This window comes from Saprospira sp. CCB-QB6, assembly GCF_028464065.1.
Lineage (GTDB): Bacteria > Bacteroidota > Bacteroidia > Chitinophagales > Saprospiraceae > Saprospira.
This window is the reverse complement of record NZ_CP116808.1, coordinates 2,281,198-2,396,540: the sequence shown is the minus strand read 5'-3', so window position 1 is coordinate 2,396,540 and position 115,343 is coordinate 2,281,198. Positions and strand designations below refer to the sequence as shown.

Here is a 115,343-nt window from a genome sequence, read left to right as displayed (position 1 = left end):
GGCTACCATCATCTATTCCCAAGAAATCTAAACGCCCTCCTTCATAAGTCTGAAAATCACTATTGAAACTAGAGCGCTCATGCAAGCCAACATGAATTTGGGCCTGCAACTGCTGCTGATCAGGAAATCTACGCGTCTCAATATCAACGACCCCCGTCCCAAAACTAGCCAACTGATCCGCAGAGTATCCCTTGCGCAAAATAATATGGTCAATAATAGTCGTGGGAAAAAGGTCCAACTGAATCAAACTACTACTACTGTTCAAATCCAAACTAGGCAATTCCGCCCCATTCAGTAAGGTTTTTACATAGCGCCCGCCCAATCCTCGAATAGACAATTGGTTGTTGTTTTCTACATTGATCTGGGGCAACTGCCGCAAAGCTTTACTCAAATCCTCATCTCCCGAATGAAAAACAGACTCCGCCGCCAAGGTTTCTATAATTTGCTGGCTACTCTTTCTACGCAACAACATACTCTGGGCCGAATAACGATTGAGGCTCTGGCTTTCATGGTTTTCCTCTGCCTTGCCCCCCAAATCTATATCGGGATTTCCCAAACGGAAATAGGCCAAACGAATACCGCCTTCCCGAATCGTCATCCCCTTTATCTCTTGCTTGGGCGCCTCGGCATGCGTACAAACCAAATCGTACACCCCCGCCGGCACCGACAATAATACAAAGTTCCCATCCAAATCCGTCTGCACCGCTTTAAGCTGCTGCCCATTCTGCTCCAATAAAATTTGGGCCCCCACCAATGGCTTAGCCGCCTCGGCATCACTAACCTTTCCCCGAATAGAGCCCGTTTGCGCAAAGTTATACAAACCAACCAACTGAAACAGCAAGAGATAAATATATTTCATAACATTCTATTATATGATTTCTACAAAGGTACGCAAGCCTATAAAATGAGTCGCTATTCTATTCCTACTTTTTTGGGGCCTCCGCTGCGGCTTCGCCTTGCGGCGCTACGTTCAAAAAAACAAAACAGAAAAGCGCTAGGGCCTTCAAAATGAATATTTCAGCGGATTGGAAAATGTAAAAAAGGAGCTACGAGTCCGCAAATCCGCAAAAAGCTTTGTATCTTCGAAGCTTGAAAGGGGGACGCCCCTTCGAACCTTAAAAAGTATAGCTATACCTATTCTTATGAAACAGTTTTCTTATCTGTTGTTGCTGGCCATTTTGGCTTGGAACAGCAGCGCTTTACAGGCACAATCTGCCCGAAATCCGTGGGGTCTTGGTATTTATCCAGGGGCCTATAGTTTTTATGCCCTAGAAGGAACCGATCTTTTTGCCCCCGAAAAATATGGTGCGGGCGTAGAGCTCTCTTTGATGCGCCGCATTGGTAGCAACTTTGATTTTGGTGTAGAGACCAATTTTGCTCGTTTGGCCCATCCTTTAGATCCTGCTTCTGCATTGGCGGCGGATCAGGGGAATTATGGGACCCGCAGCAACTTTTTGTCGGGCCAACTGGCCTTGCGTTTCCGCCTAGACGGTGGAGGCATTATGGATAAAAATGCTCCTTTTGTTCCCTTCTTTAAGGTTGGGGTAGGCGGAAGCAGTTATGGAGATTTTGGCAGCTGGAGCATGTATGTTCCCGTTGGTTTGGGTTTTCATTATCATTTGCCCAAAACGCCGATTAGCATTACGGCCCAATCTAATTACAACCCCCACTTTTTGTTGCCTGATGGCCAAGAGATGATTGGCTTTTTGCATCATTCTGTTGGGTTGACCGTGCAATTGGGTAAAACCAAGCAGAAAACCGATAACACAGAGTTTATTGAGTTGGCCAAACAGGAGGGGCCCAAAGCGCCCGACCGTGACTATGACGGAGTGCCTGATGAGAATGACCTTTGTCCAGATATTTACGGCTCTCAAAAAACAATGGGTTGTCCCGATAGCGATGGCGATGGCATCAAAGACATTGATGACAAATGTCCACAACAAGCAGGTTTTGCCAACCTAGAAGGTTGTGCAGATAGTGATTATGATGGCATTATTGACCCAGAAGATGATTGTCCAGATATTTATTCTGAAAACGCCAATGGTTGCCCCGATGGTATGGGCGGCGGAGAGGATGCCGATGGCGATGGCATTGCTGATGCAGATGATCTGTGCCCCAACGAGGCTGGCTCATTTACGGCCAATGGTTGTCCCGATGCCGATGGCGATGGTGTGCAAGATGCCCTAGATATGTGCCCCGATTATTATGGTACCGATGAGTATGCGGGTTGTCCCATGCCCAAAGACCAATTGGATAGCCTCAAGGCTTTGGTCGATGCGGTACGCACGCAAAGCGACTTCAATGAGAAAGGCTATACCACCACCAATGGCGGTAAAACGATCCAAGATAAGTTTGGCAATGTCCTAGAAATTGATGTAGATGGAAACATCATGAATGCCAAAACAGAAGAAAAATTGACCACTACAGGCGGCTACCGCCTAGAAAAAGGCCAAATCCTCAATGAGAATGATGAAGTCATGAACATTGGCGATGATGGTTTCCTTTATGCCAATGGACAAAAAGTAGATACTGAAAATAACCTTTGGGCTTGGGGCTCTAATCCCGACCCTTCTGGCGCACGCACAGGAGGAATCAGCCTCGGTAACCCCATTTCTGATAAGTTTGCGAGTAACCTAACCACAGGTTTTGCACCTGTCAAGCAGTTAACACCTCAAGAGGCGGCCTACTGCCAACAATTGGACCTCAGCGAGCTTCGCGCCGCTATCTATTTCGATTATGATGCTGGCCAAGCCGACGCCAACTCACTTCGCGCCCTCAACCGCATTGTAGAAGCCATGCGCCGCTGCGCCATTTTGGAACTACAGGTGGCTGGCCATGCCGATGCCGATGGTTCAGAAGTCTATAACCTAGAGCTTTCTGAACGCCGGGCAAAATCTATCCTTCGCTACATCAGTGGTGCAGGTGTAGATGATCGCCGCCTCAAGTTCAATGCTTATGGAGAGCGCTACCCCATTGCCCCCAATGTAGAAGGCAGCAAATCTAAAAACCGCCGCGCAGAAATTCGCGTACAGAGAGCCTACTAAATGGGCTGCAATTGATAGAATAATGAAGCAGAAGCATCTCCCTTGCGGGCGCTTCTGCTTTTTTTTGGACCAATCAACGACTTATGTTTGACCTCATCCCAAGCTTTATTACCGCCTTTATTATTACCTTTTTTGCGATTCCCTCCATTATTAAAATCGCCATTGAAAAGAACCTTTGCGATGAACCTGGCGAAAGGCGTTCGCATAACCGTAGTATCCCCACCCTTGGGGGCTTAGGCGTTTTTGCTGGACTCATCTTCTCTATTACCTTTTGGATCCCCTTTGATAGTGCCGCTTACCCCGCCCACCGCTACGTACAATACGTACTTTGCGCCTATATCATCATTTTCCTGATTGGCGCCAAGGATGATATCATCCCGCTCAGCCCCATCAAGAAGTTTTTGGGCCAAATTGTGGCCGCCTGTATTTTGGTCTTCAAAGCAGGTATCTATCTCAGCAGCCTTTATGGCATTTTTGGCATCAATGATATTCCTTATGCCTTGGCCGCCCCGCTCTCGGTCTTTAGTATGCTGGTCATTATCAATGCCCTCAATCTCATTGATGGCATCAATGGATTGGCCGCCACTATCGGCATCATTTGCTGCGGAGTGCTGGGCCTTTGGTTCTATCAATTTGGCCGACTCGATTTGGCCATTTTGGCCTTTGCGATGCTAGGCGCACTGGCCGCTTTTCTTTACTACAATGCCAGTCCCGCCAAGATTTTCATGGGCGATACGGGCTCACTTTTGTTGGGCCTTACCCTCTCGGTTTTAGCCATTTCCTTTATCGAGAGCAATAAACTTCCGCACGAACATTGCTATATCGAATCTGTACCCGCTGTAGCCATTGCCATCCTCATCATCCCCCTCTTCGATACACTGCGAGTCTTTAGCCTTAGAGCCATGCGCGGCAAATCGCCTTTCCAACCCGATCGAACACATATTCACCATATCCTAATCGACCTAGGATGCAGCCATATGCAAGCCACCGCTATCCTTGCCCTCATCAATCTGCTCTTCATTGGCATCGCCTTTCAGTTGCAGTTTTTGGGCAGCCTAGAACTCCTTTTAGTCTTGCTATTGATCGCCGTTTTACTCACCAGCTTTTCTTTTTATCTCATCAATCGCAAACAAGGACAAAAGGCCTAAAATGCCATTTCTAGAGGTATTTGGGGCCTCCGCCTCGCTGCGCTCGTCGGCGCTACGCTTTGGGGCTCGCTGTTCGCTCGGCCCTTCGCCAGCAAGCTGGCTCGGTCTGGCCTGACGGCCACCCCGCCGCATCGCTAGGCCTGCGGCGGCTTCGCCGCCTGCAAAACGCAGTAGGGCCAGAATCGCTGAATTCTAGCAATTTCAAGACTAAAATTCTTCAATGCCATAGTTTTCCCCTATTTTTGTAGACCAACACCTTTTGATGATTTTCATTTAAAAACGGCTAATCTAGCCAGTTTTTTTCCATTTTGAGACTAAGTAGATTACATGAAAAATATTCGCAATTTCTGCATTATTGCCCATATCGACCACGGAAAAAGTACCTTGGCCGACCGTATGCTCGAGATGACCAACGCCATCTCTGAACGTGAAATGCAAAGCCAAGCCCTAGATGATATGGACCTCGAAAGAGAAAGAGGGATTACCATCAAGGCCCATGCTATCCAAATTCAACATGAACATGAGGGCGAAACCTATGTCTTTAACCTCATCGACACCCCCGGCCACGTAGATTTCTCTTATGAGGTTTCTCGCTCTATTGCCGCCTGTGAAGGGGCCCTACTTTTAGTAGATGCCACCCAAGGCGTACAGGCCCAAACTATCTCTAACCTCTATTTGGCCATTGATCACGACCTAGAAATTATTCCAGTCCTCAACAAAATTGATATGCCCTCGGCTATGGTCGAAGAAGTATCAGAAGAGGTAATTGACTTACTCGGCTGTGATCCTGAAGATATTTTGACCGCTAGTGGTAAAACTGGAGAAGGAGTAGACAAAATCTTTGAAGCGATTATCAATCGCATTCCCGCCCCCAAAGGCGATCCCGAAGCTCCGCTACAAGCAATGATCTTCGACTCTGTATTTGATAAATACCGAGGCGTAATTGCTTACTTCCGCATTTTCAATGGTAAGATTCGCAAGAATGATATGGTGCAATTCTTTAGCAATAAAAGAAGCTTGCAAGCCAATGAAATCGGTGTACTCAAAATGGTCCAACAACCCGAAAAAGAATTGTCTGCTGGAGCAGTAGGCTATGTAATTACAGGGACCAAGGACTCTAGTGATATTAAAGTGGGAGATACCATTACGCTGCAAGAAAATCCTACCCCCACTCCTGTAAAAGGATTTGAGGAAGTAAAACCAATGGTTTTTGCCGGTATTTTCCCTATTGATAATGATGATTTTGAGGACCTACGCGATGCCCTAGAAAAGCTACAACTCAATGATGCTTCTCTCATCTTTGCCCCCGAGACTTCAGCCGCCTTGGGTTTTGGTTTCCGCTGTGGTTTCTTAGGTATGCTTCACTTGGAAATTATCCAAGAACGTTTGGAGCGGGAATTTGACCAAAACGTGATTACCACTGTTCCCAACGTAGGGTATTTTGCCTACAACAAAAAAGGCGAAGAGATTGTGGTTAACAACCCTTCTGAATTACCTGATCCTACGGTTTTGGACCGTGTAGAAGAACCTTATATCCAAGCTCAAATTATTACTTCACCTGATTATATTGGCCCAATTATGAGCCTTTGTATGGAGAAGCGAGGATTGGTAAAGAATCAGGTTTATCTCACCACCAATCGTGTAGAGCTCACCTTTGAACTTCCTTTGGCAGAAATTGTTTTCGATTTCTATGACAAGCTAAAGACCATCTCAAGAGGATATGCCTCTTTTGATTATACGCCTATCGATTATCGGGCTTCAGAATTAGTCAAACTCGATATCAAACTCAACAACGAGGCGGTAGATGCCTTCTCTAGCTTGATTCACCGTGATAAGGCCGCTGCTTTTGGTCGCCGTCTTTGCAAGCGTCTCAAAGAGATTTTGCCCAGACAGCAGTTCCAAATTGCCATTCAGGCCGCTATTGGCGCCAAGATTGTCGCTCGTGAAACCATTTCGGCCCTCCGTAAAGATGTAACTGCAAAATGTTATGGTGGTGATATTAGCCGTAAACGTAAGCTACTCGAAAAGCAAAAAGCGGGTAAAAAGCGTATGCGTGAGGTCGGGAATGTTCAGGTGCCTCAAAAGGCCTTCCTCGATGTCCTCAAATTAGGAGATTAAGCCTAAATTTATGAAAATCATCACAGTTGTGGCGGCCATCTGGCAAAGAGCAGATGGCCGCTTCTTTTTAGCCCAAAGGGCCCCAGAACAGTCATTTGCTGGCCAATGGGAGTTTCCTGGTGGCAAACTAGAAGCCGAAGAAACTGAACCTCAGGCCCTAGCCCGCGAGATGGAAGAGGAATTTGGCATTCAAGCTCAAATTGGTTCCTTCTTTATGGAGAGTTTGCATCCCTACAAACCCCAAAAGACCATTCGCCTGCGGGCCTATTGGATTGCCTCCGTTCAGGGTCAGCCTCAGGCGCTGGAGCATGCCCAGCTGGCTTGGGTTTTGCCTCAAGAGTTATTAAATTACCCACTTTCGCAGGCTGATATTCCCATTGCAGAGGCCCTATTAGAGCAGCTAGATTAAGCTTCTAAAAATCTTTTATTTATGTCTATACTCAAATATATTGTATTGTCTTCCGGCCTTTTGGCTAGCCAATTGGGCCAAGCACAAAAAACAACAGATCAACGTCCAGAAGAAGCAGAGGTCCTTCTCCAAAAACAATTTATTGAGGCTTCTAGAGAAAAGATTTTGGGCAATAGCAATGAGGCCCTTGCCCGCTATAAAGAAATTGTAGAAAAGGCTCCTAAATTGAGTGCCCCCTACTTCCAAATGGCTGAACTCTATGAAGAGCTCAAACAACCAGAAGAAGCCCTAAAGGCCTTAGCTAGCTGTCATGAATTGGCTCCCCTAGAGCCCGATTATGTTGCGGCTTATGCCAAAGCACTAAGCAAGATGGGTAAACATAAAGAAGCGGCTGAGCTCTATGAGGAGTTAATCAAAAATAGTAATGAAGAGCGCTACTTCCATGATTGGATTTTCTATTTGCTTCGAAGCAAAGACCAGAAAACGGCCCTTAAGGTTTATGACCGCCTAGAAAAAGAAAAGGGTCCCAAGGCCGACTACTACCTCAAGCGACATAAGATTTATGCTCAAATGGGGAAGGACAAAAAGGCGCTCAAAGAGTTGGAAGAGCTGCAAAAGAACCTGCCTCCTTCTGCTGAGCATTATTTACTTTTGGCCCAATACCAAGAGCGCTTGGGCTTAGAGAAGGAAGCTAGAGCCAGCTATAAAGAAGTTTTGGCCCTAGACCCCAAACAAGCCGATGCGAACATTGCCATGGCGGAGGTTTTTCGGACCGAAGGAGATTACCCCCGCTACCTAAAGGCCCTAGAACAAGTTTTTGCGGATGGGGGACAACCGCCTTTGGCCAAGATAAAAGTCTTAGAACCTTTGGTCAATGCCTATTTATCGGGCAATAGCCAAATTGATGGACCAAGTTTGCAGCGATTGGCGAAAAATATTCTTCAGCAGCATCCAGGTTATGCGCAGGCGAGCTTGCTTTATGGCGATTTGCTCAGCCAAGAGCGGAAATATAGCCTAGCCGCCCAAGCTTATGAGGAAGCTTTGGCCCAAAACAAAAACCAGCTACCCATTTGGGGACAATTGATGGCCAGCTACAACCGCCTACAGAATAGTCAAGCCTTATTGAAAACGGCTCAAGAATGTGTGAGTTTGTTTCCCGCCCAAGCCCTAGGTTATTATTATCAGGGATTGGCCCAAAACCAACTAGAAGATTATACAGCAGCAGGCAAAAGCCTAAAAAGAGCTATTGAGCGGGCCTTTGATCAGCAGCAGCTCAAGGCGCATGCGCAGGCGGCCTTGGGGCAGGCCTTGGCTGGGCAAAAGAAATATGCAGAGGCCGAAAAGCAATTTGAGCAAGCTCGGGCCATTTTACCCAAGGCGCCTGCGCCTATGGCCAGTTATTGCCAAAGTTTATTGGCCCAAAATAAGTCTTTGGAGGAGGTGGAAAAAATGAGTGCAAGCCTACTGAAAGAAGATGCTTACAATCCTCTTTATTTGGGAATCGCCGCTCGTTTGGCCTATTTAAAAAATGATTTTAGAGCGGCTCAAAAAGAGTTTGGGAAAGCCTTTGACAATGGGGGGGAGCGCAACCCACTTTTGCAAGAACAATATGGCGATCTGTTGTTTAAAATGGGAGATTTGGAAGGCGCACTTAAGGCTTGGAAAAAAGCCAAAGAGCTAGGGAGCGTATCGACCATATTAGAGCGGAAAATTGAAAGCAAAAGCTTATATGAGTAAATCTGTGCGAACAAACACGGCCCTAGCCGCCTTAGGCGGCATTGGCCTAGCGATGCGGAGCGGGTGGCCCGCAGGGCCAGACCGAGGCGGCCAAGCCGCCGAAGGGCCGAGCGAGCAGCGAGCCCCGCAGCGTAGCGCCGCAGCTTGCTGCGGAGGCCCCAAAAAACAGTTCTTGCAATTCCTTCTCCTCCTCTTTTTGGTGGCGAGTTTGGGCGCTTGTAAATCTGGCGAGCGCTTGGCCAAAAAGACCGAAGAGCGGACGAAAAAAGAGTTGCTCAATCGCTTAAAGGCGCAATATCTGGACTTTGAGTGGTTGGAGGCCAAGGGCAAGGGCAAACTGAAGACTGAAGAAGAAAACCTTTCTTTTAGTCTAAAAATGAAGATGCGGCGAGATAGTTTGGTTTGGATGACCTTTAAAAAGGTGAGTGTGGAGGGCCTGCGCTTGCAGATTTCCAAAGATCGGCTAGAGACCTTAAATCGGCAGGCTAATGAATATCGGGCGGAGCCTTATGGCAAATTGGAAGAGCAATTGGGGGTGAGTTTGAGCTTGCGAGAATTGCAAGATTTGCTCTTAGGTAATCCGATTTTGTTGGAGCGTTTGGATTTCAAATTAAAGCAGGATAGTCAATATTATCATTTGAGTAGTCCCTTGCCGCAGAATGGGCAACTGGAGCTTTGGTTGGATGCCGATTATCGGATTCGGAAAAGCCGTATTCAGCGGACGGAAGCGGAGTATATGACCGTTACTTTTGAGGACTATCAGGAGTTGAATGGCAAATATTTAGCCTTTACAAAGATCTTGGAGGCCCAAAATGCAGCGGGAAAATCCGTATATTTGAAGATTGATTTGAACAAAATAGAATTAAACGAGCCGCAGCGCATGCGTTTTAAGGTGCCCGATCATTATGAGCAATGGATTAACGGCTATAAGCAGTAGCATTTGTTTATTGATATGTTTGTGGACCCTGCCCTTGCTTGGGCAGAGTCGGGCTGAACTATTGGCCAAACGCAAGCGCTTGAGCCAGCAAATTGCGCAAACGGCCTCTTTATTGGACCAAACCGCCAGCAACAAAAGCCAAACTGTAGAGGAATTGGCCTCTTTGCAAAAGCAATTGGAGCAGCGGCAAGAGCTCTTGGAGGTTTTGGAAAAAGAACAGGCCCAATTGGCCGCCGAAACCAAGGAACGAGAGCTTAAATTAGCAGAACTGCAAGCTCAATTAGTTGCTTTTAAGGCCAGTTATAAAAAGGTGTTGGTAGAGCTCTACAAAACCAAAAAGACCAGCTCGTATTGGGGGAATTGGTTGAGTTTTAGTGGCTGGAGTCGTTCTTATCGCCAAAGCATTTACCTCAAAGAATTGGAGGAGAAACGGCGGCGACAAGCTCTGCTCTTGCAAAAAACAGCCGATAAAGAAGCCGAGGAATTGGCCCAATTGGAAAAGAAGCGCATCGAGCAAGAACAACTGCTAATAGCCACCAAAGAACAGCAGCTACAGCTAGAAGAAGAACTGAGCGATAAGGACCAATTGCTCAAATCGCTTAAGCGCAAAGAAGGCAGCCTGCGGCAGGCCCTAAAAGCCAAAGAACGGCAGAAAAAGCAGCTCAACCGAAACATTGAAGCCGCTATTCAGGCCCAAATGCTAGCCGCCAAAAAGAAAGCCCGCGTCTATGAAGACGGAGGCAGCAGCAATAGTTATAAGACAAGTAGTAATCAACAATTTGCCTCAAAAAAAGGAAAGCTTCCCGCTCCCGTAAGCGGTAGCATTATTGCGGCCTTTGGCCGAAGAAGACACCCTCTTTTTGAAGAAGTATATTTAGAAAACAATGGAGTAGATTATCGAACAGCGGCCAAGGCCAGCGTCCGCAGCATTGCGGAGGGCCGAGTGGTCAGCCTTTTTGAGATACCGGGCAGCGGAAAAGCGATATTGGTCCAACATGCCAATTATTATAGCTCTTACGCCCATATCCAAAACGCCAAAGTAAAAGCTGGACAAAAAGTAAGTGCGGGCCAGCAATTGGCCGAAGTAAGCAAAGACCCGCAGTCAGGAACCTATATCCTGCATTTTGAATTATGGGAGGGCAAAAAAAAGCTGAATCCGCAACAGTGGTTACGCCCTTAGATTTTGAACGAACTCGAAGTTATATAGTATGTCAGAGAAGTGGAACTTAGGAGAAAAGAATTTCCAGCCCAAATTGGGCATCGAAAAGGCCGTTTTGGTGGCCGTTATTTTACCCGATCAGCCCGAAGAATTGGTGCATGAGCATTTGGATGAACTAGAGTTTTTGGCCGAAACCGCTGGGGCGGAAACGGTCAAACGCTTTACCCAACGCCTAGATCATCCCGATCGCAGAACCTTTGTGCGCAAAGGGAAAATGGAGGAGATTCGAGATTATGTAGAAGATAAAGAAATCAATCTGGTCATCTTTGATGATGACTTGACGGGTAAGCAAACTAGCTTTTTGGAAGAGGAAATTAAGTGCAAAATTGTCGATCGCTCTAGCCTGATCCTCGATATCTTTGCCTCTAATGCCCAAACTGCCCAAGCTAAAGCACAGGTGGAATTGGCCCAAATGCAATACCTTTTGCCCCGTTTGCGGGGGCTCTGGACCCACCTCGAACGCCAAAGAGGGGGTATCGGTATGCGTGGACCTGGAGAAAAGGAAATTGAAACGGATAGACGGATTGTTCGCGACCGCATTGCTTTGCTCAAAAAGAAGCTAGAAAAAATCGACCTGCAAGCCAGCACCCAAAGAAAAAGCCGCCAAGGCATGATCCGGGCCGCTTTGGTGGGCTATACCAATGTCGGAAAATCTACCCTGATGAATCGCCTCGGCAAATCAGAGGTTTTGGTCGAAAATAAACTTTTTGCGACTCTCGACACTACGGTCCGAAAGGTGGTGGTGGGCAATATGCCTTTCTTGCTGTCCGATACGGTCGGTTTTATCCGAAAACTGCCCCACCATTTGGTCGAAAGCTTTAAATCTACCCTCGATGAGGTCCGCGAAAGCGACCTGCTCATTCATGTGATCGACATCTCGCACCCCCAATATCGCGATCACATTCAGGTGGTAGAGCAAACCCTCAAGGAGCTGGGCGCAGGCAGCATTCCCTGCCTCTATGTTTTCAATAAAATGGACCGCTACCGCTCAGAGGTTTTTGACGATTTCTTGACGCCTGAAGAAAGAGAACAGCTAGAAAGCGAACTCAGAAAACAATGGCAGGAGAAAACCCAAAACAAGGCGAGCTTTATGGCCGTTACCGAAGAAGAGGGCATCGAGGAGTTTAGAGAAAGCCTAGCCCAACATATTGGCGAGCTATATATTGAGCGCTACCCGCACAAAAAGAATTTCTGGTTCTAAGGCCATCAAAGCCCAATAAAGAAGATAGCAAGCAGATCTAAAATCTACTTGCTATTTTTTTGGGCCTCTGCTGCGGGTTTCAACCCGCAGTGATGGCCGAAGGCCAAACGGCCTAGCGATGTGGAGCAGTGGCCGTCAGGCCAGACCAAGGCGGCAAAGCCGCCGCAGGGCCGAGCGAGCAGCGAGCTGCGCAACGTAGCGCCCGCCGAAGGCGGGAGGCCCCAAAACAGCAGCGAGCTGTGACAACCAGCCTCAAAGAGGCGCCAGTTCGACGAAGTAAACGACAACAAGAACTTTAGTTCGCAGTTCGACGACCAAAGGGAGTAATGCCCCAAGACAGCCTCTTCTCATCCAAAAAAATCTATAATTGATCTAATAAAAGAAAGGGTATTTAAAGAGCCTTAGAGTTATTTGTATCTTAGAGATAAGAGAAGTGAACTCATTATTTTACCCATAGAATTAGACTAGCCTATGTCCTCAAAAATTAGCATCTTTAGCTGCCTACTCAGTTTATGTTGTCTGAGTTGGAGTTGCAGTCCATCCGAAAAAAAGACAGAAGAAAAAGAAGAAATGACAAAGTATAAATACGAAACGGTAGAGAATGACCCTTTGGGGACAAAGATCTACACCCTCAAAAATGGCCTAAAGGTCTATATGAGCGTCAATAAAGACGAGCCCCGTATTCAGACTTATATTGCGACTCGTGCGGGATCTAAGAATGACCCTGCCGATGCAACAGGCTTGGCCCACTACCTAGAACACATGCTCTTTAAGGGAAGCTCTAAAATTGGAGCTTTAGATTGGGCGAAAGAGAAGCCCATGTTGGATGAAATTTCGGCTCTTTATGAAGAGCATTTCAAAGCTGATCCAGAGGCGCGCAAAGCCATCTATAAAAAGATTGACAGCATCTCTTTTGAGGCAGCCAAATTGGTTGCCGCCAATGAGTATGACAAAATGATTTCACAATTGGGGGCCAAAGGGACCAATGCCTATACCTCTTTGGACCAAACCGTTTATGTGAATGATATTCCATCTAACGAACTAGAGCGTTGGATGAAAGTAGAGTCAGAGCGCTTTAGCGAATTGGTTCTTCGTCTCTTTCATACCGAGCTAGAAGCCGTTTATGAAGAGTTTAATATTGGGCAGAGCAATGATGGCCGCAAGGTTTTCCAGGCCTTTATGTCGGGCCTACTCCCCAACCACCCTTATGGAACACAAACGACCATTGGAACCAGTGAGCACCTCAAGCGTCCCTCTATGGTTAAGATCCATGAGTTCTTTAACACCTACTATGTGCCTAATAATATGGCCATCGTTTTGGCTGGAGACTTTGATCCCGACCAAACCGTAGAACTGATTGAAAAGTACTTTGGGGGTTATGAGAGCAAAGAGGTTCCCCAATTTGAGAAAAAGCCATTGCCCGAGCGCAAAGAAATGATCGTCAAAGAAGTAGTTGGCCAAGAAGCCGCTGTTCTTGATATGGGCTGGGTGGCGCCTGGCGCAGGTACAGATGAAGCCCTAATCGCAGATATTGCCATGGGCATTTTGTCGAATGGCAAAGCGGGTTTAATTGACCTTAACTTGGTGCAAAAGCAAGCCGTAGGAGGCAATAGCATGGCCTTTTGCTGGACCGCCAACGATTATTCTTTCTTAGGCATTTATGCTTACCCCAAACCCGGCCAAAGCCTAGAAGAAGCTAAGGAGTTGGTCTTGGAGCAGGTTCGTAAGCTCAAAGCTGGCGAATTTGAAGACTGGATGATCGAAGCAGTAATCAATGATATGGAGTATCGCTACCAAAAGTCATTGGAAAGTAACCGTGGCCGTGCTGGCCAAATGCTCGATGCCTTTATCAGCAATCAAGATTGGGCCACCGTAAGTAATAAATTTGCTCGCATGCGCAAATTTAGCAAGCAGCAAATTACGGACTTTGCCAAAACCTATATGGGCGAAGATAATGGCGTCGTGGTCTTCAAAAGAGAAGGCAAAGACGACAATATTGCCAAGGTAGACAAGCCTAGCATTACGGCCGTAGAGCCCGCTAAAGATACGCTTTCTACTTTCCGCAAAGCTTTTGAGGAAATGCCTAGCCAAAACCTCAGCCCTCAGTTTGTCGATTTCAAAGAAGCCATCCAACAGAGCAAACTCAAAGGCAAGCTTCCTTTTGACTATGTTCAGAACAAGACCAACGAGACCTTTAGCCTTTACTACATCCTTGAAATGGGCTCGCAGAATGATAAGATCTTGCCTATTGCCGTTCGTTATCTTCCCTTCTTGGGCACAGATAAGTACAGCCCCGAACAACTGCAGCAAGAATTCTTCAAGTTGGGCCTCAGCTTCGATGTATACACCAGTGGAGATGTTAGCTATGTGACCCTCCGCGGTCTCGATCGCTCTTTCCAAGAAGGGGTAACCCTCTTTGAGCACATTTTGGCTCATGCCAACCCCAATGAGGAAGCACTTAAGAATCTAGTGGCCCAAATCAAAAAGGATCGTCTAGATGCGAAAAAAGACAAGCGTCAAATCCTCAACAATGCCATGTTTAACTATGCTCGCTATGGCGAAAAATCGCCCTTTAGAGATATCTTGAGCTTTGAGGAAATGGATGCCTTGACTGCCGAGCAATTGGTGGACAAAATCAAGACCTTGACCCAATACGAGCATTCGGTATTTTATTATGGTAGCCAAGAGCAGGCAGATATTGCCAAGGTTTTGGAAATGGAGCACAAAATTGCCGATCAGTTGCTTCCTTGTCCCAAGCGTCCCGACTTTAAGGAGCTAGCCACCGAAAAGGACCAAGTTATTTTTGTTCCTTTTGCAGGCATGCCTCAAGCCGAAATCATGATGGTTTCTAAGGGTACAGAAGGCTTCAATCTAGAAGAGAACAACATGTCTCAGCTCTACAATGAGTACTTTGGTGCAGGCTTGTCTTCTATTGTTTTCCAAGAAATTCGTGAAAAGCGCGCTTTGGCTTATTCTGCTTATGCCTTCAACAGCTCGCCCGCTCGTGCCGATGATGCGCATTATTTCCGTGCCTTTGTAGGTACTCAATCAGATAAGATCAAGCAGGCAATTCCCGCCATGAAAGGCATTATCGAGGAAGTTCCTGTAGTAGAAGATCAGCTCAACAATGCAATTGGGGCCATCCTCAAAAAGCTAGAAGCTGACCGCCTTACGGGTTCTGATGTTTATTGGACCTACCGCAGCAACAAAAAGCGCGGCTACACTCAAGACCTCCGCAAAGACCGCTATGAGTTCTTCTCTGGCCTCAATGTAGAGGGCAAAGGAGGCGTAGACGCCTTCAATAAATTCCATGAAAGCAAGATCAAGGGCCGCAAATACACGGTTTTGGTCCTTGGCGATAAAAGCCGAATGGATACCGATTACCTCAAATCTTTGGGCGATTATAAAGAGCTCTCTGTAGATCAGGTATTTGGTTATTAAGCTGTTTTGGGGCCTCCGCTGCGGCTTCGCCTTGCGGCGCTACGCTTTGGGGCTCGCTGCTCGCTCGGCCCTGCGGCGGCTTTGCCGCCTTGGTCTGGCCTGACGGCCACCCCGCCGCATCGCTAGGCCTGCGGCCCTTCGGGCCTATTCTAGCCTAAGTCTGGCCCCAAAAGCTAGCCCCCAGTTTTGCAGATGCAAAGCTGGGGGCTTTTATGTCTGGGGTTAGTTGCTAAACCGTATCTGTATGTTGAGGTTAAAATAGTCTTCATCCTCCTCTCTATAAATGAGGCCAAAACCATTGCGACTGCTACTAGGCGTATCTAACTTCGTATTATGAAAAAGATAATCTTCAAACTGGTTGCGATCATAGATATGATAACAGACCAGTTCTCCATCATTACGAACAACAATATACCCTCCTCCAGCATCAAAACGACCATCCCAAACCGTATTAGGTGTCATCCCTAATGCAACATCAGTTAAAAATCGCTTGATCTTATACTCGTAAAAATGCTGCCCTTCTATCTCTGGAAACCCCAATGGGTTTTCTATTCTAAGCTGCGCTACTAGATCTGTAATCTTACTGCTCTTAGCTCGTCCTCTATAATAAATGAGTAATAAAGCGGCTATAATTTGAGGTAATGCACTATCAATTAAACAGAGGTTATTCGCAAATGTCTCATTCTGAATGGAAGCAAACAACAACTTTCCTCCCTCTTCATAAATAGCTTCTATCCTCTTTTTTATCTTAGAAGAAGTGCGAATCTTATTGATTGACTCAGTATTTACTTCTTGAGACAGACAGAACTGAAAATTTGTTGCTTTACTTGCATTAAGTAAAGTTGATGGATTCCCCAACTGCGATTTAATGCTAAACCCTAATTTCGAAGAACGTGCTACCCTATAATCATAAATAAGCACTTCAATATCTTTTTTTGAAGACGATTTAGCCTTTAAACTCAAACAATGAATTGTAGATAAAAAAGGGATAGCCTCTTCAATAAGAAATGTTCCTTTTGGAGCCTGACGAATACCATCTAGTACAACGGTCTTTATAGCCTCAAACTCTTCTAAAGGAATCTCAACTTGTTCCTCGCCATCAATAAGCAAAACAGATTTTTGATCTGAGTCAAGACGATATTCTTTAAGACCATCTTTTTCGGCTCGATAGACAGCTTCAACAATATACTCAAAGTCTGTTGCTACTAGATGTGCATCTCCTTGAGGCAAAACACCATCTGAAATTAGCTTGAGTAAAGTATAGATTTCACTCCACTCTCCTTTATTTCCCTTCTTCATCCCCTTGCGCCCTTAGTCTTTTTGAAAAAATGGTTCTAGCTCCATTACAATTTTTTCCGCAGTAGCTTTTATTGCAGGTACGGCTACAGAATTTCCAAACTGCTTGTAAGCTGCTGCATCTGAAACTGGAATAATATAGTTATCCGGGAACCCTTGTAACCTAGCCCATTCTCTTGGGGTCATTTTTCTGATACCTTCACGATTTACCTCTCCTTTAATATTAGTAACAGGAGTAAAGTTTGTCAATCTATGATCAAGTACCAAGTTCCGTTCTCGTCCCATTCCTCCACAAACAACAGCATTCGCAATCTCATCATCTGCTATAATTTGATACCCGAATCCATTCCCTTTTTGAGCATGTCGTTCCTTATGTTTCCTTAAAGTATCCAAATAAGTTTCTGACAAGTAATACTTTACCGAAACCTCCTTCTCTTCCTTAATATCTGCAAAAGAAAGCTGTTTATTTGATACCCTAGGATACTCAAATGCTACTTCAGGAGCTAAATCTGCTCTAAAACCTACAATAAAAATTCGCTCTCTATTTTGAGGCACACCAAAATCTCTTGCATTTATAATCTGGGGTTCTGGAACTGTATAGCCTAAATCCTCCCTCAAAACATGTAAGATTGTACTCAAAGTTTTCCCCTTATCATGATTTCTCAACCCCTTTACATTCTCTAGAAAAATAGCCTTGGGCTTTTTACGACGGATTATCTCTGCTACATCAAAAAATAAGGTTCCTCGAGTATCTTCAAAACCTCCACGCTTGCCTGCAATAGAAAAGGCTTGACAGGGAAATCCAGCACAAAGAATATCAAAGTTATCTGGTATTTGAGATTTTACACTCTCCTTCGTAATATCTCCAAAAGGATACTCCCCAAAATTGGTATAATAGGTCTTTTGGGCCTGTTTATCCCACTCACTAGAAAAGACACACTCTCCACCCAAGGATTGAAGAGCTAAACGAAAGCCCCCAATTCCTGCAAATAAGTCTATAAACTTAAACTTAGCTGGTTGTGCTGGCGGAAATGGAACATCTAAATTATTCGGCGTAAACAACCTATACTGTAATACCTTTTCTTCCAACAAGGCCTCTATCTTTTCCAATTTATTGAAACTGAACTCTTTTATCTGAGTATAAAGCTCTCTAGAACTTACCTCTTTTGCTTCATATAATTGATGAGTTAAAACAGCTAAGTCAAAAAAGCGCTGAGGATCTTTACTTTTTTGAGTTTCTACCAATAGCGCATTCAGTATTGAATTCAACATGATTTATCCTGCTTCCTTTAAAAGGTGAAACATTTTGTTTCAAATATAGCGATTTATATTTGCTTATTCCTCTAAAACTCAAATTTAGAGCTCAAGCGCCCCCAACGCAGCCCTACCCTAGCTGGCAAATGGGCCAAATTAGCGGGTAGTTGATAAGCAAAGACGGCAGGGTCTAAGGCCAAGGTTTTTAAATTGGGGAGCTCGGCTAGCCAAGAAGGTAATGCTAAGAGATAGGGATTTTCGGCTAGGTCTAGGGTTTGTAGAGCAGACATATAACGCATGCTCTCCGGTAGCTCCCGCAATTGATTATTGGGCAATAAAAGCGTTTTTAATCCCTTAAGCTCCCCCATGCTTTGGGGCAGCTGCTGCAACTGATTATTTTTTAGACCCAAACTGCGCAAGGCTTGAAGCTGGCCCAGACTTTCAGGCAGAGTTTGCAAACCCAAAGCATGCAACTCTAAGATTCCCAAACGCTGAAAAATAGCAATGACCGCAGGCAGCTCTAGTAACTCTTCTTCCTCTATGCTTAACGCATAAATTTGCTGACAAGCAGGCAGCAGTTGCTCAAAACTAGCTCCCTCCCATTGCTGTAGATTGGGACGGCTCTCTCCTAGGGCCAATAACTGCTTAATCTCCTGGGCCAAAGGCTGCAAAGCAATACCATTGGCCTGCGCTAGCTGCAAACCCAACTCCCAATTGCTGGGCGAACGACTACTAAATAGCTGTAAGAGTTTATCTATTGCTGACATACTTTATTTTATGCGTTCTACAGGCCCGAAGGGCCGCAGGCTGAGGGATATGGAGCAGGGCCGCCAAAGGCGGCAGACCCAGCGGGCAAAGCCCGCGCAGGGCCGAGCAGACCTGCGAGCTGCGCAATAGCCCGACCCGACCGCAGGGCGGGGCAGCCCCAAATCATTTTTCTAATAGCCACCATGATAACGACGCAAGAACCACTCTAAGCTCAAGAGGCCGAGGATTAAGAAAAAGATCCATTTGAGGTGGATGAGGCCCTGCGTTTTTAGGCTATCGAATAGGACGGGTTTGGCCAAACCCTTTTTGTCAATTTCCGCTGCCAGTTGGTCCAACTGATCGCTAAAATAGAGCTTGCCGCCTGTTTGCTCACTCATCGCATAGAGCAAATCATGCCGAGCTTGGGTCTCGAAGCGCTCCAACTGCAAAGCTTGCACGCTAAACTGCCCCTCGGCGGTGAAGGACTCGCCATTGTAGCTAGTGTTGGCCTTGAAGCGGTAGTTGCCCTCAGGGAAAATTCCAGCGTCTAGGGCATAGGCCTGCTTTTCATTCTTGGCCAAGGTAAAGTTAAATTCCTTGCCCTCCTCATTGTAAATTTCCAGAAAGGCATCGGGCTCATTGATGCGCTCATAACTGCTATTATAGAGCTCGGCGGCAAAGCGAATGCGTTCGTTTTCGCCATAAACGCTTTGGCTAGGCATGGCTCTAAAGCGGCGCTTGTCGGCCTTGACACTGAGGTATTGGATCGTTTGACTGATGAGCTCATCAAAGAGTTCAAAATTTTTGTGCTGTACATAGTCGAAGATGCGCCACTTCCAAAGGCCTTCCGCGGCCAAAACGCCCTGCCGCAGATTGCCCTCCTCGCCAAAGAGGAGCAGCGGGTAATCCGTACTGACGCTCCCCACTCGCTGCTTGAATAAAATATCGGCATCTCCGCGGGCTGTAAATTCGCCAAAAGGGGCCTGCATGGGCGGCAACTGTGCCCCGACATCGGCCCATTTTTCATTGAGCGTGAAGGCCGTAAAGTTCTTTTGCGAAATAGGGGTAACCTCATTGGCTTGCCCATTGCCCAAAGCGCGGATATTCAATAAGCTTTGCGCTTGATTATAAGCCGCTAAGTCGGTCTGCGCCCCCACCACAAAAGCATGGGGAATCTTATCTTTTTTCAAGGCATTAAGCTCAGCCGTTATGGGGTAAACGGCGGAGGGCAACTGATGCAAAAGGACCAAATCATAATCTTTGAGCTGCCCCTTGAAATCCTTAGGATAAGCCAGCTCCAACTCATAGTTTTTGTTGCCTTCCACTACCCGACGAAAGACCCCCAAATCGGGATGGGGCGAATGGGCCAACAACAAGATCTTTTGACGAGCATCCAAGACCTCGATATAGATTTTCTTTCGGTTGTTGGTCTCACTATACTCCCCTTCTACTGGGCTCAAGACCAGTTCATAGCTTTGTAGCCCCACCTTATCGGCGGGAAGGTTAAATTCAATGGTTTGGAAGAAGTCTTTATCCTTTATGCTAATAGCTTCTTGATGCAAGACCCGCTGGCCCTGACGCAATTCTAGGCGACTAGCTTGGCCCGCACAGTTGTTGGCCGCCACATCTAGTTGCACACTAAACTTATCGCCCAAATAGGCAATTTGATTATTATAAACCTCCTTAATGTAGAGATCTTTTTTGGGTAGGCTATCCCCTAAAGCAATAGTATAAATAGGCGCACTAAGTTGGCCCGCAGCATAAAGCGGATTATTCCCTTGGTTGTAAATTCCATCCGAGGCAAGAATAACCGTAGCCAAATCTTGATTTCCATAAAGGGCCGAAAGCTCTTGCATTAGGGCCGAAAGGTTACTACTGGGGTCCGTAAATCGGTAATCAATACCCTGCCGTACATTTTGCCCAAAGGCGTAAGTCTCTAGCTCATAATCCGCCCCTAGCTTTTCTTGCAAAGCACTAAGCTGGGCAGCATATTTAGCCGAATCCACCTCATCGGCCAAAGAGCTAGACTGATCTTGGGCCAACACGACAATGGGCTTCTTTTGTTCAACGACTCGGCTGCGCATCACAGGCTCTAGCAACAACAAACAAATAATGAATACCGCCAAAAATCGCAGCCCCATTAAGAGCGGATTGAGCCAGCGAGTCGCCTCGCCAAAACGACGGTCTTTGACGTACAAAGCCGCAGCATAAGCCGCAGCCGTGAGCAAACAAAAAAGGATAAAGTAAGTCGGATATTGAAAAACAATATTCACAGTGTTCTATATTTTAAGTGAAGCTAGGCAAGTAGATACTTTTGTATCTCTTGGGGCCTCCCGCAGCAAGCTGCGGGCGCTACGTTTCGGGGCTCGCAGGTCTGCTCGGCCCTGCGCGGGCTTTGCCCGCTGGGTCTGGCGCCTTTGGGCCACCCCTCCACATCGCTAGGCCGACGGCCCTTAGGGCCTACTATTTAGCGGCTTGATTATAATCGGCAATGAGGCGCTCAAGGTCTCGCTTTTTGTATTCCTTTTGCTCTATTTTGGCCACAATTTCTGGCTGATCGGCCAAATAGGCGGCCAGTTGCTTGCGGAAACGGCGGAAAATCACCTCTTCCATGCTTCCTTTGCGTTCTAAATAGGTTTGGGTGTAGCCTACAGAACCCTCTATATTATAGTATTCATAGAGCTTGACCTTGACCTTGCCGGGATTGAGACGACGCATAAAGACCGCATACCCCATATCCAGCTTATGCCGCCCCTTAGGATGATAGACCTTAGACTCAAAATAGTAATCGGCCCCTGCAGGATGCCAAGATTTAATATCTTTGGCCTTATAAGTTTTGGTTTCGCCCGTTTTGTCTGCCTTAAACTTGACCATCACCGAGCTTTTGCCTGGGGTTAGGCCACCCATGACCTTACCATAAAGGGTATCGTAGCTAATTGTTACGATAAAATCTTGAGGGGCATCTTGCGCCCAAAGGCCCACAAAAGGAAGGGCAATACAGAGCAGACTCAATAGGGATTTTAACATCTTTTGCGATTTTAAGGTCAACATTAAACGGTTTTAAACCCTTTAAGTTAAGAGGATAGCAAGGATTTTACAACTCGCTTTCTCTTTTTAAAGGTTTCGTAAAAATTTATAGGATGGGATTACAAGATTATATCGTTTGGGGCATTGGCCTTTTGGCCCTGGGCTATTTAGTTTGGCATTTTTGGCCCAAAAAAAATGCCGCAGGCTGTGCAGGCGGCTGCAACGATTGCCATCAGGTGGATTGGCAGGCCCTAACCGAAAAAGCCGAAAGAGAAATGAAGGCCTAAGTCTTAGCCAAGGCCCTCGGCTCAGCGCTGCGGAGGGGTGGCGCATAGCGCCAGACCAAGGAGCCGCAGGCGACGCAGGGCCGAGCAGACCTGCGAGCCCCAGAGCATAGCGGCGGCCGAGCTAGGCAAAGCCTAGCCGGCCGCGGGCCCCAAATCCCTATTAAAATAACAGACTTTCGAGTAATTGTTCGTAGAACTGAAGGCCCCTAGCAAAATTGTCTAGCCCCAAACGCTCATCCTCTCGCTGTTCTAAACGCAAACGCTCTACAGCATCGAAACGCCAAGGCGAAAAATGATAATATTGCTGGCAATAAGGCTGTAAAGCAGCCCGATAGCAGGTCGTTTTGGGCAGAACAGTGGGTAAGACAAGGGTCTCTGGAAAAATCTGGCGGATATGTGTTTGTAGCAGCTCATAGGCAAAACCCTCGCTAGGGCTCAATAAGCTGTCTCCCCAGCTTTTTTGCTGAATAGAGTCGGCATAAGTCGCTAGTTCAGTAAAACTTTGAGCCGTATAATGGGGTGCCAAGGCTTGTTCCAAGCGCAAATACCCCTCTTTTTCCTCCTTAATCAAGGGCGTGTTTTTCCAGGCGGCCAAAATGGGCGCTTGGCCCAAACTACTATTGCTCCAATCGCCTAAATAGCTGCGGTTGGCCCAAAGAAAACGCTTGAAGAAAGGCAGCTCTGGCCCCAAATAGGGATAAATCGCCTGATAGGCAGCTTGTTCTTGACTCCAACTATATGTTTGTTCCTCTAGGTAATTTAAGGCGGCCTTTAATTGGTCCTCTTCCTGCTGCCAAATTTTGGTTTCTAGGGTCTGGACTTCCCCAATAGCAAGGGCGGCAATGGGCGCAGTTAGGCCCAGCTCGTTTTCAGTATAAATATCTGATTCTGGTCCCAAAGCCAACTCAAAACGAAGGTTTTTGCGCTTGAAGTAGCGGGCCGCCCGATCGGCAGAAGCCCGATCTTTTGGGCCCATCAGCAAATAAAAGCTGCGTTCGGGCCAGCTATTTTTGGCTAGCTTCTGCTGAAAGACCTCTAAAAAGGCAATGGCGTTGGCCATGCCTCTTTGACTCCCCAATCCCCAGACAAAAGCATCTTGCTGCTCGCCAGAATAAGGGCCATGGGTCCAAGCCGGCAAATTATCTAGCTCTGGCTCTTTGAACTGAATGTAAGTGACCGCCAAAAAGGGCAGTAGGCGCAGGTCGCGCCCCTTCCAATGCAAAAGCGTAAGGTTTTCGCCCAAAACAATAAGCTCTGTATTGGGGTGTTGGACCAAACTCGGGTAATAACGGCGCAAAAAACCTTCCCAACTCAAACTATCTAACTGCTGCTGCTTAGGCGATGGGCGTTTAATGGCTAAACGCAGGCGTTTGGCCCCCTTTTTAACCGAAAAGGAAGCCTTCTCGGGCGCTGGCGGATAAGCTTGCATAGAACGCCAGCTCAGGGTATTAAACAATAGGATCAGGAGAAAGATGCTGGCCAAAAAGGCCAACAAAAGCAGCAGTAGTTTTCGCATAAGTCATCTGTTTTTTGGGCGCTATTTAAAGCGAATGGCCTTGAGGGGGGCAATACTGGCCACCAACCAAGAGGGAATAATCAAGACCAATAAGGTAAGCAACAATGTCCCTAAATTTAGCAGAAAGATGGGCCAAAATTCCAATTGTACAGGAGCTACCGATACATAATAGAGGTCTTCGGGCAAGCGAATCAAACCAAAGGTTTGTTGCAAACAACACAGGCCAAGCCCCAAGAGGTTGCCCCAAAACAAACCATAAATGATGATTTGCCCCGCCTTATATAAGAACAATTGCCGAATGCTCCAGTTAGTGGCCCCCAAGGCCTTGAGCACGCCAATCATATTGGTCCGCTCCAAAATAAGGATCATCAAGGAGGTGGTCATATTGATAATAGAGACCAAGATCATGAGCAAAATGATGATGCGCTCATTCATATCGGTTAAATTCAACCAATCAAAAATATTGGGCTCGACCTCCTTAATCGTATTGGCAAACTGATCTTTGCCCATCAAAGTGTTATAATTGATGTACTCCCCAAAAGCATCTAGATCATCAATATCCTCCACAAAGACCTCAAAACCCGAAATCTGCTCACTGAGCAAATCATTCGGCGATTGCAATGCCTGCCAAGGGACAAAAATTGTTTTCTCCCAACGCAAATTGGCTGGAGCCTGATAGATCGCGGCAATGATAAAGCGATAGACATATTTCTGCTCGCCAAAATCAAGATATTGTAGGCTAATGGTATCGCCCAGGGACCAACCTCTAGCTCCCGCCAAAACCGAGGAAACAACCACCGCCTGGCTACTGCTGTCTGAGAAGTCTGGAATTTGGCCCGCTTTGAGGTAGTTTTGCACCGCCACTCGACTCTCTTCAAAGCTGGCGGCAGTCACGCCTTTGAGGTATACATTTTCTTCATGTAGCTCTAAATCTGGCCCATAATTCCGATAAGGCCGCCAATTGTTGAGCTTCTGGATTTGACGCAGATCGACCAAGGCAAAACGACGGTCATATTCTTCTAAACCTGTCTTAAATATGCCCTTGATGTTATACTTGCGCGCCTGCGAGCTCCCATTTTGCACAAAATAAATCCGAAAATCATCGCCGACTTTAAGGCTAAGTCGCCTAGCAGTTACCTCAGAGATGAGGATATGGTTGGCATTTCCCTCACTTTTGGGGTCCAACAACTCCCCTTCTAAAAGGTAGTTTTTCAAAAAGCCCCAATCGTAGTCCTCTCCTACCCCACGCAAAATGATTCCCTCAATTTGCTCCTCTGTTTTGATGATCCCTTCTTTCTGTGCAAAGGCCTGTATATGTCGCAAGCCCGCTTTGGTTTGCCGCTCCTCTTCTTGGGGGTTCCCCCAGCTATCGGTCCCTTGCTCAATAAAGTAAATAGGCCCCTGCTGCCCCAAATCGGGATAATAAATCTGCTGTTTATCCATCGGCTGGGCCTCAAAAGCATAGCTAGAGGGCGAGCTACTAGTCGTAATATGAATATGCCCCCAAAAGCCAAAGACTTTTTCCGAAATACTGGTTTTGAAGCCCCGCACAATGGCGGTGGCCAAAATCATAACCGTGACCGAAAGGGCTATGGCCAAAATGGCAATGCGCATGATGGTCTTTGAAAAAGAGGGACCCGCCCCTAAACCTAATCGGCGGGCGATAAATATAGCTACATTCAAGGAAAAGGATGTTTTTTGATGTTTGCTTTTGGGGCTGCCCCGCCCTGCGGGCGGGTCGGGCTGTTTCGCAGCTCGCTATTCGCTCGGCCCTGCGCAAAAAAGCGCTCCGCGCTTTTTTGCTAGGTCTGCCGCCTGCGGCGGCCCTGCTGTCCATCCCTCAGCCGCGGGCGCTTCGCGCCCTTTTGGACCAAAACGCTCTGACCGAGCTGGAACTGCCTAAAAATACAACTTTCTACTAAAGTCAGTCTAACTCAAAGGGCCGCTCTTTAAAATTTTGTATTCCCCATTGAGAAATAAATGAATAATAATAAGCCTGTAGTATGTTGAGCTTTAACGCTGGGGGATTCCCCAGAGGCGTCTGTATCATTACATTTAGCTCCGGGGATTCCCCAGAGGCGTCTGTATCCTTACATTTAGCTCTGGCCCCAGGCCAGAGGCGTCTGCATCATTACATTTAACTCCGGCCCCAGGCCAGAGGCATCTGTATCGTTACATTTAGCTCTGGCCCCAAGCCAGAGGCGTCTGTATCGTTACATTTAGCTCCGGCCCCAAGCCAGAGGCGTCTGCATCAATACATTTAGCTCTGGCCCCAAGCCAGAGGCATCTGTATCGTTACATTTAGCTCCGGCCCCAAGCCAGAGGCGTCTGTATCGTTACATTTAGCTCCGGCCCCAGGCCAGAGGCGTCTGCATCTTTACATTTAGCTCTGGCCCTATCTAATTTGCCCTATATTTTTTTTCTGGACCGACCCTACTACAAATCAGCTAGGCTCGCTTAGCAGCGAAATATTGGATGCGGTTGTATTTAAGCCCTTGTCATTTTACCCTAGGGGCTTGCCCCTAGGCTAATAGTCATAGTCGCCCCCTCCTTCGAGGGGGCTTTTTGTTTAGCGCTATTGATCAATTAGGTCCAGACGACATTTTCTGTATTGGCTCCTTAGGTCCTAAATCTTATGTTTGAAGAGCAAGAGAAAGCAGTTTATTGAAGATCTTGTTTGCTTAACTGTTAAAGCTCAGGGGTAAAGACAAATTCCCTCGCAGGAGGGGATGACAGATTCTAGAGCCTAGGGCCTTGGCCCTAGGGGTAAAATTTATATCCTATCGACCTGTGGGTTGAAACCCACAGCAAAAAGGGCGGCCATGCAAGCCCTAATAAAATGGGCCGAAGGCTAAACCCTTCAGCCCATAACTAGAAAAGGGGCAATTAACTAAGACGAGATAGATAAAAGGCCAAAAGGGTTAGCTTAATGAAGGGGTTTCCCCCTCATTCTATAAAAGATTGCGAAGCAATACCGCATTTACTGTGGGTGTCAACCCACAGAATCGGCCCAGCGCTGCGGAGGGGTGGCCGAAGGCCAGACCGAAGCCGCCGCAGGCGGCTGAAGGGCCGAACAGACCTGTGAGCCCCGCAGCATAGCGGCGGCCAAGCTAGCCTTTGGCTAGCTTGCCGCGGGCCCCAAATAGTAAGCAATAAGAAAAGCCGAGTGGAAAAAATAAAAAAAAGCCAGTACGCTAAAACGGCATACTGGCTTTTTGTCCAACAACTGGAAAGTAACTTACATAAGGCCAAGGACCTTTGCAAACTTCATCATTTCGCTAAGATTGCTAATTTTGAGTTTGCCCGTAAATACGGCCATTTGGGGATTTTGTTTACCTGAAAGGATCTTGCTAAATACGCTATCAGAAGTTTTGATCACGCATTTGGGCTCATCTTCTAGGCCTTCGACTACCTCTGCCTTACCGTCTTTGATACGGGCGGTAAAATTGCCTCCTTCTTCTCCAGAGATGAGGAAGTGGAATAAGCTTTCTTTTCCTTCGATCGCTTCGGGGCTAATCTTAGAGGGAAGGTTCAATAAGAATTCACGAACGTTCATAGTTATTCTATTTTTATTTAGGTACTTCTGTGTAATGGATGGGGCGGCAACTACTGTTGGGCCTGCATCCACTGCCAAATATAAGCAAAAAGTTCTTCTTGAAAAGCTTCATTGTGCAACTCGTGATAGCCCGCCTCCCAAAGTTTCAAGTCGGCTAGGGGGCTCGTTTCGGCAAATTGTCGGCTTCCGAGAGGCGAGCAGATGCGGTCGGCGCTACCATGGACGAGTAGGGCGGGCGTTTGCAATTGCTGGGCATTGGCTAGGGCTTTCTGTCCCCATTCGATCATGCCAATGGCCGTTTCTGCAGAAATCTTATCATGGACCAGGGGATCATTTTGGTAAGCTTGGACCACTTTAGGGTCTTGGCTGAGAGCCTGCACCTCCAGTCCATTTCCTTGAGAAAAGGCGGGATAAATCTTGCGCATTAGTTTGCCCAAAAAGAGTTGGATCGCGGGAGGCTCAAAGGCTAGGCGCAGGGCCGAAGAGGTCGCAATCACGCCTTTGATAGGCACCTTAGGGTTTTGGATCATGTAGTTGAGGACCAGATTACCGCCCATAGAGTGGCCATAGAGGAAAGTAGGCAAGCTATTAAACTTGCGTTGACTTTCGGCCAAAAGTTGATCGATCTCCTTAAAAAGGGCCTCATATTGAGGCGTGTGACCGCGCTGCCCTTCTGATTGGCCATGCCCGATGCGATCTGAAGCCAGCAGGGCCCAGCCTTTTTGGGTAAAGAAATGGGCAAGATGGGCATATCGGCCGATATGTTCGCCTAATCCGTGGACCAAAAGGACCACCCCTTTGGGCGCTTGCGTATTGGGGAGCCAGCCTTGTCCAAAGATCGTTTTGCCTTGGGCATTCTTCCAATTAAAGTTATAGGTTTGCATAGTTCGATTAGTATAAAAAAGGACCTAAGGTGAAATTACCTTAGGTCCTTGAAAGATAAGAAAAACTAACGGAAGATTAAGCTAGGCCGTGAGCGGTTAGGCGGGCCTTCACTTTTAGGATTTGGCGAATCTCCTCTAGATCTACTTGATAGGGGCGGTAGACCTCATTATCGGACAGTAGTTCTAGTCCGACAACCTGGTTGCTCTCGCTATCTTTAATCCGACGGATGCGTTTTGTTACCACGGTATCTGTAACGACCACATAGACCCCATTATCTCGGGGCATTTGGTTGCGTTCTAGGGCTTCGCAGATCACGATATCGCCATTGGTAATATGGGGGAGCATACTATCTCCGCTGATTTCAAAAGCGAGCAGGGGGCCTTCTAAGCCAGGGACCGAGAAGCGTTTAAATTGGTCCAAATACTCCTTATTATCTACCGCTAATGCGTAGCCGGCCGAGGCTTTATCGGGCACAAGGGTAATATTATTTCGGCCTTGGATAATCTTTTCGGCTAGAGAGTGGGTAGGGATTTCGTTGCTATCGCTATTGTAGAGTTGTTCGCTACCACCAAAAACGAAGTTGGCGTTAATATCGAAATGTTCGACCAGCAGGTTGATCTGCTTGACAGTCAGGCTGCGGTCTCCTTTCAGAACATTATTGATAACGTGATTATAGGTCTCCAGCTTCTCGGCAAGGTCTGATTTTCCCTTAATTTTATTACTTTTGGTCAGCTCATCATAGATAAGGCCGAAGCGTTGGTTGACAATATTTTTGCTAAAGTCGGTCATATGGGTATGGAATTCGTTTGCCCCTTCTTAACTCGCAACATATAGTTGTAATTAATAGTAATTAGGCAGAAGGAACAACAAAAAGTTTTAAATACTTATGTTTCAAACAATTAGGCCTTAAAATTAGTACTTTGGCAAAAAATAAACGCATATGTTTGGATTTTTTTCGGGGAAAAACAATTTATATCCATTCCTTTTGGGTTTTTGCCTTCTTTTTGTTGCTTGTTTGGCCGAGCCTTCGCCGGTATTGGATTGGCCCAACGATTTGGGGGAACAAATTCGAGTAGAGCGGCAGCGTCGGGCATGGAGCCAGGAAGAATTGGCAGAGGGCTTAGGGATTTCGGTAGAAAGTCTTCGGCTCATAGAGGCGGGTCGGGCCACGCCTATTTATGAAAAGGTAGATGAGATAGAGGCCTTTTTGGGGATAAAAATAGATAAAAGCCAGTTGGACAGTTTGGCAACTTTTTAGGGCCAAAATTGTCTAATAGTTAACAACTTAAAGCAAGATGAAAATAGAGGAAGAGATCAATCAACAGCGTCCATTTAGAGATATGTATCAGAAAGTAGGAGTCAACATTTTGTTTACGGCCTCTTGGCTCAGTAAACTACAAACCGATGTGCTAAAACCTTATGGGCTATCGGTGCAGCAATTTAACATCTTACGGATTTTGCGCGGAATGCGGGGCAAGCCAGCCACCGTTAAGTTATTGACGGAACGCATGATTGACAAAACCTCCAATGCTTCTCGTTTGGTAGAAAAGCTGCAGCGTAAAGGCTTAGTAGAACGAAAATCTTGCAAGCAAGACCGTCGAAGAGTAGATATTTATATTAAGGAGGAGGGCTTAAAAGTATTGGCTGAAGCCTCTGCCAACCTAGAAGCACAGATGGCCGAGCGCATGAGTCATTTAGAGCCTGATGAGGCGGGGCAACTCAGTGATTTATTGGATCAGTTGAGAGGCTAGGGTGTTTTTTGGGGCTGCCCCTTCCGCGGGCTTGAAAGCCAGCGCAAAGCGGTATCGCTTTGCGAAGCTATACAAAATGAGGGTGAAAACCCTCATGAATGATCGGGCGGGTCGGGCTGTGCGTAGGCTCGCTGCTCGCTCGGCCCTGCGCAAAATTCGCTAGGCTCATTTTGCTGGGTCTGGCCTGCGGCCACCTACTACCATCCCTCAGCCGCGTCGCTTCGCTCCTTTGCGGCGGCTGCGCCGCCTATTTTCCGTAAAAAACGCTGAGAATGCTAAAGCTCCCTTTCTTTTTTTTGGGATAAAAAAATTACATTTGTTCGCAAGATTTTCTTTTTACGCAACCAAAATTTGTAGGACGTGGGATTTGACAATAAAGACCGGCGCTTCGAGAGTGTTTTTTCGCGCAAAGTAAAAGCGGGTAAACGCCGAACGTACTTCTTTGATGTACGGCAGACCAGAGGGAATGATTATTATGTGACCATTACGGAGAGTACACGCCGTTTTGAGGACGAGAGCTACTCTAGACACAAGATTTTCTTATACAAAGAAGACTTCAATCGCTTTGTAGAGAACTTGAACGAAGTAGTAGAGCATGTTAAAACGGAGTTGTTGCCAGACTACGACTACGAAGAATACAGCCGTCGCTATGAAGATGATGGCGAATGGGATTTTGAGCAAGGAAACTCTTCTGAAGAGAATGACTGGTAGTCATGAGCTTGCTCAGCAAAAAGCCCCCTTTTCTGTATAGAAAAGGGGGCTTGCTATTTTATGGACCAATTATTTGCTACGATCTACAGGGCGCGGAGCGCCCGCATCGGCTGAGGGATGGAAAAGGGTGGCCGCAGGCCAGACCGAGCTGCGAAGCTGGCGAAGGGCCGAGCAGAGCTGCGAGCCCTGACACAGCCCGACCCGCCCGCAGGGCGGGGCAGCCCCAAAACTTAAGACTTCATCACTTCTTTGAGCTTTGCTCGGAGGAAATCGGCAGTATAAGAGCCTTTAATTTTTAGCATTTCTTCTGGGCTACCTTGGAAAATCAGTTGGCCGCCATTTTTGCCGCCTTCGGCGCCAAGGTCAATAATATAATCGGCAGATTTGATGACCTCCATATTGTGTTCGATTACGATCACGCTATGGCCAGCCTCCACCAAGGCATTAAAGGCATCCAAAAGCTTTTTGATATCGTGAAAATGCAGGCCAGTAGTGGGTTCATCAAAAATGAAGAGAATATGTGGAGTTCGGCCTTCATCCTTGCCTAGGAAAGCGGCTAGCTTTACCCTTTGGGCCTCTCCGCCAGAGAGCGTGCTAGACGATTGGCCGAGGCGGATATAGCCCAAGCCGACATCGGCTAGGGGTTGGAGTTTGCGGACAATATCTTTTTGCTCTTCAAAAAACAGCAGCGCTTCCTCCACCGTCATTTCGAGCACATCGTAAATAGATTTATCCTTATACTTTACAGCCAGCACCTCTTTTTGGAAACGTTGGCCATTGCAATCCTCACAGATGAGGCGTACATCGGCCAAAAACTGCATAGAAACAATGGTTTCGCCTTCGCCTTTACAGCTTTCGCAGCGGCCTGCCTCTACATTAAAAGAGAAATGTTTAGGTTTAAAGTTTTGCATTTTGGCCGTATGCTGCTTGGCGAAGAGTCCGCGGATGGCATCATAAGCCTTGACATAAGTTACGGGATTGGAGCGGGAAGAGCGGCCAATTGGCGATTGATTCACCATTTCGATTTGGCCAATTTGCTCATAATCTCCGCTTAGGGCCTTAAAGGCACCGGGTTTTTTCTTGCTGTCTTCGCCTAGGGCGCGCAATAGTGCGGGGTATAAAATACCCTTGACCAGGGTTGTTTTTCCGCTACCGCTCACGCCTGTCACCACCGAAAAACTATTCAGCGGGAAATTAACATCAATATTCTTGAGATTATATTCTGCTGCGCCTTCTAGGCGGATAAAGCTATGTGGTTTTCGGCGATTATCGGGCAGGGGGATCTCCATACGGCCGCTCATATATTTAGCGGTTAGGCTATCGGCTGCGGTAGTATGAATTTCGGGATAGGGGCCAGCGAAGACGATTTCTCCGCCATGTACGCCAGCAAAAGGGCCTACATCAATGAGATAATCGGCTTGGGCGATAATATCCTCTTCATGTTCGACCACCACCACGGTATTTCCTAGGTCGCGCAATTTGCGCAAAACCTTAATTAGTCGGTCTGTATCTCTGGGGTGCAGCCCAATACTGGGTTCATCGAGTACATAGAGCGAGCTCGTCAGGTTGCTCCCCAAGGTTCGGGTCAGGTGAATACGTTGAATTTCTCCGCCAGAAAGGCTAGCAGAAAGGCGATCGAGGCTAAGGTAGCTCAGACCGACTTCCAGCATAATATTTAGGCGCCCTTTAATTTCTTCTAGCAGGCGATCGGCAATTTCGGCTTCTTGTGGGCTTAGTTCCAATTTATCGAGGACCTCCACTAGCTGGTCAATGGGCATTTGGACCAATTGCCCAATATGATAGCCATTGATTTTTATGTAAAGCGCTTCGGGGCGGAGGCGAGAGCCTTGGCAGCTAGGGCAAATCGTTTTGCCTCGGTAGCGAGCCAGCATTACTCGGTTTTGGATCTTATAAGAGTGGCTTTCTAAATCTTTAAAAAAGCCATTGATTCCATCAAAATGCTTATTGCCCTCCCAGAGGTCCTGCAATTGTTGAGCATTGAGTTCTCGATAAGGGCGATGGACGGGAAAATCAAACTTATCGGCCACTTTGAGAAGCTTTTTGAGCCATCGGCTGGCTTTATCTCCGCGCCAGCAGGCCACAGCATCTTCAAAAATGGATTTTTGTTTATTGGGAATTACTTTTTCCTCATCGATGCCTAAGGCTTTGCCATAACCTTCGCAGGCGGGGCAAGCGCCCAAAGAGCTATTAAAATTGAACAGTTGGGGACTAGGTTCTTCAAAGCTTTGGCCGTCTAATTCAAAGCGAGTACTAAAACTATGTAATTGACCATCTAGGCAATCCATAAAACAGCGGCCAAGTCCCTCTTGAAAGGCAGAGTCAACGGAATCTGCAATTCGTTTATTGTTTTCGGCATCGTCTTTGTTTATCACAAATCGATCAATCAGAAGATAAGGAACAGCCTCCGTTTTGGGGAGTTCCTCTTCTAAAAGTTCTTGTATTTTACGTGTTTTGCCTTCCCATTGCAGGCGAGTATAGCCTTTTTGGAGGAGTAGATCTAGGCTTTGTTCTAGGCTTCGGCCTTGTAACAAAACAGGAGCGAGTAAAAGGACCTTTTGGCCATTTTCTAGCTGATGTAAAAAATCAACCACATCAGTTACGGATTGCTTCTTTACTTCTTGGCCAGAAATTGGCGAAAAAGTATGCCCTACTCTAGCAAAAAGCACTCGGAGGTAATCGTAGACTTCGGTTAGGGTGCCTACTGTAGATCTAGCGTTTTTGTTACCCACTCTTTGCTCAATAGCAATAGCGGGACAAAGGCCGCTAATTTGGTCTACTTCGGGCTTTTTCATCCGCATCAAAAACTGTCGAGCATAAGAAGATAAACTCTCGACATAGCGGCGCTGCCCTTCTGCATAGAGCGTGTCCATGGTCAAGGATGATTTTCCAGAGCCCGAAACACCAGTCACGACGACCAACTGATGATAGGGAATTTCTACATCTACGTTTTTAAGGTTGTTGGCGTTGGCCCCCTTAATGCGAATTGATTTTTTTTCTCTCATCTTGCAACCTTTCAGGCAATTGTGCGTAATCTTAAGGAAAACTAAAAAATGGGTCCTCGCTGCGGCAAAAAATAATGTTCCACAGCTGATTATTAGGCCCACAAAGATAAAAAACAAACTTGGACATAGGCCAATTCCCTAAATAATGAATTATATTTGCGCCTAGCCCCCAATACTCCAAAAAAAATAACCTTCTCCTCTAATAAGAAAAAACAAGCTTTGCCTATCGTACAAAGATTTACACCTTTAGTTCAAATTTCCTAGTTCTTAAACATGCGCCTTGGGCCACTCCTTAATCTGTTTACTCCTTACCTTATGGGCATAGTCTGCCCTGAACAGCCTGTCCTAAGACTGCATACTCTTGTTGTACCTAAAAAATACTGCCATGACCTGTAAATCTGCTCACGATCGGGACCTTATCCGTAGCTACATGCAAGGAGACGAAAAGTCTTTTGAAAACCTATTGAACAAGCATAAAGCTAGAATTTATACCTCTATCTATATGTTTGTCAAAGATAAAGATCTAGCTAACGATCTTTTTCAAGAGACTTTCATCAAAATTATCGACACTTTTCGCTCTGGCCGCTACAATGAAGAAGGTAAATTTCTTCAATGGGCTTTGCGCATCTCTTACAATCTTTGTGTCGATCATTTCCGCAAGAACAAGCGCCGGCCTACCGTGGCTGCTAGCGATGATTTTGATATCCTCGACATCCTTAAAGTCAATGAGGACAATCAAGAAACTCGCATCATGAAGCGCCAAACCTACGATAAAGTCCGCCAACTGGTCGATTGCCTACCCAAAGAACAACGTGAGGTCATTATCCTCCGCCATTATGCCGAGCTTTCTTTCAAAGAAATTGCTCAGCTCACCAAAGTAAGCATCAATACTGCCTTGGGCCGTATGCGCTATGCTCTGATCAATATTCGCCGAATGATTGAGGAACGACAGATTTCACTTCAATAAGTCTTACCCTATGTTTTGGTTACAGTTTTTTTTGTCTTTTTTTTTAAAAGCTATAAAAAGAGCGACTTGCTGCTGAGCGAGTCGCTCTTTTTGTTGTTTTTGGGGCCTCCGCCTCGCTACGCTCGTCGGCGCTACGTTTCAGGGCTCGCAGCTCTGCTCGGCCCTTCGCCAGCTTCGCTAGCTCGGTCTGGCCTGCGGCCACCCTTTCACATCCCTCAGCCGCGGCGCTTCGCGCCTTTGCGGCGGCTTCGCCGCCTGTAGGAGCGCTATTTTTTTTGGTCCAAAAGAGTTTGGTAATCGCAAAGGGCAACAAATAATTGTTGGCTGGGGAGGCCCACAATATTAAAATAACTGCCTTGGATGCCTTTAATACCGATGAGGCCAATCCATTCTTGGATGGCGTAGCCACCTGCCTTATCAAAGGGTTGAAAATGGCTGACGTAATAATCAATTTGTTGGTCTGTCAACTCGGCAAATTCTACTTTGGAGCTGCCTACAATATCATAGCGTTTTTCTTGGCCCCAAAGGCAAACAGCGGTACGGACCTCATGTGTTTTACCCGATAAGGCCTTTAAAAAGGCTTTGGCCTCTTCTGTTGATTGGGGTTTTTCGTAGCTATTTTCGGCATCAATTACGGTCGTGTCTGAACAGAGGAGCAGCTGTTCGGGTTTCTCTAGTAGGTGCAAGACCGAACGGGCCTTTTTTTGGGCCAAAAAGAGAGCAATATCGGCTAGGGGAAGGCTAGCGGGATAATCCTCTTCTACATTTTGGGCAATTTGCTGAAAGCGCAGGCCCATATCTCGCAACAACTGTTGTCTTCTGGGCGATTTGGAGGCTAAAAGGATTTCTAGTTCGGGAAAAAACAATGGAATAGAAGCAGACATAAGTATAGATATAATGGTCCAATAAAAGGTTTTGCAGGGCCGTCAGGCCCGCAGGCCTAGCGATGCGGCGGGGTGGCCGAAGGCCAGACCGAGCCAGCAAAGCTGGCGAAGGGCCGAGCGAATAGCGAGCCCCAAAGCGTAGCGCCCGCCAAAGGCGGGAGGCCCCAAAATAATCAACTCATCAAGCAGAAAAAAAGGAGATGGAAATTTTATTACGAACGCGAGTGGAGCAGGCGCCCAAAGACGTGATGGCTGCTTTTGATCAGGATTTATTTATGAAGCTCAAGCCGCCAGGGGTTGGCTTAAAACTGCTGCGTTTTGATGGCTGTGAGACGGGAGATCGGGTAGAGATGCAGTTGAATTTTGGGTTATTTAAGCAAAACTGGCGGGGGCGGATTACGGAGCATGGCGAGGCGCATGGGGGCTATTATTTTGTGGATGAATCGGAGGGGGATGAGTTGCCATTTTTCTTGAAGAAATGGCGGCACAAGCATTGGGTTTTGCCGGCCGATTCGGGCAGTTATATTATTGATGAGATTGATTATGAGGCGCCTAAGGGCTTAAATTTATTGCTTTATCCTTCGCTTTGGTTGCAATTTGCTTATCGCAAGCCGATTTATCGGAAATATTTTCGCTTGGTGGGGCCGAATAGGCAATAAAGTTCAGAATTTGGGCTTCTCAAAGCGAGTTATGCAGAACTTTATTATTTTTGTTGGGATAGAATCTCAGGAACAGAAAATAAATACATTTTGAAAAGAGGAATACTAGCGAGCTTGCTATTGATTATCGTTTTGGTTAGCGATCAGTGGCTCAAGATTTGGGTCAAGCTCAATATGCAAATGGGCCAACATTTCAATATTTTTGGAGAGGGCCAAGATTGGGGACAGATTTATTTTACGGAAAATCCGGGGATGGCCTTTGGGCTAGAATTTGGGGGGGCTTACGGCAAGCTTTTCTTGAGCAGTTTTCGCTTAGTGGCCGTGACGATTATGTCGGTTTACCTCTATCAGATTATCAAAAACAAAAAAGGGCGGACCTTAATTAGTAGTGTTTCCTTTATTTTGGCTGGGGCCTTAGGGAATATTTTGGATAGTGTGTTTTATGGTGCTTTTTTCACAGAAAGTCCGATGCATGGAGGTTTGGCTGAAGTCACTACTTTTGGGGAGGGCTATGCACCCTTGCTCTATGGCCGGGTTGTGGATATGTTTTATTTTCCGCTTTTAGAGGGCGATTATCCGAGTTGGATGCCTTTTGTGGGGGGAAAACACTTTTTGTTTTTCCAGCCGATTTTCAACTTAGCAGATGCTTCTATTAGTTTAGGCGTCTTTTTAATCATCTTTTGTTATCAGGATTTTATGGAGACCGTGGGGAATTCGCCCAAAGAAGATGAAAATCCAGCAAGCATTCCAACTCCTACGGAAGTGCCGCCTATAGCGGCCCAAACAGAAGAGCCTCTTGTTGAGGAAGAAGATTCGGCGGCAATAGATGAATCTATCGGTTTAGATATTGATCTAGATGAGGAAGAAGATTAGTCATTATTTATCGTTTGCAAGAAATACAAAAGCCAGCCTAACAGCTGGCTTTTTTCATTTAGAAAGGGGGGCTGCTTAGATTTTTATGCCTTAAAATCTTGGCTTTGTGACAAAAATCATCAAAGAAGTCTTGTTTGGCCTCGACATTTGTAGATATCCAATAGCTACAAAAAAGAAAATCTATGAAAACGCTAACCTACTTAGCCCTAATTGTTATGGGGCTAGGCTTAAATGCCTGTGCGTCTAAGGAAGTACACATTAACGAGCATCATCCGAATAGTGTAGAAAAAAGCCCTGTTAAGTTGGAATCTGCGCCAGCCAGACAGCATGAAGACTGGAGTTATCAGGGAGAAACGGGGCCTGAGCATTGGGCCGAGCTTGAAAAAACTTCGGATTGTGGGGGCCAGCATCAGTCTCCAATTAACATTGTGGAGTACCAAAGCGACGAGCAGCTTCCGCCTTTAGATATTCAGTATGCGGACCAAACCATTTTGCATGATGTGGTTAACAATGGCCATTCCATTCAATATGATTTTGAGGAAGGCGATTATATTGTTTTGGAGGGCGAAAAGTTTTATCTCAAGCAGTTTCATTTTCACGAGCCTTCTGAGCACACCATAGAGGGCGTTCGCTACCCCTTAGAAATGCATTTGGTACACGCTAACCAAGATGGAGATATTGCTGTTTTAGCGGTCATGGCCAAAGAAGGTGGACAAAGTGCTCCCTTTGATTTTTTAGAGACTTATTTGCCTTTGGCCGCTGGTGCGAAAAAAGAGATTGGGAAGCCTTTTGATATGAATTTAAACTTGCCCAAGGATAGAAGCTACTATCACTACAAAGGGTCTTTAACTACTCCTCCTTGTTCAGAAAATGTACAGTGGTATATCTTCAAAACGCCGATCAATATCTCCTTGAAACAGGCCAAAATTTTAGAAGAGAATATGCCTGTTCATAATTATCGGAATGAGCAGCCTGTTAATGATCGCATTGTTAAGGCGAGTCCAAATTTCTAGTGTTGGAAAAGCGCAACAGATACCTAATCTGCTGCGCTTTTTTGTTCTTTATTTCTTGGACCAATAAAAAGCCAAGCCAAGGCCTGAGATAATATGCCAAATCCCCCAGCAGGCAGCAATCAGCGCCATTCCCCCCAAGCCACTAAAATATTGAAAGCAGAGCACTAGGCCAAGGCCTGAGTTTTGGATACCCAGCTCAATACTCAAGGTTTTTTGTTGAGCCCAAGGCAGTCGAAAGCCTTTGGCCAAGCCCATGCCTAGCCCTAATGCCAAGGCATTTTGCAAAATGACCAAAAAGATTACGGCTCCAATGTAGCCAAGAAAAATCTGAATATTAGAGATAAAAGCCAAAACCACCAAAAGGCCAAAAAATACAATAGAAAGCCATTTAAAGATGGGCGACATTCTGCGGGCCAAGTTAGGTCGAAAATTAGCCAATATAAGGCCGAGCAGAAGCGGCAAGCCCAACATAAGGCTAACATCTATAAAGAGTGGTAGAAAGTCTAAGGATAGCGTTTTCATTTGCTCTTGAGCAAAGGGCAAGCGGCTCCCCCAAAACATAAAATTGAGAGGTGTGCTAACAGCAGCTAGCAAAGTAGTACAAGCCGATAAACTCACAGAAAGAGCTGTATCTCCTTTGGCTAAATGCGTAAAAAAATTGGACATATTTCCACCTGGACAAGCGGCCACCAATAACATTCCCAATGCAATGCTAGGCAAAGGTGCTATATTTAATGCCCAAGCAGCATACAAAAAAGCAAAAGAAAGCGCTGGCAGCAGAAAGAGCTGTCCTAAAAGGCCCAAAATAATTGGCAGCGGCTGTTTAAGTAAACGCAGAAAATCTTGTCCACGGAGGTCTAGAGCCACCCCAAAAATAATAAGTCCAAGTACCAGCTTCAATAGAAGTTGGGTACTTGGACTAAAAGCCAGCTCTAGCTGGTCAATATCTGTAAGCAGGAACATAGACTAGTCTTCTTTTTGCGAGAAGAAAGAGTCGACAAAACTGCGTTTATTAAAGGCTTGGAGATGCTCAATGCCCTCTCCTACCCCGATATATTTAATTGGAATCTTAAACTGGTCACTAATACCAATCACCACACCACCTTTGGCGGTACCATCTAGTTTAGTGATAGCTAGTGAGCTCACATCTGTAGCCTTAGTAAACTCTTCGGCTTGGATGAAAGCATTTTGGCCTACAGAACCATCGAGTACCAACATCACCTCATGGGGGGCATCCTCGATCTGTTTAGAGAGTGAGCGCTTAATCTTAGAGAGCTCAGCCATCAATTGTTTGTTGTTGTGTAGACGTCCAGCAGTATCAATAATCGCTATATCACAGTTATTTTGAATAGCGTATTGAGTGGTCTCATAAGCCACGGCAGCAGGGTCTGTATTCATTCCCTTGCTATAAAAATCGCAGCCCACTCTTTCCGCCCAAATGCCCAACTGATCTACAGCCGCCGCGCGGAACGTATCTGCAGCACCCAAAACTACCTTATGCCCTTGGTCTACAAAACGCTTGGCCAATTTACCAATAGTCGTTGTTTTCCCTGCTCCATTTACGCCTACAATCAAAATAATATAGGGCCGTTTGGCCTCCTCTGGAATAGAAAAGAAATTAGTCTCTTCTGTAGTATTTTCACCCAATAGCTGAACAATCTCATCTCGGAGAATCTCATTTAGCTCAGAGGTAGACATATACTTATCGCGAGCTACTCGCTCCTCGATACGCTCTATAATTTTGATGGTAGTTTTTAGTCCTACATCAGACTGGATTAGTACTGACTCTAATTCATCTAGTACCTCATCATCTACCTTTGTTTTACCGGCAATAGCCCTAGACATTTTATTGAAGAAATTGGTCTTCGTTTTTTCTAGGCCTTTATCCAGGTCTTCTTTTTCTTTCTTCCCGAAAAGTTTGTTAAAAAATCCCATACGAGACTGCTTAATCTAGATGAACAATAAGGAGAGCTTAAAGAACGCAAAAAAAGGTCAAATAAAAAAACAGAAAGGGCTCTTCCCTCAACAGGAAGAGCCACTTTCATAATTTGCCTTAATTACCTGATTATTTATTCTTGAAGAAGTCTTCCACTTGATCTTTGTGGACGATAACTTCTTTGTAAGAATACTTTCCTGTGTTGGGGTCCTTAATGGACTTAACAACTCTCACGTGATCTTTACCACTGCCTGCATTAGCAGCACGCTGGGCTACACGTGCGTTTTTTGATACTTTCTTAGCCATGACGATTTATTTTTTGTCGAGCGGATTGTTCTCGAAAAATTACTTAATCTCCTTATGGATAGTGTAACGCTTCAAGATGGGATTGTATTTCTTCAACTCCATACGAGCAGGTGTGTTCTTACGGTTCTTCACAGTGATGTAGCGTGAAGTGCCAGGAAGACCAGATTCTTTGTGCTCTGTGCATTCCAAAATCACCTGTATGCGATTACCTTTGCTTTTCTTAGCCATAATATCTGATGATTTTTTCTATTTACTTAATAACAGAAGAGAGACGCACTTTGCGATTGTCGTCAGCGCTTTCTGGTTCGAAAGTGATGCTGTAGCTCTTGTTACCCTGAGCATCTGTGTGCTCTAGGCGACGGTAGCCACGCTCATTGCTCTTTTCAGCAGCTTTAGGATCTTCAACCCAAATGAAGGGATCATATCCTTTAGCGATCTGGCGCTTCAAGAAGTTGTATACCCCCAATTTGTTCATCGTACGAAGAGCTCGCATGCTCACCTTTACTTTGATCCAAACATTTGATTCGGGTACAAAAATACGTTTAGTTTTAATATTCGCATTGAAACGACGTCTAGTCTTGCGATTAGAGTGAGAAACATTGTTTCCCACCATAGCTTTCTTTCCGGTCAATTGACAAATTCTCGACATGACTGCTCTTTCTAATTTAAAAAGTTCCACAATTGCTTGTGGAACCTAATCAATTCTTTAAAACAATAAAGATGTGACTCTGAAGGGAGTCGAACCCCTAACCTTCTGATCCGTAGTCAGATGCTCTATCCAATTGAGCTACAGAGCCATTTTGCAAGTAGTGTGTTTTCTTCGTTGCGGTTGCAAATATAAGATGGTTTTTTATATCTGCAAAACTTTTTGAAGTTTTTTTCACTATTTATTTTCTCAAGCCGCTTGTGGGCTTCCCTTTTGGGCTTTGCAAAGGTAGAAAAGCAATTGCTAATAGACAAATTTTTCTGTCTTTATTAGGCTATTTTCTTCATAAAGCGAAATCAACAAAAGCTGACGACTCTCAAAAAACCCTAATTCCCAAATAGTTAGCTCCTCCCCTAGCAGCTGTTTTTCTCCTAAAAAAACTTGCCGCCCTAGCAAATCCCGAACCACTAAACGGTATTTTCCAGCCCTTTGCGCCCGATAACTTAAATAAAGTTGGTCCGAATCCCGCCTCCACAAAAAAGAATTTTCCTCCAACTTTGGCCCATATAGCGATTTTAATAAGCGAAAAGCCGCCCCCAAATCTAAGCGCCCCCCAGATTTTAATTCCTCCATATCCTCTTTCTTGCTCACCGTGGCCAATATAATATCCCGCAATAAGTACATGGCCGCCTGCGGCTCCGCTTTTAAATAGGCCTGCCAATCCGCAGCCGGATAACTCGCCAATAAGGCAATGCCCCCAGCCAAATGCGGCGCCGCCCCAGAGGTCCCCCCAAATACATTATAAGTATCGTTAGGCCGAAGCGTATAAACTGCCCCCGGCGCCGCCAAATCTAAATGCAAAGGACCATAGGGCGCATTTTGGTCCAATGCATCATAACGATTACTCAAACTTACGGTCATTAAGGCCTCCGAGGGACAAAGACAGGGCATGTCCCCAACCTCATCTATGTTTTCTTTCCGATTCATACTGGCCGCCACACTCAATATGCCCGCCTGACCCAAACTATCATAAACCCCACACCAAAGCGGATGATCCTCCGGCCGCCCAAAGTCTACCCCCGCCGATAAATTACTCACTAATATATAGGCCCCCCGCTGTCCCCCACTCTCTTTATATAACTGCCGCATTTTCCATATATAGTAGTAGGTCGCCAATAAATTCCCCTCTTCTAACAGACTGTTGGCCGACTGGGCCGATAGCAACATGACTTTTACCCGCCAATTAATACCCGCCATGCCTATCCCATTATCTCCCCTGGCCCCTATGATCCCCGCTACCGAACTAGCATGACTGTCGGGCGCATGCTCATCATCCTCTGTATCTGCCCGCCAACCCCGAAAATCATCAATATAACCGTTCTGGTCATTGTCTATCCCATCATCCGGAACCTCCCCCCAATTGACATATATATTCTCGGCCAAATCCTCATGCTGCCAATCCCCTCCCCCATCAATGACCGCCACTACAATGCTGTCCTGCCCCGCTAATCCCCCACTGGTCTCTTCCCAAATCTCTGGCAAACCCAATAATTCCATGTTCCACTGCCAAAAGTCATATTCTGGATCGTTCGGACGAGCCCGATAACGCAACTGATGCGCCCACTGCCAATTTTCTGGCCCAAAATGCTGCACTAAATACTGCTGCACTACCGCACTATCCTCCTCCGCAATGCTATAGCTCCAAATGCCCCAATCTGCCGCCAAACAAACTTTTTTCTGCCCCCATTGCGGCAACTCCTGCCCCGGCTCTAAACGCAATAACAGCTTTTTTTGCCCCCATAAACTGCCCGACAAACATACTAGGATCAGCATTATTTTTAGTCGCATATCTTTTCGATTTTTTCAATTACAAATTGACCATGTTTTTTGTTCTGGGGCTGCCCCGCCCTACGGGCGGGTCGGGCTGTTTCGCAGCTCGCTATTCGCTCGGCCCTGCGGCGCTTGCAGCGCCTTGGTCTGGCCTGACGGCCACTGCTGTCCATCCCTCAGCCGGCGGCTGCGCCGCCTCTAGACGCATAAAACTAAACCCAAAGCAGCTCTCCCCAAATTATTAGGCCCTCAAAGCTAGTCAATAAGCTCGCTAACATCATAAACGACCTTCCAAACATCATTGACTATAGCTCAGACATCGTTAATGATACTAAAAAGGTCATTCTTTAGCTCTTTGGATAAGTTCAGTTATAAATAACTTTAACAAAACCTTCACGAAAGTAAAGAAGGACTTCCGCTCGCCAGTTTGCAGCAGCCCCCAAGCTTGGGATTTAGCCCTAGGACCTAAAAGAGCTAGACAAATCCTAAGTCGAGCTAGGAAAAAGCTAGCTCATTAGCCATTGGGAATAAGTTCATTAAGTCAGCAGCTTAACTTATTAGTAACAATTGGACATAAAAAAAGGCGCAAAACTTAGGTTTTGCGCCTTTTTCGGCGGCCGAAGCGGGAGGCCCGGCCAAAACATAGCCGTTGAGCGGCCTAGCGATGCGAAAGGGGGCGGCGAAGCCGCAGACCAAGGCCGTCAGGCCGCAGGGCCGAGCAGACCTGCGAGCCCCAAAGCGTAGCGCCGACGAGCGTAGCGAGGCGGAGGCCCCAAAAACTACCACAATTTATAGCGGACAGCCAGTTGCCAGCCCCAGAACAAGCGTTGTTCCCAATCGCCTCGGCTTCTTTCCCAGAGTAGTTGTTGGCCTAGGGCTTGGCTAGCTTCTACATTTTGGTGGATAAAATTGAGTTCGGGTCCCGTGAGCAGCTCCAAGCCGCCCACCAAGGGATAAGAAAAGAGGGCTCGCAATTGATACAATTGGCCTTGTCCTTTGGTCCAATCGGGGCCTTCTTGCAAAGAATAGGCGAGCAATTCGGGATGTAGGTAATAGCCTTTTTCCATAGGCAGGCGGCAGCCCAGCCCGAAGCCCCAGAGCCAAATCGGTTGATCTAGGCGCTGGCCCATTTCATAAATAGTATAGAAGCGGGGGTGGCCAATTTGTAGACTTTGTTGGGCGTGCAGAGCGGCAGAGCCCCCTAGACTGATGCGGTTGTAGCCTCCTTTTCTGTAGATATTGAGCAGGCCAAGGCCTAGGCCAGTGGCGGCTGTATCGCAAACATTGAGCAAGCCGAGTTGGCAGCCTTTCAGATGGCCAGTATAATTGATGGCTCCTAGTTGCAAACCTTCTAGGCTATCGGCCTCATTTAGGCCTAGGCCGAGTTGGCAGCCCTGTACTTTTTGGGCTCGGTTATAATAGCCTCCCAGCTGCACATGGGCATTAGAGCGGCTATAATTGAAAAGGCCTGCCAGCTGCAAACTATTGGCGGCATAGCCTTGGCCTAGGGCCAGATTTCCAAAGGCCGAAAACTGAGAGCCCGACACGCTACTATCGACTAGATTTAGGCCCAGCGACAGCTGGCTGCCATAAAGTGTAGCCGATTGATTATAAAATCCAGCCAGTTGTAGGCCCATCACCTCCTGTTTCACTTGGTTAGACAGCAGAGAAAACTGAAAGCCCATAACCGATTCTTCTACACGGCTAGCGCCCAAGCTCAGTTGGAGGCCCAACAACTGTCTGCGGCGGCCCCAGCCAATATCTAGCGCCAAAACCTGTGCTTTAGCGGCTTCATCTTCGGGGGTACCAAAAAAAGAAAACTGAAAAATGGATAACTCTTCTAAAAACTGTCGTTCTAAGGCTTCTTTCCAAGCCGCTCCCCAATCCATTAAAATCCCTTGCGCTTGAGGATCGGCATCCAAGGCAATTAGAAGTCCTTCGCTATAAATGCGGGGCAAAACGGCTCGGCTAAAGCGAGGCGGTGGCGGTAGGGGGCGGCTATAAGGCAGAGGAGATTGGGGGGCTAGAGGTTGTTGTTTGGGCGCTAAAATGGGGGCGGCCAGGCTCCATTGTTCTTTAGGTAAATCATCCTTTAGGGCCCAGAGCTGTCCCTGTTGTTGGTAGGCTAGATTATTATCCTTCCATAAATCGATCAGGGCACTATCTAGGGGCCAGTTATCGGCCCTATGAAAAATAGTTTTGGCCAAGGTCAGACGACCTTGGCCATAGGCAAAGCGCAATCCGTAAGATTGCTCTAACTCAACTAAGACTTCTTCTAAAGTTTCTCCTTCAAACTTCCATTGGGCCCGCTGCCCCAATATCCATAGCGGCAGGCTTCCCAAAAAGAACAGCAAAAGGAAGCGGGCAAATAAACGCATAACAACTAAATTAAGGCATAAGAAAACCGCTGTTTAATCCAAAGAGGAAGGACAAGGCTCTCCAGATAGCAAATACTCTTGCTCGGTTACTTTTTTGACCGATAAATTTAGGGTAAAGCTAAGGGCTTGAAAGAGCTCTTCTAATTTTGGCGATTTGAAGCTGCCGTTAAAAAGGCATTGGCTCAAGGCTTCGTTTTCAAACTCTAGGTTAATGCCATATTTTTGTTGCAAATCCTTACGCAAATCGGCCAAAGAGCAATCTTTATAGGTCAGTAGACCATCTCGCCAGTGGGTAGGATTAAGGGGGCGTTTTAAATTAGCTCGTTTATCTGCATAATTGTAGTAAACGGCATCTCCTTTCTCTAAAATGTGTTCTTCGCCTTCTGGGCTACGGTAGCGGACCTTTCCAGTACTTACCGATAAGCACATTTCGGTTTCGCCTTCATAGGCGCGGACATTAAAGCTAGTTCCTAAAACCTCTAATTGGCCTGCTTTGGCAATTTGTAGCACAAAGGGGTGTTCTAAATCTCTATTGATTTCAAAGAAGGCCTCTCCAGCTAAAAGTTCTACCTCTCTACGGTCCTGAAAGCGGTCGGGATAGCGGAGTTTACTCTTTTTATTGAGGAAGATGATGCTGCCATCGGGCATTTGCAAATTGCGGCTATCCTTGGCCTCTAATTCTAGCCAGTTGAGTTCGGCCACAGCTTCTGATTTCCAGTTAAAGCTACCTGTTCCGTACAAAACAAAAATGACCAAGAGCAGGCTAGCGGCTACTGCTGTTAAATTAGCATAGCGTTGCCAGAATGTTTTTTGGGGTTGGCGTTCTTGCAATTTGCTTTGCAGCTCTGCCCAAATTTCTGCATTACTGCTCATGGGCAACTCTTCTTCGGGCAGGGTCCAAATTCGGTGTAGCTCAGCTTGCAGTGCTTGATGTTCTTCAGAGGCCCCCAACCATTCGGCTAAGGCTTCTTCTTCCTCTTTTGCCAAGCAGTTTTGTATTTCCTTGGCCAATAAAGACCATGGAATATCTTCGCCATTGTATAGTGTTGCCATATATTATTGAATCTAATTGGGAATTACCTTTGGTTTATTGCTGGATGTGCTAAAAGAGCTTAGCCCCTATGCTCCAACAAATTTTAACAATAAATAGCGCCAAAGGCAGGTAAGGGCTAAGCAATTTACGCATTACTTTCAGGGCCTTTCCCATTTGATTTTCTACCGTTTTGACTGAGATATTCATGGCTTCTCCAATTTCCTTATAGGAGAGTCCATCAAATCGGCTGAGGACAAAAACAGATCGACAGCGGGGGGGTAAGCTCTTAATCGCCTTATTCAAGGCTTTTTTAAGTTCTTTTTCCGCATAAACGGCTTCTATATCTGTCGTTATCGGGGCCGCTAGATCGTGTTGCTCCTCAATATCCTCTATAAAATACTTCTTATGCTTGCGCAAATGGCCTAAGGCCTCATTTACCGCCATTCGACGCAAATAAGGCCCTATGGGTCCACGTATATTCAATTTTTCTCGCTTTTCCCAAAGCTTGAGAAAGACCTCTTGAGAGAGGTCTTCGGCTGTAGCTTTATTTTGCAACATTCGATAAATAATGCGGTATATCGACTGATAATGCTGCTCAAAAATGGCCTTGAGGGCCTGTTCTTGCCCCATGCTCAATTGCTCTAGCAAAAGCTCTTCGCGATCTGTATTCATGCTCGCTCCCTAAATGGTTTGGCTTAGGATAATTTCTCCATAGCCTTCAAAATCTGCTCGGTATGTTCTGCAGTTTTAGGGCGCTTAAATACTTTTAAAATTGTGCCCTCTCCATCTATGATGAAGGTGGTCCGCAATACCCCTAATTTGATTTTGCCATACATGTTCTTCTCTCCCCAAGTCCCATAAGCTTCCATAATTTCCTTTTCCTCATCAGCAATCAAAGGGAAAGGGAGCTCGTACTTGGCAATAAACTTCTGATGTGAGGCTTCGCCATCAGGGCTCACCCCAACTACCGCATAACCTTGCTCCAACAAAGCTTCATAATTATCTCTAAGGTTACAAGCTTCTTTGGTACAACCAGGCGTATCATCTTTGGGATAAAAATACAGAATCAAGGTTTTACCCGAAAAATCAGCCAAACTGACGCTTTTTCCATTCTGATCTTTACCCTCAAAATTAGGGGCCTTATCTCCTGCTTCTAATGTAATAGCCATCTCGTTTTTGTTTTTGTTTTTCAAATTAAATTCCCTGAATTCCTTACTCATCTACTGCGGCCAAGCGCACGACCAAACCATCTAGTTCGGCTCGCAAATGGATCTGACAGCCCAAACGGCTATTATCCTCTACAAAAAAGGCTTGGTCCAACATATCTTCTTCATCATCAGAGGGATCCTTCAATTCATGATCGCTCTCTATATACATATGGCAGCTCGCACAAAGCGCCATACCTCCACAAGTTCCCTCCACAGGCAATTCATAAGCCTTGCAAAGTTCCATCATGTTCATGTTCATATCTGTGGGCGCATCCAATTCATGGGCCTGCCCATTTCGGTCAATCACCGTTACTTTGATTGTATCTGACATTTCTTTTTATTTTTTGGGGCCTCCTGCCTGCGGCAGGCGCTACGCTTTGGGGCTCGCAGGTCTGCTCGGCCCTTCGCCAGCAAGCTGGCTCGGTCTGGCCTGACGGCCCCCCCGCCGCATCGCTAGGCCAACAAGCGCAAAGTTAGGCTTTTGTTCGCATTCTAAAAATCTAGCTCCTTTTTTTATGCTTTTGCTAAGCCCTTCCCAATCGCCACTGATAATAAAGGAGTAAGCCTAGAGAGCCAATAGCCCAGGCCGCTAAGCCCCAAATATAAAGGCCCAAGGGAAATAAAAAGTAGAGGGCCAAAGGGGTCGCACAAAGCCGCAAATACTCTGAGGGCAGCCCCCATTTTTTGAGGTCCAACAGCCCACCCAAATTACCCAAAGCCCAAAGGATGATGACATTTAGGGCCAAGAGTTTGGGCCAATCCAACTGGCTTTCTACAATCAAAAAGCCCGTAGCCCCTAAAAGGACAAATACATATTGTAAAAGCACATAAATGGGCAAAAATGGCGGTAAAGGGGGATTGTATTTTTCTGTATGCTGTCGCTCTACGGCAGGGACCTGCTGCTGCCCGCCTAGTTCTTCGGGTAGCCAGCCTGGCCGAGCCACCCAAAGCCGCAAACGGTCTTTCCAGCGGGGCATTTGCCCCGCCGCCGCCCACAAATCAGCATAATAATCTAAATTGGCCCAAATGGGATTGTATGTAGCTAATGGCTTAGTTACGCCATAAACCACCTCCGCTTGTTCGGGCTCAAAGGTGCCAAACCAACGGTCAAATAAAATGAGGGTGCCCCCATGGTTTTTATCAATATACTCTGGGTTGCGGCCATGATGCGCCCGATGATGAGAGGGGGTATTAAAGACATACTCAAACCAAGCGGGCAGTTTGCGAATCGCCTCCGTATGAATCCAAAATTGGTATAAGGTCTGAAAGGTCCCAATAATAAAAAAGGGAACAGGATCAAAGCCTAAAAAAGCCAAGGGCCAATAAAAAGCCGCCGAAAAAATGCCTTGAAAAGCACTTTGGCGCAAAGCTACCGACAGATTATAGTCTTCACTCTGATGATGCACCACATGCGCGCCCCAAAAGCTATTGATTTCATGCGAATAGCGATGAAACCAATAATAAAGGAAGTCGATCAAAATAAAGAGGAGCAGATAAGTGGCCCAATGATTTGGTACAGACAACAAGCGCCAATGCTCATAGATATAAACATAGCTGCCCAAGCCTATAAGCTTAATAAAAACGCCTGTTACCTGCTGCCCTACTCCACAGCTAATATTGGCCACAGCATCGCCTAATCGATACAACTGCTGCTGACTAAAATAGCCAATCAATAACTCTATTCCGATGAGCAGGAAGAATACTGGAATTGCATAAATCATGATGCCCATAAACCTAATATTTAGCGATGAGGATAATTATGGATTCCTACAGGCGGCGAAGCCCAGCAGGCCCAGCGCTGCGCAGCCGTGGCCGCAGGCCAGACCAAAGCCGCCAAAGGCGGCTGCAGGGCCGAGCGAACTGCGAGCGGCGCAGCATAGCGGCGGCCAGCTTGCTGGCCGCGGGCCCCCAGTTATTTACTGCATGATAAATACAGCGGCAGAAACCTCAAAAATAAGGTTGTAGACCTTTTGCTCTTGGCTAAGAATGGGGTTGCCATTTTGGTCATTCATGCCTGTAGAGTAGCCTGCGGGGACGAAAACCTGCCGAGTAATATCGGGGCTAACGCTAGCTTCTAAGCGAAGGCCTAGGCCAGAATCGGGCAAGCGCAAATCATAGCCTCCGGCTAGTTTTACGCCCAAAAGTGCTCGATTTACGCCTTCTACGCCAAAGCCCACCAATTGATAATCTAGGGTATATTCGGCCCGCAAGCCCAGGAGGAAATAAAGGCGATCGCGTTCTTCGGGCCCTGTTGCATAATTCTTTTTGAAAGCACCTAAAAGAGTCAGATTGTGAAACTCGTTGGCGGGGACCGTGCTGCCGCCCACAAACATATTGCGGAAACTGCTGCCCTTTTTGTGATAGCCTAAGGCAAAGAGGTAAGAGGTTTGCTGGCCAGCAGAGCCAGGTAGTAAACTTTCTACAAAAATGCCTGCATGATAGCTCATCAAAGCATTGCGTTGGAAATTATTCCAGTTTTGGGTGGCCACCGTTCCGCCTCCATAAACGCCATAATAGAAGCCGCCTAGCAGTTCATCTTCAGGCTGCTCCTCTTGGGCCAAAAGTCTAGCATTTGTGGCCAAAAGGGCAATCAATAAAAGTAAGTATTGGGCCATTTTTGGCCCTAGTATCCATGTTCTCATAGCTTATTTTTTACAAAATAAACCTTTTTTAGCCGCCGCCCAAAATCGAAAAGCCCCAAGGATTAGCCTTGGAGCCTTAAAGAAATCTTATTGTTCTATATGCAAAAAGAGCGTCAATTTATTGGCGAGGGTCCAACTGCTGCCCCCTACCTCAAAATCTCTACGGTTAATTTCTAGTTCGGTATCAAAAACCGTTTTGCCATTCTTCTCGCTAATCATCACATCAAAAACGACCTTTTTAGTCGTCTTCTTAATTTTAAGATTGCCCGCTACTTTTAGCTGCTTGTCAGAAACCACCGTGACAGCTGTTGACTGAAAGCTCATTTCGGGATAAGTATCGACCTCAAAAAAGTCTTCATTGCGCAAATGTTTATCTCTGGCCTTGTTGTCCGTATCTATAGATTTAACCTGAACCGTTCCGCTAAACGCAGCTTGGCGAGGCAAATTTTTGTCATATTTAATAGAGGTCTTGAAATCGGAAAAAGAGCCCGGCACCGTGAAGCCCGCATTCTTAATCTTAAAGGTAATACTCGATTGAGCGCTTAGGAGCGTGACAAACAGCAGCATAATTAGACTTAAACCTAGTTGTTTCATAGCCATTAATTTTAAAGGTAAAACAAATTAGAAGGGACGGTAATAAAAGGCCAAAAAGCCCAAAATCGCCTTATGGCGAAAACGATCATTATCATGCGTCAGTTTTTCATCCGATTGAAATTCGACAAAGGTCATATTGAATCCGCCACGAATGCCCATTTTTTCATTGATGTCATAGGCCAGGTAAAACTCAGAGACCAATTGCCCAATATCATTTTCGCCAATTAATAATACGGAAGCAGTCGTAGGGCGGCCTGTCTGATTTACTGAATACTGCCCATAATTATCGCTACTTGTAAACTGGCCTGTTGTCTCTTTGCCCAACCCAAAGCCCAAAACATCAATATTAAAACCTGCTTTGAGCTTGGGCGTAATCAAATAACCAAGATGAAAAGAAGCCGCCAAAGCTGCACTAAAAGGCTGATCCACCAACATACTATCAATCAAATCATCTTTGGTGAGTTTGTAGGGAGCTGTGGTATAAAGCAATTGATCAGAGGCCCCAAAAGCCGAAAACCGAAGGCCATAGCCCAACAATAGTCGCCTATTTTTAAGTAAGGCATGCTCTCGCTGAAAAGAAAGGGCAGCAAAATAAAGCCTACTCTCTGAGGCAGAACCTAGGCCCAGGGCCAGATCTAAATTGTTATAGACCTTGGGCAGCTCCTCGGCCTGTCCCCAGCTTTTGGGCCCCACCAACAAGGCCATTAATAGGCCCAGAATCATCATCGAATTTCTCATAAAGTTGTTTGTTTAACTAAAAAACTCCAAAGGCATTAGCCTAAGAAAATAAAGGCCCAAGTTCTTTCATGAAAGAACTTGGGCTCAACAAATTACTGATTGTCAAAGCTAATTCACAAATACCAAAGGAATTAATTTACCCCAAGGGCTGCTTTTCCCAATGCAGTTCCCCATTCAAAAAGACGGCCTCAATAAGGTCCGAACCAAAGCTATAAGGCAAATAAGCCAAGCTGGGCAAGGCTTCGGTTAGGAAAAAGTTAGCTCTGGCGCCTGGACGAATACAGCCCAGCTCCTGCTCTAGGTCCATCGCATAGGCCCCATGCAAAGAAGCAGCATTAATAGCCTCTTCGGGTAACATCCGCAACTGGATACAGGCCAAGGAGCAAACAAAGCTCATGCGGCCCGAAGGCGTGGTACCTGGATTATAATCACTGGCCAAAACTACGGCCGCTCCCGCCTCAATTAATTGTCTAGCTGGCGTCCGATGCTCATCATTTAAAAAGAAGGGGGCCGTTGGCAATAAACAAGCAAGGGTATCAGCTTGGCCCAGAGCCTTCATTTCATCAGCATTCAATACCTCTAAATGGTCTACAGAACGAGCCCCAGCCGCAATGGCCGCCTCAATAGCGCCCATAGAATTAAACTGATTACAATGTATTTTGGCAGGCAAACCATAGGCCTTGCCTGCTTCCATAATGCGCTGCGCTTCCTTCAAAGAAAAAAAGCCTTTCTCACAGAATACATCGATATAATCGGCCAAGCCCTCTTCTGCAATTTTGGGCAATAGCTGCTCTATTAATAGGTCCATATAAGCTGCCCGATCCTCTTTATATTCAGGCGGCAAAGCATGCGCCCCCAAAAAAGTAGCCTTGATCGGAATAGGCGCCCAAGCTTTTAAGGCCTTAATCACCCGCAGCATTTTTAGCTCGGCCTCATAGGTCAAACCATATCCACTTTTGATCTCCAAAGCGCCGGTCCCCAAACGCAAAAGGGCCAACAAGCGCTTTTTGGCCTCGGCCAAAATCTGCTCCTCTGGCATGGCTTGCAAGCGCTTGGCCGAATTGAGAATGCCCCCTCCCTTGGCCGCTATTTCATGATAACTCAATCCCTGAATCCGATAGACAAATTCCTCCTGCCTGGGCGCCGCAAAAACCAAATGGCTATGCGAATCGCAAAAACTCGGAAATAAATCCCGCCCCTGAGCATCATAGACGGTATAGTTTGCGGTGGCGGGACAAGCAGACATAGGCCCAAATTCTACAATCCGATCTCCATCCAATACCATATAGGCATCTCTCAAATAAGGTAATTGGGCCAATTCTGCCCCCCTCCGCAAAGCGGGTAGCTCTTGCGCCTGCTGCCAAATGCAGCCAATGTTTGTTAGTAATTGCATCTCGTTTTTATTTCCGTTTATGTTGTTTTTTTTGGGGCCCGCGGCCGCCCTTTTTCTGGGGCGGCCGCCGCTATGCTGCGCCGCTCGCAAGCCTGCTCGGCCCTGCAGCCCTGCGGGCTTTGGTCTGGCCCTGCGGGCCACGGCTGCGCAGCGCTGGGCCATTTGGCCCTTCGGCCCTAGGCTGCGCCCAAAGCTAAAAAAAACTCCCCCGCAGCTCATGAGCTGCGGGGGAGAAGATATTGTTTTATCGCCTAAGGACCTATTTAAAATAACGCAAATCTTTAATCAAGCCCGTACGCATATTTTTTTGCTGCAATACTTTCTGAAAACGCTCAGCGGCCGCCTGGCTTTCAAAATCACCTAACAATAATTGATAGACCGTTTTGCCTCTAAGCTCATCGATATGCATCAATATTTTGTGCCCAGGCAATTGCTTTTGCAAGGCTTCCGCCTCTAAGGTCCAATAATTTACTTCTTTATAAACGCCCATTTGCAAAGCAAATCCTTCCGATTTTTGCCGCTTGAGACTTACCTCAAACAACCCTTTGCCCGTAGGCTGAATACCCTGCTCAAAGATAGACAAACTCCCCGACAACTGAGGGGCCGTATTGGTTTTGCTAGAGTTCACCGAAGGCAAAGAAGGCTCCTCGCTTAATGGCTGCGGGCTCTGTTTTCTTGTTGTTGGCGCGGAAGGACTCGCCTTAGGACTGCGTACTTCCTCAAAGGCCTTGAGCAAATTTGCCGAAGATTGATAACCTACTAAACGCTTGACCAATTTGCCTTCCTCATCAAAGATAAGTAGGGTCGGCAACGCTTCTATCTCATATTTTTGCGACCACATCACCCCATCAAAATCTTGCACATCCAAACGCAAGCCTACCACATTTTGGCCCATATAACTGGCCAAGCGGCTATCCTGATAAGTTGAGATATCCATATTGCGACAAGCCGCGCAATAACTAGCATCAAAATCAACAAAATAGAGTTTGCCCTCTGTTTGAGCCTGTTGCTTGGCCGCCGCCCATTCCATTTCAGAAAAGCTCACTTTAAGCGATTCGGGCTTAAAAAAGGCTAATAAGGGCAATAGGGCAAAAACAGCCAATAGACTGAGGGCAATAAGGGTATATCGTTTCATAAAAAAGGGTCTGTGCAGAGAAAAATTGTTCCTCCTTAAAGATACAAGTTCAATAGAAAAAAACAACTACCGACTCCACAAATAGACATGACTTACCGCTAACTCCATTACGGTAAACTCAGAGAAGCTCTTATCTATGGCTACTGTTTTTACTTCTTCGGGCCGGCCGGGGCGATGCTCTTCGGCCAAAAGATTTAAGCCCAACTCTTGATAAAGGGCCAAGTATTGAGGCAGACGCCAACGGTTCTGTGGCTGCACCTCATTATCTATGCGCGCCCATTGTTTGGGCGTAAATTGTAAGAAATTATAAATGGTAATATTGGGATCGGCATGAGCAAAATGGTCCGACATATCGACAAAATGAGACATCAAGCCCTTGGGGTCAAGCAATTGCTGAAAACGCTGCAAAATCTGCCGCAAGGCCGCTGGATGCACATGCTCAAAGGTATTATTGGAGTGGATCAGCTGTATAGACTGCTCCTTAAGTTCTCTCAACTCTCGAGCATCACCCAATAAAAAAGATAAACGCAACTGGGCCAAAAATGCCGCATCATCTAAATGGCGACTATCCTTGGCCAAGGCTTGAAGAATGGTCCAACGCTCTTCCAAAATGGGCAAAGCGGCCCGAACCTCCGCTTCTTTGTCCACAAATACTTCTAAGCAACACTCCCAATGCGCCCGATGCGTCAAGGGATTTAGGTCCAAACTGCGGACCTGCTCCGCACCAACTAAAAATAGACTAATTGGTACCACAGGATACCAGCCCGTTCCCAATTCTAAGGTTTGTATCCCCTCCAAACTACCCGCATATTGCTGATAGGCTGTTATGTGTTTTTGCGCATGCTCCAAACGATCCAGAAAATAGGCCTCCGAGAGCTGCACGCCCTTGGTCACATATTTTTGCATGAGGTAATTCACTTTATGGTCAAAGGGGGGCGGTAAAAAGGAAATGCCTTTTTGGACCACTGCTTTTAGCTTCCAATTCATTTTTATGCTTTTAGTGTTCTAGTTGAAGTTCAGAATACCTGAATCCAAAGCAATAGACGATCAAAACAAAAAAAAGATGGATTTTTTTAACAACTCTTTAAACCCTTCTTAGATCGCCTAGTCTCTAGGGCCAAGAACATTTTAAGGATTGTTTAACGAACTGGCATGAAAAGAATAGACTTTTTAAAGCGCATCGGACTAGGCGCTGTAGCAATCCCCTTTTTGGGATTCAAAGATGTTATGGATGAACCAAGCAACCAAGAGGTTTTGGAAAATATGAGCTGCGACCCCTTGCCCGCAGAAACCGCAGGCCCCTACCCCGCCCCCTCTTCTATTACTAGCTCTACTTTGCTGCGTTCTGATATTACTGAGGGAACCCAAACGGGGATTCCCCTTAATTTTAGCATTACGATTCAAAATATTGATAATAACTGCCTAGCAGTAGCTGGCCTAAGAGTAGATGTTTGGCATTGCAATAAAAGGGGCTACTATTCCGCCTATGATGGCCAACCTGGCATTGATGGAACAGTAAATAATGCTGGAACTACCTGGCTCAGAGGAATACAATATACCGACAGCAATGGTACCGTAAATTTTACAAGCATCTACCCCGGCTGGTATACCCCTCGGGCCACCCATATTCATATCCAAGTTTTTGATAGCTCCAATAACCTGCTATTAACTAGCCAATTGGCCTTTCCCGATAGCATCAATAGTACTGTTGATAGCTATTATGCCACTAGCGGAACCAACAGCTTTACGAATAGTAATGATATGGTTTTTAGCGACTCTTATACCGATGAACTAATGACCGTTAGCGGCGATACGACCAACGGCTATACCGCCAGCAAAACCATTGGTATCAGCCTTGGCGTTTTGGGGGTAGAAGAACATAGCTTAGAAACAGGCGGACAATTTAGCCAGCTCAAGGCTTTTCCCAATCCCGCCAAAGATCAAGTATTCTTCAGCTTTCAACTCCTACAAACTGCCAATGTACAGCTCAATATTGTGAGTATTTCGGGGCAACAACTGGGACAAATTATTAAATCTGATCTTTCTGCTGGCTTGCAACAACTGGCCTACGACTGTAGCCAACTGCCTGCTGGACAATATGCTTTTGAATTAGTGGTCCAAAATATTAGCGGGACCTTCAGACAGCAAAAGCTATTTATCAAGGGTTAATCTTCTTTGTTTGTTTATTTTTGGAAGCAAGGAGTTGGTTGTGGAGGCCAGCTCCTTTTTTTTTGTTTTGGGGCTGCCCCTGCGGCCTGCGGCCTTGGGTCGGGCCATTGCGCAGCTCGCAGCTCTGCTCGGCCCTGCGCGGGCTGCGCCCGCTGGGTCTGCCGCCTGCGGCGGCCCTGCTACAGCCCCTCAGCCGGCGGCTTTGCCGCCTCTACACGCATAAAAGGGACTTACCATGTCTGTAGGTTAAAACCTACAGCAAAAATGGTATTGCTTCGCAATAATATATAAATGAGGGTTGAAACCCTCATAAAATTAAACAAGCTAAAGGCCCAAATTTTATTCTAATACACAAAATCCTGAACAGTCTCAAATAGCTTGCTATACTTTACAAATGCCATTTTACAAATCCCGAATAGCTTTCCCTTTGAATTGTTTGGGGTTTGGCTCCGAAATCACGCTATTATATAGCCCTGTGGGTTTCAACCCACAGCAAGAAGGGAGGTCATACTAGACCTAATAAAATGGGCCGAAGGTTAAAACCTTCAGCCCATAACTAGAGGAGGATCAACTAACTAAGATGAAATAGATAAAAAGCCAAAAGATTTAAATCAATATGGGTTTTAAGCCGCATTCCATAAAAACATTGCGGAGCAATATCATTCTTGGCCTAGCGATGTGCAGCAGTGGCCGCAGGCCAGACCCAGGCAGCTTTGCTGCCGCAGGGCCGAGCGAATAGCGAGCTGCGAAACGTAGCGCCGCAAGGCGAAGCCGCAGCGGAGGCCCCAAAACAACAGCGAGCTGCGACAACAAGCCCTTTAGGGCGCAGTTCGACGACCGAAGGGAGTAAACGTAGCGCCCGCCGAAGGCGGGGGGGGGGGCAAAAAATAGCCCCTATTCTTAGGCAGAATAGAGGCTATAAAAAATTAGTAGGAGGAGACTAGAAATCGAAATCTAGGCGTACGGTAACATTAGCGGGGGCGGCTACTAGAGCGGGGCGCAAAGTATACTCTTGGTTGAGCAAGTTTTTGCCTACGACTGAGATCTTAGCGCCCCATTTTTCTTCGCCTTCAGCATTTTTGAAAGCGTGGCGGTAGCCAACGCGGGCGCTGAGGTTCACATATTCGCCACTATTAACGTGTTGGCGGTAGCGGCCGATACCGAAAGCATCTGCTGGTCCTAAAGGCAGATCATTATCCGAGAAAACGAGATCTTGAAATACCTTATCAATAGCGAGCATACTACTGCTAGCGTTAACAGAGAGTCCGACAGAGAGGTTATTTTCTTTGAGGAAAAAGGCTTCGGCATCGAACTTAACAGTATGGCGGGCGCGATACTTAAGGATATTGGTTGTATCGTTAGAGCTAAGGAGTTTTTGGCGTTCGTCAAAATCTTGGAAGCGGGGATCTAGGTAAGTATAGCCAGCGAGTAGGTTCATATCTACGCCAGCGATTTTACCGGTACCCATTACGCTAAATTCTGCACCGCGGATATTGGTATTTCCGATATTGGCTGATTGGAAGAAGATGGGGGTAGAACCATTTTCCACGCCTTCCAAGGTAATTTGATTGATAGCGGCAGTATCTCCGCCACCGAAAGAGAACTCCATCATATTCTGGTATTGGGTCCAGAAGAAAGAGACATCGACAAAGCCCTTCCAGTTAGAAGTGATCATGAAGCCTTGTTTGATACCGAGTTCGGCAGACCAGCCTGTTTCAGATTCTAGTTCTGGGTTGGCGCGGATTTCTAGGCCTGTACCATTGGGGTCCCCTACGAAAGTAGTGATATAGCGTTCGGCGATAGTGGGATAGCGGTAACCTTGTCCCCAAGAGGCGCGAAGGAAAGTAAAGGGCGTAAGTTCGTAATTTACCCCAGCGCGGAAAACGGGTTTAGCTTCCACAGAACTAGGTTCGGGATTTTTGATTTTGGGTTGAGAGACCGAAACCTGGATAGAGTCTGGGCTTGTAATGGCGTTTCGTTCGATACGGGCACCAAAAGAGAAATTGAGTTTACTATCGCCAAACTCATCGGTAAGGAAGCCTTTATCGAGTTGGACATAGGCGGCATAGTTAGAGATATCGTATTCGGCATCTCCATAAAGTTGAGATTGGGCAGCAGAATATTGGCCCACGAGGCCAGCCACCATTTTGAGGTTTTGTAGTTTTTTGAAGGTTCTTTGATATTGGTATTCGCCATAGTAGAGCGTAGAGCTATTACTTTGGTTATTGCCATTCTCGTTGCTAATATAATAGATACGAGTTTGTAGGCGGTGGCGGTTACCGAGGCGGTCAAAGTATGTGAGGTAGGGGTCCACATTGATCCGAGAGGTAACTGATTCGGTAACAGAACCAGGGTAGGTGAAGTGGGTTGAGCTATCAGAAATACTACCCGTTCCTAGAAAAGCATTGTTATTCCAGAGGAAGAAAGAAGAAGAGTTTCCGAAGTTTACGTTCACATTGGCACCAACATTTAAGCTATCGGTAAAGCGGTAGCGGACATTCGCGTTTGCTCTGAGTTTGCGTTCATACTCTCCGGCTAGGTAAGAATCTTTATAGAAACCGTTGGCCCCTAGGGTCAGGTCGAGTTTACCAATTTTGCGGCGGTGGGCCAAAGAGGCGCCAAACTCGATAGGTTTGCGATAGCCACGGGGGCCAGCTAGCCATTGGGGGGTAAAAGTAGTATCATAATAAGTAGCTCCCCCATCATCTGTAAGGTTCGCAGAGATAGAGTCTTGTGCCCACCAAGCTTGACCAGACACTTCAGTTGTTGTATTGGGATTACGAAAAGAGGGCATTGTTCTGCTACTAGGTTGGGCAAAAGAAGTTTGGAAGAGCGAGAACTTAGTTAGGGGTTTAGACTTAGCGTAGGCCGTGCGGATATTGATAATTCCGTTTAGGGCAGAAGAGCCGTAGAGGGCCGAGGCGGCCCCTTTGAGGACCTCAATTTGCTCAATATTTTCTACGGGGATATCTCTCCAGTTGGCAAAGCCGGCATCGGCAGACATAAAGGGGAGGTCATCTACGAGGATAAGCACTCGGCTACCGGCACCATAAGAATAACCTGATCCACCGCGGATATTGGCTTGGCCGTCTACAACAGTTACTCCAGGTACTTTATCGACTACCTCATCTACTTTAGTAGCATTGGTATTATCGACTAGGGTGGGTTTCACCACATCAATAGAGACGGTATTCTTGGCCAGTTGGGTTCCGGCCTTAGAGCCAGTTACAGTAACTGTTTTGAGGAGGTTATCTTCCTCTTTCATTTCTACGTTGATCTCTTTGGTTTCTCCTGCGGCCAACTCTAGATCAAAAGACTGATCGGCTAGACCAATATAAGAGACTGTCATTTTATAGGTTCCAGCATCTACAGAGATCATATATTCTCCAGAAAGCACATCGGCCCCGGCGCCAGTAATCAATTTGCCCTCTGTGTCAAGGATTCGGAGCGTAGCGGGTAGAGGCTCTTTAGAGTTAGCATCAGTAACAACGCCCTTAACCGTGGCTTTTTGCCCATAGGTCCAGCTAGTCAGTAAACTGAATAGCAGGCAAAGGCCCAATACGTTAAAGTTTTTCATTTCATCAAGTTTTAAAGTATATTTTGGATGTTCTGCATTTAGCAAAATGCCGACAAATTTAAGGCAAATAAACTAATTTCTAGGTAGATGTATAATTTTCTTCCATTGCGGGCATCTCCTCTTATTTATTTTGGCCATAGATTAGTCTGCCAAACAAAAATAGGTAAAAGCCAACTTAAGGCTAGCTACAGCAAATTTATAGTGCATTCCTGCTGCTTATTTCTATTCAAACAGCCCTTTTAGCCTCATTTTCCCTAGCTTGGTCTATCTACAAGCCTAAAAAAACTAAATAAAAAGATTTTGTTTGCCGATAATCTTTAACTTTGTACGCCTAGTAGCTCGACACTAACATAATTATGAACCTATTAAATTTCATCTAATGAAAGGACTACAACTAACTCTTTTCTTGGCCTTATCGCTTTTTGTTGGCCAACAACTTTTTGCTCAAGCAACAACTGCTTGTAATAATAAAACAGCCCCTGAAGTACAAACTGGTACCAATAGCTATGAGGTGGGCGGTACAATTTGGACGCCTGCGCCTCCTCTAAGTGTACAAGCTGTGGGCTTTGCCAATGTAGAATACCTCATCGTTAAAAAGGGAACCTGTGCTTTAGATAGCGCTCGTACCGCTTGTGATACAACTAATGGAGGCGGAGATGTTATTATTGGCGCCGATGCCGATGGTATCTTAGATCCCGCAACTCTTGGCCGCTATGGCGTAACGGTTGCTCCTGGCGATACTTTTGGGATGGTTGCTATTGGATATGATATGGGACAAGTACGTGTTTTATTAGACTCTATTTTAAATGGAATAATCGCAGGAAGTGGAAGTCCATGTTGTGGTCTATTTAATCTTTATAGTGAAACTAGAGGTTTTTGTGATACACTTAGTAATCTAGGCATTACTTCTATAAATGATGTCAATACCCTAGCTGATGTATTGACTGTTTTTGATGCCTTTACCGATGCACAGCTTTCTGCTGCTAGCTTGGTATCTTATATGGATCTTGTAAATGGCTTTTCAAGTAGAGTAAATGGTTTTGAATGTGGCGACCTTACAGACAACCTACTTATCTGCTATGGCCTGAATCCTTCTCAAGTTCACTACTACCGCACGGCTTCTACTGTGGCGACTACACATATCGATGGCCTCAACGCCTTTAGTGTATTCCCTAATCCTGCTGCTGGCGACGTACAATTGTTCCTCGATCTTAAGGAAGAGCAGGATCTACAAGTCAATATCTACAACAGCTTGGGCCAACGTCTACACAGCCAAAACCTAGGCGCACAAATGGGCCAACAGCAATTCCAATTGCCTACTGCTCAGTTTTCTGCAGGTATCTACCTGATCGAAATCAACAACGGCAGCGCGTCTAGCACACAGAAAGTAATCTTGCGTTAATCCGCCGCTGTTCCTACAATAAATCATAAAAGACTATTTGAGAATGCTAGCCTATTAGCTTCTTTAATAGTCTTTTTTTTTGGGGCGTTACTCCTTATAGTCGTCGAACTGCGGCTTGTAGCCTTGTTGTCTGCCTGCGGCAGGCGCTACGTTTACTCCCTTCGGTCGTCGAACTGCGCCCTAAAGGGCTTGTTGTCGCAGCTCGCTGTTGTTTTGGGGCCTCCGCTGCGGCTTCGCCTTGCGGCGCTACGTTCCGCAGCTCGCTATTCGCTCGGCCCTGCGCCAGCAAAGCTGGCTCGGTCTGGCCTACGGCCACTGCTGCACATCGCTAGGCCGATTCCCCCCCTGGCTCATACATTTTGCTAATCAAATTAAACAATTATACTTATGCGTCAATTTTCTCTTTTTGCGCTTTTGCTACTCCTTTGTAGCCAATACAGCTGGGCCCAATGCCCCAACTGCACCATCAACCTCCCGCAAATGCCCGCAGATACAGTCTATTTAGACAGTATCCCCAATGCCATGCAGAACAGTTATTATGAAGAAGTGATTAGCTTCCGCTTGCCTTATACAACTACCCCTTTAGTGGCCCTTGATCCTACGATTCCTTCAGGAATTAACCTTTCTGGTTTTCAGATTGTAGGCGTTTCTGGCCTTCCTTTGGGCATGAGCTTTTTATTTGATCGTCCCCTTCCCGCTGTTTATGATGAGGATAGCCCTGATACTCGCGATGGTTGTGTAACTCTTTGTGGTACACCTTTACAAGCCGATACCTTTACTGTTGTTATTTCTGTATTGGCCGAAACGGGTATCTTGCCTCCTCAGCCTGCAGATATTCCCCTTACTTTTGTGGTTGATCCTGATACTACAGCAGGTTTTACGCTTTCGCCCAATATGGGTTGTGCGCCCCTAGAGGTTACGTTCAGCAATAATATTCAAGTAGACCCCAACTTTAATCAGGCGGCTACTTATAGCTGGGACTTTGGCAATGGACAAAACAGCACAGATGAAAATCCTGTTGCCGTAACTTATGCCGATAGCGGCACTTATGCGATTACTCAAGAAGCCATTGTGAGCACTGCTGAATATTTCACTTATTTGGATGGCATTACTATCACAGCAGCTAGTTGTGACGATGCTTTTGGAGATCCTGAAATCTTCCTAACGGTACAAGGAAGCCAATCGGGCATTGATACCATTACAGGAGGTGGAGCAACTAATGTTCCCTCTAGCCAACTTCCTCTAGCTTTTAGTTTTGGGCGGGATATTCCTTTGGTAGCTGGAACCCGTTATACCATTGATGTAGATGAAGATGATTCAGTATTCCCTAGCATCCCTTCTATTCAAGATTGTGGTGTAGTTGATTTTGGAGCGGATACCACGGCAACTATCTTTAGCCTAACAGATGGCGACCTTACGCTTACTGTTAATTTAACTCGTGATACTTTGGTCACTTATGATACCATTACAACAACAGAATATGTAGTGGTCCAAAACTGTACTTCTGTAGAAGAAGTGGAGCTCATTTTGGCGAGCTTCAAAGTATATCCCAACCCTAGCCAAGGTCTACTTAATGTAGCCTTTGAGGTACCTGGCCAAGAGCAAGCTAACAGCAGCCTTCGTTTGGTAGATATGTTGGGCCGTGAGCTGATGTTCTTGTCTTTGGGCCAAACGGCTGGAGCGCAGACCAAAAGCTTAGACCTTTCTGCTTATCCTGCTGGCATCTATAACCTACAATTGCAAATTGGCGATCGTCAGGTTTATCGCAAAATTCAGTTGATGGATTAAGCAATTTAGCTAAAATAAAGAAAAAAGGCCCAATCTACTGAGTAGATTGGGCCTTTTTGCGGTTGGACAGGCGGCGGAGCCGCCGCAAAGGAGCGAAGCGACGCGGCTGAGGGATGGACAGCAGTGGCCGCAGGCCAGACCAAGGCGGCTTTGCCGCCGCAGGGCCGAGCAGAGAGCGAGCTGCGACACAGCCCGACCCGCCCAAGAACTCATGAGGGTTTTAACCCTCATTTTGCATCGCTTCGCAAAGCGATACCGCTTTGCGCTGGGTTTCAACCCGGCGGAAGGGGCAGCCCCAAAACCTTCCTAATTAAGGAACAAAAGGGCCTAAGTGCTTAGAACTAGATCTTTAAGTCGTCGCTAAAAAAGGGGAATTGCTCGAATAAGATTCTCCTAAAAAGCGGAGAGCCTCCTAAATTAAGTATAGAATTGCCTATCTTTGCAGCCGATTTACAGTCTGACAAAACGCATAGGCCCTATTGGCCTACAATTGAATAACTTATAATCAAAATAATGGGAAATTCTAGGAGTACAGTCATTGGTTTTGCACTGCTCTTTCTACTTTGGATGGGTTACGTTTGGGTAAACAGCCCCTCTCAAGCCGAAATAGAAGCGGCTGCAAAAGAGAAGAAGCGATTGGATGATAGCACGGCTATGGCTGACAGTCTACAATTGGTACAAGCTCAGGCGATGCAAGCTGCCAAGGAGCAGGCCAGTAGCAAAAAGGATGAAATTTTGGCCGATAGTAGTCTGAGCCAAACAGAGAAAGACAGCTTAATTGCGCAATTGCCCGTTGCCCCTCAAGCTAGTTCTTTAGAAAAAGAGCTTTTTGGTCCCTTTGCTGCTTCGGCTAGCTGCCAAGGCGAATTGCAAACCCTTGAAAATGACAAGATCAAAGTTACGTTCAATACCAAAGGGGGACGCATTGTAGATGTAGAGCTCAAGGAGTTTAAGGGCTATGACCATGAAACGGCTGATAGCCGCGATAAAAAAGCCCTACACCTACTCAATAATGCCAAAGATCGCTTTAGCTATTTTATTCCATTGGCCAATGTGAGCAAGGGCGGAATTGAAACCCAAGATCTCTGCTTTCAGGCAGAAGCCAAAGGCAATGTTTTGGTCTTTAGAGCTTATGCCGCCAACGATAAAGAATTTATTGAACAGCGCTACGAGATTGGCGAATCGGGCTATTTGCTCAATTATGATTTTGCCCTTCAGGGACTCGATCGCTATATCCCCAAAACGGCCAATAGCATCCCCTTTAGCTGGCAAAGTAACCTCAATAAGATTGAGAAAAACCCTAGCTACGAGCGCCGTATGTCTTCTATCCACTTTAAAGAGGTAGAAAGCAGCCCTAGCTATTGTACCTGTGGTTCGGATGCCGAAGAAACCCTTGAAAATGAGATCCAATGGGTCAGTCATGCGCAGCAGTTCTTTAATAGCTCATTGATTATTGACGGAAGTAACAAGCCCAAAAGTGGCCAATTGCAAACCTTCATGATGCCCGATGATTCGGCCCACTTGAAGAGCTTAACCACTCGCCTCAACTTCCCCCTCGCCAATGCCAATGAGCTCGTCTATAATATGCGCCTTTATCTAGGCCCCAACGATTATGACGGCCTAAGTAGCATTGATGTAGGATTAGAGCGTATTATTCCTTTTGGTTGGAGCATCTTCGGCTTTATTAGCCGCCATGTGATCCGCCCCCTATTTAACTTCTTGGCCTCATTTATTCCTAGCTACGGATTGATTATCATCATTCTGACGCTACTTATCAGAGGGCTAATGTTTCCGCTTCAGTACAAAATGCTTAAGTCTAGCGTGAAAATGAGTATCCTCCGCCCTCGCTTGAGCAAACTCAAAGAGAAGTATAAGGATGATGCGCAAGGTATGCAGATGGAGCAGATGAAAATCTACCAACAATATGGCGTGAGCCCCTTGGGCGGATGTTTACCGATGGTCCTCACTATGCCTATCTGGATTGCCCTTTACCGCTTCTTCCCAGCCTCTATTGAGTTCCGCCAGAAGAGCTTCCTTTGGGCCGATGACCTCGTTAGCTATGACTCGATTTTAGACTTTGGCTATGTGCCCGTTGTCTATGATTTTTATGGCGATCATGTGAGTTTGTTTACTCTCCTTTGGTGTATTTCAATGTTTGCCTACTTGACCTACAATAGCCGTCAACAGATGGATATGATGGCAGACAACCCCAACGCCAAAATGATGAAGTATATGCAGTATGCCTTCCCTGTCATCTTCTTCTTTGCCCTAAATAGCTGGGCGGCGGGACTTACTTGCTACATGCTCTTCTCTAACCTCTTTAACATTGGCCAAACTTTCTTAGTGAAATCTGTCCTTCTAGATAAAGATAAACTAGCCGCCGAAATGGAACAGCAACGCCAAGACCGCGAAGCTAACCCCAAAAAGAAATCAGGCTGGCAAGCACGCTACCAAGACATGATGGAGCAACAACGCAAAATGCTCGAAGAGCAAAAGAAGAATAAAAAGAATAAATAAATTATTTTTGCCCCTGAATCCTTTTTCAGGGGCTTTTTTTGTCCCTTTCCCTCCTCTTTTTCGTCTAGTTAGATACCTTAACTGCTGTATCTTTTGGGGCCTCTGCTGCGGCTTCGCCTTGCGGCGCTACGCTTTGGGGCTCGCAGGTCTGCTCGGCCCTGCGGCGGCAAAGCCGCCTCGGTCTGGCCTGCGGCCACTGCTGTCCATCCCTCAGCCTGCGGCCCTTCGGGCCTGTAGAACGCAAAAAGAGGATTAGTTTTCGTCTGCCGTTTAACTTTGCTACTGTGAAAAAACTCGATAAACTCTTAGTCATTAGCTTTCTTCCCCCTCTAATCATCTGGTTTTTGGTGGCGGTCTTTATCTTCAATATGCAGTTCCTCTGGAAGTATGTAGATGATATTGTGGGTAAGGGACTAGAGGTGCATATTATTCTCGAATTGCTTTTTTACCAAGCCCTGGCTATGGTCCCCCAAGCCCTTGTTTTTGGGGTGGTGATTGCCTCGGTCATGACGCTGGGCAACCTTTCAGAACACTATGAGCTGGCTAGCATGAAATCGGCGGGGATCTCGCTTATTCGCATTCTTCGGCCACTCTTTTTCTTTGTCCTGCTGCTAGGAGGCGCCTCCTACTTTTTCTCCAATGTAATTATTCCCGTTACAGCCCTACAATTTAAGACTCGGCTGTACGATATCCGAAAACAACGACCTGCCCTAGATTTGCAAGTGGGCCAATTCAATAATGATTTTCGGAATATGACCATTTATATCGGTGGAAAAGAGGGCAACCAGCTCGAAAATATGCGCATCTACGACCATAGCGAGCAAAGAGGCAATAGCAGCCAAACTAACGCTAACTTTGGCCAACTCAGCCTCTCTAAAGATAAACGCTACCTCCTTTTGGAGCTAGAAGACGGCAAACGCTTTGAAGAAATGCAACAGGGCCTAGATAAAAAAACAAGCTTCTATCCCTTTATGCGGATGAATTTCAAGACCTACCGCTCTGTTTTTGACCTCTCTGAATTTGACTTTTCTGAAACGGATAAGGACCTGTTTAAGAATCATTACTCCCTACTCAATAGTAAGCAATTGCTCAATGGAATTGATTCGATTTTGAATAAAAGAGCGCGCCGTATCCAAGAACTTCAACGCAATAGCGATAATTTCTTCTACTTCCGGAAAATGGGAGGACTCAAAGTGGATAGCCTGCCCAATCGACCCGATAAACAATATATTCCCTTTGCCAACTTGGCCCAAGTAAAGCCCCTAGCAGGAGCTAAAAACTGGAAAAGCATTGTAGAGCAGAATAAAAAATTGGACCGACATGCTGTTTATCAGCGAGCCCAAAGCTTTGCCCGAAATATTAAATCGCAAGCGCAAAATGTCAATCGTGGCCTGCCTCACTATGAAGAAGATGTAGCTGAACACGAAAACGAACTGCACAAAAAAATCATCTTTGCCCTGGCCTGTGTGCTTTTCCTTTTTGTGGGGGCGCCCATGGGGGCCATTATTAAGAAAGGGGGATTTGGCTGGCCTATTTTTGTAGCTTTTGTCTTTTTTATGACCTTTTTTGTTCTTCACTTAACTGGAGAGCGCTTAGCTAAAAAGCTGGTTTGGCCTTGTTGGGCAGGCTCTTGGCTGCCTATTTTGGTCCTTCTTCCGCTAGCTATTTTGCTTTCTAGAGCTGCTTTACGAGATGCTCAGCTGATTAGTTTTTCGGCCATTTGGAGCAAGATTAAAAGTATTTTACCCAAAAAGAAAACGGCTTAAGTATGCAGCGATTTTGGTCCTTTTGGCAGGCGCATCAGCTCTATTTTCATCTGATGCTTTGGCCCATTTTGTTGGGTTGGATTCCTGCGCTTTACTTAGATAAGGGAGAAGGCATTCAGTTCTTTTTAGATTTTAGAGGGCCCAAGCTTAACCTCTTTTTTCGTCTATTTACGCAGCTAACCGAAGGCTTTGCCCTACTCTTTTGTTTTGGGGTATTGCTCTTTATTCGGCTGCGCTACAGTCTACTTTTTTTATTGGGGACGGGCCTAAGTTTGGCCCTAAGTCAGGGACTTAAATTCTTTTTTCAGTTACCTCGGCCCCAGCCTTATTTTCTACATATTCGGGGGCAGTTATTGGCGGCCATAGAGCATTTACCTCAAAAGACGAGTTGGGTATCGAGTTTTCCCTCGGGCCACAGCATGGTTTCGGCTTGTTTATTTGGTTTATTGGGGCTTTGGAGTCCTCGGCCCATACAGCAAGTATTTTTTGCATTTTTGGCTTTGGGCGTTGCTTTTTCTAGAGTGTATTTGGGGCAACATTTTTTACAAGATGTATTGGCGGGAGCGGCTTGGGGGACCGTATTGGCGGCGTTGATTCATTACTTTAGTCGAAATTGGTCCAAAGAGGGGGAGCCTTTGATTAGATTTTAAGTTTTTGGGAAGCTCCCAACATAAAAATTGCAGCAAGCTGCCTGAGTTTTCTTATCTTCCAGAATGAGGGCGACCTGGCCCAAATTGGCGGCATAGCCGCCACTAGCCCGTAGGGCCAGAACGGCTGAGGGATGGACAGCAGGGCCGCCGAAGGCGGCAGACCAAGCGGCTGAAAGCCGCGCAGGGCCGAGCGAATAGCGAGCTGCGAAACAGCCCGACCCGACCGAAGGGAGGGGCAGCCCCAGAACAACAACAACAGCATAAAACAACAGCTATGATAGAGAGAGATTTTTGGCTCCTGATAGATGCGGTCAAGCAATCTGCGGGAGAAGATCAGCAAAAGTATGTCCTTTTATTGGAGGAGCGTTTGGAAGCGATGACCTCTGATAGTATTCGGCGGCATGCGGTTTATTTGATGCAGCTTTTGCAGCAGAGCAGTACCGAAGAAGTTTGGGCGGCCCATTATTTAATCAATGGCGGCTATGAAGAATGGGGATTTGAGGACTTTCGGTATTGGTTGATTGCCCAGGGCAAGCAATTTTTTCATGATTGCTTAGCGAATCCGGCCGAATTTCTTTGCGAGCAGGTCAATATTGAGGATGGAGACAATCCAGAGCTCAGCTTTTATGAATTTTGGTCGGCCTTCAAGACGGCTTATGAGCGCAAGAGTCAGCGCAACCTCTGCCACACTTATGATTGGCTTAGAGAGTATGAAAAAGTGCAGCAGGCAGAATTTAGTTTAGAAGAGAAAATGCGTCCTTTGGCGCAGGAGTATAAATTGCGGAAGCGTTATCCCGCTTTATTTAAGAAGTTTTTCCAGAACTTCTACTATCGTTTGCAGAAGTACCAAGAACAGCAATCCCCATCTACAGAAACTGCTTAATTGCCCAAGATTATGCTTAGTCGTTATGAACTTCAGTTGGCCGAACTACTGGCCCAAAAAAGCCTTAAGAAACTTGATGCCAGCCGTAAAGGTTTGCAGGAATTGCCCCAAGAAATTGGTCGATCCAAAGGCATGAAACAGCTCAATGTAGAAGACAATCGTCTTCGGGATTTGCCCGATAGTTTGGCGAATTTGGGGCAATTAGAGTGGTTAGATATTTCTGACAACCAGCTTTCGCCCTTGCCAAAGGTCTTGCTTCAGCTCAAGCGATTGCGTTGGTTGGACCTCTCGAACAATGGCCTACAAGAGCTTCCCGAAGATCTAGCCGCTTGGGAAGAATTGAAGCGTTTAGATTTGAAAAACAATCAATTAAAGGAATTGCCCGCTAGTGTTGGGCAGCTCAAGGCCTTGCGTAAATTGCTTTTGGAACGAAATCAACTGACTGCTTTGCCCACTAGCTTTGCCCAGTTGGAGCAGTTGCAGCAATTGGACCTTTCTGAAAATGCCTTGGCCCAGTTGCCCCAAGAAATTGGGCAGCTCAAGGCCCTAGAACAGTTGAGTATTAGTGCCAACCCTATCTCTCAGTTGAATGAGGTATTGGGCCAATTGAATAAATTGGAAGAATTGCAAGCGGAAGGGTTAGGCCTAAAAGAGTTGCCTAAAGCGATTGGGCAATTGCAAAACTTGCAAAGCTTATTTTTGGGCTACAACCGCCTGAAAAAGCTGCCCGAAGAAGTTGGCGAATGCGCCGCTTTAGAACAGCTCGACCTCGGTAATAATCGACTTGAAAAGTTGCCGCTCAATTTGGCCCGCTGCCAAAACCTCAAGGTCTTAAATTTGGAAGATAACCCCTTGGGTGAACTTCCACTAATGCTGCAGGAAATTCAAGAGCTGGAAGAGCTGGACATGAGTAACTGTAATTTGGCCGATTTGGGCCAAGGATTAGCCTTACCCGCCTTACATTGGCTAGACCTATCCGCCAATCAATTGCGAAATTTACCTGATAATTTTGGGCAATTGACAGCGATAACTTGGCTAGACCTTAGAGATAATCAATTCCAAAAATGGCCCAGTCCACTAAATGAACTGGCTCAAATTCAACAACTGTTGCTGGCCGGCAATTTCCTTCGTCAGATTGATCTTAACGACTTAGATTGGCCAGAGCTGGAAGAGCTTGATTTGAGCAAAAATGAATTGAGCGAACTTTTGGGCGGCTGGGATAAATTACCACAGCTTCGCCAACTCAATCTAGAAAAAAACCAATTGGCCCAACTGCCCGAAAACTGGCGCCCTTTGAGTAATTTAGAAGAACTAGATCTTTCAGATAATCAACTAAAAACACTTCCCCAAAGCCTAGGCGAACTAGACCAAATTCAATGGCTAGATCTTCGAAATAATCAATTTACAGATTTCCCGCAGGCTTTAGTTCCTCTAGCAGGCCAATTGCAAAATCTCTACTTGAGCGATAATGATTGGACCGAAGAAGCGCTGGCCCTCTGGAAAAGCCATTTTAAGAGCGCAATTATGGATCTAGAACTCTAGGCCTTTTGCCTAATTTGGCCCTTTAGGCCTTTCACTAGTGAAAAAAGTACCAAGCTACCCTATCTTTGTAATGCAATCAGGAGGAAACTCCTCCAAAATTGCACTTCAATTAAGTTTGGGGTAAATCATGGGGATTACAGAGCAGTAGCCTTGGGGAAGGCTGCTGCTCATTTTTTTTGCCTATACCAAAGCTAAACCCAAACGCTTGGCCAATTCTTGCTCCTTAATGCCAAATTCGGCCGCCAAAGCACGCAACTCTAACAAAATGCTGGCTTGCTCCTCTTCCGTAACTCCCTGCGGGCGCTTTTGGGCCGCTAACATCAGGTTTTTAGCCGTATGCTGGCCCGAAATAAACTCAAAAGCCTTGGCTTGATAGCCCTGATGCTCTAATAATAAGGCCCGAATGCTATCGGTTAATAGCTCGGCCTGCCGTTCCTGAAAAATGCCCTGCTTGAGCGGGAATCGCCATTGCGGAGCTACCGCCTGAATCTGTTTGCGGATTTCTTTATGACAACAAGGCGCAACCACCAACAAATCAGCCCCCTGCAAAAGACCCTTGTGCAAAGCATAATCTGTGGCCAAATTGCAAGCGTGTAAGGCAATTAAAACATCTATTTTTAGCTCCTTTGGAAAATCGGCAATGTCCATCGCCATAAAACGAATGCTGGCTTGCCAACCCAATTGCTCACTCAGTTGCTGACAAAACTCGACCAGTTCTGGCCGTAACTCTACGCCCAACAACTCTACTTCTTGCCCTTGCTGCATAAGAAAATCAACCAGCGCAAAGCTGAGGTAGCCCTTACCACTTCCCATATCGACAATGCGCAGGCGAGCAGCCTGGCCCAACAAATTGGTCTGCTCCAATTGGGCCTGCATAATTTCTACATACTTATTGATCTGCCGAAACTTGTCTTGCTGCTTGTCCTTGACCCGCCCCTTGGCATCCGTAATGCCCAAGGCCTGCAAAAATGGCCGATCTGCGGAGATGAGGTATTGCTTTTTGCGATTGTGCGACAAAGCCGCAGGCTCCGCCTTTTGGGCCATTTTTTTCCGCTGCAAACGAGCAATCCCCCGCCGATTAAAGAGGAGTTGTATCTCTTCTGTGGTCGTTTTTAAATAGGCCGCTTTATAGTCTTGCAACCAGCTCGATAGCTGGGGGTCTAGTTCTGCCAACAGATAATTTTGCACCTTATCCTGTGTAGGATAGCGATAGGTAGCTTGCAGGGCCAAGCCTTTTTTTAAGGCAATCGGGCGACCCAAAATCTTCTGGGCAGCTTCTTTTGGGCCCTTAGACAGGCTCAATTTGATTAAGGTTTTTTGGGCCAAAGCCTCTTGGAGCAATGCTATAAATTGCTGAATGGCAGTATCTTTCTCAGACATATCTCAAAAACTAAAGAATAACAGACTGCCCAATCTGAGCAGCGGCCTCAAAATACTAATTTTATTAGTGCTTTTTTGGTCCTTTTGTTTTGGGGCTGCCCCGCCCTGCGGGCGGGTCGGGCTGTGTCGGGGCTCGCAGGTCGCTCGGCCCTGCGCGGGCGTTGCCCGCTGGGTCTGCGGCTTCGCCGCCCCCCTTTCCATCCCTCAGCCTGCGGCGGCTTCGCCGCCTGAAAATATGGTATTGCTTCGCAAGAATATATAAATGAGGGTGCCCCCTCCTAAAATTAACTGCCGAAGAATACCGCCAAAAGAAAAAAATTGGATGAGCGGCCCAGCGCTGCGCAGCCGTGGCCGCAGGCCAGACCCAGCCGCCGAAGGTGGCGCAGGGCCGAGCAGACCTGCGAGCGGCGCAGCATAGCGGCGGCCAGCAAAGCTGGCCGCGGGCCACAAAAAAATCGCCTGTCTTCCAAAGAAAACAGGCGATGAATAAGCATTAAGCCAAGTTGATTAGCGATGAATAAGCAATTTTCGGCTCTGTTGTTTTTGGTCCAATTGCAGACGTAAATAGTAGACTCCAGCGGGCAAATTGCTTAAATCAATTTGCTGTTGCCATTTTTGATCTACAGTATATTGGCGAAGCTCTTGGCCCAAGGTATTTACCAAAGAAAGTCGAGCTTGCGGACTTTGCCCATCTAGTTCCAGCTGCACAAAACAGTTTTGGCTAGCGGGGTTCGGGAACACCTCAAATAAGCTTAGGCCTTCAATTGTTTCTACGGCAGTGGGTTGGATACAGAAACTACGGCTGGTAGAATCGGTAAAGTTAGTCCCCATATTGGCTAAGATGGTGCCCGCCGTATCTGTAAGCATAAAATTACCTGTATTTTGGCCATCATCTAAGCCATCTCCATAGCTATCATAGATAACAAAAGTATAGCAACCATTGGGCAAGCAATTGGCCTGACTAAAGGTTTGGTTGGGGGTCCCATCGGTATAAGGTCCACCACTAGCCACTACAAGGTTTTGTGTATTGAGAATTTCCCAAGTTGTTTCGCTTCCAAAGTTATCTGTGATAATGGCCACCGTCACATCTTGGCCAGGATTCACATAAGTGAAGCTAGTAGAAGCTGTATTATTGCTCAAATCGCCATCGGTTTGCCCATTGGGCGAACTCAATGTTATGCTATAAGTATGTGCTCCAGTGGCTACTGTAATTATAGGTAAGGTCACTGCAGTAGATGCATTGGTAGCTAGGGTGCCCGTCCAGTTAAAGCTTTGGGGACTTCCGCCATCGATGCTGTATTCAATAGTCAAGCTCGTTAGGGTATCTGCACCTAAGTTGGCTATCTTGATTTCGGGGGTAAAATCACCTTGGTTACAATAGCTTCCTGACAAATTAGTGATACTCAGTAGGGCTACGTCTTGAAGATAAGTAGGGGCTGCCACACAAACCTGAATTCCCCAGTTGTCTAGGCTTCCACCATCTTGGTTGGCACCATCCGATACGCTAAGCGTCCATGTTCCTAAGAGGTTTTCTCCATTGAAGACCGATAAGGGGTCCTCTGATTGGTAAGTGCCCCCACCAACGGGCGGGCAAGGCAACTGGCTACTAGCTGCAGCATCATCAAAATTGACATCAAAGTCATCATCTCCTCCACAAATTTGAGCAAAGAGAGTGGCATTACTGCTATTGGGGCTCGTCAATACAAAGGTCAAATCAGATACCCAAGAATGGGTTCCTGTTAAGTTGACCACATTCAAATCAATAATACTTCCCGCATTAGGGATATTGATATTAGAGCTGATTGTGGGAGCACCTGCGGCGGGGATAGCAATCGGCAAATCTGTGGCTGCATAAATATTACAATCGGCAGTAGTAAACTCAAATACAGCAGAATTGACTGAGTTGCTACAAACATTGCTAGCTGTCACTCGCCAATAATAAGTAGTATTAGCAGCCAAATTGCCAGAGGTATAACTTGGGCTACTGAGGTTCGTCGCTGACTCTACCATGTTTGTAAAGTTCGCATCGCTAGCGATCTCAATGCCAAAGCTTTGACCAGCGCTACTGCTAGCTGTCCAGCTAAAGTTAGCGGGACTAATAACGCCTTGAGCCTGATTGGCGGGCAGTTGGGGCGTTGGCGCAGCCAAATTGCCATCCAAAACAGAAAGGACCAAATTCAGCGTTTGTGTATCTGAAGCATTTTGGGCCACTAAACTGAGATTATAATCTCCTGCAGCTGCCGTTCCAAAAGCAATAGACAAAGTAGTGGTATCTGTGGGCGTAATGCTTGCATTGCCAAAGCTAGCCGTAGCTCCAGTAGGCAAGCCATTCAAGCTCAACTGAACGGGATCGGTATAGCCCAAGAGGCCTGTAACGCTAATCAAGTAGCTGCCGCTATTATTGGGACAACCTGCAATACTATCCATAGCCACAGAAAGGTTATAGCCAAAGGTTGCTGCTGTAATTTCAAAATCATTATCCGAAATATCAAAGAAGTTGCCTCCGCTTGCTCTAACCATAATGCGGCAAGTTGTAGAGGGGGTATTCGGTACCGTAATCACTTCGGAGCCATCGTTGGCGGTAGCCGTAGCGAGTACAGTAGGATAAGTCAAGCCGCCATCTGTAGACAATAAAATATCTACCAGCGTACAGTTGACTGGGGCATTATTGGTATTGGCCACATCCCATTCTACTGTTTTTTGGGTGCTTCCAATCCAGCTAATACCTGTAGCCGAAGGATAAGTCTCGATAAAAGGACCAGAGTTCGCATCTACATTAACCGATAAATCGGCATGATCGGTACAGCCACCGCCAGCCGCATTATCTCGAACAGTAAGACGGAAGTTATAGCTTCTGGATACAGATGAAAGCACCTCCCAAGTTGGACTAACCCCTGCGCTGAGATCCACTAAGTTGGGAAAATAGCGAGTGGGATTACTGCTGGGCGAAACCGAACGGAAGCTTGGCCCTACTGTAGAAGTTGGCAAAGGGGGCATCGTGGCCGTTTGATTGTCCATTTGCTCCCAACAATAAGTCAACACATCAGCCGTGTCTTGGTCCTGCGCATCTCCAGTGAGGAAGAAGGGCGTATTGGCTGGAATAACCAAAGTTGTGCTGCTGTTATTGACCACTGGCGAATTGTTGTTCAATGGCGTAGTTACAGCACAACTATGTGAACTGCCCGTAATGAAAGCCCCCATTTCTTCTAAAGAGACCCCATGAAAATGGTCATCGCTATTGCTTTGTACATTGGGCGCACAAATACCCGCATACCCCATAATTGTAGAAGCACTACCAGGCTCCATTGCAGTAGCCCCATTGCGGTTACAAGCATTGTTTTGGGTATGATTGGCCCCAAATTGATGGCCCATTTCATGTGCCACATAATCAATATCAAAAGGATCGCCGATAGGGCTGGCACTACCCGTTACCCCTCCTGCTTTATTGCTATTACAGACCGATTGTAGATAGGCAACTCCCCCACCTCCAGTAGAAAAGACATGCCCAATATCATAATTGGCCGTACCAATAGAATCATCACAGACCGTTTGGTTTTCGCCCAACATGGCCCCACCGCTAGAGTTGCTGTAAGGGTCGGTGCTGCCATTGGTATAAATAATTTTGTAGTTATCGGCCACAATGACCATCCGTATAGCCAAATCTCTTTCATAAAGCCCATTTACTCGGTTCATAGAAACTACCTGAGCCGCCAAAGCATCGGCTACTGTTCCCCCATGAAACTGGGTATATTCCCCTGTAGCGGCTAGCGCCAAGCGATAGGTCCGTAGCTCACAACTCCCAAAGGACTTGGGCAAAAATGGACGCTTATTCGTCTGTCCTTTCGTAATTTCCGCCTCCGTTTCACAGCTAAAATTCTTGGCCACCGTAGAACGGAAATCAGTGCGGTAATAGACCTGATAATAGCGCTTGTCGCCCTTAAAATAAACTGGATCAATAAAGATAGTGGGCCCATCGGCCTGCATAATCATAGCATGAAAACCCGCTGGTGTAAGATCAAAGCGAAGCGATTTACTAGGGTCAGTCACTCCCCGCCCGTTAAAGGTCTGTATATCGGGAAAACGCTCCGATAAGGCCGCTTCCATAATGGGCGACTCCTGAATATCAAAGCTTTCCATCCGCCCATCAGGCATGGGCAAACTAAGCAAAGTTTGGCTCATCCCCGCAATAGGCGTAAACTCCATAGGAGCCGCATCCAATAGCTGCTGCAACTGCCCCAAATCTAACTGATAATAAGCCGCGGCCTGCGGCTGAATATAACGAACCCCATAAATGGGAACAGTTGCCTCGCTTTGGCTTTGCCAAAGCTCTTGCCCCTGGGCCCATAAGCCTGTCAGCATCAAGCAACTAAGAAAAAAAGTGGATAAACTGCGCATAAGCATCGTTTTGAGTTGGTAATCCCACAAAGCTCAAATAATAATTTGGCAAAAACAAACTTATGGATATTTTATTTCGCCTTTAAAGTTAAGGTGATGAGGATTTGGGGCCTCCGCCTCGCTGCGCTCGTCGGCGCTACGTTGCGGGGCTCGCAGGCCTGCTCGGCCCTGCGCCGCCTTTGGCGGCTGGGTCTGGCCCTTCGGGCCACCCCTGCACATCGCTAGGCCTGCGGCGGCTTCGCCGCCTGCTATCTGTAGGTTTCAACCCAGAGGTATTATAAAATGCTAATCATCTCTTAGGGTATAGAAACCCCAAATAATCGGAAGGCTAAGCTATTCGGGATTTGTAAAATGGCATTTGTAAACTTAGGTAAGCTATTCGCAATTTGTGAAACCGTAGATCAAGACTTTGATGGGACTATTCCCAAAACTCATCCTACAGGCCCGAAGGGCCGCAGGCCTAGGGGCCTGCAAGGGTGCCGCGCAGCGGCAGACCCAGCCAGCTTGCTGGCGCAGGGCCGAGCAGACCTGCGAGCCCTGCAAGGGCCCGGCCGCCGAAGGCGGCAGGCCCCAAAACAGTCTCCTAAAGGCATAAAAAAGGCCCAAAACCTAAGTTTTGGACCTCTAGCTATTATACTTTGCGAAATGGGCTATTGCTTTCTAAACTTTTGGTAGAAAACCTCTTGCTGTTCGTTCTCTAGTTGCAGGATATAAAGGCCTGCGGGCAGATTGGGGACTGCAATCTGGTAGTTTTCTTGGCTCTGGCTAAGGCTCCCTTGCTGAATCAACTGCCCATTGAGTTGATAAATGGCGTAGCGCAGAAGGGGCTGCTGGCTCTGTAGGTAAAACTGCTCTTGAGTGGGGTTAGGAAACAGTTGAACCTGCGGAGCATTTTGGGCCATAGAAGGATCGGCTAAATGCGCTACGGCAGTAATGAGGCTTTCGCAGCCCCAGCCCTCTTGCACCTCATCAATGAGTACGCCCCGTTCATCATCTTGGTAGCAGACTAGCTCCGTAGTTTGGCCCTGCATTCCATCATTTGGATTGCAGACATAGGGGGTTGGATAAGGGAAAAAGCTAGTTTCTCCACCAATATTGTGAATGATTTTCCCCTTGAAATATTGGCTAGTCGTATCATCTAGAACCGTAGCGCTAATATTATAAAAAGAGCGATTAAACTGTAGTTGGTTAATCGTAAGGACATCTTTGTCCAAAAGCACTAAAGTATCTTCCAACTGATAATTGCTGTTATTGCTACAGCTTGCTCGATGTTGTTGGACAAGAAAAGAATCTCCAATCATAGCCGTAAAATCGTGTAGGATATTAAACTGCTGAGTTCTATCTAAGAAGAAGTACAGTTTGCCATTGTCTTCATAGAGAAACTCATCATTCTGCCAGCTAATGGTATGTCCAGCAATATAGGGCTGCTGGTTCTGGTATTGATAGGTATAGGCGACTCTATCGTGGCGAATCTTTTTGACTGCCTGCCCATTAACCACCGTATCTTTTTCATAGCTAAACATGCTGTAGGAAGGGAAATACATCTGCACTGCATGCTTATAGACCCAGATCGTGCCCGTAGGGCAAAAGCCGCTAGTATCTTGTTGTTGGGCCAGTAGGCCTTGAGAAAAAAGGAAGAGGAGGATAAATAATGCTTGTTTCATATTCTTTGCGATTTAATTTGGACTAAAGTTATGTTTTTTACTAGTAATTAGTTTCCTCGCATAAAAAAGCAGTCAATACCCTAAGATATTGACTGCCTTAGTGTTATACGGTTGTGCTAACTAGGCCTTGAGTTGAGCAATGAGCTCTTCTAGGCTACAGCTAGACTGATCTCCCGTTTTCATATTCTTCAGTTGGAGTTGGCCAGTTGTTCTTTCGCTCTCGCCAATAATGACCACTTTTTGCAGCCCTCTTTTATCGGCATACTTCATCTGCTTTTTAAACTTGGCCGCCTCTGGATAAATATCGGCTTTGATGCCAGCGGCTCGGCAAGCTTGTAGGCAGCTAAAGCCATACTTGAGCGAGTCTTCATCCATACAGAGGAAAAAGAGTTCGACTTCATCTTGTGGAATTTGGTCAAAGCGGCCCAATTCCTCCATCACATCAAAGATGCGGGCGGCCCCAAAAGAGCAACCTACGCCCGAGTTTCCTTCCCAGCCAAAGACCGCCGTAAGGTTATCATAGCGTCCTCCGCCACCAATGCTACCCATCTTGACCTTTTCTTGGCCGGGGGCAGTCGTATCGACCACCACCTCAAAGATACAGCCGGTATAGTAGCTCAGGCCACGGGCCAGGCTAAAGTCAAGGACCAGATTATTACTAAAGGTATAGCCTTCTAGGAAAGCAAAAACCTCTTGCAGCTCGGCAATGCCCTTTTGGCCCACTTCATTAGTTGGGCCAAAAAGCTCGGCTAGTTCCTCTAGGCTTTTGGCCTGAATAGCAGCTTGGATTTGCTGTTGTTGCTGCTCGTCTAGGCCTAGTTTTTCTAGTTCTTGGGCCACGCCTTTCCACTCAATTTTATCCAACTTATCAATAGCTACGGTAATCGGCATAAAGAGCTCAGGCTGGCCAATCATTTGGGCCAAGGCCTCCAGGAGTTTGCGGTTATTGAGGCGAATATCGACCTTCACATCAAATTTGGCAAAAGCCTGATCGTAAATTTGGAGGAGTTCGGCCTCATAGAGCAGAGAGTCCGAGCCAATTACATCCACATCACATTGATAAAACTCTCTATATCGGCCTTTTTGGGGGCGGTCGCCTCGCCAAACGGGCTGGATTTGATAGCGCTTAAAGGGAAAGGCAATATCGTTGCGGTTCAGGACCACAAAGCGGGCAAAGGGAACAGTTAGGTCGTAGCGCAAGCCACGGCTAGCGATCAGCGGGCTAAGGGCGGCGCTATCTTTCTCGGCCAAAATCTTTTCGAGTTCCTCGGGGCTGCTTTGTTTGCGCACCTCTTTTCCATTGAGGTAATCGCCATTATTGAGAATCTTAAAGAGCAATTGGTCGCCTTCATCGCCATATTTGCCTTGTAGGGTGCTGAGCATTTCTAGGGCAGGCGTTTCAATTTCCTGAAAGCCAAAGCGGCTAAAAATATCGCGCAGCGTATTAAAAATATATTTGCGTTGGCGGAGCTGCAAAGGACCGAAGTCGCGGCTACCTTGTACTAATTTCGGTTTCATGATATATATAGATCTAAACAGTCAAAAAATAAGATGGGAAAAATCGATCGCCTAATGATGCGTCCAACCTTGAGCCACCAAATCCATCAACTTGCCGCCCTTAGTTTGTAGGCGGATACCGTCTGCGGCGGGCACCATTTCCCCAATAATGGAAATATCCATATTGTACTTAATTTTATCGGCATCTTTGGGGTCAATGCAAAACAGCAGCTCATAATCTTCACCGCCATGCATGGCACAAACTAAGGGGTCCAGATTAAAATCTAGGGCTTTACGGTAGACCTTCTCCTTAATGGGCACATGCACTTCTTCGAGCAAGAGCCCTAGGCCCGATTGCTTACAAAGGTGTAGCGCCTCTGAAGAGAGTCCATCCGAAATATCAATCATAGCGGTGGGGACCAGCTTTTGCTCCTCAAAAAAGGCAATAATATCTTGGCGAGCTTCGGGCTTGAGTAGGCGGCCCACCAATTCCTCTTCGCCATCAAAATCGGGTTCCATATCGGGCTGCTCCATAAAAATTTGCTTTTCTCTTTCTAGCAGTTGAAGGCCCAAATAAGCGCCGCCCAAATGCCCAGTTACACAAAGCAAATCGCCAGCTTTGGCCCCACGGCGGTAAACCACCTTATCGGCGGCTTGTTCGCCCATAATGGTCAGGCTAAGGACCAATCCTTTGAGTGAAGAAGTAGTATCTCCGCCCACTAGATCAACGCCATAGATATCGCAAGCGAGCTGAATGCCCGCATACAATTCCTCCATAGCTTCCACCGAAAAACGATTAGACAGGGCCATATTGACCAACAACTGCTTGGGGCGAGCATTCATGGCATAGATATCTGAAAAATTGACCACAGCCGCCTTATAGCCCAGATGTTTGAGGGGCGTATAAGACAAATCAAAATGGATTCCCTCCACCAGCATATCGCTAGAGACTAGGGTTAGTGGACCTTCCGAAGCATAGCGAATGGCGGCGGCATCATCGCCCACACCCTTAATCGTAGAAGCATGCTTATGCGCAAAGGCCTTTGTTAGATGGTCAATCAAACCAAATTCTCCCAATTCTTTCAGTTCTGTTCGCTTCATAGCTATTCAATCGTCTTAATAATTTTTAATTTTTTTTGGGGCCTGCCGCCTTCGGCGGCCGGGCCCTTGCAGGGCTCGCAGGTCTGCTCGGCCCTGCGCCAGCAAGCTGGCTGGGTCTGCCGCTGCGCGGCACCCTTGCAGGCCCCTAGGCCAAGTCGCTTCGCTCGCCTTATTTGGACCAACCAAAAAGGGGCTTAACGCATCTCTTTAATGAAAGGGTTCATTTTGCGTTCTCGGCCCACGGTCGTTTTGGGTCCATGGCCCGAATAGACCACGGTTTCATCGGGCAGGGGTAAGATTTCATCTTTAATAGATTGCATGAGGATCTCGTAATTTCCGCCGGGCAAATCGGTTCGGCCAATGCTACCAAAAAAGAGTACATCTCCAGCGAGGAGCAGATGGTCCTTTTCAGAATAAAAACAAAGGCTAGCGGGGGAGTGGCCGGGGCAATAGAGCAGTTTAAAGCTCGTTTGGCCAAAGCTAAACGTCTCGCCTCCTTTGAGGAGTTTATTGGGTTTTGGGGAAGGGGTCACCTTGGGGATGCCGTATCTTTGGGCCACTTGAGGAAAAGCCTCGAGCATAGCGGCCTCGCCTTCGGGCACATAGAGCGGAATATCCCAGGTCTTGCAGGCAAAGGCATTTCCAAAAACATGGTCCAGATGGCAATGCGTATTGACTACAGCTTCGGGCTTCAGGCCTCTTTCCGAGATATACAGCTTCAGGCGTTCTTGTTCTTGGGCGGTGTAGCAGCCTGGATCTACAATGATACATGACTTGCTTTGGTCATATACTATATATGTATTTTCCTGAAACATATTAAAAGTGAAAGCTTGAACCACAGCCATAATTCCTTATTTTAAGATAGTTTTAAACGGTACTGTTTTCTCCTAAATCTGTTAAGAGCGACCTTTTGCCGCAAAAATACGTTTATTTAGGCAGAGAATCGATTTTATTGAGGCCCTAAAATTGTGGGCAATTATTTAAGCGCCTTTTCTATTGGGCCATCGCAGGCGAGCGCAGCGAGCCTGCAAAGGAGCGAAGCGACTGGCCTAGCGGCCTGTAGTGGTGCGGCGCAGCCGCAGACCCAGCGGGCAAAGCCCGCGCAGGGCCGAGCAGGCTTGCGAGCCACGAAAGGGCGCGGCCGCCGCAGGCGGCAGGCCCCAAAAAAACAGCAGGACCTGCTTCATTCAAGAATACCATAGCACCTCTAACTTATGCGACAACATCCCTACATCTATCTTTTTTTCTTGTTTTTATTGGCTGCGCCTCAGTTTGCGGGGGCCCAATTGGTCACGGCTGAATTTGGACAAAACCGTTTACAGTTGGAGCAATACGACTGGAAATATTATGAAAGCTCCAACTTTATTTTCTACTATCATCAGGATCAGGAGGGCTTAATGAAAACGCTTTTGCCGATGGCGGAGCAGGACTATCAGCAGCTCAAGAGTTTATTTGAGTATCAGATTCGGCAGCCCATTGAAGTCATTGTTTATGATGATTATAGTGATTTGATGCAATCTAATGTAGGGCTGTCGGCTCCTGCTCTGCTTCATTCGGGCCAGCAAGTTTATTTAGATAAAAAGCTATTGGTTTACTTTGATGGCAATCATCAAAACCTGCACAAGACCTTAAGTGAGGGAATTGCTCGGGCGGTCTTGAATCGGATGCTTTTTGGTTCTAATTTGCAAGAGATTGTTCAGAATTCGGTTTCACTAGATCTTCCCGAATGGTTTACGGAGGGGCTTGTTGCCTATGCTGTAGAAGAGTGGAACACAGAAAAAGACGATCAGCTTAGAGAGGCGCTTTTATCGGGTCGCTATGCTAACTTTTTGGAGTTAGCAGATAAGCATCCAGCGCTAGCGGGGCAATCCTTATTTCATTATGTAGCTCGCAACCATGGCAAAACTGCTGTTTCCAATTTGCTTTATCTTAGTCGCATTCATAGGAGTATTGATGTTGGTTTTCGCTATGCTTTTGGCAGTAGTTTTTATGCTGTAGCTGGAAGTAGTTGGTACAAATACTTTATGCAGCGTTATGAGAGTGATAATTTGGGAAAACTCTTTCCAAATGCGGGAGAGCTCAAAGTAAAAGTGGGGAAAAAGGTTATCAGTCAGTTAGTTTTGGCCCCTAATGCCAAACATGTTGCTTATGTCAAGCAGCGTTTGGGCAAGCAGCAAGTAGTTTTACAAGATACAGAAAGTCAAAAAACTAAAGTAGTTTGGAGCCAGGGAGCAAAAGATTACAGCAACCGTAGCGATACACATTATCCGCTTTTGGCTTGGCGCAATGATCAGGAATTGGCTATTGTTTATGAGCGTTCAGAAAAAGTTTATCTCCAGTTTTTGAATGTGAAGACGGGCAAAAAATCGGGGCTACAACAGCTTAAAGACATTGAACGTGTAGGGCATATTAGTCATTATCAGGGCAGCCAGTTTTTGCTTTCGGCTCAGGCCAAGGGGCAAAGTGACTTGTTTTTGTATGCTAATGGGCAAATGACTAACTTGAGTCAGGACGGCTGGGATGATTTGAGTCCAACAGTTATGAATTTTCAAGGAAAGAAGGGGGTATTATTTAGCTCTAACCGCCCAGCGGCTAAAATGAAGCTCCCTTTGGGCCAACAGCTCCCCCTACTTCAATTTGATCTCTTCTTTCTGCCCTTAGAGGAGAAAGGCGAGTTGATTCGCTTGACCAATAGCTTTTTGGTCAATGAGAAACACCCCCAAGCATTGGGTGATGGGCAGTTTAGTTTTCTCAGTGATCAATCTGGAATTTACAACCGCTATATTGGCCAAATAGACAGCCTGTTGTTGGGCCAGCAGTTAATGGGGTACCCCAAATCGGGGGGGGAGCCTATCCTTTTGCCCTTAGACAGTAGTTTTAGCGCTGCAGATAGCAGCCAAATGGATAGTTTTGGGCGGCAGCCGCTTTATGGTTGGCAGACAAAGCTCATCGCCAACACCAATTACAGCCGTAATATTAGGGCCCATAGCATTACCCCAAATGGTCAAAAAGTAGCTGATTTACTCTTCAGAGGCGGAGGATACAAACTCTTTTTGAGAGATTTGCGCAGCGATAGAGAAATGCAAATGGCCCCTAGCCGCTATCGCCTAATTTTAGAACGCCAATATGGTCTTTTGCAACATCCCAAAACTCGATCTATTGAAACTAAAAAGGTCGAACAGCCTAAAAAAGAACAAGAACCACAAACAGACAAAAGCCTCGAAGAGGAGCTCAAAGCTGTAGAACAAGAAATCAAAGCCGATAGTCTCCCCCCAAACAATAGCGATACGGCCAAGGTAGATATTGACAACTATCTGTTTCAAACAGAATTTGAAGAAGTAGAAACACCAAAACTCAATAGAAAAGATAGTACAGCCCCCAAAGCCATTGAACTAATAGAAGGACAAAATGGCCAAATTGTCGAAAAGGAAACGCCCAAAGAAACAACTATTAAAAAGCCGCAATATAAACTAGCCCAATTTAAAGCGGGACAAGGCCAAACTTACCGCAATAACTTTTATGTGGATGGGGTCAAATTCACTTTTGATAATAGTGTGTTATATAATGGCATGGACCTTTATTTAGGCGGCCCTTTCCGTCTCCCCCCTCTTTCCGCTCACTTCCAAGTTAATTTTACCGATGCACTAGAAAACTACCGCTTAGAGGTAGGGGCTCGTCTACCACTAGATTTTGATGGGATGGAGTATTTTCTCAACTTTGAGAACCGCAAATATCTTATCGACCAAAAATATAGCCTTTACCGAAGAGGCTTTAGCGAAGATTATGTTATTGAAGATAGCACGGGAACTATCCAAGAACAGGTAGAGGGCCGAACGCTCAAACATTTGGCAATGGCCCAGTTTAGCTACCCCTTGGGGCGCTTTCACTCTATCCGATCTACCCTAAGTTTTCAGGCAGATAGAGTATCTATCCGCCCCGAAGACTTGAGCAGCTTGCAGGTCCCTATTTATGACGAAAATCGCCTAGGAATTCGTTTGGAATATCTCTATGATAATAGCGTAATTATCGGACTCAATGCACGCAAAGGCTCTAGAATGCGGATCTATGGAGATTATTTCCAAGGTATCCCCTTTAGCACTGGCGAGCGCCTCGGCCAGGCCGCTAAAACACCAACTTTTGCCCTAGGCCTAGATGCACGCCACTATATTTCATTGGATGATAAGAGTATTCTGGCCTTCCGCTTCGTAGGCGCTAGCTCTTTTGGCCAACAAAAAATTCTATATAACTTAGGCGGAATGGAAAACTGGCTCTTTAGTAGCCAAACAGAAACTATTCCCCTACCCGACGGACAAGATTATGCCTACCAAACTGTAGCCGCCAATATGCGTGGCTTTGATGCTAATATCCGAAACGGTAGCTCTTTTGCCCTCATCAATGCAGAATTACGCATTCCCATTGCTGAATACATGAGCGCCCCCTCTAGCTCTAGCATTATCCGTAACCTACAACTAGTCGGATTCTACGATGTCGGAACCGCTTGGCAGGGGAGCTCACCTTTCTCTAAAGATAACCCCCTAAACAGCACAACAATTGATCCCGCCGCTGGGGTAAATGTGGTTTCACCTATCCGCCTACGCGTCAATTACTACCGCCGCCCGATTGTTCAAGGCTTCGGATTTGGCCTGCGCTCTGTCGTCTTTGGCTATTTTATTAAAGTAGATTACGGTTGGGGAGTAGAAACTGGCGAAATTCAACGCCCCAAGTTTTATCTATCTCTAGGTAAAGATTTTTAGGGGCCTCCGCTGCGGCTTCGCCTTGCGGCGCTATGTTGCGGGGCTCGCAAGGCTGCTCGGCCCTGCGCGGGCTTCGCCCGCTGGGTCTGCGGCTGCGCCGCCCCCCTCCACAGCGCTAGGCCAGCGGGCTTCGCCCGCTAGGGCCGCTTTAGCCCACTAGATACTTAGATTAAAACAAGTTTTAAAAGAGTTCAACCAGAACTTCTTTAATAATACTTAACTTAGCAGCGACTAATAAAAATGAGCGATTTATGAGGACTTACTTACTTCTCTTTTTGCTCTTTGCCTTTAGTGGGGCCAGCTTTGGGCAAGAGCGTATTAACAAACTTAGAAAAGCCAATAACCTCTTTAATGAAGAGAGTTATGTAGAAGCTCAAGAAATTTATGAGCTTCTAATGGGTACAACTTCTGGCCAAGGTGTAATGGGCGTAGACGCCCGCATCAATCTAGCCAAAAGCTATAACGAAACAGGCAATGTAGACAAGGCTGAGCCCCTTTTTGAGGACCTGCTTCCCCATGCCGATGAACGACCCGATATTTTGCTGGCCTACGGGCAATCTCTACTCTCTTTGGGCAAATTCGATGAAGCTCGCTCGCAGTTTTTGCAGTATGCAGACCAACGCCCAGAAGATCCTGCCCCAGCAGAACTACTCAAACGCCTAGATGCTATTGAGTCGATTATTCCCGTTTATCCCGATGTGCAGATTAACTATCAGGCAGCAGTCAATGATAGCATCAATGATGAATTTGGCCCTGCCTTTTATGGTACTGGGGTCGTCTTTAGCTCGGACCGCATACAAGCAGCCGATATTAGCGCCAACTGGGGAGAGCAAGAACGCTCTTTTCTCAATCTCTATTTTGCAGAACTCGCCTCTGATGGACAACTAGCCGCACCAGCCCCTTTTGCGCGCCAACTCAATGGCAGCCGCCGACATGATGGTCCAGCTAGCTTTAGCCGAGACGGAAAACTCTGCTTTTACAACCGATCGGTAAAGGAAACTCCAGAGGCAGAAGCCTATACCCTGCAAATTTTTGCCAGTGAATTAGTGGATGGCGATTGGACCAAACCCCTGGTACTAGAGTTTGTGACGCAAGGTTATCAATTTATGCACCCCTGCCTCTCCGCTGATGGCCGTGTCCTCTTTTTTGTATCGGATATGCCTGGTGGATTAGGAGGAACAGATGTTTGGATGAGCCGCAAAATGGGCGATAAATGGTCTAAACCCCAAAACTTAGGGGAAGGCGTTAATAGCCGAGCCAATGAAGCCTTTCCATTTGCCCACCCCAACGGCACGCTTTATTATGCCTCTAAAGGCAAAGCTGGTTATGGTGGATACGACTTGTTCCGCTCTCGACCTACTGGAAATGGTATTGATTGGACAGAAGCCGAGAATTTGGGCCAGCCCCTCAACTCTGCCTTTGATGATACTTATTTCTTATTGGGAGACGACCAAACTAAAGGCTTTTTCTCTTCTTCTAGAAATGGAAGCGACGACCTTTATCAGTTTATTTTGACAGGACAAGAACCACAGGACTTGCCTCCTGGCATTGCCCCTCGTGGAAAGCTAAATTTTACCGACAGCCTCGCCGATTCTGGCATCGACGACGAAAAACTCATCGACAGCCTCATCAATGCTGGTTTCGTCGTAGAAGAAACCACCGCTAAAGAAAAGGTGGATTCTATGGACTTAGCCATGTTAGAAGATGGTGGAGAGCTTGACGGAAATGAAGAAACTGGAGGCCAACCTAGCCCCAACCCCAATAGCCCAGATAATTTTGATCCTGATGCAGTGGTGGATAATGGGCAAATTGACGGAACTTGGAGCGATCCAAATGAGCCTAAAGATCCAGATGATCCTGATTATAATCCTTGGGCTCTTCCTGAAGATCCTGAAGTAGATCCCAATGGAGAAAATACAGCAACAGAGAAAGATCCCTACAACTATGAAAATACAGAAGGAGATCCGCCCATGTTGGAGACCAAAGATGATGTCAAAGTGAAATTGACTGTTGATTTGCAGGTGGTGCAGAAAAGCAACCAAAAAGGCATTGGGCAGGCGAGTATTGTTTTGACCAATTTGTTAGATGGCAGTGAAGAGCGCTTTACAGCTGATGCCAATGGTAAAATCAGTTTGCCTTTGCGTCCAGATCAAAAGTATATTATCCGAGCAGAAGCTGCTGGTTTTTATGGCGGGAATCTTCCTGTAGCGACCATGCAGGCCTATGAGGACCAAAGTATTCCTGCTGTTTTGCCTCTGATTGCAAAATAGAAGAAGGCCCTAAGCGCCCCAAACGGTAGTTTGGGGCGCTTTTTTGGTCCAGATAGGCGGCGAAGCCGCCGACAAGGCGCGCAGCGCCTCGGCTGAGGGATGGAAAGTGGTGGCCCGAAGGGCCAGACCTAGGCGGCTTTGCCGCCGCAGGGCCGAGCAGGCCTGCGAGCCACGACACAGCCCGACCCGCCCGCAGGGCGGGGCAGCCCCAAAAAAGAAGAAAAAGGGAAAAGCTACCCCACCCTTTTGAGAAAGGAAGCGTTTGTAAAAGTGTAGTTGAAGTAAGGAGCAACTATAACACAACAAGAATGAACTAGATTTTTTAGAATAGGGCAATGCTGTAAGGGGCATTGTCCTATTTTTTTTTGAACTTGCTAGCTGTAAACTCAAAATTATGCGAACGATCATCATATTTTTCCTTGGGCTGCTGTTCAGTATGCCGCTGCTGCACGCACAATCTTTGGCACCCAAAGTGGGCGTTGGACAATGGGAGTCTTTTTTGCCTTATGGGCAAACAAAAGCACTAATTGAGACCCCAGACCATATTTATGCAGCTACAGACTATGGGCTGTTTTCGGTTTTTAAGGCTAGTGGCGAATTTGCGCTTTATAATAAAATTACGGGGCTGTCTGATGTAGGCATTAGCACCTTAGCCTATAGTCCAGCCTATCAACGCATCTTTATTGGTTATGAAAATGGCAACCTAGATATTTTGGGTAGAGATGGCAGCGTCATGAACCGTCCCGCCATTAAGCAAAATGCCAATATTAGCAGCGGGCGCAGCATTCGCCATATTTTTTGTGATAGTAATCAAGTTTATTTATCTACAGAGTTTGGCTTAGTCTGCTTTAATCAGGAAAGTGGGGAGTTTGCCCAAACCACTTTTACGAGCATGGAGGTTTATGCGAGTGAGCGGCTTGCAGAAGAATTATTTATAGCAACGGCTATGGGGATTTATAAAATATCTACTACTGGTGCTAATTTGCAAGACTTTAATAACTGGCGAAAACTAGGCACTGCCGATGGTCTGGCCGTAGATTTTTACGAGAGTTTTGCCTTGGGGAAAATGAACGGCCGTCTCTATGCAGATATTAACGATACACTGATGCGCTATGATGGACAGCAGTTTAGTCATTTGCCATATGATGGCAATAGCTACATGTATACAGGGCGTTCCAAGCTGCGTATGCAGCTCAACGCCTTTGATAGTCGGTTAACGATTGCTACAGGAACCAACTATGTAGAGGTTCTTTTTGAGCATGAAGCCCTAGATGAGTACTTTTTTGATGGGAATATTTCGGGAAATATTTCTGATGCTATTTCTGACCGTAGCTCGGCTATTTGGATAGCGGGAGGAAACGGGCTCTATCGCAATAATGCAGATGGTAGCCTAACAGCTTATCAACCCGAAGGACCTTTTAATGCCAATATTTCGAGCTTGGGTGTAGATGATTATGGCGTACTTTGGGCAACAGGTGGCCTGCTTGATTATATCACTGTTTTTTTTGATGGCCTTGGTGCTTATCGTTATGAAGACTTTGATTGGAAAAGCTACCGTCCTGCCAATCGCACAGAACTTAGTGGGGTGGATAACCTTTCTTGTTTGGCGATCCATCCTCAAGATCGCAGTGTATATATGGGCTCCTTTTTAGCGGGATTAGTTCAGATCACAAAAGACGACAGCATTTATGTCTGGGATAAAGATAGCCCCAATACAGCCCTACAAGCGGCAGAAGGAGATATTAGCCGTACCCGTATTACTGGGCTTGCCTTTGACGAGGATAATAATCTGTGGATGAGCAACCACAAAGCCGTTCAGCCCATTGTGGTTAAAACGGAAGATGGCGATTGGAAAAGCTTTGCCAGCCCCTATACTTCTGAAATTGGCCCAATTGCCGTAGATCGGTTTGGCTACAAATGGATCGTTCAGCTTCGAGGAAATAATATCTTGGTTTTTGATAGTGGTGAGCTAGAAGTAGATGGCGACGAACAATATAAAGTACTGACGCCCAGCAATAGCGAGCTAGCCTCTAGTAAGGTTAACTGTGTGGTTAGTGACCGTAGTGGAAGCATTTGGGTCGGTACAGATGATGGAGTGACCATCTTCAATTGTTCGGTCTTTGATAGCAACTGCCCAGGACTTCGCCCAATTATCAATCCCGATGATTTTAATGGTCGTCTGCTCGAAAATGAAAATATTCGCAGCATTGCCGTAGATGGCGCCAACCGCAAATGGATTGCCAGCGATAATGGCGTCTTTTTACTAGATGGAGAAGACTACAGCCAAATTTATTATTTTACCGAGGAAAATAGTCCACTCTTTAATAATCGCGTAGGCGCCATTGCCGTAGATCCCGAATCAGGACAAGTGTATATGGCCACAGAAAGTGGCCTACAAGGCTTTAGAGCCGAGGCTACCCAAGGCAGCAGCTTTGCCAATAAATCGGCTGTGCAAGTCTATCCCAACCCTGTCCGTCCAACTTATGATGGTCCTATTGCCATCAGAGGTTTAGTGGAGAATACAAATGTTAAGATTACAGATGTAAATGGTCAGCTGGTCTTTGAACAGGAAGCTTATGGCGGTCAAGCCGTCTGGGATGGCTACGACTACCAAGGGCAAAAAGCTAGCCCTGGCGTCTATTTGGTATTCACGGTCAATGATGACGGCACAGAGCGACTCAACACTAAATTTCTTATTGTAAATTAACTTATCTCATGCTTTTTGCTAGATCTCTTTTTTCTTGCTTTTTCATTTTAGCCCTTTTTTCTTGCCAAAATAGAAGTCAAGAAGCCAAAGCTCTTAAAGAAGAGCTAACCCAAGACAGTAGTTATCAGCAAAAGAGGCCCCCTCGCCTAGCCGGAGAACGAACAACAAAAAATGCAGGTATCGACACCCTAATTGGTCGCAATCGCTATCAGCTAAGCATTAAAGCAGATAGCCTTTGGGTCCAAAAGAATAACCTTAGCCTGCGCTTAGCCTTAAAAGGCCAACAAAAAAAACTGGCCGCTCTCCTCTTTGAGGCCCCACAAGCCGATTTTCGCCCAATTCACCAATTTAGCGACTCGCTCTTTGTTTGTGGCAGCTTCGATGGCAAAAACCAACAACTTCATGTCTTTAGAGAAAGAGAAGGACAACTCTTGGCCGAAGAAAAAGACGCGGCCCAAAATCCACTAGAGACTTTGGGCCAATATCTTATTTATTTACCATCCGAATCGGTTTTAGCGATCCCTTCACAACCTATTATGAGCGCTAAGCCCATGGTGGTTATTCGCCGCTATAAGGTCAATGAACTCGATATGCTCCTCCCCCTTCGCAGCGATACAATTTATCAAAACTAAACTTCTTCTTGCAAGAGCGCAAATAAACGCTCCGCTAACTGTGCATTGGTAGAAGCCGATAGTTGGACCCGCTTTACGGGACTGTTCCAGCTTTCGGCTACTGCCGCATAAGCATGATAACTGCCGTTTTCTTTATAGCAATATGCCCCCAATGGCATCTGACAGCCCCCATTAAAGAGCTGCAACAAACGACGCTCTACATTGGTACAAGCAACTACCTCTTTTTTATGCAATTTGGCCAGAATCCGCTGCGTTTGCAAATCCTCCAAACGACACTGCCAAACCAAAACCCCCTGGGCCGGAGCAGGCACAAATTCTCTAGGGTCAAATTCAAATACCTGAAACTCCTCTAAGGGTATTTCTAAACGATTGACGCCAGCCGCAGCCAACAATATCGCATCAAATTGCCCCTCTCTGAGCTTGGCCAAACGAGTAGGCACATTGCCCCGAATATCCTTGATCTCCAAATCGGGACGAAAATCTAAAATCTGGGCCTTTCTACGCGCAGAAGAGGTCCCAACTACCGCATTGAGCGGCAAACCCAAGGGCTCTTTTTCCGCCAATACTTCTTTGCGAATCAATAACAAATCCGCCACCTTATCCCGATAAGATACAGCCGATAATTTTAAGCCTTTGGGCTGCGTGGTCGGCATGTCTTTCATCGAATGCACCGCCAAATCAATCTCGCCCTCCAACAAAGCAGACTCAATTTCTTTAGTGAAAAACCCCTTGCCTTCTAGCTTATCAAAGCTGAGGTGCTGAATGCGATCGCCCTGCGTCTTGATGATTTTCAATTCCGACTCAAAACCAAGCGCCTTGAGCTGCTCCTGCGTATAATAGGCCTGCCAAAGCGCCAATTTGCTGCCTCTGGTCCCAATGATCAATTTTCTCATATTCTATTTATTCTGTTCGCCGCCAAGATACTGAAGTTTTTCTATTTCTTTTTTTGGGGCTGCCCCGGCCAACGGCCGGGTCGGGCTGTTCCGGGCTCGCTATTCGCTCGGCCCTTCGGCAGCTTTGCTGCCTCGGTCTGGCCCTACGGGCCACCCTCTCCATCCCTCAGCCGCGTCGCTACGCTCCTTTGCGGGCCCTTCGGGCCCACTCTAGACGAATAGGGCTAGTCTTCTTTCAACATATTTTGCTTGGCCACCTGCAAGGGAATCGCAATGCAACGCTTTTCCATATAAGCCATCATCCGATCCAAAAGGGCCAATGATTCCTCATCCAAATCAGCCAATTCTTTCTTGAACACATTGTTGAGGGCATGCTGCCGTATGGCCTTCACCTGAATGGGCACCTCTTTGAGGGCCAACTCAATCAAACGCTCCTTAAAGGCTTGATAAAAAATATCTACCTGCTCTTCTACAACTTCTTTGGCCCGCTCCAATTCCTGCTCTCTAAAGGCCAAATTCTTTTGGGCCAATTCTCTCAAACTCTCAATGGGAACATATTGGGCCTTGGGATATTTCTCCGCAATGGCTGGCTCAATATTATTCGGGATACTCAAATCGATCAGTAGTTTGCTGCTTGTTGCCGCCTCTTCGCCCAAAAGCTGCTGATAAAGCTCAGTGGTCAATAAAGCTGATTTAGCGCCTGTGGCGGCCACAACTACATCAAAGCCCTTTCGATATTCGCTCAACTGGCTCAATAGTAACCCCTCTCCATCAAATTCTTGGGCCAATTCCTCGGCCTTTTTTAGGCTGCGATTAAAGACCGTGACTTTATTGTAGCCGTATTTTTTTAGAAACTTGGCAAAAAGGGCGTTGGTCTGCCCCGCCCCCAACAACAAAAAGCGTGAACTTGGAGGCAATTGGGCCTGCATCAATTTAGAAACGGCCAAAGAAACCACCGAAACGGGCTTTTCGCCAATGCGAGTAGAAGAATACACTCTTTTGGCTGTTTCTACCGTAAAACGCATAAGTAAGCGAATGGCATCTCCCGTAAGGCCTTGCTCCAAATTATCTTGATAAGCTTCTCTGAGTTGGCGGAGAATCTCGCGCTCGCCCACCACCAAAGAATCCATAGAAGCCGAAACCCGAAAGAAATGGTCAATCGCCTCCAAGCCCTCATACAAAAAGGCCTCTTTAATGGCCTTAGCCTGCAGCTCCTCACTCAAGTCCGCATATAAGCGCTGCATGAACTTTTGCTTAAAAGCCTTGCCCTTATCTTCTTTTTGGGCCAAAACCAAAAACAGAATGCGATTACAAGTAGAGAGATAATAAATCTCTTTGGCGCCAATCTGCTGCTTAAAAGCGTGCAGTTGTTCCAAAACAGATTCCTCCTCTGTTTTCGGTCGAAGTACAAATTGGCCAATCCCGTTTAAATCGGTTCGGCGATGAGTAAATGTGATAATTTTGTATTGTTCTATGGCCTTCATGGCGAGATCTTTAAGCAGCTGTTAAGAAAGAGAGGCGCTAACAGATGATAGCAGCTTGGGAGCAGGGAGCAGGGCAATTACTTCAACTCATTGCTTACTGAAAGTACGGCAAATTCTAGCGGGTAGTTTTCAGAGGCTGTTAATGACGGGCCGCTATAAGTAATTGATATTGGCCCATAAACAGCTTTTTGTAGTGAACAGCAAAGCTCCACAAAAGTACGGTCAGAGCGTCATTTTACTGTCATATTTATGTAAGTTTAGCCCCATAGCAACTTATTTATATTCAATCTAAACACATCTTAAGGTTAGCTATTTTTGCGGTGGACAGGCCCGAAGGGCCGCAGGCTGAGGGATGGACAGCAGTGGCCCGTAGGGCCAGACCGAGGCAGCAAAGCTGGCGAAGGGCCGAGCGAACAGCGAGCCCGGAACAGCCCGACCCGCCCGATAATTCATGAGGGTTTTAACCCTCATTTTGTAGAGCTTCGCAAAGCGATACCGCTTTGCGCTGGCGTTCAAGCTGGCGGAAGGGGCAGCCCCAAATCATTTAATAAATAGACTATCTTTGTCCAAATTTTGTTGAACACGACTATTTATGCAAGAATCACTTTTAATAGAATTACAGCTTTTTCCCTGCTTGCAATATTTGTCTAAATGGCAGGGCTTTTCGGTTATTTTGGAGGGCGAGGAGCATTATCGCAAGGGATCTTTTCGCAACCGTTATCATTTGGCGACGGCACAGGGGCCGCTGGCGCTTTCGGTCCCTTTGGAGAAAGGCAAGCATCAGCAATTGCCTGTTCGAGAGGTTAAAATTGACTATAAAAAAGATTGGCCCAAGCAGCATTGGCGGACAATAGAAACGGCCTATGGCAAGGCGCCTTTTTTTGATTATTATGGGGAGGAAGTTCGGGCTATTTTGGAGCAGCGGCCCAGTCATTTATTTGAGCTCAATTGGGCCGCTTTGCAATTTTTGTTGGAGCATTTTCAGTTGGCGCAGCCTAGTTTTAGTCAGGAGTTTTCGCATCAATTTGAGCAGGGCGTAGATTTTCGGAATCAGATTCGGCCGCAGCAGCAAGCCAAAACCAAAGACCCTTATTTGGAGTTAATACCCTATCCTCAGCTTTTTGAGGATCGCTTGGGCTTTTTGCCCCATTTATCGGCTTTGGATCTCTTGTTTTGCATGGGGCCAGAGGCGCCTTATTATCTTGCTCAATATTTTAAAACCCCTTAGCCTTATGCGCTTTTTCCTTTTCCCCTTCCTCGGGCTGATTTTGCTCTGCAGTTGCCAACAAAACGCCAAAAAAATGAGGGCTACACATGCCCTTTGCGACTATGAATTGCTATCGGTAGACGAGGCTAAAAAAGCAATTGTAGTGGACCAAAAAGAGGGCTATTTCGACAAGGTCCAGGCCCTCGAAATGGCCATTCAGATGAGATTAGAAAAGGCGAGTAACCAGCGCCTAGATCTACTGCCCCTCTATAAAGAAATGCTGCAAAAAGATATACAAGAATTTAGCGAGAGCGAGCGGGTTTTGCTGCATGATAAATTTCAATCGGCCCTAGATCGGATACAAGCTTTTGCCCCTGATATTCAGCTGCCCAAAATGCGGCTCATTAAGACCTTAGGCAGTTATTATGGGGCCTCGGTTTATTATACTCGAGAAAACTGCATTGTTATTCCAGCCGACCAACTTGTTAGCAGCAGCAAGCTAGAGCAAACCCTAATTCATGAGATTTTCCATGTTTATTCTCGCTATTCGCCCAAAAAGAGAGACGCACTTTATGCGGCCATTGGCTATCAAAAAATAGATAGTTTAGCCTTATCGGATTTTCTGCAAAAGCGCATCTTCTATAATCCTGATGGCCTTGATTTAAATTACGCCATCCGCCTAAAAGATAGCAACCAACAAGAGTTTTTGGCGACACCACTTATCTTCTCTCGCTTTGGCGCCTATAAGGGTATTCCGATGTTAAAGGCTATGCTCTTCCAGTTTTTTGAGCTTGAGCAATTGCCTCAGGCTGGACACTACCGCATCAAAAGCCCCGATTTAGGCATAGAAGAAAAAGAGCTGAATAATTATTGGGAGCAAATTGGCCGCAATACAAACTACACCATCCATCCCGACGAGGTCCTAGCCGATAATTTTACTTTTCTTGCCTATGCGGCTAGCGGAGAACCTCTAAAAACATTATCTCCCGAAGGCCTTGCCCTCTCTAATAAAATTGCAGCGATCATTCAACAATAAACTTCCTTTAAGCTAGACAAAAAGCAGCGGCCAACTCTCTGAAGAGAATTGGCCGCTTATTTATTTAATAGTTGAAACTTAAAACAACTGGATCATTTGTCTGCCCCAAGCTTGTCCATTTTGGTACAAGACCAAATAGTAGCTGCCTTTAGGCAATTGATTCAAGTTAAGCCTTGCTTGTTGTCCTTGAATTTGGCCATTTTGAATGGTTTGGCCAAGCGTATTGAGGACTTGATAATCTAGTGCGCGATCTTGGTCCAACTCAATCTGGATCTGTCCTTGACTAGGGTTGGGATAAACCTCAAAGCTATGGAGTTCTGTTTGCCAAACCGAAACAGCGGGATCATATTGACAATTACTACTGCCTTCATTGGCACAATAGCGAGCAGAAAATTCTTGGAGGTACCAGTTTGCAATTTCGGCATCATGGATAATGAGCGTATTTTCATCATTATCGTCCTCGGCCCCTTGCGACCAGTTATGTGAGCCAGTAACAACCTGAGGATCAGAGTTAGGCGTGTTGGCATCAATAATTGCATATTTGTGGTGGATATCAAAAGGCTGGTTATCTGCATAAACATCTACACCTGCCGCATTGAGATCCGCATAATCACTCCCGATATCGCCAATATTTTCAATGACTCCAGCAACTTGCTCTCCAGACTGCTGACGGTCCAAAATAGCATCTCTCAACTCATTGTTGGTAAAGGTAAGCAGGGCAAAAGAAACGTCTCCACCTGCAGAAAGAATGGCATTTTTGATCGCCGTGGTGGTGTTATCTGTAGGCGAAAAATACTGCTCTACCAATTTCCCCCCAATCATAAAAAGGTGAGGGGTGTTGTCTGTTTTTTGGCTACCAGCACGGCTAGTAAGCGCATTAAAAGTAGCACTTGTCCCCCCCCACATCTCGTTAAATTCAAGGGTATAAGCTTTAGCCAAAGTTTGGTCCTGAAGCAAAACGACATTGTTAAAGTCATCGTAGATATTTCCCGATGTCAAGTTCATTGAACCTGTCCAAACATAACTATCGTAAACGGAACCCACATCAAAAACCAGAAATTTGTTGTGCATCAAGCCTGTCGTGTTCACCTCCTGATTGGGAAAGTTCGCATTGCTCAAAGCCGTGTTTGAGGTCCCATCATTAGCAATGTAACGGACAACAACTCCTCTATTTTGAGCATTATTTAAAGCCGTTACAATATTGCTCTGATTGATATTATATGCCGCCACGTCAATAGTGGCTTGGGCGCTATCAATCCGCTTAATCAACTCGGCAACAATTGCGGCTGAAGAGTTATTGATGTTTGGAAATGTCCCATTCGATACATTCGCATCAATACTTTTATTGAAGAAAATTTTGATTTGGCCCGTTGAATTAGAAGCCGTGGCCATAATCGCCGTTTTGGTAGAGGGAATCGTGTCCCCATTGCGAATAAGGCTAGGCCGCACATAATAAATCTCCGCCGCCTGCAAAGCCGAAAGCACAATTTGATGACTGCTCCCATTGGCCCCCGCAGCAGAAAAACCAAGTTCCAAACTAGGCGTTAACCCATATTCCAAAATTCCCTCGCCAGGCTGAGAAGTAGTATAGCTAACGCTAAAGCCAGAATTGTTAATATTTGATTGCACAGCCTCGCCAAAAATGACAAACTGAGCCGAAGCCCAAGGCGCAAAAGCCAATACAAAAAGAATCGGTAGTAATGTTTTCATAAGTAGTGTTGGTTTTAAATCGACTGGAAAGCTACAGCTATTTGTAGGGCCAAACAAAAGCCGCTCTTACTTTTTTATGTTTTTTTGGGGCCTCAGCTGCGCTGCGCTACGCTGCGGGGCTCACAAGACTGTTCGGCCCTGCGCAGGCGAAGCCGGCTCGGTCTGGCCTTCGGCCACCCCTCCGCAGCGCTGGGCCATCAGCTTGACCAAGGCTGCCCAAGGGCAGCAAAAAATATGGCCCAAAATAATCCCAGCCCAAAGACGCTCTATTAGGCTAAAAGGCTTGATTTTGCCAGAAGTTTACTAACTTTCAGTAGTTCTTCCGTATTTTTGCCCTAAATTCATACTTTACGACCTAAAGATAGAGAATATGCCAACGCCTGTAGATGTTTACCGTAGAGCTTTAGATTTTGCCGCTCGTGCCCATGCTAAACAAAAAATGTCTGGTAGCGAATTACCTTATTTGCTTCACTTGGCCCATGTCGGAGCCGAAATCAACTACGCCCTAGCCAATGATGCAACAGGTTTTGATGAAAACCTCTGCTTGCAAGTGGGCGTCCTACACGATGTTTTAGAAGATACGGACATTCTACCCGAAGAACTAGCCCGCGAGTTTGGCGATGAGGTCTGCACCGCCGTGCAAACCCTCAGCAAAAATAAAGAGCTGCCCAAAGCTAAACAAATGGCCGACTGCCTCGCCCGCATCAAAGCCAACTCTAAAGAAGCCTGTTTGGTCAAATTAGCAGACCGACTCGTAAATATGAGCCCCCCACCTCACTATTGGACCCCCAACCGCAGAAAGGCCTATCAAGAAGATGCCCGCATGATTTTAGAGGTTCTGGGCGGTACCCACCCTTATTTAGAGGCCCGCTTGGCCCAAAAAATTGAAGATTACTCTAGCTATATCGGAGAAGAAGATGGCGGGCAATAGTTTCGGACGAATTTTTAAAATTACAACTTACGGAGAATCTCATGGAGCGGGCATCGGTGTCATCATTGACGGCTGCCCCTCTGGCCTCCTGCTAGATTTAGACCTCATTCGCCGCGATTTGGCCCGCAGAAGACCCGGCCAATCCGCTATCGTTACCCAACGCCAAGAAACCGAAGCGTTTCAAATTTTATCTGGCCTCTTTGAAGGCCAAACTACAGGCACACCCCTACATATTTTCATCCCCAACCAAAATGCTAAATCTAAGGACTATAGCGGCTGGGCCGATCTTTATCGCCCCTCTCATGCCGACTATAGCTATGCCGCCAAATATGGCATCAGAGATTATCGCGGTGGAGGCCGCTCTTCAGCCAGAGAAACAGCCGCAAGGGTAGCCGCTGGAGCCGTCGCTCGGCAGCTTTTGGCCCAATATGGCATTAAGATTTGGGCCTATGTAAAAGCAGTAGGCGAACTAGAATGTACTCGCCCCTACTGGGAATTAGACCCCTCTGAAGTAGAACGAAATCCCGTTCGAGCAGCTGACCCCCAAAGCGCCAAAGCCATGGAAACCCTAATCCGAGCCGTCCGAAAAGCAGGCGATAGCATCGGAGGCCAAATTACTTTGGTCATAGAGGGCGTTCCCCCTGGTTTAGGCGAACCCGTCTTCGATCGCCTCCAAGCCGATTTAGCCAAAGCCATGCTCAGCATCAACGCCTGTAAGGGCTTTGAATACGGCTCTGGCTTTGCCGGGACCAAAATGCGCGGCAGCCAACATAATGACCCCTTTGTCATGGAAAATGGACAGGTCAAAACTACAACTAATTATTCTGGTGGAATACAGGGCGGAATTTCTAATGGCATGGACATTTATTGCAATTTGGCCTTTAAGCCCGTGGCTACCCTTATGCAAGCCCAACAGACAATTAACCAGAAAGGAGAAGCCGTTACTTTAGACGGAAAAGGAAGACATGACCCCTGTGTGCTCCCCAGAGCCGTCCCCATTGTGGAGGCCATGGCCGCTTTAGTTATCTTAGACCATTATTTTATTCATCAGTCTCGCCAATAGCTATGCTTTTACTTCTCCTCTTGCCCATTAGCCTGAATATTTATGCCCTGATTCAAATGTATTGGGATAAACGACAGGCCCAAAAAGACGCTTGGCGAGTCCCCGAAAAACAGCTGTTGCGCCTAGGTTTTTTGGGCGGTAGCTTGGGCCTTTTAACCGGCATTTATTGGTTTCGACACAAAACCCGAAAACGCTCCTTTCTCTGGCGAGCTTGGGCCGCCTTTCTTTTACATCTGCTTTTATTGGGCTTCTTTCTATACTACTTCTACGGCTTAGAATTTTAGGGCTAGGGAAGCTATCTAATCTTTGAGGGTTTATTTTTTTTGGGCTTTCCCGCCCTTTGGGCGGGCCGGGCTGTGTCGGGGCTCGCAGGTCTGCTCGGCCCTGCGTCGCTTTGCTCCTTGGTCTGCCGCTTCGCCGCCCCCCTATCCATCCCTAAGCCTGCGGGCCTTCGGCCCTCTAGGATGGATATATACCTGTGGGTTGAAACCCACAGCCATACAACAATCCCATTCTACATCTATAGTGTGGAGAGGATTAAAATCCTCTGCCGCTTTGAACAAAGGTTGTTTTTTCTTGGAGCTAATTTTTTTCCATTTTCCAGCAAACAAGGGCTTTAGCCCGCCAGTTTGCATAGACCCACAACCATGGGCTTCAGCCCATGGCCCCAAAAGGCCGAAGAAGAAGACCAAAAGAAAAACGCCCTGATGAGCGGCCCAGCGCTGCGGAGGGGTGGCCGAAGGCCAGACCAAGCCGGCGTCGCCTGCGCAGGGCCGAACAGTCTTGTGAGCCCCGCAGCATAGCGGCGGCCAGCTTGCTGGCCGCGGGCCCCAGAATAATTTAAAAGGTCAAAATATGCGCCTCTAGTTCGGCAGCAGAAGCAAAGCCCAGTTTATCGCGTAAGCGTAACTTCTTTTTGCTTACCGAGCTCAGTGCGATGGCCGGGGTATCTGCAATTTCTTGATTTGTTTGTTTGATGCGGATGAGGGTGGCCAGTTTGATATCGCCAGCGGAGAGTTGGGGATGCGACTCTTCAAAGCGGCGGATGAAAGCTTGGTGAATATTATCGGCCTGTTGGCGGAGGTTTTCCCATTTACTTTTGATGGCAATTTCCTGTTCTAATTCGCGCAGGAGGCTTTGGCCTTCTTTATCGTAGGGTAATTTTTTTTGTAGGTAACTGCTTAGTTTTTGTTCAAAGCTTTGGAGGAAGCCATTTTTTTCTTGTAGCCAGATGGCATAATGCAAAAGCTCCTTGCGTTTCAGGCTGAGGGCCAGTTCATTTCGTTCTTGCTCCAGTGCATGCGTTTGCTGGATATAAAAAATATTTTGGATACGGGCCAGCAATTCGGTTTCGTCTACGGGTTTGCGCAAAAAGTCGATAGCTCCTAAATCAAAGGCCTTTTGTAGCGCTTGGCTAGCCGTATGCACCCCAGTGTACATGATAACGGGAATATTGGCCCAGCGCTCCTCTTTTTTAAGGGCTTCTAGTGTTTGGATACCATCCATCAGGGGCATTTCCCAATCTAGTAGAATGAGGTCTACCTTTAGATCTTCTAGCAGTGCCAAAGCTTGGGCGCCATTGGGGGCAAAAGAGAGTTCGTATTCCTCTTTTTTAGGGTAGAGGGCTTTAAGGACCTGATGTAGATTTTGGGGTTGGTCATCGACAAGGAGAATCTTCTTTTGCATAATGCTCATTTAAAGTCGTTGGAGTTGCTGTAGCAAAGCCGCTTTTTTTTCCTCAAAGCGGTTGGCCTCTCCACTAAAAGGCAATTCGAGTAGTTCATTTAGGGCCTCTCTTAAAAAAGCGTCTTGGGCATAAGTTTGCTGTAAGGCGTAAAGTTGCCCTACTTGATGGGCTTGCAATTTAGCCAAAAGGGCCAATAGCTTAGGATCATAATTTTGAGCGCGTTGTTGGGGAGACGGCTTGGCAAAAGATAAGGTTTCTTCTTGTATTTCTTGAGTGTTTTTATGGCTTTGCTTCGGCAAGCTAATTTGAAAACAGAGTCCTGTAGAAGAGGAAGATAGCAGTTCTATTTCTCCGCCGAGCAGCTGGACAAACTTTTGAGCGAGGGGGAGGCCCAAGCCATTTTTGGCCTTTTTATTTGGGGTAAATAAGGCGGCTATTTGTTCTTCTGATAAACCTGGTCCTTGATCCTGCAACTGGATTTGGTAGTAATTATCTTTCTGTTGAATAATCAAGCTAATTTGCCCTGCTTTGGGCGAAAAGCGAATAGCATTGGCCAAGAGGTTGCGCAAAATGGTATTGAGCAAATAGCTATCCGTATAAAGTTCTGACAGCTCCGTACGGATTTGGAGTTGAATATTTTTTTCCTCTAAGGCCAGTTGAAGAGGCGCCAATAAATCGGCTTGTAGTTGTGCCCAACTATGATAATGGTAGTTGGCCTGAATGCCTTGATTTTGTTCTTTGATCCAAGAGAGCAGGTCCTCAAAAAGGAAATAGAGTTCTTGGCTGGCCCCTTCTGCTTTTCGGGCCAATTCCCCTTCTTTTTTTTGATTGAGGCTAGCTGCCAGGCGTTGGTTGACGCTTAGCAGGTTGCCAAAAGGGCGGCGGAGATCATGGGCCAAAATGGCATAGAGCTCATCTTGATTTTCGCTATATTCTTGTAAATCGGCATAGCTCTGATGCAGCAGTTTTCGATTTTGGGCCAATTGCCAATAGAGCCAAGTTCCAGCAAACAAGAGCAGCAACAGCATGAGCAGCCCCAAAAAATATAGTTGGTTAAGGCGTTCTTTTTGCGCTCGAACTTCTTTTTCATGGCTCAATTGCTGCTCTTGGTTTTTCAGCTCAATATCCTTGCGCAGCGAAAAGGCCAATTGTCCAAGACGGATGAGTTGGTCTTTATCTTTTTCCTTTCGACTTTCTTCGCGCAGATCTTTATTGATCTTTTTGACCAATTCAAAAGCCTTTTTATAATCTCCTTCCGCTTCGGCAATAGCTTGACTAGCCAAGAGATAAAGATCTCGTTTGGGATCATTTTGGATAGAGTCGGCCAAGAGATAGGCATATTTTTCCTTAAAAGGGGCAAAGCTTTCTTTGGCTGCTTGGAGTTGGCCCGCAGCAGTTTGGCAGCGAATCAATTGCCAGAGCGCATTGAAATCCCTAGGCATATAATAAGGCAAAGCCGTTTGAAAATGTGGAATAGCCTGCTCGTAGTTCTCCAATTTAAAGTCTACATAACCCAAACTATAATGTGCATAGCCGATCAACTGCCCCAAAGCCTCTGTATGTTCTTGGGCCAAGTCTAGCGCTTTTTCTTTATAATAATAAGCCTTATTATACTCCTCTTTGCCCGAATGGGCAGTTCCCAATAAACTCAAGGCCCAAAATTGCTCTTCCAACTGATTTTCATGAATATACGGCAGGGCTAAATTGGTATAATAAATCACCGAATCAAACTGCCGTAATCGGTTAAATACTAGGGCCTTATTTCGATAAGATAGATTGATTCCACTCGAATCATCTTTATTCAAAAAGCCTTCTAAGGCATAATTAAAATGCTGATTGGCCTCGGTCCAATAGCCCTTTTGAAAATAGAGATTACCAATATTGATATAAAGGTATTGATTGACCTGATTGGCTTGCAGTTGGGTTCGGCTAATTTTTAGGCTTTTATCAAAAGCTTCCATTGCCTGCAGTAAGCTATCTTTTTTTAGATAAAACTGGCCTTTTTGCGCCCAAAAATCGGCCAACTTCCCCCAGCTTTTTGTGGCTTTGGCCCGCTCTTGCCCCTTTTGGATATAGTATAATTGCGCAGGGCTGCTATCTATACTCGCATAAGCCTTAATCAGCTCTTCATAGCGAATAAACTCTTGTTCTAGGTCGCTAGGCGCTACAGCCAACAAACTATCAATTCTAGCCGTTTGGGCAGGACAATAGGTAATGCTCAGAAAGAGGAGCAAGAGGGGAATAATATATGGCATAATAACATGGGTAAAATCTCAACGAATTTACATTTTTTTGGGGGCTTGCCCGCCCTTTGGGCGGGCCGGGCTGTGTCGGGGCTCGCAGTTCTGCTCGGCCCTACGGCGCAAAGCGCCTTGGTCTGCGGCTGCGCCGCCCCCCTATCCATCCCTAAGCCGATAATGGTATTGCTTCGCAATAATATATAAATGAGGGTTGAAACCCTCATAAAATTAGCGGCCGAAGAAGAAGGCCAAAAGAAAAAAGATAGATGAGCGGCCCAGCGCTGCGCAGCCGTGGCGCGAAGCGCCAGACCAAGGAGCAAAGCGACGCAGGGCCGAGCAGACCTGCGAGCGGCGCAGCATAGCGGCGGCCAGCTTTGCTGGCCGCGGGCCCCAAAATATCCAGCTAAAATAGATTTATCATCTTTTTCAATTGCATTGGCAAAAAAAAGGCAACAAAAGGCTGTAGCATAGTAAAACAGGGCTTTGCACTTGTATATATGATATTTTATCTTAAATTTGTATAGGCTCAAAAGGCTTTTTTGGAAGAGTTTTGAGTCTATTCACGAATCAATATATCAAAAGTACAAGATCATGAAAAAACTAATTGTAGGCGCTTTGAGCCTAGGCCTTATGGCCTTTTCTGTCGTTAGCTGCGGCGGCGGAGCTTCTAGCGAGGCGGACATTGCCAAGAAAGCGGAAGAAAAACTAAAAACAGAAGAAGCTACCCTAATGGAAGAAGCCACTAAAAAGTGTGACGAGTTGGTAGCGGCTAAAAAAGATTCAATTGCTCAGGTTATGGCTGCGCAAGCTGAACAGTAATTTTATTTTGACTTTTATAAAACCGATATAGTTATGAAAAAGCAACTATTGTTTGCAGGTGCCTTCTGTCTAGGTTTGGGCGCTTTTGGTTTGCTATCTTCTTTTGATGATGGTGAGCAGGCGAAAATTGACGCCAAATATGAAGAGCTAAAGACTAAATTCATGGACGAGCAGTTCAAGAAATGCCAAGAAACTGCTGATGAAGAGGCCATGCGTTTGTACAAAGAAGAGAATCCTGATGCTCCTGTAGAGGAAACTGTAAAGAGTGGTGGAAACAGCACACGTCCTACAGCTCCTGCAGGTGGTTCAGCTACTTCTGGCAGTGAGAGTTCTTCAACAACTGCACCTACAGAAGAGGCTACTTCTGGTGGAGTGACTAAAGATCCTCAGAAAGCTCGTGGCGGCGCCACAACAACTCAGGATGCAGATGCTCAGAAAAAGCGTTCTGGTGCTACAACAACTCAGGATGCGGCTTCTCAGAAGCGTCGTCCTGGTGCAAACTAGAACTAAGTTAGCTACATAAAAAAAGGAAGCCAATTGGCTTCCTTTTTTTGTTTGTATATCTCTGTTTGCCTTATTGGCTTTCGAGAGCGGCAGCACCACCCACAATTTCTCCCAATTCGGTAGTAATTGCTTCTTGGCGGGCTTTGTTATAGTTAATTTTGAGTTCACGCAAGAGCTCATCGGCATTTTCAGAAGCTTTATCCATAGCCGTCATACGGGCACCATGCTCAGAGGCATTAGAGTCTAGGATAGTTTTGTGAAACTGCGTTTTGAGGATAGTAGGCGTGAGGTATTCGAGCAAATCCTCTTTGGGTGGCTCAAAGATAAAGTCTACAGAAAAGTCTTCTTGACCTTCTGGGGCTTCTGCTTTGGCGATAGGGAGGAACTGTTCTACTTCAAACTCTTGCATAGCGGCATTGCGGAACTTAGCATAGACGATATCAATAGCGTCATAGTCTGTGTCCAGATACTGCTGCATAAGCATTTCGGCTATAGGCATAGAATCTTGAGAAGAGAAATTTTTGCCTACGATTTCGAGATAATCCGTAATCAAGGTAGCCTTCGTATAGGTCTTTTTGAGGATATCGTATGCTTTTTTACCAATGAAGAGCATAGAAACATTGCCAGCTTCATATTGCTTGTGGTATTTTCCTCCTTCTTCTAGCAGGCCGATCACCTGTTTGATTACATTAGAGTTATAGGCACCACAAAGGCCACGGTTAGAGCTAATCACCACTAGGCAGACCTTATTGATTTGGCGTTCATTAGAGTAGCCAGACTCATCTGCTCCTTCTTCAATAGTGAGCATAATGTTAGACAAAATGCTATTGAGTTTTTCTGAGTAAGGGCGCAATTGCGTGATAGCTTGTTGGGCACGACGCAACTTAGAGGCCGCTACCAGCTTCATCGCTTTGGTAATTTGCTGCGTAGAGTTTACCGACTGAATGCGGTCACGTACTTCTTTAAGGTTGGCCATTTCGAGACATCTAGATGGTGAAAATAAGAAAAGAAGGGTTTGGGCTAGCTTGGCTAGCCCAAATCCCTAGAAGGTATATATTAAGCGAATTGCTGCGTCATTTCGGCGGCAAGTCCTTCGATCTTAGCGAGATCTTCTTTGTTGTACTTACCGTTGCGGAAGGCAGTGAGTACTTCGGGTAGACGGCGGTCGAGTTCGAGCAAGAATAGGCGCTCAAATTCTTTAACGCGATCCACAGGAACATTACGCAAAAGGCCTTTAGTACCACAGTAGATAATAGCTACCTGCTTCTCTACAGAAACGGGAGAGTACTGAGGTTGTTTTAGGATTTCTACGTTACGAGCACCTTTGTCAAGAACAAGTTTAGTAGCGGCATCGAGGTCAGAGCCAAACTTGGCAAAAGCCTCCAATTCGCGGTACTGTGCTTGGTCCAACTTAAGGGTACCAGATACCTTTTTCATGGGTTTGATCTGAGCAGACCCCCCTACGCGAGATACAGAAACCCCTACGTTAATAGCGGGACGTACACCAGCGTTGAAAAGGTTAGACTCTAGGAAGATCTGACCATCGGTAATAGAAATTACGTTAGTTGGGATATAAGCAGAAACGTCGGCTGCTTGTGTCTCGATGATAGGAAGAGCCGTAAGTGATCCACCACCTTTCACGATAGGATTACCTTGAGCATCCTTAGCGTTTTTGAGTGAATCGGGCAAATCGTTCATTTCACGAGCGATATCATCGTTGTTGATCACCTTAGCTGCGCGCTCTAGCAAGCGAGAGTGAAGGTAGAAAACGTCACCAGGATAAGCCTCACGTCCGGGAGGACGACGTAGAAGTAGAGATACCTCACGGTAGGCTACAGCCTGCTTAGACAAATCATCATAAACAATAAGAGCGGGGCGTCCTGTATCGCGGAAGAACTCACCTACAGCGGCACCAGCAAAGGGAGCGTAGAACTGGAGGGGAGCAGGATCAGAAGCTGCTGCAGAAACGATTACAGTATAAGGAAGAGCGCCATTTTCTTCTAGTGTTTTAGCTACCATAGCTACAGTAGAAGCTTTTTGACCTACGGCAACGTAGATACAGTATACGGGCTCATTGCGATCGTAAAATTCTTTTTGGTTGAGAATAGTATCGATGGCGATAGCTGTTTTACCAGTTTGGCGGTCACCGATAATCAACTCACGTTGTCCACGTCCGATTGGAATCATGGCATCGATAGCTTTGATTCCTGTTTGGAGAGGCTCATTTACAGGCTGACGGTAAATTACACCAGGAGCTTTACGCTCTAGGGGCATAGCATAGCGTTCTCCTTTGATAGCACCACGTCCGTCTAGCGGCTGGCCCAAAGGATTGATTACGCGGCCAAGCATACCTTCTCCTACATCGATAGAAGCGATACGGCCAGTACGTTTTACTTTGTCTCCCTCTTTAATCTTTTCAGAAGCACCCATAAGTACAACCCCTACGTTGTCTTCTTCCAAGTTAAGGGCGATAGCTTGAACCCCTTTATCTTTGAATTCGACCAATTCACCGGCCGCTACATTTGTTAAACCATAGATACGGGCGATACCATCACCCACTTCCAATACGGTACCTTCTTCTTCGAGCGTTGCACCGGCGCCAAAACCAGTAATTTGCTCTTTCAATATTGCGGAGATCTCGTCCGGTCTTACGTCAACCATATCTTTAAATATTTTTAGTATAGAGGTTTTGACTAAATTTGGTTCTCAGCTCAGAGAGCTTTTGCGCCACAGAGGCATTATATACTTTATCATTAAACTCGAGCACAAATCCAGCAACGAGGCTAGGATCTACAGCCACCTCTAGTTCAATATCTTTTTTGATTAGGCCTTTTTCTTGAAAGCCAGCCAAAATATTGTCAATAGCGGCTTGGCTAACGGCAGTGGCCGTGGTCAGTTTAACGATAGAAACCTCTTTATACTCAGTGTAGAGGTTGTGGAAGAAGTGGCAGAAAGCGCTAAGGTAGCGTTCTCTTTTGTGTTCAGCCATTACCATCAAGGTATTGAGGGCGAGGGGATGAATTTTCCCTTTGAACACGGCTTCGAAGATGTTTTCTTTTTTCTCGGTAGAGATCAGTGGGTTTCTCATGACTGCCTCAAAATCGGGCAATTCTACCACCTGCTCAATACTTTTTACATCCTCATGAATTTGATCGAGTGCTTGCTCTTGTTGGGCCAAATCAAAGAGTGATTGGGCGTAGCGAGCGGCAATACGGCTAATAGACATAATAGCTAAAAGTTAGAGGAAGAAAAAATTAGTTGAGCTGGGCGAGGTCTGTATTTTTCAACTCAGTCACTTTAGACTGAATGAAATCCTCATGCTTACTTTCAAGTTCACGGCCAATGAGTTGTTCTGCAAGATGTACAGAAAGTTGACCGAGTTCGTTAAAGAGCTCCACCTCCATTTCTTTGCGGCGGTTCTCAATTTCTTGTTTAGCGGCCTCAATCATTTGACGGCTGCTTTGGTCTGCTTTAGCTTTGGCTTCTTCTACAATTTGCTCGCGAGCGGCCTCAGCATCAGCAATAATTTTCAAGCGCTCTTCACGAGCTTTTTTCAACAATACGTCATGCTCAGATTTTAGTTGAGCCATTTCTTCACGAGCCAATTTGGCCTGATCTAGAGCCGACTGGATATCGGTTTCACGATCTTTAAGCGCATTCTTGATACTCTTGAAAAAGCGGCCGATAACCAACCATACCAAGATGAAGATGATGCTGGTCCAGAACAACAAGCCGAAGCTTGGATTCATCACAGAGAAGTCTGCTAGATAAAGCATAAGGCAGAGTATATATGTGTATTATAAGAAATAGTAAAATTCTAAAAGAAAAGAAGCTGCTCGACAACCAATCGTTGTCGAGTCAGCTTGAAGAGTTAAAATTACTCTTTGATCAAAGCTACTACGATAGCAAAGAGGGCAGCACCCTCAACAAGAGCAGCAGCGATAATCATACTTGTACGGATGTCACCAGCCGCCTTAGGTTGACGTGAAATACCTTCCATGGCTTTACCGCCAATTTGTCCAATTCCAAGGCCTGCGCCGATAACAGCTAGTCCAGCTCCAAGAGGTCCCATAATAAGTAATGATTAAAGAATGAAAAAAATATAAATAATAATCGTTAGTCGAAATCTAGTGTGCTTCTTCATGGTGGTGCTCTTCTACAGCTGCACCGATATAAATAGAAGAAAGCAAAGTAAAGATGAAGGCTTGCAAGAAAGCTACGAAGAGCTCCAAGAAGTTCATGGCAAATACAAAAGGAACTGCAATTGCTCCACCTCCTACGGCACCGCCTGTGTTTTCGCCTCCATTAGAGAAGATGAAAATCAAGCTAACCAATGAAAGGATGATAATGTGACCTGCCGTAATGTTCGCAAACAAACGAATCAAGAGCGTAATTGGCTTAATAAATAAACCAACTACCTCAATAGGCGTCAACAAAATCAAGATGGGAAGAGGTACACCAGGCATAGCAAAGACGTGGCGCCAGTAGTGGCCATTTCCGCTAATGTTAGTGACCAAGAAAGTGAAGGCGGCGAGTACCAAAGTAACGCCCAAGTTTCCTGTGATGTTGGCACTTCCAGGAAAGAAAGGAATGAGGCCCAACAAGTTAGAAAACAAGATAAAGAAGAATAGCGACATCAAGAAAGGAAAGAATTTTTCCCATTTGTGGCCAATTGCAGGCTCAATTACTTCGTCGCGCATAAATACAAAGACAGGCTCAAGCAAAGACTGAAGGCCTTTGGGCGCTTTTCCTTGATTCTTTTTATAAGCTTTGGCTACTGAGCTAAAGATGACTACCAATAGCAAGAAGGCCAAAAACATAGAAAATACATTCTTCGTTACCGAGAAATCATACCAGCTAGTCATCGCTTGTAGCTTGCTAGCCGACTCTAGCTCATACGTTTTTCCATCATGCGTAATTTGGTGCATAGTATGCACTTCGTCACGATCGTGACCACCCTCTGTATGAACACCATGCTCATCGACTACCTGCTTTTCGCCATGAGCATCGCTATGGCCAGGCATCGGCTGATCAGAGTGTGCATCAACATGACCATCTGTTTTTAGCTCTACAACACCAGCAGGAAAATCTCCTTTGATGCGCATCAACTCGTCATGATACAATACATATCCGTCGATAGCTTTGAGGCTCATGTGATTGGCATGGCTATACTCAAAAGCAGAAGATAGGCTAAAGAAAAAACCTGCATCGCTATAAGCAATACAAGGCAAGGGCAAATACATATCGCCTACAATGTGAAATTGATGTGCGTCGCCAATGTGGTGCATGACCGCCTCAATGGGGTCATCTCCCCCAGAAGCATAAGCCTGATTCTGACCTCCCAAAAGGCCCAAAATCGCAATTACTAGAAGGCTGTAAATTTTCTTAAGCATGCTGTTTAGCTTATGATGGTTTTCTTAAATTCGCTGCAAAGATATGCAGTTTCGCCACCTATGCAAAGGAATTTTATTTTTTTTAGCCCCCAGTTTCTATACTGCAGTTGCTTCAATTAGAAGCTTTTAGCAGTAAATGATAGCTTTACTAGCTTTTATATAAGAGAAATATAACTTGCCCAAAATTTAATTTCTTTTGCTAGGTTTTAACTATCGTTAAATTTTGTTTAGAGGAATTCTTTTTTAGTTCCTTTTTCAAAGTCCTTTGGCCCAACTTTTTTTCTGCGGTGGACAGGGCGCTTTGCGCCCGCAGGCTGAGGGATGGAAAGTGGTGGCCGAAGGCCAGACCGAGCAAAATGAGCGCAGCGAAATTTTGTGAAGGGCCGAGCGAACAGCGAGCCACGACAGAGCCCGACCCGAGCGAAAACTCATGAGGGTGTTAACCCTCATTTTGTATAGCTTCGCAAAGCGATACCGCTTTGCACTGGGTTTCAACTCGGCGGGAGGGGCAGCCCAAAAAAAATATGCTTCCCTGAATATTCAAACAACTTCTTAACTTAGACCTTCATTAAATCCAGTTTTATGCATTTCAAGAATTTTGGCGGCTGTCTGCTTGCCTGTCTGCTGCTTTTTGCTTGCCATAAGGGGCCCAATTGGGATCGGCTAGAATATTATCATGGGAATCCGAGCCTGCCCCCGCCCCATCAGCAATCGGTGCGGATGCAGCTCGATAGCCAAGGCCTGCAAATTGTTCGTAAATCAGCCCACCAACAAGATGAATTGCTGACCAAAGGACCAAATAAATTAGGCCCCAAAGCCCCTAGCCCCCAAACAAAAGAACTGCCGCCCCCTATGCCAGGAGCGCCAGTTTCTTCTATGGCCTTTTATCAAGGCGATTCTTTAATTTTTTCTGCCCATTGGCAGGCCCATCAACTCCAAAATAAAGCCCTGAAGCGCTGGGAAAAACGGCTATGGCGCTGGGCCCAAAAAGAATGTCCCGGCATCGATAGCCTTTGGCAAAAACCCTAACCTACAGCTGCCGCTGTGCCAGGATCATTGACGATAATATAGGCAAAGTAGCCAATGATGGCGATCAACAACAAGGCGGCCTCCCAACGATCTAAGGTATAGAGGTTCTCTTTGCGCAAAGTGCCCACAAAAAAGAAAGCAAATAAGACAAAACTGACCGCCATCAAGAAGTATAAATCAAAGTTGATGGCCAATTCGTAGTTGGTGGGCATAATGGCTGCACTCGTTCCCAAAACCAAAAGCACATTAAAGATATTAGAGCCCACCACATTGCCAATCGCAATATCAGAATTGCGCTTCATGGCGGCTACCACAGAGGTGGCTAGCTCTGGCAAAGAGGTCCCTACTGCCACAACGGTCAAGCCCACCAAACGCTCCGTCATACCAAATGCTTTAGCGATATCTTTGGCCGAACTCACTACCCAATCGCCACCAATAACCAAGGCTGCAATACCGCCCACAATAAAGATGGCCGATTTCCATGCAGGCAAAGGATCAATTGCCTCTACTTCCTCGGGATTGTTCTTGGCAGAACGGAAAACATAGTACAAAAAGCCCGCAAATAAGGTCAATAAGATAAAGCCATCTATGCGGCTAAGCGTACTTGTTTCGGCTCCCCAAAGCATACTGTCATTAGACAAAACAAAGAGCAGGGGAATAATCAAAATCGATAAGGGCAACTCATATTTTACGGTAGTCGACTGCACCACCAAGGGCACAATCAAACCCGCCACACCCAAAATCAAACAAGTGTTCGAGATGTTACTCCCAATCACATTGGCAAAAACCAAACCCGTAGAACCTTGCATGGCAGAACCCACACTAACCACCAACTCGGGCGCAGAGGTCCCCATAGACACCACCGTCAAACCAATAATAATATCTGGAATACCAAAGCGCTTGGCCACAGCCGAAGCCCCATCTACCAGATAATCGGCTCCCTTGATGAGCAATACAAAGCCAATAATGAGAAAGAAAATTGTCATGAAATCCATACAGAATAGCAGTATCAATGAGTAATTGGCCCAAAGAGGCCGAATGATGAAGATTTAGTTTTTTATTTTTTGGGGCCTCCGCCTCGCTGCGCTCGTCGGCGGTTACTCCCTTTGGTCGTCGAACTGCCCCCTAAAGGGTTTGTTGTGGCCTGCGGCGGCTTCGCCGCCTGCTCGCTCCAAAGCAAGATGCTACAAAAATAACTTTTTATCTAGGCCCTTAAAGAAATGCCTCTTTTTTTTTGCCTTGGGTCCAAAACAAAGAGCGACTTCTCTAGGTAGAGAAGCCGCTCTTTTTATCTGCTCGTAGTTTATCCTTACTTAGAAAACTCTTTCTTACTGCTGCGCACAGGCACCAACCAATCAAATGTATCTTCTACAGCATCTACTTTATAATCTTGGATCAACTTTTTAGCCATGGGACCAACTTTGCGGCCCTCGATGGGAGACAACTCAAAGTTTTTGCCTTTGTAGCTAAAGTCAGAGATATGAGAAATAACCGCTGCAGTTCCAGAACCAAACATTTCGTCTAGTTTACCTGCTTGATGGGCCTCAATTACTTCTTGAATAGAAATATTGCGCTCCTCTACCTCAAACCCTTTGTCTTTTAGCAAGTGGATCAAGCTATCGCGAGTAATACCCGCCAAGATAGCATCTGTAGTAGGAGGCGTAATGATTTTGCCATCAATGACCACAAAGATGTTCATGGTCCCACACTCTTGCAGATATTTAAACTCTTTACCATCCAACCAAAGGATTTGGTCAAAGCCCTGCTCCTTAGCTTCTAGAGCGGGAGCCAAAGTAGCGGCATAGTTTCCAGCAGCCTTAGCAAAACCTACTCCACCAGGAAAAGCGCGAACGTATTTCTCTGCTACCTTAATTTTTACGGGTTTTGGATAATAAGGTCCCACAGGGCAGCTCATAATCACAAAACGGTAAGAATCACTTGCACGCACACCCAAATAGGCATCTGTAGCAAACATATGTGGACGAAGATAAAGAGCCGAGCCTTCAAAATCAGGAATAAAGTTGCGGTCCAAATCTACTAAGCGATGTACCCCCTCTAAGAAAATCTCTGCAGGAATTTCAGGCATGGCCAAACGCTTGGCAGAACGATTTAGACGCTCTACATGCAATTCGGGACGGAAGAGAATAGGCTCGCCAGTTTTGGCCGATATATTTGCCTTCATTCCCTCAAAAATGGCCTGACCATAATGCAAACCCATAATAGCAGGGCTCATAGGCATAGGACCATAAGGAATGATTCTACAGTCTGTCCACTCACCATCGATGTAGTCAGCTACAAACATGTGATCTGACATCACACGCCCAAAAACCAAGTTATCAAAATCTACCTCGGCCAGACGAGATTGCTTCGTCAGCTCCACTGAAATTGGATATTTCATACAATATATATTAGATGAGGTTAAAGATGATTGCCGCAGCCTTGCAAATAGTCCAAACTCTTAGGCTTTTTCCGTACTTTTGGAACCCTAACGGAAAAAGAAAACTACCATTGATACTTCCTAATCAAAACACATCACTTCTTCTGGGACTAGCCTATGGCTTTCGGATCGTGAAGATACAAAAAATTTTGTCAACAGAAAACTATTAACATTTGTTTAGAATAAACATTAAACAATAAGCCATATATAGGAATAATATTCTGTCTAATAGTTTTAAACCTCCTGCATTGTTTTGGGCCCAGTACAATTAAACCATTATATTTTTGGCCAAGGGGCTACGCCCTTATTTTTAATATTTTGGGCAAAGACTATTATAATCGCCCAATAAAGCCCTCTGGGTTTCCATAAAAGCTAATAGAATGAAGTTTAATCTAAATTTCTTTGAAAGCGAGTTGTATCAAATTCCAAGTAAGCCTCTTTCTATAGAGGAGGGCCGCAAGGCTTATATATTCTTGGGCCAAGAATATAGTGAGGAAGAGCTCGACTTTTTGACCAAGGTGATGCAGGCTGTAGGCTTGCAGCTTAAGGAAGATGTTCAGCTCTTGACAACTCCCCCAAAGCAAAGCGTTCAAATTTCAAACATTCCTTTGGCTCCTTGTTTTTTCTTTGGGGTTTCGCCAGAGGTTTTGGGGTTGCATTTGGAACTCCCCCTTTATCAATTGGTCCATTATAAGAACTGGCAATTGCTGCAAGGCTTGGCCCCCAGACAAATTGCCCAGCAAAAGAATCATAAACTGGCCCTTTGGCGGGCTTTACAAGAAATTTTCCCTGCAAAAAATAGCTAGAGAACAGATGCAAAAGAAAAAATTAGTCATGGCTACCGCCAATGCGGGCAAGATCCGTGAAATTAAGGCCCAATTGGGCGAGCAATTCGACTTTTTGTCTTTGACCGATATTGGCTGCCTAGAAGATATTCCCGAAGAACAAGATAGCCTGCAAGGCAATGCCCTACAAAAGGCCCAATACGTTTGGGAACATTATGGCTATGCCTGCTTTTCTGAGGATACCGGCCTAGAAGTAGCCGCCCTAAATGGCGCACCAGGGGTTTATACCGCCCGCTATGCTGGTCCACAAAAAAATCCCGATGACAATATGGATTTACTGCTGCAGCAATTGGCGGCGGCCAAAGATCGTAGCGCTCAATTCCGAACCGTCATTTGCCTCTACCTCGGTCCAGATGATATCCACTACTTTGAAGGTATCGCCCCCGGCCAAATTGCCCCCCAACGCCTAGGCGAAAAAGGCTTTGGCTACGATCCCATTTTTGTTCCCCAAGGCTATGAACGCAGCTTTGCCCAAATGACTCTAGAAGAGAAGCAACAGCTTAGCCACAGAGGCCAAGCCGTTCGCCAATTGAGTCTGTTTTTGGCCCAACTATAAGGTACTGCTGCATCTAGCAGGGCGCGAAGCGCCCGCATCGGCTGAGGGATGGTAGGGGGTGGCCGAAGGCCAGACCGAGCTTTTGAGCACAGCGAAAAAGCGAAGGGCCGAGCAGAACTGCGAGCCCCCGCACAGCCCGACCCGACCGCAGGGAGGGGCAGCCCCAAAAGAAAAAATTTACCCGCTCATTCATAATTATAATAATATGAAACAATTAATTTCTTGGAGCCTAGCGCTCTTTATGCTCTTTAGTACTGGCCAAAGCTGGGCACAGGGCATTCAATTCTCTGAAGGCCAATGGGCCGATATTTTGGCCAAGGCCAAAAAGGAAAAGAAAATGATCTTTGTCGATGCCTATGCCGTTTGGTGTGGCCCCTGCAAATGGATGGCTAAAAATAGCTTTCCCGATGAGGCCGTGGGCCAACATTTCAACGCCAATTTTGTCAACTATAAGTTTGACATGGAAAAAGGCGAAGGGCCCGAATTTGCCAATACCCATAAAGTACAAGCCTACCCTACCCTGCTGTTTTTCTCTGCAGAGGGCAAGCTCGTTCATAAGGTGATGGGCGCCAAAGATGCCGAAGCCCTACTAGAAGATGGCAAGGCCGCTATTGACCCCAAAAAACAACTTTATACCCTCCAAAAGCAGTATCAATCTAAAAAGGGCTTGCCCAAAAAGGAGGTCAAAAATTATTTGGATGCTTTGATGAATGGCGGCGATTATGCCGGCGCGCAGGAAGTAGCCCAAAAACAACTAGAAGAAGCAGAGGAAGTGAACTGGACCCAAGAGGAATACTTTAGCCTCATCCAAGAACTTTTTGCCGACCAAAGCAGCCCTATCTATGATAAAGTATTGGCGAAAAAGGCCAACTTTGTAAAAGTCTTGGGCGAGGAAACGGTTAATGACTACCTCAAAACTGGACTAGAGGCAGGGATGCGCAAAATTGCGCAAGAACAGCAGCAAAAACCCTATGAGCTCTATAAAGAGCGGATCAAAAGCGTTTTGGGCGAAAAACAAGCGGCCTCAACTATTGCCCTTTTGGACCTACAGTATTATTTCCGCACCCCCCAACGCGATAAATATCTACATGTCTACCTCAATGAGCATTGCGATAATGCCCAAATGCTAAATAGCTACGCTTGGAGCTATTTTGAGCAAAAGGAAGAAGAAAATCTCTTGAGCATGGCCTATAGCTGGGCCAAAAAATCAGTAGCCCTAGCCCCTGGATTTGCCAATGCAGATACAGAAGCCAACCTCGCCTTTAAACTCAAG

Annotated in this window: 92 protein-coding genes and 1 tRNA gene (2 of these 93 only partly in view); 40 read left to right on the top strand and 53 right to left on the bottom strand. The window is 46.2% G+C overall.

Annotated elements, in window-relative coordinates:
• Window positions 1-859 carry the beginning of a carboxypeptidase regulatory-like domain-containing protein gene (locus PPO43_RS09335; protein WP_272617131.1) on the bottom strand. 2,018 nt of this gene lie to the left of the window's left edge, so the window shows 859 of its 2,877 coding nt (coding positions 1-859); the start codon lies at window positions 857-859; its stop codon lies beyond the left edge, outside the window.
• Between the two features lie 283 nt (window positions 860-1,142).
• Here PPO43_RS09335 and PPO43_RS09330 point away from each other — a divergent pair, with 283 nt between their 5' ends.
• The 9 genes from PPO43_RS09330 (at window position 1,143) to PPO43_RS09290 (ending at window position 15,254) form a co-directional block, all read left to right on the top strand.
• Window positions 1,143-3,044 (top strand): OmpA family protein, encoded by a 1,902-nt coding sequence (locus tag PPO43_RS09330; RefSeq protein WP_272617129.1) that lies wholly within the window; start codon window positions 1,143-1,145, stop codon window positions 3,042-3,044.
• A gap of 83 nt (window positions 3,045-3,127) precedes the next feature.
• Window positions 3,128-4,192 carry a glycosyltransferase family 4 protein gene (locus PPO43_RS09325; RefSeq protein ID WP_272617127.1) on the top strand — a complete coding sequence of 355 codons (1,065 nt, stop codon included), beginning with the start codon at window positions 3,128-3,130 and terminating at the stop codon, window positions 4,190-4,192.
• Window positions 4,193-4,519: 327 nt separating this feature from the next.
• Window positions 4,520-6,310: a translation elongation factor 4 gene (lepA, locus tag PPO43_RS09320; protein ID WP_272617125.1), complete on the top strand. Its 1,791-nt coding sequence runs from the start codon at window positions 4,520-4,522 to the stop codon at window positions 6,308-6,310.
• 10 nt (window positions 6,311-6,320) lie between these two features.
• Entirely contained in the window at window positions 6,321-6,719 is a 399-nt protein-coding gene (locus PPO43_RS09315) for a (deoxy)nucleoside triphosphate pyrophosphohydrolase (RefSeq protein WP_272617123.1), read from the top strand.
• A 21-nt stretch (window positions 6,720-6,740) separates the two neighbouring features.
• Window positions 6,741-8,456 (top strand): tetratricopeptide repeat protein, encoded by a 1,716-nt coding sequence (locus PPO43_RS09310; protein ID WP_272617121.1) that lies wholly within the window; start codon window positions 6,741-6,743, stop codon window positions 8,454-8,456.
• A 172-nt stretch (window positions 8,457-8,628) separates the two neighbouring features.
• On the top strand, window positions 8,629-9,393 hold the full coding sequence (locus PPO43_RS09305) for a DUF4292 domain-containing protein (protein WP_272617119.1): 765 nt from the start codon (window positions 8,629-8,631) through the stop codon (window positions 9,391-9,393).
• Entirely contained in the window at window positions 9,362-10,573 is a 1,212-nt protein-coding gene (locus PPO43_RS09300) for a murein hydrolase activator EnvC family protein (protein WP_272617117.1), read from the top strand. The genes PPO43_RS09305 and PPO43_RS09300 overlap by 32 nt, the downstream gene beginning before the upstream one ends.
• A 28-nt stretch (window positions 10,574-10,601) precedes the next feature.
• Entirely contained in the window at window positions 10,602-11,813 is a 1,212-nt protein-coding gene (gene hflX / locus PPO43_RS09295; RefSeq protein ID WP_272617115.1) for a GTPase HflX, read from the top strand.
• Window positions 11,814-12,284: 471 nt separating this feature from the next.
• A complete protein-coding gene (locus PPO43_RS09290) occupies window positions 12,285-15,254 on the top strand; it encodes a M16 family metallopeptidase (RefSeq protein ID WP_272617113.1) in 2,970 nt (989 codons plus the stop codon).
• Window positions 15,255-15,476: 222 nt separating this feature from the next.
• On the opposite strand, the gene PPO43_RS09285 is transcribed toward PPO43_RS09290, so the two are convergent.
• The 5 genes from PPO43_RS09285 to PPO43_RS09265 form a co-directional block, all read right to left on the bottom strand.
• Window positions 15,477-16,553 (bottom strand): HpaII family restriction endonuclease, encoded by a 1,077-nt coding sequence (locus PPO43_RS09285; protein WP_272617111.1) that lies wholly within the window; start codon window positions 16,551-16,553, stop codon window positions 15,477-15,479.
• 12 nt (window positions 16,554-16,565) lie between these two features.
• A complete protein-coding gene (locus tag PPO43_RS09280; protein ID WP_272617109.1) occupies window positions 16,566-17,822 on the bottom strand; it encodes a DNA cytosine methyltransferase in 1,257 nt (418 codons plus the stop codon).
• 71 nt (window positions 17,823-17,893) lie between these two features.
• Window positions 17,894-18,571, bottom strand: a complete 678-nt coding sequence (locus PPO43_RS09275) for a leucine-rich repeat domain-containing protein (RefSeq protein WP_272617107.1) — start codon at window positions 18,569-18,571, stop codon at window positions 17,894-17,896.
• Window positions 18,572-18,742: 171 nt separating this feature from the next.
• A complete protein-coding gene (locus PPO43_RS09270) occupies window positions 18,743-20,824 on the bottom strand; it encodes a hypothetical protein (RefSeq protein ID WP_272617106.1) in 2,082 nt (693 codons plus the stop codon).
• Between the two features lie 190 nt (window positions 20,825-21,014).
• On the bottom strand, window positions 21,015-21,578 hold the full coding sequence (locus PPO43_RS09265) for a hypothetical protein (protein WP_272617105.1): 564 nt from the start codon (window positions 21,576-21,578) through the stop codon (window positions 21,015-21,017).
• Between the two features lie 113 nt (window positions 21,579-21,691).
• On the opposite strand from PPO43_RS09265, the gene PPO43_RS09260 reads away from it, so the two are divergent.
• Complete coding sequence (locus PPO43_RS09260) at window positions 21,692-21,865, top strand: FeoB-associated Cys-rich membrane protein (RefSeq protein WP_272617103.1); 174 nt, start codon at window positions 21,692-21,694, stop codon at window positions 21,863-21,865.
• A gap of 160 nt (window positions 21,866-22,025) precedes the next feature.
• On the opposite strand, the gene PPO43_RS09255 is transcribed toward PPO43_RS09260, so the two are convergent.
• The 5 genes from PPO43_RS09255 to PPO43_RS09235 form a co-directional block, all read right to left on the bottom strand.
• On the bottom strand, window positions 22,026-23,381 hold the full coding sequence (locus PPO43_RS09255) for a peptidase M20 (RefSeq protein WP_272617101.1): 1,356 nt from the start codon (window positions 23,379-23,381) through the stop codon (window positions 22,026-22,028).
• 21 nt (window positions 23,382-23,402) lie between these two features.
• The gene (locus tag PPO43_RS09250) at window positions 23,403-25,064 is read right to left on the bottom strand and encodes an ABC transporter permease (protein WP_272617099.1); all 1,662 of its coding nucleotides are present in this window, start codon (window positions 25,062-25,064) and stop codon (window positions 23,403-23,405) included.
• A gap of 1,555 nt (window positions 25,065-26,619) precedes the next feature.
• Entirely contained in the window at window positions 26,620-26,937 is a 318-nt protein-coding gene (locus PPO43_RS09245) for an SCP2 sterol-binding domain-containing protein (RefSeq protein ID WP_272617097.1), read from the bottom strand.
• 50 nt (window positions 26,938-26,987) lie between these two features.
• Window positions 26,988-27,821, bottom strand: coding sequence for an alpha/beta hydrolase (locus PPO43_RS09240; RefSeq protein WP_272617095.1), 834 nt, complete (start codon window positions 27,819-27,821; stop codon window positions 26,988-26,990).
• Between the two features lie 76 nt (window positions 27,822-27,897).
• Window positions 27,898-28,611 (bottom strand): S24 family peptidase, encoded by a 714-nt coding sequence (locus PPO43_RS09235; RefSeq protein ID WP_272617093.1) that lies wholly within the window; start codon window positions 28,609-28,611, stop codon window positions 27,898-27,900.
• Window positions 28,612-28,762: 151 nt separating this feature from the next.
• Here PPO43_RS09235 and PPO43_RS09230 point away from each other — a divergent pair, with 151 nt between their 5' ends.
• The 3 genes from PPO43_RS09230 to PPO43_RS09220 all read left to right on the top strand — a co-directional run bounded on the left by PPO43_RS09230 (window position 28,763) and on the right by PPO43_RS09220 (window position 30,284).
• A complete protein-coding gene (locus tag PPO43_RS09230) occupies window positions 28,763-29,080 on the top strand; it encodes a helix-turn-helix domain-containing protein (RefSeq protein ID WP_272617091.1) in 318 nt (105 codons plus the stop codon).
• 37 nt (window positions 29,081-29,117) lie between these two features.
• Window positions 29,118-29,573 (top strand): MarR family winged helix-turn-helix transcriptional regulator, encoded by a 456-nt coding sequence (locus tag PPO43_RS09225; RefSeq protein WP_272617089.1) that lies wholly within the window; start codon window positions 29,118-29,120, stop codon window positions 29,571-29,573.
• Window positions 29,574-29,933: 360 nt separating this feature from the next.
• A complete protein-coding gene (locus PPO43_RS09220) occupies window positions 29,934-30,284 on the top strand; it encodes a DUF3276 family protein (RefSeq protein ID WP_272617087.1) in 351 nt (116 codons plus the stop codon).
• 230 nt (window positions 30,285-30,514) lie between these two features.
• Here PPO43_RS09220 and uvrA read toward each other — a convergent pair whose 3' ends face one another.
• Window positions 30,515-33,307 carry an excinuclease ABC subunit UvrA gene (uvrA, locus tag PPO43_RS09215; RefSeq protein ID WP_272617085.1) on the bottom strand — a complete coding sequence of 931 codons (2,793 nt, stop codon included), beginning with the start codon at window positions 33,305-33,307 and terminating at the stop codon, window positions 30,515-30,517.
• A 385-nt stretch (window positions 33,308-33,692) separates the two neighbouring features.
• On the opposite strand from uvrA, the gene PPO43_RS09210 reads away from it, so the two are divergent.
• Window positions 33,693-34,274 carry a sigma-70 family RNA polymerase sigma factor gene (locus PPO43_RS09210; RefSeq protein WP_002658221.1) on the top strand — a complete coding sequence of 194 codons (582 nt, stop codon included), beginning with the start codon at window positions 33,693-33,695 and terminating at the stop codon, window positions 34,272-34,274.
• A 266-nt stretch (window positions 34,275-34,540) separates the two neighbouring features.
• On the opposite strand, the gene PPO43_RS09205 is transcribed toward PPO43_RS09210, so the two are convergent.
• Window positions 34,541-35,158, bottom strand: a complete 618-nt coding sequence (locus PPO43_RS09205) for a Maf family nucleotide pyrophosphatase (protein WP_272617082.1) — start codon at window positions 35,156-35,158, stop codon at window positions 34,541-34,543.
• 200 nt (window positions 35,159-35,358) lie between these two features.
• Between PPO43_RS09205 and PPO43_RS09200 the strand changes: the two genes are divergently transcribed.
• From PPO43_RS09200 to PPO43_RS09190, 3 genes are all read left to right on the top strand, one after another.
• Complete coding sequence (locus tag PPO43_RS09200; protein WP_272617080.1) at window positions 35,359-35,817, top strand: SRPBCC family protein; 459 nt, start codon at window positions 35,359-35,361, stop codon at window positions 35,815-35,817.
• Window positions 35,818-35,907: 90 nt separating this feature from the next.
• On the top strand, window positions 35,908-36,690 hold the full coding sequence (locus tag PPO43_RS09195; RefSeq protein WP_272617078.1) for a lipoprotein signal peptidase: 783 nt from the start codon (window positions 35,908-35,910) through the stop codon (window positions 36,688-36,690).
• A 182-nt stretch (window positions 36,691-36,872) separates the two neighbouring features.
• A complete protein-coding gene (locus PPO43_RS09190; RefSeq protein ID WP_272617076.1) occupies window positions 36,873-37,703 on the top strand; it encodes a carbonic anhydrase in 831 nt (276 codons plus the stop codon).
• A 48-nt stretch (window positions 37,704-37,751) separates the two neighbouring features.
• On the opposite strand, the gene PPO43_RS09185 is transcribed toward PPO43_RS09190, so the two are convergent.
• From PPO43_RS09185 to PPO43_RS09095, 19 genes are all read right to left on the bottom strand, one after another.
• Window positions 37,752-38,666 (bottom strand): bile acid:sodium symporter family protein, encoded by a 915-nt coding sequence (locus tag PPO43_RS09185; RefSeq protein ID WP_272617074.1) that lies wholly within the window; start codon window positions 38,664-38,666, stop codon window positions 37,752-37,754.
• Window positions 38,667-38,669: 3 nt separating this feature from the next.
• Complete coding sequence (gene ftsY / locus PPO43_RS09180; RefSeq protein ID WP_272617072.1) at window positions 38,670-39,638, bottom strand: signal recognition particle-docking protein FtsY; 969 nt, start codon at window positions 39,636-39,638, stop codon at window positions 38,670-38,672.
• A 130-nt stretch (window positions 39,639-39,768) separates the two neighbouring features.
• The gene (locus tag PPO43_RS09175) at window positions 39,769-39,945 is read right to left on the bottom strand and encodes a DUF4295 family protein (RefSeq protein ID WP_272617071.1); all 177 of its coding nucleotides are present in this window, start codon (window positions 39,943-39,945) and stop codon (window positions 39,769-39,771) included.
• A 39-nt stretch (window positions 39,946-39,984) separates the two neighbouring features.
• Window positions 39,985-40,173: a 50S ribosomal protein L33 gene (gene rpmG, locus PPO43_RS09170; protein WP_272617070.1), complete on the bottom strand. Its 189-nt coding sequence runs from the start codon at window positions 40,171-40,173 to the stop codon at window positions 39,985-39,987.
• 22 nt (window positions 40,174-40,195) lie between these two features.
• Window positions 40,196-40,594, bottom strand: coding sequence for a 50S ribosomal protein L28 (rpmB, locus tag PPO43_RS16245; protein ID WP_442985421.1), 399 nt, complete (start codon window positions 40,592-40,594; stop codon window positions 40,196-40,198).
• A gap of 74 nt (window positions 40,595-40,668) precedes the next feature.
• Window positions 40,669-40,742, bottom strand: a tRNA-Arg gene (locus PPO43_RS09160).
• Window positions 40,743-40,894: 152 nt separating this feature from the next.
• Entirely contained in the window at window positions 40,895-42,439 is a 1,545-nt protein-coding gene (locus PPO43_RS09155) for a S8 family serine peptidase (RefSeq protein WP_272617069.1), read from the bottom strand.
• Between the two features lie 761 nt (window positions 42,440-43,200).
• The gene (locus PPO43_RS09150; RefSeq protein ID WP_272617067.1) at window positions 43,201-44,799 is read right to left on the bottom strand and encodes a hypothetical protein; all 1,599 of its coding nucleotides are present in this window, start codon (window positions 44,797-44,799) and stop codon (window positions 43,201-43,203) included.
• A gap of 33 nt (window positions 44,800-44,832) precedes the next feature.
• Window positions 44,833-45,852: a FecR family protein gene (locus PPO43_RS09145; RefSeq protein WP_272617065.1), complete on the bottom strand. Its 1,020-nt coding sequence runs from the start codon at window positions 45,850-45,852 to the stop codon at window positions 44,833-44,835.
• Between the two features lie 49 nt (window positions 45,853-45,901).
• On the bottom strand, window positions 45,902-46,504 hold the full coding sequence (locus tag PPO43_RS09140) for an RNA polymerase sigma factor (protein ID WP_272617063.1): 603 nt from the start codon (window positions 46,502-46,504) through the stop codon (window positions 45,902-45,904).
• 23 nt (window positions 46,505-46,527) lie between these two features.
• Entirely contained in the window at window positions 46,528-47,001 is a 474-nt protein-coding gene (gene bcp / locus PPO43_RS09135; protein ID WP_272617061.1) for a thioredoxin-dependent thiol peroxidase, read from the bottom strand.
• A 43-nt stretch (window positions 47,002-47,044) separates the two neighbouring features.
• On the bottom strand, window positions 47,045-47,371 hold the full coding sequence (locus PPO43_RS09130) for a 2Fe-2S iron-sulfur cluster-binding protein (RefSeq protein ID WP_272617059.1): 327 nt from the start codon (window positions 47,369-47,371) through the stop codon (window positions 47,045-47,047).
• Window positions 47,372-47,564: 193 nt separating this feature from the next.
• Window positions 47,565-48,770 carry a sterol desaturase family protein gene (locus PPO43_RS09125; RefSeq protein WP_272617057.1) on the bottom strand — a complete coding sequence of 402 codons (1,206 nt, stop codon included), beginning with the start codon at window positions 48,768-48,770 and terminating at the stop codon, window positions 47,565-47,567.
• A 186-nt stretch (window positions 48,771-48,956) separates the two neighbouring features.
• Window positions 48,957-49,682, bottom strand: coding sequence for a hypothetical protein (locus PPO43_RS09120; RefSeq protein ID WP_272617055.1), 726 nt, complete (start codon window positions 49,680-49,682; stop codon window positions 48,957-48,959).
• A gap of 87 nt (window positions 49,683-49,769) precedes the next feature.
• Window positions 49,770-50,276: a YceI family protein gene (locus PPO43_RS09115; protein WP_272617053.1), complete on the bottom strand. Its 507-nt coding sequence runs from the start codon at window positions 50,274-50,276 to the stop codon at window positions 49,770-49,772.
• Window positions 50,277-50,303: 27 nt separating this feature from the next.
• Entirely contained in the window at window positions 50,304-51,014 is a 711-nt protein-coding gene (locus PPO43_RS09110; RefSeq protein ID WP_272617051.1) for a hypothetical protein, read from the bottom strand.
• Window positions 51,015-51,150: 136 nt separating this feature from the next.
• Window positions 51,151-52,407 (bottom strand): imidazolonepropionase, encoded by a 1,257-nt coding sequence (gene hutI, locus PPO43_RS09105; RefSeq protein WP_272617049.1) that lies wholly within the window; start codon window positions 52,405-52,407, stop codon window positions 51,151-51,153.
• A gap of 259 nt (window positions 52,408-52,666) precedes the next feature.
• Window positions 52,667-53,542, bottom strand: a complete 876-nt coding sequence (locus PPO43_RS09100) for a thioredoxin fold domain-containing protein (protein ID WP_272617047.1) — start codon at window positions 53,540-53,542, stop codon at window positions 52,667-52,669.
• A gap of 66 nt (window positions 53,543-53,608) precedes the next feature.
• Window positions 53,609-54,529 carry a class I SAM-dependent methyltransferase gene (locus PPO43_RS09095; RefSeq protein WP_272617045.1) on the bottom strand — a complete coding sequence of 307 codons (921 nt, stop codon included), beginning with the start codon at window positions 54,527-54,529 and terminating at the stop codon, window positions 53,609-53,611.
• A 165-nt stretch (window positions 54,530-54,694) separates the two neighbouring features.
• Between PPO43_RS09095 and PPO43_RS09090 the strand changes: the two genes are divergently transcribed.
• On the top strand, window positions 54,695-55,711 hold the full coding sequence (locus PPO43_RS09090) for a dioxygenase family protein (protein WP_272617043.1): 1,017 nt from the start codon (window positions 54,695-54,697) through the stop codon (window positions 55,709-55,711).
• Between the two features lie 940 nt (window positions 55,712-56,651).
• On the opposite strand, the gene PPO43_RS09085 is transcribed toward PPO43_RS09090, so the two are convergent.
• Window positions 56,652-59,288, bottom strand: coding sequence for a TonB-dependent receptor (locus PPO43_RS09085; protein ID WP_272617041.1), 2,637 nt, complete (start codon window positions 59,286-59,288; stop codon window positions 56,652-56,654).
• Between the two features lie 379 nt (window positions 59,289-59,667).
• Here PPO43_RS09085 and PPO43_RS09080 point away from each other — a divergent pair, with 379 nt between their 5' ends.
• The 7 genes from PPO43_RS09080 to PPO43_RS09050 all read left to right on the top strand — a co-directional run bounded on the left by PPO43_RS09080 (window position 59,668) and on the right by PPO43_RS09050 (window position 69,836).
• Entirely contained in the window at window positions 59,668-60,690 is a 1,023-nt protein-coding gene (locus PPO43_RS09080; RefSeq protein WP_272617039.1) for a T9SS type A sorting domain-containing protein, read from the top strand.
• A 387-nt stretch (window positions 60,691-61,077) separates the two neighbouring features.
• Window positions 61,078-62,478, top strand: a complete 1,401-nt coding sequence (locus tag PPO43_RS09075) for a T9SS type A sorting domain-containing protein (protein WP_272617037.1) — start codon at window positions 61,078-61,080, stop codon at window positions 62,476-62,478.
• A 513-nt stretch (window positions 62,479-62,991) separates the two neighbouring features.
• Window positions 62,992-64,995 carry a membrane protein insertase YidC gene (yidC, locus tag PPO43_RS09070; protein ID WP_272617035.1) on the top strand — a complete coding sequence of 668 codons (2,004 nt, stop codon included), beginning with the start codon at window positions 62,992-62,994 and terminating at the stop codon, window positions 64,993-64,995.
• A gap of 284 nt (window positions 64,996-65,279) precedes the next feature.
• A complete protein-coding gene (locus tag PPO43_RS09065; protein WP_272617033.1) occupies window positions 65,280-66,761 on the top strand; it encodes an LptF/LptG family permease in 1,482 nt (493 codons plus the stop codon).
• Window positions 66,762-66,763: 2 nt separating this feature from the next.
• Window positions 66,764-67,411 (top strand): phosphatase PAP2 family protein, encoded by a 648-nt coding sequence (locus PPO43_RS09060; protein ID WP_272617031.1) that lies wholly within the window; start codon window positions 66,764-66,766, stop codon window positions 67,409-67,411.
• A 274-nt stretch (window positions 67,412-67,685) separates the two neighbouring features.
• Window positions 67,686-68,294, top strand: a complete 609-nt coding sequence (locus tag PPO43_RS09055; RefSeq protein ID WP_272617029.1) for a DUF4240 domain-containing protein — start codon at window positions 67,686-67,688, stop codon at window positions 68,292-68,294.
• 12 nt (window positions 68,295-68,306) lie between these two features.
• On the top strand, window positions 68,307-69,836 hold the full coding sequence (locus PPO43_RS09050) for a leucine-rich repeat domain-containing protein (RefSeq protein WP_272617028.1): 1,530 nt from the start codon (window positions 68,307-68,309) through the stop codon (window positions 69,834-69,836).
• A 180-nt stretch (window positions 69,837-70,016) separates the two neighbouring features.
• On the opposite strand, the gene PPO43_RS09045 is transcribed toward PPO43_RS09050, so the two are convergent.
• The 7 genes from PPO43_RS09045 to PPO43_RS09015 all read right to left on the bottom strand — a co-directional run bounded on the left by PPO43_RS09045 (window position 70,017) and on the right by PPO43_RS09015 (window position 80,718).
• Window positions 70,017-71,216, bottom strand: coding sequence for a class I SAM-dependent methyltransferase (locus tag PPO43_RS09045; protein WP_272617026.1), 1,200 nt, complete (start codon window positions 71,214-71,216; stop codon window positions 70,017-70,019).
• Between the two features lie 284 nt (window positions 71,217-71,500).
• Window positions 71,501-71,710 (bottom strand): hypothetical protein, encoded by a 210-nt coding sequence (locus tag PPO43_RS09040; RefSeq protein ID WP_272617025.1) that lies wholly within the window; start codon window positions 71,708-71,710, stop codon window positions 71,501-71,503.
• Between the two features lie 13 nt (window positions 71,711-71,723).
• Window positions 71,724-75,611, bottom strand: a complete 3,888-nt coding sequence (locus PPO43_RS09035; RefSeq protein ID WP_272617023.1) for a reprolysin-like metallopeptidase — start codon at window positions 75,609-75,611, stop codon at window positions 71,724-71,726.
• A 650-nt stretch (window positions 75,612-76,261) separates the two neighbouring features.
• The gene (locus PPO43_RS09030) at window positions 76,262-77,275 is read right to left on the bottom strand and encodes a T9SS type A sorting domain-containing protein (RefSeq protein WP_272617021.1); all 1,014 of its coding nucleotides are present in this window, start codon (window positions 77,273-77,275) and stop codon (window positions 76,262-76,264) included.
• 120 nt (window positions 77,276-77,395) lie between these two features.
• Window positions 77,396-78,793: a histidine--tRNA ligase gene (hisS, locus tag PPO43_RS09025; RefSeq protein WP_272617019.1), complete on the bottom strand. Its 1,398-nt coding sequence runs from the start codon at window positions 78,791-78,793 to the stop codon at window positions 77,396-77,398.
• Window positions 78,794-78,844: 51 nt separating this feature from the next.
• Complete coding sequence (gene thiL / locus PPO43_RS09020) at window positions 78,845-79,873, bottom strand: thiamine-phosphate kinase (RefSeq protein WP_272617017.1); 1,029 nt, start codon at window positions 79,871-79,873, stop codon at window positions 78,845-78,847.
• A gap of 194 nt (window positions 79,874-80,067) precedes the next feature.
• Window positions 80,068-80,718 carry an MBL fold metallo-hydrolase gene (locus PPO43_RS09015; protein WP_272617015.1) on the bottom strand — a complete coding sequence of 217 codons (651 nt, stop codon included), beginning with the start codon at window positions 80,716-80,718 and terminating at the stop codon, window positions 80,068-80,070.
• Between the two features lie 369 nt (window positions 80,719-81,087).
• Here PPO43_RS09015 and PPO43_RS09010 point away from each other — a divergent pair, with 369 nt between their 5' ends.
• The 4 genes from PPO43_RS09010 (at window position 81,088) to PPO43_RS08995 (ending at window position 90,236) form a co-directional block, all read left to right on the top strand.
• Window positions 81,088-84,627 carry a hypothetical protein gene (locus PPO43_RS09010; RefSeq protein WP_272617013.1) on the top strand — a complete coding sequence of 1,180 codons (3,540 nt, stop codon included), beginning with the start codon at window positions 81,088-81,090 and terminating at the stop codon, window positions 84,625-84,627.
• A 251-nt stretch (window positions 84,628-84,878) separates the two neighbouring features.
• On the top strand, window positions 84,879-86,897 hold the full coding sequence (locus tag PPO43_RS09005; RefSeq protein ID WP_272617011.1) for a tetratricopeptide repeat protein: 2,019 nt from the start codon (window positions 84,879-84,881) through the stop codon (window positions 86,895-86,897).
• 394 nt (window positions 86,898-87,291) lie between these two features.
• Complete coding sequence (gene porZ / locus PPO43_RS09000) at window positions 87,292-89,604, top strand: type IX secretion system anionic LPS delivery protein PorZ (RefSeq protein WP_272617009.1); 2,313 nt, start codon at window positions 87,292-87,294, stop codon at window positions 89,602-89,604.
• An 8-nt stretch (window positions 89,605-89,612) separates the two neighbouring features.
• A complete protein-coding gene (locus PPO43_RS08995; protein ID WP_272617007.1) occupies window positions 89,613-90,236 on the top strand; it encodes a hypothetical protein in 624 nt (207 codons plus the stop codon).
• On the opposite strand, the gene hemC is transcribed toward PPO43_RS08995, so the two are convergent.
• Together hemC and hemA are read right to left on the bottom strand one after the other, a co-directional pair.
• Entirely contained in the window at window positions 90,233-91,129 is an 897-nt protein-coding gene (gene hemC, locus PPO43_RS08990; RefSeq protein WP_272617005.1) for a hydroxymethylbilane synthase, read from the bottom strand. The two genes, PPO43_RS08995 and hemC, sit on opposite strands and share 4 nt — an antisense overlap.
• Before the next feature lie 224 nt (window positions 91,130-91,353).
• A complete protein-coding gene (gene hemA, locus PPO43_RS08985) occupies window positions 91,354-92,613 on the bottom strand; it encodes a glutamyl-tRNA reductase (protein ID WP_272617003.1) in 1,260 nt (419 codons plus the stop codon).
• A gap of 592 nt (window positions 92,614-93,205) precedes the next feature.
• Here hemA and PPO43_RS08980 point away from each other — a divergent pair.
• Together PPO43_RS08980 and PPO43_RS08975 are read left to right on the top strand one after the other, a co-directional pair.
• Window positions 93,206-93,841: a WbqC family protein gene (locus tag PPO43_RS08980; protein WP_272617001.1), complete on the top strand. Its 636-nt coding sequence runs from the start codon at window positions 93,206-93,208 to the stop codon at window positions 93,839-93,841.
• A 73-nt stretch (window positions 93,842-93,914) separates the two neighbouring features.
• Complete coding sequence (locus PPO43_RS08975; RefSeq protein ID WP_272617000.1) at window positions 93,915-94,856, top strand: hypothetical protein; 942 nt, start codon at window positions 93,915-93,917, stop codon at window positions 94,854-94,856.
• A 78-nt stretch (window positions 94,857-94,934) separates the two neighbouring features.
• Here PPO43_RS08975 and PPO43_RS08970 read toward each other — a convergent pair whose 3' ends face one another.
• Entirely contained in the window at window positions 94,935-96,566 is a 1,632-nt protein-coding gene (locus tag PPO43_RS08970) for a phospholipase D-like domain-containing protein (RefSeq protein WP_272616998.1), read from the bottom strand.
• 370 nt (window positions 96,567-96,936) lie between these two features.
• Here PPO43_RS08970 and PPO43_RS08965 point away from each other — a divergent pair, with 370 nt between their 5' ends.
• Genes PPO43_RS08965 through PPO43_RS08955 form a run of 3 tightly spaced genes read left to right on the top strand, consistent with a single transcriptional unit; the run spans window position 96,937 to window position 98,844 of the window.
• Complete coding sequence (locus PPO43_RS08965; protein ID WP_272616996.1) at window positions 96,937-97,497, top strand: HD domain-containing protein; 561 nt, start codon at window positions 96,937-96,939, stop codon at window positions 97,495-97,497.
• Entirely contained in the window at window positions 97,484-98,560 is a 1,077-nt protein-coding gene (gene aroC / locus PPO43_RS08960) for a chorismate synthase (protein ID WP_442985451.1), read from the top strand. The genes PPO43_RS08965 and aroC overlap by 14 nt, the downstream gene beginning before the upstream one ends.
• Before the next feature lie 2 nt (window positions 98,561-98,562).
• A complete protein-coding gene (locus tag PPO43_RS08955; protein WP_272616993.1) occupies window positions 98,563-98,844 on the top strand; it encodes a DUF1294 domain-containing protein in 282 nt (93 codons plus the stop codon).
• Between the two features lie 556 nt (window positions 98,845-99,400).
• Here the strand turns inward: PPO43_RS08955 and PPO43_RS08950 are convergent.
• Both PPO43_RS08950 and PPO43_RS08945 read right to left on the bottom strand, forming a co-directional pair.
• The gene (locus tag PPO43_RS08950; RefSeq protein WP_272616991.1) at window positions 99,401-100,246 is read right to left on the bottom strand and encodes a response regulator; all 846 of its coding nucleotides are present in this window, start codon (window positions 100,244-100,246) and stop codon (window positions 99,401-99,403) included.
• 9 nt (window positions 100,247-100,255) lie between these two features.
• Window positions 100,256-102,502: a tetratricopeptide repeat-containing sensor histidine kinase gene (locus PPO43_RS08945; protein WP_272616989.1), complete on the bottom strand. Its 2,247-nt coding sequence runs from the start codon at window positions 102,500-102,502 to the stop codon at window positions 100,256-100,258.
• 576 nt (window positions 102,503-103,078) lie between these two features.
• Between PPO43_RS08945 and PPO43_RS08940 the strand changes: the two genes are divergently transcribed.
• Window positions 103,079-103,306 carry a hypothetical protein gene (locus PPO43_RS08940; protein WP_272616987.1) on the top strand — a complete coding sequence of 76 codons (228 nt, stop codon included), beginning with the start codon at window positions 103,079-103,081 and terminating at the stop codon, window positions 103,304-103,306.
• Between the two features lie 33 nt (window positions 103,307-103,339).
• Window positions 103,340-103,810: a hypothetical protein gene (locus tag PPO43_RS08935; protein WP_272616985.1), complete on the top strand. Its 471-nt coding sequence runs from the start codon at window positions 103,340-103,342 to the stop codon at window positions 103,808-103,810.
• Window positions 103,811-103,880: 70 nt separating this feature from the next.
• Here the strand turns inward: PPO43_RS08935 and atpG are convergent, their stop codons facing one another.
• The 6 genes from atpG to atpB form a co-directional block, all read right to left on the bottom strand.
• Window positions 103,881-104,786, bottom strand: coding sequence for an ATP synthase F1 subunit gamma (gene atpG / locus PPO43_RS08930; protein WP_272616983.1), 906 nt, complete (start codon window positions 104,784-104,786; stop codon window positions 103,881-103,883).
• 80 nt (window positions 104,787-104,866) lie between these two features.
• Window positions 104,867-106,471, bottom strand: coding sequence for a F0F1 ATP synthase subunit alpha (gene atpA / locus PPO43_RS08925; protein WP_272616981.1), 1,605 nt, complete (start codon window positions 106,469-106,471; stop codon window positions 104,867-104,869).
• A 4-nt stretch (window positions 106,472-106,475) separates the two neighbouring features.
• Window positions 106,476-107,036 carry an ATP synthase F1 subunit delta gene (gene atpH, locus PPO43_RS08920; protein WP_015692682.1) on the bottom strand — a complete coding sequence of 187 codons (561 nt, stop codon included), beginning with the start codon at window positions 107,034-107,036 and terminating at the stop codon, window positions 106,476-106,478.
• A 28-nt stretch (window positions 107,037-107,064) separates the two neighbouring features.
• Entirely contained in the window at window positions 107,065-107,586 is a 522-nt protein-coding gene (atpF, locus tag PPO43_RS08915; RefSeq protein WP_272616980.1) for a F0F1 ATP synthase subunit B, read from the bottom strand.
• 101 nt (window positions 107,587-107,687) lie between these two features.
• Window positions 107,688-107,882, bottom strand: coding sequence for an ATP synthase F0 subunit C (gene atpE, locus PPO43_RS08910; RefSeq protein ID WP_015692680.1), 195 nt, complete (start codon window positions 107,880-107,882; stop codon window positions 107,688-107,690).
• A 55-nt stretch (window positions 107,883-107,937) separates the two neighbouring features.
• Window positions 107,938-109,203, bottom strand: coding sequence for a F0F1 ATP synthase subunit A (gene atpB, locus PPO43_RS08905; RefSeq protein ID WP_272616979.1), 1,266 nt, complete (start codon window positions 109,201-109,203; stop codon window positions 107,938-107,940).
• Between the two features lie 582 nt (window positions 109,204-109,785).
• Here atpB and PPO43_RS08900 point away from each other — a divergent pair.
• Window positions 109,786-110,232 (top strand): hypothetical protein, encoded by a 447-nt coding sequence (locus tag PPO43_RS08900; protein WP_272616978.1) that lies wholly within the window; start codon window positions 109,786-109,788, stop codon window positions 110,230-110,232.
• On the opposite strand, the gene PPO43_RS08895 is transcribed toward PPO43_RS08900, so the two are convergent.
• Entirely contained in the window at window positions 110,229-111,227 is a 999-nt protein-coding gene (locus PPO43_RS08895; RefSeq protein WP_272616977.1) for a calcium/sodium antiporter, read from the bottom strand. The two genes, PPO43_RS08900 and PPO43_RS08895, sit on opposite strands and share 4 nt — an antisense overlap.
• Window positions 111,228-111,541: 314 nt before the next feature.
• Window positions 111,542-112,630, bottom strand: coding sequence for a branched-chain amino acid aminotransferase (locus PPO43_RS08890; protein WP_272616976.1), 1,089 nt, complete (start codon window positions 112,628-112,630; stop codon window positions 111,542-111,544).
• A 419-nt stretch (window positions 112,631-113,049) separates the two neighbouring features.
• On the opposite strand from PPO43_RS08890, the gene PPO43_RS08885 reads away from it, so the two are divergent.
• From PPO43_RS08885 to PPO43_RS08875, 3 genes are all read left to right on the top strand, one after another.
• Window positions 113,050-113,475 carry a hypothetical protein gene (locus tag PPO43_RS08885; protein ID WP_272616974.1) on the top strand — a complete coding sequence of 142 codons (426 nt, stop codon included), beginning with the start codon at window positions 113,050-113,052 and terminating at the stop codon, window positions 113,473-113,475.
• Between the two features lie 7 nt (window positions 113,476-113,482).
• Window positions 113,483-114,070, top strand: a complete 588-nt coding sequence (rdgB, locus tag PPO43_RS08880) for an RdgB/HAM1 family non-canonical purine NTP pyrophosphatase (RefSeq protein WP_272616972.1) — start codon at window positions 113,483-113,485, stop codon at window positions 114,068-114,070.
• Window positions 114,071-114,275: 205 nt separating this feature from the next.
• Window positions 114,276-115,343, top strand: partial view of a thioredoxin domain-containing protein gene (locus tag PPO43_RS08875; protein WP_272616970.1) — the 5' portion only. The gene runs 1,239 nt beyond the window's last position; only the first 1,068 of its 2,307 coding nucleotides appear in the window; the start codon lies at window positions 114,276-114,278; its stop codon lies off the right edge, out of view.

Bases quoted from the DNA above. Each gene is read 5' to 3' on its own strand.
- PPO43_RS09330 (WP_272617129.1), top strand. From the start codon at position 1,143: ATGAAACAGTTTTCTTATCTGTTGTTGCTGGCCATTTTGGCTTGGAAC.
- PPO43_RS09325 (WP_272617127.1), top strand. From the start codon at position 3,128: ATGTTTGACCTCATCCCAAGCTTTATTACCGCCTTTATTATTACCTTT.
- lepA (WP_272617125.1), top strand. From the start codon at position 4,520: ATGAAAAATATTCGCAATTTCTGCATTATTGCCCATATCGACCACGGA.
- PPO43_RS09315 (WP_272617123.1), top strand. From the start codon at position 6,321: ATGAAAATCATCACAGTTGTGGCGGCCATCTGGCAAAGAGCAGATGGC.
- PPO43_RS09310 (WP_272617121.1), top strand. From the start codon at position 6,741: ATGTCTATACTCAAATATATTGTATTGTCTTCCGGCCTTTTGGCTAGC.
- PPO43_RS09300 (WP_272617117.1), top strand. From the start codon at position 9,362: ATGAGCAATGGATTAACGGCTATAAGCAGTAGCATTTGTTTATTGATA.
- hflX (WP_272617115.1), top strand. From the start codon at position 10,602: ATGTCAGAGAAGTGGAACTTAGGAGAAAAGAATTTCCAGCCCAAATTG.
- PPO43_RS09290 (WP_272617113.1), top strand. From the start codon at position 12,285: ATGTCCTCAAAAATTAGCATCTTTAGCTGCCTACTCAGTTTATGTTGT.
- PPO43_RS09285 (WP_272617111.1), bottom strand. From the start codon at position 16,553: ATGAAGAAGGGAAATAAAGGAGAGTGGAGTGAAATCTATACTTTACTC.
- PPO43_RS09280 (WP_272617109.1), bottom strand. From the start codon at position 17,822: ATGTTGAATTCAATACTGAATGCGCTATTGGTAGAAACTCAAAAAAGT.
- PPO43_RS09275 (WP_272617107.1), bottom strand. From the start codon at position 18,571: ATGTCAGCAATAGATAAACTCTTACAGCTATTTAGTAGTCGTTCGCCC.
- PPO43_RS09265 (WP_272617105.1), bottom strand. From the start codon at position 21,578: ATGTTAAAATCCCTATTGAGTCTGCTCTGTATTGCCCTTCCTTTTGTG.
- PPO43_RS09260 (WP_272617103.1), top strand. From the start codon at position 21,692: ATGGGATTACAAGATTATATCGTTTGGGGCATTGGCCTTTTGGCCCTG.
- PPO43_RS09255 (WP_272617101.1), bottom strand. From the start codon at position 23,381: ATGCGAAAACTACTGCTGCTTTTGTTGGCCTTTTTGGCCAGCATCTTT.
- PPO43_RS09245 (WP_272617097.1), bottom strand. From the start codon at position 26,937: ATGAACGTTCGTGAATTCTTATTGAACCTTCCCTCTAAGATTAGCCCC.
- PPO43_RS09240 (WP_272617095.1), bottom strand. From the start codon at position 27,821: ATGCAAACCTATAACTTTAATTGGAAGAATGCCCAAGGCAAAACGATC.
- PPO43_RS09235 (WP_272617093.1), bottom strand. From the start codon at position 28,611: ATGACCGACTTTAGCAAAAATATTGTCAACCAACGCTTCGGCCTTATC.
- PPO43_RS09230 (WP_272617091.1), top strand. From the start codon at position 28,763: ATGTTTGGATTTTTTTCGGGGAAAAACAATTTATATCCATTCCTTTTG.
- PPO43_RS09225 (WP_272617089.1), top strand. From the start codon at position 29,118: ATGAAAATAGAGGAAGAGATCAATCAACAGCGTCCATTTAGAGATATG.
- uvrA (WP_272617085.1), bottom strand. From the start codon at position 33,307: ATGAGAGAAAAAAAATCAATTCGCATTAAGGGGGCCAACGCCAACAAC.
- PPO43_RS09210 (WP_002658221.1), top strand. From the start codon at position 33,693: ATGACCTGTAAATCTGCTCACGATCGGGACCTTATCCGTAGCTACATG.
- PPO43_RS09205 (WP_272617082.1), bottom strand. From the start codon at position 35,158: ATGTCTGCTTCTATTCCATTGTTTTTTCCCGAACTAGAAATCCTTTTA.
- PPO43_RS09200 (WP_272617080.1), top strand. From the start codon at position 35,359: ATGGAAATTTTATTACGAACGCGAGTGGAGCAGGCGCCCAAAGACGTG.
- PPO43_RS09190 (WP_272617076.1), top strand. From the start codon at position 36,873: ATGAAAACGCTAACCTACTTAGCCCTAATTGTTATGGGGCTAGGCTTA.
- PPO43_RS09185 (WP_272617074.1), bottom strand. From the start codon at position 38,666: ATGTTCCTGCTTACAGATATTGACCAGCTAGAGCTGGCTTTTAGTCCA.
- ftsY (WP_272617072.1), bottom strand. From the start codon at position 39,638: ATGGGATTTTTTAACAAACTTTTCGGGAAGAAAGAAAAAGAAGACCTG.
- PPO43_RS09175 (WP_272617071.1), bottom strand. From the start codon at position 39,945: ATGGCTAAGAAAGTATCAAAAAACGCACGTGTAGCCCAGCGTGCTGCT.
- rpmG (WP_272617070.1), bottom strand. From the start codon at position 40,173: ATGGCTAAGAAAAGCAAAGGTAATCGCATACAGGTGATTTTGGAATGC.
- rpmB (WP_442985421.1), bottom strand. From the start codon at position 40,594: ATGTCGAGAATTTGTCAATTGACCGGAAAGAAAGCTATGGTGGGAAAC.
- PPO43_RS09155 (WP_272617069.1), bottom strand. From the start codon at position 42,439: ATGCGACTAAAAATAATGCTGATCCTAGTATGTTTGTCGGGCAGTTTA.
- PPO43_RS09150 (WP_272617067.1), bottom strand. From the start codon at position 44,799: ATGCGTTTATTTGCCCGCTTCCTTTTGCTGTTCTTTTTGGGAAGCCTG.
- PPO43_RS09145 (WP_272617065.1), bottom strand. From the start codon at position 45,852: ATGGCAACACTATACAATGGCGAAGATATTCCATGGTCTTTATTGGCC.
- PPO43_RS09140 (WP_272617063.1), bottom strand. From the start codon at position 46,504: ATGAATACAGATCGCGAAGAGCTTTTGCTAGAGCAATTGAGCATGGGG.
- bcp (WP_272617061.1), bottom strand. From the start codon at position 47,001: ATGGCTATTACATTAGAAGCAGGAGATAAGGCCCCTAATTTTGAGGGT.
- PPO43_RS09130 (WP_272617059.1), bottom strand. From the start codon at position 47,371: ATGTCAGATACAATCAAAGTAACGGTGATTGACCGAAATGGGCAGGCC.
- PPO43_RS09125 (WP_272617057.1), bottom strand. From the start codon at position 48,770: ATGGGCATCATGATTTATGCAATTCCAGTATTCTTCCTGCTCATCGGA.
- PPO43_RS09120 (WP_272617055.1), bottom strand. From the start codon at position 49,682: ATGAGAACATGGATACTAGGGCCAAAAATGGCCCAATACTTACTTTTA.
- PPO43_RS09115 (WP_272617053.1), bottom strand. From the start codon at position 50,276: ATGAAACAACTAGGTTTAAGTCTAATTATGCTGCTGTTTGTCACGCTC.
- PPO43_RS09110 (WP_272617051.1), bottom strand. From the start codon at position 51,014: ATGAGAAATTCGATGATGATTCTGGGCCTATTAATGGCCTTGTTGGTG.
- hutI (WP_272617049.1), bottom strand. From the start codon at position 52,407: ATGCAATTACTAACAAACATTGGCTGCATTTGGCAGCAGGCGCAAGAG.
- PPO43_RS09100 (WP_272617047.1), bottom strand. From the start codon at position 53,542: ATGAAACGATATACCCTTATTGCCCTCAGTCTATTGGCTGTTTTTGCC.
- PPO43_RS09095 (WP_272617045.1), bottom strand. From the start codon at position 54,529: ATGAATTGGAAGCTAAAAGCAGTGGTCCAAAAAGGCATTTCCTTTTTA.
- PPO43_RS09090 (WP_272617043.1), top strand. From the start codon at position 54,695: ATGAAAAGAATAGACTTTTTAAAGCGCATCGGACTAGGCGCTGTAGCA.
- PPO43_RS09085 (WP_272617041.1), bottom strand. From the start codon at position 59,288: ATGAAAAACTTTAACGTATTGGGCCTTTGCCTGCTATTCAGTTTACTG.
- PPO43_RS09080 (WP_272617039.1), top strand. From the start codon at position 59,668: ATGAAAGGACTACAACTAACTCTTTTCTTGGCCTTATCGCTTTTTGTT.
- PPO43_RS09075 (WP_272617037.1), top strand. From the start codon at position 61,078: ATGCGTCAATTTTCTCTTTTTGCGCTTTTGCTACTCCTTTGTAGCCAA.
- yidC (WP_272617035.1), top strand. From the start codon at position 62,992: ATGGGAAATTCTAGGAGTACAGTCATTGGTTTTGCACTGCTCTTTCTA.
- PPO43_RS09060 (WP_272617031.1), top strand. From the start codon at position 66,764: ATGCAGCGATTTTGGTCCTTTTGGCAGGCGCATCAGCTCTATTTTCAT.
- PPO43_RS09055 (WP_272617029.1), top strand. From the start codon at position 67,686: ATGATAGAGAGAGATTTTTGGCTCCTGATAGATGCGGTCAAGCAATCT.
- PPO43_RS09050 (WP_272617028.1), top strand. From the start codon at position 68,307: ATGCTTAGTCGTTATGAACTTCAGTTGGCCGAACTACTGGCCCAAAAA.
- PPO43_RS09045 (WP_272617026.1), bottom strand. From the start codon at position 71,216: ATGTCTGAGAAAGATACTGCCATTCAGCAATTTATAGCATTGCTCCAA.
- PPO43_RS09040 (WP_272617025.1), bottom strand. From the start codon at position 71,710: ATGCTTATTCATCGCCTGTTTTCTTTGGAAGACAGGCGATTTTTTTGT.
- PPO43_RS09035 (WP_272617023.1), bottom strand. From the start codon at position 75,611: ATGCGCAGTTTATCCACTTTTTTTCTTAGTTGCTTGATGCTGACAGGC.
- PPO43_RS09030 (WP_272617021.1), bottom strand. From the start codon at position 77,275: ATGAAACAAGCATTATTTATCCTCCTCTTCCTTTTTTCTCAAGGCCTA.
- hisS (WP_272617019.1), bottom strand. From the start codon at position 78,793: ATGAAACCGAAATTAGTACAAGGTAGCCGCGACTTCGGTCCTTTGCAG.
- thiL (WP_272617017.1), bottom strand. From the start codon at position 79,873: ATGAAGCGAACAGAACTGAAAGAATTGGGAGAATTTGGTTTGATTGAC.
- PPO43_RS09015 (WP_272617015.1), bottom strand. From the start codon at position 80,718: ATGGCTGTGGTTCAAGCTTTCACTTTTAATATGTTTCAGGAAAATACA.
- PPO43_RS09010 (WP_272617013.1), top strand. From the start codon at position 81,088: ATGCGACAACATCCCTACATCTATCTTTTTTTCTTGTTTTTATTGGCT.
- PPO43_RS09005 (WP_272617011.1), top strand. From the start codon at position 84,879: ATGAGGACTTACTTACTTCTCTTTTTGCTCTTTGCCTTTAGTGGGGCC.
- porZ (WP_272617009.1), top strand. From the start codon at position 87,292: ATGCGAACGATCATCATATTTTTCCTTGGGCTGCTGTTCAGTATGCCG.
- PPO43_RS08995 (WP_272617007.1), top strand. From the start codon at position 89,613: ATGCTTTTTGCTAGATCTCTTTTTTCTTGCTTTTTCATTTTAGCCCTT.
- hemC (WP_272617005.1), bottom strand. From the start codon at position 91,129: ATGAGAAAATTGATCATTGGGACCAGAGGCAGCAAATTGGCGCTTTGG.
- hemA (WP_272617003.1), bottom strand. From the start codon at position 92,613: ATGAAGGCCATAGAACAATACAAAATTATCACATTTACTCATCGCCGA.
- PPO43_RS08980 (WP_272617001.1), top strand. From the start codon at position 93,206: ATGCAAGAATCACTTTTAATAGAATTACAGCTTTTTCCCTGCTTGCAA.
- PPO43_RS08975 (WP_272617000.1), top strand. From the start codon at position 93,915: ATGAGGGCTACACATGCCCTTTGCGACTATGAATTGCTATCGGTAGAC.
- PPO43_RS08970 (WP_272616998.1), bottom strand. From the start codon at position 96,566: ATGAAAACATTACTACCGATTCTTTTTGTATTGGCTTTTGCGCCTTGG.
- PPO43_RS08965 (WP_272616996.1), top strand. From the start codon at position 96,937: ATGCCAACGCCTGTAGATGTTTACCGTAGAGCTTTAGATTTTGCCGCT.
- aroC (WP_442985451.1), top strand. From the start codon at position 97,484: ATGGCGGGCAATAGTTTCGGACGAATTTTTAAAATTACAACTTACGGA.
- PPO43_RS08955 (WP_272616993.1), top strand. From the start codon at position 98,563: ATGCTTTTACTTCTCCTCTTGCCCATTAGCCTGAATATTTATGCCCTG.
- PPO43_RS08950 (WP_272616991.1), bottom strand. From the start codon at position 100,246: ATGCAAAAGAAGATTCTCCTTGTCGATGACCAACCCCAAAATCTACAT.
- PPO43_RS08945 (WP_272616989.1), bottom strand. From the start codon at position 102,502: ATGCCATATATTATTCCCCTCTTGCTCCTCTTTCTGAGCATTACCTAT.
- PPO43_RS08940 (WP_272616987.1), top strand. From the start codon at position 103,079: ATGAAAAAACTAATTGTAGGCGCTTTGAGCCTAGGCCTTATGGCCTTT.
- PPO43_RS08935 (WP_272616985.1), top strand. From the start codon at position 103,340: ATGAAAAAGCAACTATTGTTTGCAGGTGCCTTCTGTCTAGGTTTGGGC.
- atpG (WP_272616983.1), bottom strand. From the start codon at position 104,786: ATGGCCAACCTTAAAGAAGTACGTGACCGCATTCAGTCGGTAAACTCT.
- atpA (WP_272616981.1), bottom strand. From the start codon at position 106,471: ATGGTTGACGTAAGACCGGACGAGATCTCCGCAATATTGAAAGAGCAA.
- atpH (WP_015692682.1), bottom strand. From the start codon at position 107,036: ATGTCTATTAGCCGTATTGCCGCTCGCTACGCCCAATCACTCTTTGAT.
- atpF (WP_272616980.1), bottom strand. From the start codon at position 107,586: ATGCTTTATCTAGCAGACTTCTCTGTGATGAATCCAAGCTTCGGCTTG.
- atpE (WP_015692680.1), bottom strand. From the start codon at position 107,882: ATGGGACCTCTTGGAGCTGGACTAGCTGTTATCGGCGCAGGCCTTGGA.
- atpB (WP_272616979.1), bottom strand. From the start codon at position 109,203: ATGCTTAAGAAAATTTACAGCCTTCTAGTAATTGCGATTTTGGGCCTT.
- PPO43_RS08900 (WP_272616978.1), top strand. From the start codon at position 109,786: ATGCATTTCAAGAATTTTGGCGGCTGTCTGCTTGCCTGTCTGCTGCTT.
- PPO43_RS08895 (WP_272616977.1), bottom strand. From the start codon at position 111,227: ATGGATTTCATGACAATTTTCTTTCTCATTATTGGCTTTGTATTGCTC.
- PPO43_RS08890 (WP_272616976.1), bottom strand. From the start codon at position 112,630: ATGAAATATCCAATTTCAGTGGAGCTGACGAAGCAATCTCGTCTGGCC.
- PPO43_RS08885 (WP_272616974.1), top strand. From the start codon at position 113,050: ATGAAGTTTAATCTAAATTTCTTTGAAAGCGAGTTGTATCAAATTCCA.
- rdgB (WP_272616972.1), top strand. From the start codon at position 113,483: ATGCAAAAGAAAAAATTAGTCATGGCTACCGCCAATGCGGGCAAGATC.